Genomic DNA, 112,737 nt, shown 5'->3' on the forward strand with positions numbered 1-112,737 from the left:
TCGTCCATGCCGGGCGGGTGGCGGTTGAACACTCCGGTCGCCAGCAGCACGCTGCGCGCGGTGAACGTGCCCTCGTCCGTGCCGACGGTGAAATGGTCGCCCGTTCTGGCGAGGTGTGCGATCCGCTTTTCCTCGTGCACCGCGCCGTATTTCTCTGCCTGCTCCAGCATGCGGCCCACGAGCTCCAACCCGGCGATGCCATCGGGATAGCCCGCATGGTTATGCGTACACGGGATCAGCGCCGCGCGGCTGGTGCCGCAATCGAACAGCCGGATGTCGAGGTGGTAGCGGGCAAGATAGATCGCGGCCGTCAGCCCCGCCGGCCCGCCGCCGATGATGATGCAATCGTCCATGCCCGCAACAATGCGCGGGATGGCATTGTGGTGCCCCTGCGCCTACAGATTACCCATGTCCGATCATGCCATCACAATCCTAGTTGCAGCTCTCTTCGTGTTTTCCGCTTTGGGATTCGGCTGGCTGGCCAATCGGTTCTCCCCAAATCGCTCCCCAGTCTGGCGAGCATGGAGTGCGTCGATCGCATTGGCGTTCATCTCTGGCAGTCCGGGGCTTCTGGGTGTGTTTTCGAGCGGAATCTCATTTGCTGTCTTCCCAGGCGTGGGATTTGTGTTCGCTTGGATGGGAGTTGTGGCCTTGGTCAGCTTCCCTTTCAGTTATGCCGTCACGCGACGAAAGACTGCGACTAAAAGCAATCGGTGTGCGCAGCCATGACCTTCGCCGCATCCGTCCTCGTGGTGTTTTGGATTTTGATCGGATATTTGAGCGTCCGAAATTGGGAAGTGAGCTGGTTTTGGAGGTTAGCTTCGACCCTCTATAGTGTTATTTTCGCACTGCTTATCATCTATATTCACGATATTAGGGGGCAAGCTGCCGTGCTTGAAGCGATATTTATATGCCTCTTTTTGAACTGTTTAATGCTCATGACTGGATACGCGATGAAAAGGGATGAGGAGCAGTATGATTAAGAGTGCCGTTCATACGGCTGGCGATACGGCCGAAGCTCGGCAGCGCTGTTCTGACCAGTCACGTCGCTAGAAGGCCGATAAAATGACCTTCGCCGCAACCGTCCTCACGCTCTATCCCGAGATGTTTCCCGGGCCGCTGCGGCTGTCGCTGGCCGGGCGGGCGCTGGAGGAGCAGCGCTGGTCGCTCGAGACCGTGCAGATCCGCGACTTTGCCACCGACAAACACCGCACGGTGGATGACACGCCGGCGGGCGGCGGTGCAGGCATGGTGCTGAAGGCGGACGTGCTGGGCGCGGCGGTGGACCATGCGCGGCGGATCAGCCCCGAGGCGCCGGTGCTCGCCATGACCCCGCGCGGCGAGCCGATCACCCAGGCGCGCATCCGCGAGCTGGTGGCGGGGCCGGGGGTCACGATCCTGTGCGGCCGGTTCGAAGGTTTCGACGAGCGGATTTTCGAAGGGCGGGACGTCGAGCAGGTCAGCCTTGGCGACATCGTGCTGTCGGGCGGGGAACCCGCCGCGCTGGCCATACTCGATGCTTGCATTCGGCTGCTTCCCGGCGTAATGGGCGCGGCTTCTAGCGGGACCGAGGAATCGTTCGAGGACGGTTTGCTCGAATACCCGCAATATACCCGACCTCAGGAATGGGAAGGGCGCACGATCCCTGAAGTGCTGCGATCGGGGGATCATGCGAAGGTTGCGGCATGGCGCAAGTCCATGGCCGAAGCCGATACACGGTCACGCAGGCCGGACCTTTGGGAGCGTTACAGTGACGCTCGGGACCGACCTGCCTCTGGCGCGCAGGAAAAAGACTGAAGGACTTTCAGGCCATGAACCTGATCCAGGAACTCGAAGCCGAAGCGATCAAGAACCTCGGCAAGGACATTCCCGAATTTCGCGCGGGCGATACCGTGCGCGTCGGCGTGCGCGTCAAGGAAGGCGAGCGCGAGCGTATCCAGAATTTCGAAGGCGTCTGCATCGCGCGCAGCAACCGCGCGATGGGATCGAACTTCACCGTCCGCAAGATGAGCTTCGGCGAAGGCGTGGAGCGCGTGTTCCCGCTGTATTCGCCCAACGTGGACAGCATCACCGTGGTCCGCCGCGGTGTCGTGCGCCGCGCGAAGCTTTACTACCTGCGCGGCCGCACCGGCAAGAGCGCGCGTATCGCGGAACGCCGCGTCAACGCGCCCAAGGCGTAAGGTCAAACCCGCCGACGAGATTGAGGGCGTCCCGTGCGGGGCGCCCTTTTTCTTTGTCTGTCGTGACTAGGTAGACCTACGCACTGACAGCGAAAGCGCGATTGCAGAAAATGCCTCCATTGCGGTCGATCCCAGACCCGAAGAGAGGATGCGATATGCGAAAACTGATTTCGATGGCGGTGATTGGAGGGCTTCTTGCTTCTTCCCCCGTTGCCTTGGCCAACACCAAGAACGACAAGAACCAGTCCAACGAGCGTTTCTTCAAGTGTCACGTGCTGGAGGATACCCTCTGGCGCGCGATCCTTACCGGCAAGTGGCCCTTCCACTGCGATTGAGGCCATCGGCAACATACCGTTTGAAAAAGGGGCGCTCCGGTCTACACCGGGGCGCCTTTTTTCATGTTGGAAGAGAATGATCCCCCATGCGCACCATGCTCGCCGCAATCCTCCTCGCCACCACCGCCGCAACGCCGGCCTTCGCGCAGGAGGGCGATGAGATGAGCGCACCCGCCGAGACCGGCGACCTCAGCATCGAACGCGTATTCGCGAGCCCCAGCCTGAACGGATCGAGCCCGCGCGGGGTGAAGCTGTCGCCCGACGGGCGCTACCTCACCGTGCTGCGCAACCGCGACGACGACCTGCAGCGCTACGACCTGTGGGGCTACGACCGCGAGACCGGCGAATGGTCGATGCTGGTGGACAGCGAAAAGGTCGGTTCGGGCCGCGAATTGTCCGAGGCGGAAAAGATGCAGCGCGAGCGCATGCGCGTGGGCGGGCTGAAAGGCATCATCACCTATCAGTGGACCGATGCGGGCGATGCGGTCCTCGTGCCGCTGGACGGCGACCTCTACCTCGCCGGCCTGGACGGCAGCGTGACGCGCCTCACCGATACCGAAGCGAGCGAGCTCAACCCCAAGCTGTCGGACAAGGGCACCTACGTCTCGTTCGTGCGCGGCCGGCAGCTCTATGTCGGCGAAGTGGGCGAGGAGCCGCAGCCCGTAACCCCGCTGGAGGAGGAGACCGTAACCTGGGGCGAGGCAGAATTCGTCGCGCAGGAGGAAATGGGGCGGCTTACCGGCTATTGGTGGAGCCCGGACGAGCGGCGGATCGCCGTTCAGCGGACCGATGAAAGCCCCGTCGGCATCGTCACGCGTGCGGCGATCGGCGCGACGGGCACGAAGGTTTTCGAGCAGCGCTATCCCGTGGCGGGCAGCGACAACGCCATCGTGGAACTCTACGTGCAGGACCCGGACGGCGGCGACCGGGTGAAAGTGGACCTCGGCGAGGAAACCGACATCTACCTCGCCCGCGTGGACTGGGCGCCCGACGGCAGCCGTTTGTACGTGCAGCGCCAGAACCGCGAGCAGACCGTGCTCGACATGCTGAGCGTGGACCCGGCGACCGGTGCCTCCAGCATCCTGTTTACGGAAAAGGCAGCGGAAGGGCACTGGACCAACCTCACCTACGACTACAAATTCCTGAAGGACGGTTCGCTCATCTGGTGGAGCGAGCGCGACGGTTTCGGCCACCTCTACCGGTTCGACGATGGCAACTGGACCCAGCTGACCGATGGCGACTGGGTCGTCACGGGGCTGGTCGGCGTGGACCAGGATGCGGGCCGCGTGGTATTCACCGGCAAGAAGGACGGCGTGCTGGAAACGCACATCTACGCCTTCGACCTTGCCGATCCGGCGAACGTCGCGCGGCTGAGCGAGCCCGGCTACACCTACGGCGCCGGCATGGACCCCAGCGGCAAAACGCTGCTGATCAGCCGCTCCTCCCCCGCGCAGCCAGGCCAGACCTATCTCGCCGATGCCAACGGCAACCGCCTGCAATGGATCAACGAGAATGCGCTGGACGCGGACCATCCCTACGCGCCCTATCTCGCCAGCCACCGCATGCCGACCTTCGGCACGATCAAGGCCGATGACGGCACCGACCTGTACTGGCGGATGATCGCGCCGGAGATGGAGGCGGGCAAGCGCTATCCCGTCTTCTTCAGCCACTATGGCGGCCCCGGCCCGCAAGTGGTGGACAACGGCTGGGGCGGCGCGCTGGAACAGGCGATCGTCGACAAGGGCTACATCTATTTCGAGCTCGACAACCGCGGCAGCGCCAATCGCGGCGTCGATTTCGAAAAGCAGATCTACCGCGCGATGGCGGGCGTCGAGGTGGACGACCAGCGCGCCGGCGCCGAGTATCTAAAATCGCTCGATTTCGTCGATCTGGACAAGATCGCGATCTACGGCTGGTCCTATGGTGGCTACATGACGCTGGCCCAGCTGGAAGAGGACCCGGGCCTTTACGCTGCCGGCATCTCCGGCGCGCCGGTGACCAAGTGGGAGCTGTACGATACCCACTACACCGAACGGTTCATGGGCACGCCGCAGGCCGATGCTGAGGCTTACGAACGCTCCGCCGTGATCGCCGAATCCGTCAATATCACCGACCCGCTGCTGCTGATCCACGGTATGGCGGACGATAACGTTGTGTTTGAAAATTCGAGCGAGCTGATCGCCACCATGCAGGAAGGGCGCGTGCCGTTCGAGATGATGCTCTACCCCGGATACACGCACCGCGTCGGGGGCGAGAACATCAGCCCGCACATGTGGAACACGATCTTCGCCTTCCTCGAACGCCACGGCGCGACCCCGCCTGAATAAGCCGGTCTAGGTCGCGCCCAAGACGAACTACGCTTGCGGCGCGGCGGCAATGGCCTATCTGCGCAGCGAGATCTGATTGGAGCGAAACATGGGTTACAAGGTGGCAATCGTCGGCGCGACGGGCAACGTCGGGCGCGAGATGATGCAGGTGCTGGCGGAACGCGAGTTTCCCTGCGACGAGATTGCCGCGGTCGCATCATCCCGCAGCCAGGGCACCGAGGTAGAGTTCGGCGACACCGGCCGGATGCTGAAATGCAAGAATATCGAGCATTTCGATTTTACCGGATGGGACATCGCCCTGTTTGCCGCAGGCAGCGGGCCGACGAAGGAATACGCGCCCAAGGCCGCTGCCGCGGGCTGCGTCGTGATCGACAATTCCTCGCTGTACCGGATGGACCCGGACGTCCCGCTGATCGTGCCGGAAGTGAATCCGGAGGCGATCGACGGCTACAAGAAGAAGAATATCATCGCCAACCCCAACTGTTCGACCGCGCAGCTGGTCGTGGCGCTGAAGCCGCTGCACGATGCCGCCACGATCAAGCGGGTGGTAGTCTCCACCTACCAGTCCGTCTCCGGCGCGGGAAAAGCCGGGATGGACGAGCTGTTCGAACAGAGCCGCGCGATCTTCGTCGGCGATCCGGTAGAACCGCGGACTTTCACAAAGCAGATCGCCTTCAACGTGATCCCGCATATCGACGTGTTCATGGACGATGGTTCCACCAAGGAAGAGTGGAAAATGGTGGTCGAGACCAAGAAGATCCTCGACCCCAAAATCAAGCTGAACGCCACCTGCGTGCGCGTGCCCGTGTTCGTCGGCCATTCCGAAGCCGTGAACATCGAGTTCGAGAACGAGATCAGCGCCAAGCAAGCGCAGGACATCCTGCGCGAGTCGCCGGGAATCATGCTGGTCGATAAGCGCGAGGACGAAGGCTACGTCACCCCGGTCGAAAGCGCGGGCGACGGCGCGACCTACATCAGCCGCGTGCGCGAGGACCCGACGGTCGACAACGGCATCACCCTGTGGTGCGTCAGCGACAACCTGCGCAAGGGGGCCGCGCTCAACGCCGTCCAGATCGCCGAATTGCTCGGCCGCACTCACCTGAAGAAGGGCTGAGGAAACCCGGCATCGCGCCGGGCGTATGATCGGTGTAAGCCAAGCGCAGCCGCCTGGCCTTTCGGGAGTTCGACCATGAAGATGCGCTTTTTCGTTACCTGCCTTCCGCTCGCCCTGCTCGCCGCGTGCGGGGGCGGTGAAAGCGATACGCCCGATGCGGGCGCCTCGGCAGAAGCTACCGCGACCCCGACGGGTGCGACCGCGAGCGGCGATCCGGTCGAATTGCGCGGCGACGGCATCGCCGTCGGCAGCAATGCCTTCCTGTTCAACGCCGGCCGTGCCGAAGTGGAAACCGCTGCGGCCGCAGCCTTCGGGGAAGACGGCATGAAGGGCGAGAACGAGGAATGCGGCGCCGGCCCGGTCGAGATGGTCCAGTACGCCAACGGCCTGACGCTTAACTTCCAGGACGGCAAGTTCGTCGGCTGGCTCGCCCGCCCGGGTAGCGAGGATGCGCCGGGCAGCGTAGCAACCGCCGGCGGAGTCTCACCCGGCGATCCGGCTGCCGAAGCCGAAGCCATGCCCGGTTACGAGGCGATGGCCGACAGCACGCTCGACGGCGAATTCAGCACGTCGGACGGCATCGGCGGCTTCACCGACGAGACCAGCGGTGTGGTCGGGCTTTACGCGGGCACCAACTGCTTCTTCCGCTGATGGAGGGGCAGGCCATCGACCATTTCAGCGGCCATGGCGGCACACGGCTGGCGCTACACCGGATGGGCAAGGGCGCGCCGGTCGTCCTGCTGCACGGGCTGTTTTCGGATGCGAACACCAACTGGCTGAAGTTCGGCACCGCGCAGCGGATCGCCGAACGCGGCTACGAAGTCCTGATGCCGGACCTGCGCGCCCATGGGCAGAGCGAGGCGCCGCATGATCCGGCCGCCTATCCGGACGATGTGCTGGTCGCCGACCTTCGGTACCTGATCGACCATCTCGGGCTCGACGGCTTCGACCTCGGCGGCTTTTCGCTCGGCGCGCGAACGGTGGTGCGGGCGGTGGTGGAAGGGCTGCAACCCCGGCGCCTCGTGATCGCCGGGATGGGCCTGTCGGGCCTCAGCGGCTGGGACAATCGCGCCGCCTTCTTCATCGACGCAATCGACCGCTTCGACGAGATCCGGCACGGCGACCCGGCCTATTTCGCGCGCAGTTTCATGAAGACGCAAAAGGTGGACCGGGTGGCCAATCGGATGTTGTTGCAGACCATGCGCGATACCGATCCGGCCGAGCTCGCCAATGTCACCATGCCATGCGCCGTGGTGTGCGGCACGGAGGACCAGGACAACGGTTCCGCGCAGGAATTGGCCGATGCATTGCCGGATGCGGTCCATGTGGCGATCCCCGGAACCCACATGTCGAGCGTCGCGAAACCCGATTTCGGCCGGGCTATCGCCGATTGGCTGGGCGACGCCGATTGACGACGCGGAAGACCGCGCTGGCGTGGTGGATCGCAGGGCTGCTCGCTCTCGGCGTGGTCGCGCTGATGAACGGGCCGCTCGAAATCGAAAGCGTGAAGGGCGGAATGACCGCCCACCAGAAGGCCGGCAGCGCCAAGGCGGTCGAAGACATCCACAAACTCTGGATGAAGGCGGATCTTTACGAGTGGGCACAGGCGGCCATCGTCACCGACCTCGTCTTCATCGCCATCTGCAGCATCGGCACCTACCTGATGGGGCGGCAGCTCCGGGCCTCCGGCAGCGGCATTGTGCGCATGGCCGGCCGGTTCGCGCTGGCGACCGGGCTCGTGTTCATGCTCACTGATTATGCCGAGACGATCGCGCAGGCGATCCAGCTGTTCGAGCGCGAAGGGTCGGATCGGCTGGCCGCGATTGCGGCAACAGTCCGCCCGGTCAAGATGGCCGCCTGGATTGCTGCGTTCCTGGCGGTCCTGGCCGGCCTCGTCATGGAGCGCCGGGCGCGCCAGATCGCTTGATATAATCGCCGCGAAAGGCCAAACGGGCGGGCAATAAGCATACCCGACCGGAGAGAGTCTTTCCCATGAAACTGCATACCACCGTCGCGCTTGCCGCGCTTTCGCTTGGCCTTGGCGCCTGCTCCACCATGGTGCCCGAAGCGACCGCCCAGAGCGCGCCCCCCCCCGCCACCACGCCTGCTGCCGAGACGGCCTATCCGATGACGCCCGAAGGCGCGCGCCAGTGGGTCGCCATGGTCGAGGAAGACCTGTTCGACTATTCGGTGGAAGCGAGCCAGGTCTATTGGGTCAACGCCACCTACATCACCGAGGATACGGACGCGATGGCGGCCCGTGTCGGCGCCATCGGCACGGAAAAGTCAGTCGAATACGCGCTCGAGGCTGCGAAATACGCGACCGTTGCGGGGCTGGACGCGGAAACGGCGCGCAAGCTCGACATACTGCGCAACGGCATCGTCCTGCCGGCCCCGACCACCGAGGGCGCCGCGGTCGAACTCAACACCATCGCGACCAGCCTCAACAGCCAGTACGGCAAGGGCAAGGGCACGCTGAACGGCGCCGAAATCAACGGCTCGGACATCGAGGCGGAGATGGGCAACCTCGAACGCACGCCCGCCGAATACGCCGAGATGTGGGCCAGCTGGCATACCAATGTCGGCGGCCCGATGAAGGACGACTACACCCGCATGGTCGCCATCGCGAACCAGGGCGCGGAAGAGCTCGGCTTCTCCGATGTCGGGGCTATGTGGCGGTCGGGCTACGACATGCCGCCGGAGGAATTTTCCGCCGAGATGGAGCGGCTGTGGCAGGAAGTCCGCCCGCTATACATGGCGCTGCACACCTATGTGCGCGGCAAGCTGAATGCCGAATATGGCGACGCGATCCAGCCGGCGACCGGCCCGATCCGCGCCGACCTACTCGGCAACATGTGGGCGCAGAGCTGGAGCAATGTCTACCCGCTCGTCGCACCCGAAGGTGCCGGCGACATCGGCTACGACATCACCGACCTGATCGCCGCGAAGGGTTATGATGAAGTGGAGATGGTCCGCGTCGGCGAGCAGTTCTTCAGCTCGCTCGGTTTCGCGCCGCTCCCCGACACGTTCTACGAGCGCAGCCAGTTCGTGAAGCCGGAGGACCGCGAGGTCGTCTGCCACGCCAGCGCATGGGATATCGACAACAAGGACGATATCCGCATCAAGATGTGCATCAAGCGCAATTCGGAAGACTTCATCGTCATCCACCACGAGCTGGGCCACAACTATTACCAGCGCGCCTACAAGGACCAGGACTACCTGCACCTCAACGGCGCGAACGACGGTTTCCACGAAGCCATCGGCGACATGATCGCCCTGTCGATCACGCCCGAATACCTCGTCCAGATCGATATGCTCGATCCGGCCGACGTGCCCAGCGCTGACAAGGATGTCGGCCTGTTGCTGCGCCAGGCGATGGACAAGGTCGCATTCCTGCCGTTCGGCCTGCTGGTCGACAAATGGCGCTGGGGCGTGTTCGACGGCTCGATCACGCCGGACCAGTACAACACCGCCTGGCACGGGCTGAAGCGTGAATACCAGGGCGTGACCCCGCCGGTGGAGCGGCCGGTCGATGCCTTCGATGCGGGCGCGAAATACCACATTCCCGGCAACACGCCCTATGCGCGCTATTTCCTCGCCCACATCCTGCAGTTCCAGTTCTTCAAGGCAGCGTGCGAGCAGGCCGGCTGGGAAGGGCCGCTCCATCGCTGCAGCTTCTACGGCAACGAGGAAGTCGGCCGGAATCTCAACGCCATGCTCGAAATGGGCGCCAGTAAGCCGTGGCCCGATGCGCTGGAGGCCTTCACCGGCACGCGCGAGATGTCGGGCGAGGCGATGGTCGAATATTTCGCCCCGCTGATGGCGTGGCTGGAAGAGCAGAACGAGGGCGCCGAGCAGGGGTGGTAAAGTCGCCGAAGGCCATCGTCGGCTGGCGGGAACTGGTGGCGCTGCCCGAACTGGGCCTGCGCCACCTGCCCGCCAAGATCGACAGCGGTGCGCGCACCTCCTCGCTCCATGCCGAAGTGCTCGAACAATTCGAGCGTGACGGCGAGAAGTTCGTGCGCTTCGCGGTCGATTTCCCGCAGCAGAAGGTACGCCAGGTGTGCGAGGCGGTGCATGTCGACATCCGCGGCATCACCAGTTCCAATGGCGAGACACAGAAGCGCTTTGTCATCAAGACGCCGCTGACGATCGGTAGCGAGACCTACCGTGTGGAAATCAGCCTCGCCAACCGTGCCGACATGAAATTCCCGATGCTGGTCGGGCGGTCTTCGCTGCGCCGCCGCTTCCTCGTCGATTCGGGCCATTCGTGGCTCCAGACTCCGGGCAGGGAGCCCGTGAAAGGTCACAAACCATGAGTATCCGGCCATGAAAATCGCCATGCTGGCCCGCAACGCCAACCTCTATTCTCACAAGCGGCTGGTCGAGGCGGCCGAGGCGCGCGGGCACACGCTCGACATCCTCAATACCACGCGCTGCACCGTGAACATCGCCAGCCACCGTCCGACGCTGAGCTACAACGGCGAGACGGTGAAGGGGTACGAGGCGGTGATCCCGCGCATCGGCGCGTCGATCACCAATTATGGCCTCGCCATCCTGCGCCAGTTCGAAATGGGCGGCGTGTGGCCGCTCAACGAAAGTGTCGCCATCGGGCGAAGCCGCGACAAGCTGCGCTCCATGCAGATCCTCGCCAAGTACGGGCTCGGCCTGCCGCTGACGGCCTATGCCAATGATCCCAAGCAGGCGGAGGAGATCATCAAGGCGGTCAACGGGCCGCCGGTGGTGATCAAGCTGCTCGAAGGCACACAGGGAATCGGCGTGGTCCTTGCCGAAACCATGAGCAGCGCGAAGTCCGTGATCGAAGCCTTCCGCGGCGCCAACGTGAACATCTTGGTGCAGGAATTCATCAAGGAAGCCGGCGGCACGGACATCCGGGCACTGGTGGTCGGCGGCAAGGTCGTTGCCGCGATGAAGCGCACCGGTGCGGCGGACGACTTCCGCAGCAATCTCCACCGCGGCGGCAGCGCGCAGCTGATCAAGATCACGCCGGAAGAACGCTCCACCGCCGTACGCGCGGCCAAGCACATGGGTTTGAACGTTTGCGGCGTCGACATGCTGCGATCGAACCACGGCCCGGTGATCATGGAAGTGAACAGCTCGCCCGGCCTCGAGGGGATCGAGAAAGCGACCGGCAAGGACGTGGCCGGCATGATCATCGACTATATCGAAAAGAGCGCGAAGACCGGCAAGACGAAGACGAAAGGGAAGGGGTAACGGCCATTGCGGCAAGGCCCCGACAAGGAAGGCAGCGTCAAGAGAAGCGTCTGGGACGATCGCCCCAGCTGTCTGGGGTGTCTCGGCGTAATCCTGCTCCTGCCGATCATGTTGTTGGGCTACTGGACGATTTCCGAACGCAACTTGGCGAGGGAACGCATCCCCGAAAACGTCGTGGTCGAGCGGCAATTGTACAATGTCACAAGAAGTTTCGGTATGGGTCTTCCTGGCGACGCGGAAACAGGTCAAGTCCTCTTCGAGCTGGAAGCGGCCAATTCGGAGCGTCTGCAGGAGTTGCTGGAGAAAGCAGCAACGCCTGACGCGATCGGTGAGATTATCGGAAACAGCCGTCGTTTCCAGTACAGGGGCTGGCAACGGACACCTTTCGATGCGGAGCTGGCGGGCGCTCCTTGGAGCACGAGGCAAACGATTGGGCAGTCCGTGAGCCTTGCGCGCTTGCTGGCGCGCGAAGAACCTGAAGGAACCTACAGCATCGAAATCGACGAAGGCGTGAAGCGTCGTATCGATGACATCGCAGGCTCTCCAGGCGCAATATACGCGACAGGCCGTGGGAGCACCATTATCGTTATAGCGCCGCGTGAGCGACTTCTGATCTTTGGCTTCGCCGGTTAGCTGCCAGCTCAGCACCGCCACCACCGCACCAATCTGATCAGTTGTTTCGAATCGAAGAATTCTTAGCTTGGTTCGGGTGAAAAGTCCGTTGTCCGAATTTTACAATAGAGTATTCTCACTGTAATTTCATGATCTTATCGGTGGCGCTCCTCAATTGAACCTCGCCGATTTTTGAACTATTCTGCGGTCCGCAGATACATCTGCATATTCTCTCGTTCGGGGTCGCGGGAGTTACTCTCGTGCTCGTTAATTCCAAGCGTATCCTCGTTCCTCTCCTGCTGGCCTTTTTCCTCGGTCTCTCGGCGTGTGGCGGGGGGGGCGGCGGCTCGTCGGGAGGCAGCGGCGGATCCGGCGGGAATGGAGGTGGCGGGGGGGCGACCGACAACGTCGTGATCGAATTCGCCAATGCCGGCGGCGCCTTTTACGTGGATGATGGCTCCGTGCGTCTGCGGATCGGCGGCGCAACGAGGGCCGGAACGGCGGTCACCGCGCAGTCCTTGCGCCTCGTATCCGATATCGACGGGGCGATAGCCGCCACGCTTGCCTTGAACAGCGATGTCGACATCTCCCTGTCCAGCGGCACGCACCAGCTCACGCTTTCAGGCGAATTCGCCGGAGGCACCACCGGGTCCACCGCCATCGAGGTCATCGTCCTGCCGCGGCGTCCCGAGATACCGGCTGGCATGAAGCAGGCTGCGGGAAGCCGCGTCAAAGTACCGGTGGTCCTTGTGACCTACCTTCCGACCAAGGACGGCACAACTCTAGACACCGACATCGCCAGCTACACCGTTCGTCCGTGGGGCGGAAACGTGTTGTCCAATGTCTACGCGTGGATCGAAACCCTGTTCGTCCGCAAGACGTTCATGCTGACGGAGATGTCTCGTTTCCGCGGGTACAAAAACAGTGCCGACCCGTATCTCGGTTACGAAGTGGTCGATCACATCGTCATCTACGGAGCGTTTCCGACCATTCCATACCCCCCCGATACGTCACGCCGGATATTCGATTACGCGGGCGTGATGGACCAGATCGGTGGCAAGACGCTGGTCGAGGACGAGGGGGTCAAGGAAATCTGGCTTTCGACCTACTATGCCGGTGACGACGTGATCCTGTGGGAATCCAACATGGCCAGCCTCGCGACCGGCGACATCTCCAACAGCGATCGCCGAAACACCGATCTACCAGTCTATGAAAAAACCTACGTGGTGTATGGCATGAATTATCATCGCACACAGGCAGAGGCGGTGCACAATCATGGGCACCAGATTGAGGCGATGCTCGATTACCTCGACCTGCGCGATAACGGCCAGCGCGACATTTTCTGGCATTCCTATGTCGGCGCTCCGAATTTCCCGTCATCGGTAACGCTCGACCAGACCGCCTGCGGCTGGACCCACACCCCGCCCTATACAAACGACAATTACGGATACCTCAGTGCGGGCGAGACACAGTCCAGCTGCGAAGACTGGCGGCCCGACGGTTCCGGGGCTCGGAAGGCAATCAGCGGCGCATATATTCAGGCGCTCGGCTATGCGTGGCCGTCGGGTACGCCTCCGCAACACCGGGAGTCGAATTTCTATATCTGGTGGGGCCAGAACATGCCGGGGCTCAACAATTCCATTCCGTACAATGGCACAACCATGGCTAATTGGTGGCAGCTGATGAACAACTGGGACGAGAGCGTGGCCAGCGGCACCCGCCTCTACCGGTAAACCTGCCCGTTACTCCTCGCGCCGGACCATCGCCAGCACGATAGTGCCGACGTCCTGACGGCCCTGCCGCGTTTCCACCGGCACCACCGTGTCGCTGGTCCACAGCAGCGTGCCCGCGCGTGAGCGGATTTCCGCGCGGACGGCGAGGCTCGCCCTGGCGGTCAATGCGCTGTCGGGCAGGTAGAGCGTGAAGGCAAACGGCACGTTCTCGCCTGTCAGGTCATAGCGTTTCTCGTCGATCACCTTCGCCGGCGCATCGGCCCGCGCGGTGTCGAGCAGGCGCACCGTCGCAGTGCTGCCGGGCAGCAGGCTGATGCGCTGGTAATAGGTGATCTGGCCGGTCACCGGAGAGGTCTTCGCCGCTACGTCGTAACCGGGCGGCGGGCCAGGATTGGGCACGATGGCGCAGGCTCCAAGCGAGTGGGCGAGGGCGACGGCGAGGGCGGCGAGGAGGTTCGAAGTCTTCATCCCTAACGCCATAAAGCAGCTTACCTGAACGGCGGCTCGTTGAAGGCGCGGAGCTTGCGGCTGTGCAGGCTTTCGCTGTCTCGCTTCAGCAGTTCGCAGGTGCGGATGCCGATCTGCAAGTGGGCGCCGATCGCTTCCTCGTAGAACTCGTTCGCCTGTCCTGGCAGCTTGATCTCGCCGTGGAGCGGCTTGTCCGACACACACAGCAGCGTGCCGTAGGGAACGCGGAAGCGATAGCCCTGTGCGGCGATGGTCGCGCTTTCCATGTCGATCCCGACCGCGCGGCTCTGCGACAAGCGAAGCGCGCTATCGGAGTAGCGCAGTTCCCAGTTGCGATCGTCGGTGGTGACGACGGTGCCGGTGCGCAGCCGTTCCTTCAGGTCCGCGCCGGTGCGGCCCGAAATGTCGCCCGATGCCTCGGCCAGCGCCTGCTGGACCTCGGCAATCGCCGGGATCGGGATTTCCGGCGGCAGGACGCCGTCGAGCACGTGGTCGTCGCGCAAATAGGCGTGGGCCAGCACGTAGTCGCCGATCTTCTGCGTCGGGCGCAGGCCGCCGCAGTGGCCGATCATCAGCCAAGCTTCCGGGCGGAGCACGGCGAGATGGTCGCAGATCGTCTTGGCGTTGGAAGGGCCGACGCCGATGTTGACTAGCGTAATCCCGGCGCGGTTCGGGGCCATTAGGTGATAGGCCGGCATCTGGTGGCGGCGCCACGCCGTGTCGGACAGCGAATCGCGTTCGTGCCCGTCGCCCTGTTCGAGGTACATCCCGCCCGCGCCGGATAGGGCGGTGAAATCCCCCTTGCCCAGCTGCGCACCAGCCCAGTCGACGAATTCGTCGACATAGCGGTGGTAGTTGGTGAACAGGATGAAGCGCTGGAAATGCTCCGGCGCGGTGCCGGTGTAATGGGCGAGGCGGGCGAGGCTGAAGTCGGTGCGCAGCCCGTCGAACAGCGACAGCGGGATGGACCGGTCTGGATCGTCGAGCACGATGCCGTCGGCCAGTTCGTCGCCGATTTCGGCCAAATCGGTCGCTGGGAACATCTCGGCCAGCTCGGTCGGGCGGATGCCCTTCATCCGCGCCCCGGCATCGCCATCGAGCACGTAGGGGAATGGGATTTCCTGCCGGCTGCGCACCACTTCGCAGCGCACGTCGTAGCGTTCGCCGATGATCTTCAGCTGGCTGGTGAGATAGTCCGCGAACAGGCGCGGCTTGGTGATGGTGGTGGCATAGGTGCCGGGCATGTTGAGCCGCCCGAAACTGCGCGATCGTGCCTCGCCGCGCTTGGTGCCGGAATAATGCAGCCGCAGTTCGGGATAGGCATAGCTGCCGTCGGTGCGCCTGGTGGGGGAGGGCACGGTGCCCTTTTCCGCATAGGCCATGATATCGTGGCGCAGGCGTTCGACCGCCTCGTCATAAAGGCGGACCAGGTCTTCGATAATGTTCTTGGGGTCGTCCATCGCGGGCGGATAGCGCGTTCGGCTGACGGTGCAAAGCAAAACCCCCGCCGGTGAGGGCGGGGGTCTCGTTTGCCGCAAGGGCGTAAGGCGAAGCCTCAGGCGTTGTCGGCGTTGTCCGGGTCGGTCGCCTCGATCTTGGCTTCCGTCACGGTCATGTCGTCCGGGGTGCTGACGCCGTCTTCGAGCATGTCGGACGGGATTTCGCCCGGCTCCAGCGTCGGATCGATGGCGTTGGCCTGGGCCATTTCCTCGATCTCGGCCTGCTCTTCTTCGAAAGCCTGGGCAAGGATGTCGACGCCCTGGCTCTGCAGTTCGGCCTCGTCGTCGCTGCGGGCGACGTTGGCCTTGATGGTGACGCTGACTTCCGGGTGGAGGTCGATGCGCACGTCGTGCATGCCGATGGTCTTGATGGGGTTGCCCATAATGACCTGCTTCTTGTCGATGTCGTGGCCCTTGTCGGCCAGGCCTGCCACGATGTCGCGGACGTTGACCGAACCGTAAAGCTGGCCGGAGTTCGACGAGGCGCGGATCAGGACGATTTCTTCGCCATCGACCTTTTCACCGGCCTTTTCGGCCTCGGTGCGGCGTTCGGCGTTTTCCTTTTCCAGACGCTCGCGGTTGGCCTCGAAGACCTTCCGGTTGGCATCGTTGGCGCGCAGTGCCTTCTTGTTCGGAAGCAGGAAGTTGCGCGCGTAGCCGTCTTTCACGGTGACGACGTCACCGATCGTGCCGAGCTTCTCGATGCGCTGCAGGAGGATGATTTCCATGACTTTTCCCCCTTACTTCACGATGTAGGGAAGCAGGCCGATGTGGCGGGCACGCTTGATAGCCTGGCCCAGCTCACGCTGCTTCTTTGCCGAAACGGCGGTGATGCGCGACGGAACGATCTTGCCACGTTCGGACATGAAGCCCTGCAGCAGTCGTACGTCCTTGTAGTCGATCTTCGGCGCGTTCTTGCCCGAGAAAGGGCAGGACTTGCGGCGGCGGAAAAACGGGCGGGCCATCAGTTACGCTCCTCGCGGTCGCGGCGCTTCTTGCTGTCGCGTTCGTTCTTGCGCATCATCACGCTCGGGCCTTCTTCCGGCTCGTCGACGCGGATGGTCATGTAGCGGATGATGTCTTCGTTGAGACGATTCTGGCGTTCCAGTTCCTCGACCACGCCGGTCGGACCGTCGATGTTCAGCAGCACGAAGTGCGCCTTGCGGTTGCGGTCGATCTTGTAGGCCAGGCTCTTGAGACCCCAGGTCTCGGTCTTTGTGACCTTGCCGTCGAGCTTCTCGACGGTTTCGGTCGCGCTCGCGGCCAGGGTATCCACCTGAGACTGGCTCAGGTCCTGGCGTGCGAGAAACACGTGCTCGTAATACGGCACAGCGCGTTCCTTTCACTTCTAATGCCGATCGCTGGCTGATCCGCGGGATTGCGGGGCCCCTCCGGCTTTCTTGGCTTTCCGCGCCTTCCGGCGGGAAGCGGCGCACATAGCGGTTGCGGCGGAAAAGGCAAGCGGGGAAAGTCGCAGGCGCGCCCCCTTGCAACGATCCCGCGTCCCGCGCATTGGGGCCGCACAGCATAAGGGGATAAGCATATGCCGGGTGGCCTGGTCGCACTTCTGGACGACGTCGCAGTCATCGCGAAAGCAACGGCTGCATCGGTAGACGACATCACTGTCGCCGCCAGCCGCGCGGGCGCGAAGACCGCCGGCGTGGTGATCGACGATGCCGCCGTGACGCCCAGCTACGTCACCGGACTTTCCCCGGCGCGCGAACTGCCGATCATCTGGAACATCACGAAGGGCAGCTTCAAGAACAAGCTGCTGATCCTGCTGCCCGGCGCCATCCTGCTGAGCGAATTCCTCCCCCAGGCGATCATCTTCTTCCTGATGATGGGCGGGCTCTATCTTTCCTACGAAGGCGCGGAAAAGGTGCTGGAGAAGCTGGGCGGGGAAAAGCACGGTAAGACGCTGGAGGATCCGATCAGGGATCCGGCGGAGTTCGAAAAGCAGCGCGTCGCCGGCGCAATCCGGACCGACCTGATCCTGTCTGCCGAAATCATGGCTATCGTACTGAGCGAACTCGACCTCGATATATGGTGGCAAAGGGGGCTGGCGCTGGCGCTGGTCGCCATCGTGGTGACAATCGTCGTTTACGGGACCGTAGCCATCATCGTGAAGCTGGACGATATCGGCCTTCACCTCGCAGAAAAGCGGTCGCAGTTCGCGCAGCGTTTCGGGCGCGGACTGGTGGCCTTCGTGCCGAAGCTGCTGATTGCGCTCAGCTTCATCGGGACCATCGCGATGCTGTGGGTCGGCGGGGGCATCCTGGTCCACGGCACGCACGAGCTTGGCCTGCACGGCCTCTACGACGCCGCGCACGGCCTGGAATATGCGGTGAAGTCGACTACCGGCGCATTGGGCGGGGTGCTGGGCTGGGCGACCTATGCCGCCGCGTCTGCGCTCGTAGCGCTGGTCGTCGGCGCGGTGATCGTGTTCGTGCTGCACAAGGTCTTCAAGATGGGCCACGGCCCGGGCGAGGCCGAGGCGCACTAGGCACGGATCAGGCGGGGCCGACGAAGACCCAGACGAGGATCGCGATCAGGCCGACCAGCCCGGCGGCGCGCAGCTTGCGACCCGGCGCCGCGATGGTCAGGAGGCCGAGCGCGAAATAGGCCAAATTTGTCCACCACGACACCGCGTCGACCGTATGGCCGAGCAAGGCGCGCGCGGTGATGAGGACTACGTTGCAGGCAAGCACGAGGCCTATCACCAGGCGGAAGTGATGGTCGAAATGCCCATCGAGACCGGTGTGGTGCGCGTCTTCCTTTTCGGGAAAGACATGTGCAGCGGCGACATAATACATCGCCGACACCAGCAGCCCGAAGCCCAGCGCGTGCCAGATCTGGTCGACCAGTTCGCGCATGGTCCACGCGATGCCCCAGAATGTCGTTACGTCGAGCAGCACGTAAATGGCCAGCAGCGGGGTCAGGTATCCGGGCGGCACCGTGCGGCGGCGCTTGATTGCAAGCGAGATACCGGACACCACCTCGACCAGCGACAGGCCGAGAACCAGCCCGAAAAGGCTGAACGCCATTTCGAATTCCGACATCGCCGATAACCCCGCCAAGATGGCGACCCGGCGATCATCCTAACGGAGTTTCGCCGCCGCGTCAGCCGGGCGCTTTGGTCATCGTGCCGTTGGCAAGGTCGGGATTGTATTGCAGCTCCTGGTAATACCAGTTCGCTTCCCTGATCTGCTCGCGCGTCAGGCGCAGCGCTTCTCCGGCGGTCTCGATCTCGACAATCTCGCCGTCGCTGGTCTTCGGCTTGGCCCAGATGCCATCCTCCCCGCGGGTCGCGGTTGCCATGGAGATGGCGGTCCGCATCATCGGGTCGTCGGGCGATACGGACAGCTCGGTGTCGGAAAACGTGGGTGCTTCCCGCTCGGCGCTGCACGCGGCAAGGGCCGCTGCGGCAAACGTCACGAGGGCAAGGCGGGCGTATTCCATGGTTTCGGGACCTAATCCCGAAAGCTTGGCAATCGCTTAAGCCAGGCGCGCCAGCAGCTCTGCGGCGAAGGTGCTCAGCGTGTCGTCGCGCGCGCCCATCACGACCACGCGGTCGCCTGCGTGCGCCTCGCTGGCGATGAAATCCGCCACCTCCTCTCGCGCGGGGATGTGTTTGGCGTGTCCGCCTGCCTGTTCGATCAGGTTCACGATCCGCTCGCTGCCTTCCCTGCGGTCCACGGTGCCGCCGAAATAGACCGGGTCGCATAGGATCGCGATGTCCTCCGGCTCCAGTTCGCGGGCGAATGTTTCGGCGAGTTCGTGGCCCATCTGGCGCAAGGGGCCGTAGCCATGCGGCTGGAAAAACGCGATGACGCGGCCCTCGCTCGCTTTCAGCGTGCGCAGCGTGGCGGCGCATTTTTCGGGGTTGTGGCCGAAATCGTCGATCACGGTGATTCCGGAAGGCGACGTGCCGACAACGTCGAAGCGCCGGGCAAGGCCCTGGAACTCCGCCAGCGCGGCGACCGCATCGGCCACCGGGACACCGGCGGCATTGGCCGCGGCAATCGCGGCCAGCGCGTTCGAAAGATTGTGCCGCCCGGGCATGGCGAGGCGCAGCGCGTGCTCGCTGCCGTCGCGGCGGTCGACCACCGTGGCGCCCTGCGCTGTCGCCTCCATCGAATGGCTGCCTTCCGCGATGCCGAGTGCCGCACAGCTGTTGTCCAGCCCGAAGGTGAGCGGCGCATTGGCTTGCGCCACGAGGCGAAAGGCCTCTTCATCGTCGGCATTCACCACCCCCCGCGGAGCCTTGGCGAGAAAATCGCCGAACAGCTCGCGCAATTCTTCCATGCTTTTGTGGTCGAGGCTGACGTTCAGCAGTACGGCGACGTCGGGCCGGTAGAGGGCGATGGACCCGTCGCTTTCGTCCACTTCGCTGACATAGGCATCGCCGCTGCCGACCACGGCGCTGGCGAAGGGGCGGTCGACGCTGCGGAAGTTCTTCATCACCGCGCCGTTCATGATCGTCGGCTCGCGCCCGGCGTGGTACATGATCCAGCCGAGCATTCCCGTCACGGTAGACTTGCCGCTTGTGCCCGCGATCCCGATGCCCGTGCCCGCGTCATTGAACAGCGCCGCGTTCAGCTGCGCGCGGGTCATGCGCGGACAGCCGAGCTCCTTGGCGCGGACGACTTCGGGCACGGTGTCCTCCACCGCCGCGCTTGCCACCAGCACTTGCTCCTCGCTCGTCACGCCGCTGCCGTCCTGCGGCAACAGCGCGAAGCCCTGCGCTTCCAGCGCGGCGAATTTCTCGGGCGTGCGGCCTTGGTCGAAGCCGCGGTCGCTGCCAGCCACTTCCGCGCCGCGACCCTTCAGAATCTGCGCCAGCGGGAGCATCCCCGATCCGCCGATGCCGCAGAAGAAGAAGGGGCGTTTCAACAGGTGGGAAGGCGTATCGGTCATGGCGCGGTCGCTATGCGGTTGTCGGCTGCACTGCAAGCGGTCTAGACCACGCGCCATGACCCGCATCGCCATCTGCGCGCCCGCCACGCCGATCACCCGCGACCATGCCGCCGCGCTGGAGCGGCTGGTGGCCGAGGAATATCCCGGCCACTCGGTCCGATTCCACGAGCAGTGCTTCCTCGAGCACGGCCATTTCGCCGGCACCGACCTGCAGCGGCTGGAAGGCTTGCTAGACTGCGCCAACGATCCCGCCATCGACGCCGTGTGGTTCGCGAAAGGGGGTTACGGCTCCAACCGCATCGCGCAGAACGCCGTCGCGATGATGGACGAAAGCGCGCGGGCCAAGACCTTCGTCGGCTTTTCCGATATGGGATACCTGCTTGCAGGGCTATACCGCGCGGGCATCGGCCAACCGGTTCACGGATCGATGCCGGTCAGCGTCACCAGCACGCGCGGCATCGACGCGGTGCGCCGGGTGCTCGACTGGTTCGGCGGAGACCCTGCGGGGCTCGAACCCTCGCTCGACGGCAAGACCCCGGCGGCCGCCTTCAACCTCATCACCCTCGCCATGCTCACCGGCACGCCGATGATGCCGGATCTGGACGATCACGTGCTGATGGTGGAGGAGGTGAGCGAGCATCTCTACTCGATCGATCGTCTGTTCTTCAATCTGTCGAACACCCTGCCGCGCCTTGCTGGCCTGCGGCTCGGCAGCGTCACCGCGGTGCCGGAAAACGACCGCTATTTCGGGCAGGAGCCGGAAGAGATCGCCGAATTCTGGTGCAAGCGCGCGGGCATTCCCTACCTCGGCCGGGCGGAGATCGGGCACACCGCCGCCAACAGGATCGTGCCCTTCGGCCTTGCCAGCCCCGCCGCCGCTTCCTAGGCGCGCGGCACCAGATCAGGAGAGACCATGAGAGCGTTCCTATTCCCGGGGCAGGGCAGCCAGAAAGTCGGCATGGGCCGCGAACTTGCCGAGGCCAGTGCGACCGCGCGCGAGGTGTTCGGTGAAGTGGACGAGGCGCTGAGCGAGAATCTCGCCCGCCTGATGTTCGAAGGCCCGGAAGACGAACTGACGCTGACCGCCAATGCGCAGCCCGCCATCATGGCCCACTCGCTGGCCGTGGTCCGCGTGCTGGAGAAGGACTTCGGCGTGAAGCTGGCCGACAAGGGCAATTGCGTCGCGGGCCATTCGCTGGGCGAATACAGCGCGATCTGCGCCACCGGCGGCTTCACGCTGGAAGAGGCGGCGAAGCTGCTGCGCCTGCGCGGCACGGCGATGCAGGATGCGGTGCCGGTGGGCGAGGGTGCGATGTGTGCGTTGCTCGGCGCCGATCTCGACAAGGCGGAGGCTCTGGCGAAGGCCGCTGCCGAAGGCCAGGTCTGCGAAGTCGCCAACGACAACGATCCCGGCCAGGTCGTGCTGTCCGGCCATGCGAGCGCCATCGACCGTGCCATCGCCCTGACGAAGGACCACGGTATCAAGCGCGGCATCAAGCTGCCGGTCAGCGCGCCGTTCCATTCCAGCCTGATGCAGCCCGCCGCAGACGCAATGGCCGGCGCGCTGGAGCGCACCCCGCCGCGCGCGCTCAGCCTGCCGCTTTATGCGAATGTCACGGCCAGCATCGAAAGCGACCCGCCGCGGATCCGCCACCTGCTGGTGGAACAGGTCACCGGCCGCGTGCGCTGGCGCGAAAGCGTGCTCGCGATGCACGATGCGGGCGTCGGCGATTTCGTAGAGCTCGGGGGCAAGGTGCTCGGCCCGATGGTCGGCCGTACGGCCGGCGAGGCGAAAACCACCAGCGTGGTGACGATGGACGACATCGAGGCTCTGGCGAAGGAGATCGGATGATGTTTTCACTCGAAGGAATGACCGCACTCGTGACCGGGGCCAGCGGCGGGATCGGTTCGGCCATCGCGAAGTCGCTGGCGCAGCAGGGCGCGCGGCTGGCGCTGTCCGGCTCCAACGGCCAGAAGCTGCGGGTCTTCCGCGAACAGCTGATGGAAGAGGTCGGCGGCGACCATGTCGAGATCACCTGCGACCTCTCGAGCCCCGAGAGTGTCGAGGAGCTGGTGCCCGCCACCATCGACACGCTCGGCAAGATCGACATCCTGGTGAACAACGCCGGCATCACGCGCGACAATCTCGCCATGCGGATGAAGGACGAGGAATGGGACCAGGTGATGCAGGTCAACCTCGAGGCTGCCTTCCGCCTGATGCGCGCCGCTGCGCGCCCGATGATGAAGGCGAAATTCGGCCGAATGATCTCGATCACCAGCGTGGTCGGTTCCACCGGCAATCCCGGCCAGATGAATTACGCCGCGGCCAAGGCCGGAATTGTCGGCATGTCGAAGAGCCTTGGGCAGGAGCTTGCCAGCCGCGGCATCACCGTCAACTGCGTCGCCCCCGGTTTCATCCGCACCGCGATGACCGACGTGCTGCCCGATGCCCAGAAGGACGCGCTTAACGCGAAGATCCCGATGGGCCGGATGGGTGAGGGCGAGGATATCGGCGCTGCCGTGGCCTATCTCGCCAGCCGCGAGGCCGGCTACATGACGGGCCAGACACTGCACGTGAACGGCGGCATGGCGATGCTGGGGTAGGATAGCGGGGCCCGAGGGGCAAAAGAGGGCACACGGAATCGCGGCCTATCCCCGTCTTTTCCCCAGCATAAGGGCCGCTGGGCCTGCGCCGCCTTGCCGCAGGGGCGCTTCGCGCTAAGGATATTGCCGATATTTCCGGCGCTCACGGGCGATTCCGGCCATCGGTCGGCAAATCGGCGCAAGGGGCGCGCAACAGGGAACGAGTAAGGACCGATGAAGGCCACAATCGAACGCGCCACGCTGCTTCGCTGTCTCTCCCACGTGCAATCGGTGGTGGAGCGGCGCAACACCATCCCGATCCTGTCGAACGTGCTGATCGAAGCGGCCCAAGGCGGCGCGCTGAAAGTCATGGCGACCGACCTCGATTTGCAGGTGATCGAAAGCCTGCAGGCGGTCTCGGTCGAGGATGCGGGTGCGATCACCGTACCCGCCCACCTCCTGTTCGACATCGCCCGAAAACTGCCGGAAGGCAGCCAGGTCAGCCTGGAAACGGCGGAAAACCGCATGGCGATCAAGGCAGGGCGCAGCCGCTTCAGCCTGCCGACCCTGCCGCGCGACGATTTCCCGGTGATCGTGGAAGGCGACCTGCCGACCAGTTTCAGCCTGCCCGCAGCGCAGCTGGCCGAAATCATCGACCGCACGCGTTTTGCGATCTCCACCGAAGAGACGCGCTATTATCTCAACGGCATCTTTTTCCATGTGACGGACGACGACAAGCCGGTGCTGAAGGCGGCGGCGACCGACGGCCACCGTCTTGCCCGCTTCACCCTGCCGCGCCCTGACGGCGCGGAAGGCATGCCCGACGTGATCGTGCCGCGCAAAGCCGTGGCCGAACTGCGCAAACTGCTCGAAGAAGCGCTCGACGGGGATGTGAAGATCGACCTCTCCGCCAGCAAGGTGCGCTTCACCCTGGGCGCGGCCAAGAGCGAGTCCGGCGGCGGCGTGGTGCTGACCAGCAAGCTGATCGACGGGACCTTCCCCGATTACAGCCGCGTGATCCCGACCGGCAACGACAAGCTGCTGAAGGTCGATCCCAAGTCGCTGTTCGCCGGCGTCGACCGCGTGGCGACCATCGCCACGGAGAAGACCCGCGCGGTGAAGATGGGCCTGGAAGGCGACAAGGTCGTGCTGTCGGTCACCAGCCCCGACAACGGCACCGCGACCGAAGAAGTCAGCGCCGACTACGGCTCTGACGGGTTCGAGATCGGCTTCAATGCGACCTATCTCAAGGATATCCTCAGCCAGATCGACAGCGACACGGTGGAAATGCACCTGGCCGATCCCAGCGCGCCGACGCTGATCCGCAAGGACGACAAGAGCCCGGCGCTCTACGTGCTGATGCCGATGCGCGTTTAGGGCGCGCCCGAGGGCGGCTGGCATTCCTGCGGGCCCCGCGCTAGGTCTCTCCGGACCTTACAGGAGAGACCGATGAGCAAGGCCGTCCACGTATCGCGCAAAGATATTTCTTCGGCCGAGGTCGTAGGGATCGAGGACCTGCCGCTGCCCGATGGCGCGGTGCGGCTGGAAGTCGAAAGCTTCTCCGTTACCGCCAATAACATCACCTACGCCGTAGCGGGCGAGATGATGGGGTACTGGAATTTCTTCCCCGCCGCCGAGGGCAAGGGCGTGGTGCCGATGTGGGGCCATGCGAAAGTCATCGAAAGCAACCATCCGGACATCGCGGAGGGGGAGAGAGTCTATGGCTATCTTCCGATGGCCGAACAGCTTGTCGTGATGCCGGGCAAGGTGACGCCTAGCGGGTTCGTCGACACGATCGCCCACCGCCAGTCGATGGCGGCGATCTACAACCAGTATTCGCGCCTTGCCGCCGACCCCGAACACGATCCGGCGCGCGAGAACGAGCGGATGATCTTCGGGCCGCTGTTCAAGACCGGCTACCTGATCGAAACGATGTTCCGCGGCGACGACTGGTTCGGGGCGGAGGCGATGGTGCTGACCAGTGCTTCGTCCAAGACCGCGATGGCGCTGGCGAGCGTGGCCAAGGAGAAATCGCCGCAGGTGAAGCGCGTCGGACTGACGTCTGCCGGCAATGTCGATTTCGTGCGGGCAAGCGGGCTTTACGACGAGGTCATTGCTTACGATGCCGTGGGCGATCTGGCGCAGGTGCCGAGTGTCTCGGTCGATTTCGCAGGCAATTCCAGGCTTCTGCGGGCCATTCATGAGACTCTGGGCGAGCACCTGAAGTACAGTTGCCTGGTCGGTGCAACCCACGTCGGGGAGCGTAGCGGCGAGGCGAAGGACATGCCGGGGCCGGACCCGATCCTGTTCTTCGCACCGACTTATGCCGTGGCCGCAATCAAGGCGATGGGCGCAGAGGCTTTTGGGCAGGATATCGCCGCCAGCTGGCGCACCTTCCTGGGCGCGGTGGCGGACACGGTCGCATTCGAGACGCGCAGCGGGATCGAGGCTGCGCGCGATACCTATGCCGCGATGGTCGGAGGCGACATCGACCCCGCGAAGGGGGTCGTCGTAAAACCCTGAGGCAGAGCGGTCAGGCCGCCTTCGCCGTGTCCGTTTCCGTCGGCGAGAGGAAGCCGCGGATTTCGGCGATGCTCTCGTCCGCATGGGTCAGCAGGAACAGGTGTCCGCCGCCTTCGACCACTTTCAGCGTGGCGTTGGGGATCATCGCCTTCAGGATCTTGCCGTTGACGAGCGGGACGATCTGGTCGTCCGAACCCATCATGATCAGCGTTTCCTTGGCCATGAAGGGCAGGGCCGGCAGGCTGGTCCACCCCAGCATCGCGATCAGCTGGTAGAGATAGCCGCGCGGGCTGGGCGGCTTCAGCCGGCCGATGTGCTTCTTCTTGTCTTCCGGATTTTCGATTTGCCCGCCGTAGAGCGTGGCGAAATGTTCGTTCATGAACTTCGCGTCGGTATAGCGGCGCGGATCGGCCATCTTGGTGAAGGCCGCCGGGTTGCCCGGCACCATCGCCATGCCCGGCGTGGTGGCGATCAGCACCAGCTTGCGCGTGCGCAGCGGGTGCTGGAGCGCGAAGTGCTGCGCCATCGCGCCGCCCCAGCTGATCCCCATGACGTCGACCGTCTCCAGCCCGAAGCGGTCGAGCAATTGCGCGGCGATCCAGCTCATCACGAAGGGGTTGTAGGGCACCACCGGATCGGGGCTCTCGCCCGTGCCCGGCATGTCGAACATGATGAAGCCGCGGTCGGTCATCTGCTCGGCCAGGGGGGACACCGCCTCGATATTCGCGCCGATGCCGTTGAAGAACAGGATGGGCGGGAAACCGGAAGGCTCGTCAAGCCGCCAGCGGGCGACGCGCAAGGTGCGCCCGCCAACGGTTTCCATGCTCATTTCGCAAGTCAGGTCGGTGCCTGACGCCTTATTCGTTCGGGCCAAGGGGCGCCTTTCGATAGCAATCTGTTACTGACATCAGTGTCAGCGTTCCTCGACGACGTAAAGCCCCGGGGCCGCTTCCATCGGGGGATGGTTTGCGCTGCCGACCTGCTTGGGCGCAGGAACCTTGTCGCCTGAGCGCGCCTGGACCCACTCCATCCAGAACGGCCACCAGCTGCCGGCCACTTCTTCGGTGCCTTTCAGCCATTCCTCGGCAGTAGCGGGCAGTTTGCCCTTCTTTTTCTGGACGAAATACTTTGCCTTCGGATTGCCCGGAGGGTTCAGGATCGCCTGCATGTGGCCCGACTGGCTGAGCACGTAAGTCACGTCTTTCGAGCCGAATAGCTGCGTGGAGCGGTAGGTCGCCCGCCACGGGGTGATGTGGTCGGTCACGCCGCCCAGGATGAAGAGGTCGCTGGTGACTTTCGACAGGTCGATCTTGTGGTCGACCATCTCTACCTCGCCCTTCTTCGTGAAGGCGAGCGTTTCGAAGATCGTCAGGAAATCGCCCATCAGGCTGGCGGACAGGTTGGTCGCATCGGCATTCCAGAACAGCACGTCGAAGGCGGGCGGATCGTCGCCCAGCAGGTAATTGTTGATGACGTAATTCCAGATGAGGTCGTTCGGGCGCAGCCATGCGAAGCCGCGCGCCAGGTCGTCGCCCTTGATCACCCCGGCCTTGTTGGCGCGGCGGCGGGCGAGGGCGAGGCCGTTCTCGCTGATCAGCGAGCCTGCCTCGATATCGTTCTGCTTGGGGTGCAGCACGCACACCATCAGCGTAAGGCTGCCGAGCAGGTCGTCCTTGTCGGCGGTCATCTTGCTCGCCAGCATGGCCGCGGTCTGCCCGCCCGAACAGCCGGCCGAGACATTGACCTTGTCGCTTTCGGTAATCTCGGCGACGGTTTCCATGGCGAGGCGGCAGGACGTGACATAATCCGCCATGTCCCAGCTGCCCTGTTCCTTCGACGGGTTGCGCCAGGAAATCACGAAGGTCTGGATGCCGTTGTCGACCTGGTACTTGACGACCGACTTATCGGGCGACAGGTCGTTGATGTACATCTTGTTGATCTGCGGCGGGATGGTCAGCTGCGGGACCGCGTGGACCTCGTCGGTGGTGGGCGCGTACTGCACCAACTCCATCATCTCGGTCCGCAGCACGACGTTGCCCTTGGACGTGGCGATGTTCTCACCCAGCTTGAACGGGCGCTTGTCGACCTGGCTGACCATGCCCTTGTTCTGGGTGAGGTCGGTATAGGCGTTCTTCAGCCCCTTGATGATCGACATGCCGCCGGAATCGATCAGGCGCTTCTGCGCCGTGGGATTGCCGATCAGGGTGTTGGTGGGCGCGATGGAATCGATGATGATGGTGGAGATGAACCTGGCCCGGTCGCGCTCCAGCTCGTCGAGCTCCAGCTCCTCCAGCCACTCGCTCATGCCCTTCTGCACGGCGAGGTAATATTGCGCGCCGGCCCGCATGAACGGGTTGTACTGCCATGCCGGGTCCTTGAAGCGCTTGTCGCGCGGGTCGGGCTCCAGCTCCGACTTGCCCGTCATGATCTTCATCATTTCGCTGCCCATTGCGGTGGAATGGCGCATCAGGCGGGCAGGGTCGGAAGCGGTCTCTCGAAGCAGCACGGCAACGGCACCGAATATGTCTTCCCGCGTCAACCCGATCAGCGGGCCGAGGGCGGTGGTGGATTGTGCTGCTTCGTTTTCGAGCTCGCTCATGTAGGATCCTCTCTCTTGTCGTTCTTGGCTGCCGGTCTTTCGTTACGAACCCCTGGCAGCGATCATCTGTTCGATGGCGATAAATTTCTCCCTCGGAGAACCTTCGCGGGCGGCGCTGTGTTCCGCCTCCTCGATTTTCTTCCAGTCCTGGAATGTCACGATGTCCAGCCCGCGGTCGGCGGCCAGCTCGTCGAATCCCTCGCGCCCGCGTTTACCCTGCCGGCCCAGCTTGCCGCTTTCCATGTCGGCAGCGATCAGCTCGACAAGGCCGAAGCCGTCCGGGCGGTTGGTGCCGATGGTTCCGGTCGGCCCGCGCCGCGCCCAGCCCACGCAATAGAGCCCGTCCAGGATGCGGCCTTCGTCGTTGGCGAAACGGCCCATCCTCTCATCGAAGGGCACGCCTTCGATCGGCGCGGTGCGATAGCCGATGCAGGTGACGACGAGGCTTGCCGGGATACGATAGGTTTCGCCGCTGCCTTGCGCGCGGCCCTTGACCACCTCGGTCCGCTCGACCTCGACCGCCTCTACCCGCCCGTTGCCCACCAGCGCCACAGGGCTGGCGAAGAAATCGAATTCGATGGCGATGCGTTTTTCGCCGTGGATCGCGTGGGGGATCGCCGCAAAGCTGCGCAGGTGGGCGACCGACTTGCGCAGCCCCGGTTCTAGTATGGCATCTTCCGCCTCGTCCGGCAGGTCGGAGGTTTCGACCTGCGGGCTGGCCTGTTCCAGCTCCATCAGCTCGCCCAGCTCCTTCGGCGTCATGGATATCTGGTGCGGCCCGCGGCGGCCAAGGATTACGATCCGCTCGATGGGCGATGCGGTCAGCGCGTCGAGTGCATGGTTGACGATGTCGCTGCCGGCGAATTCGTCGCGCGTCTTCGACAGGATACGCGCCACATCCAGCGCCACATTGCCCATGCCGATGACCACGGCGGTACGTCCGGAAAGGTCTGGCGCAAGGTCGGCGAATTGCGGATGGCCGTTGTACCAGCCGACGAATTCGGCCGAACCATAGACATTGCCGAGGTCGTTGCCAGGGACTGCAAGTTCCCGGTCCCGCGGTGCGCCGGTCGCCAGCACGCTCGCGTCATAGAACTGCTGCAATTCGGCAATCGTCACATCCTCGCCGATGGCGACATTGCCGACGAAGCGGACATTGTCGGTCAGCGCGGTCTTCTCGTAGCGGCGGGAAACGCCCTTGATGGACTGGTGGTCGGGCGCGACGCCGAAGCGGATCAGGCCGTAAGGCACGGGCAGGCGGTCGAAAATGTCGATCCTGACATCGTCGCCCCACAGCTTCTGTGCGGCCTCCGCCGTATAATAACCTGCCGGGCCGGAACCGATGATCGCGATGTGCCGCATGCCCGTCTCCCCAAGGGCTGAGTGCCTTTGGATCCACCGTGCCCGCGCGTATCGGCAAATTCAAGCGTCGGTGCGGCAGTGGTGACTTTGCCTGGCTCGGCAGGCACGGCGAACGGACATCGTGAAGGCACCGTTTACGCTTTTTCAAAGCCATTCTGGCACCGCGTGCCTGATGAGTGGGGCAATGCCACAAAAAAGCACGTCGCAGCCTGCGGCCGAGCCGGCAACGCCGGATCGCGGCGACGCGCGCCGTGGCGGTGTCCATCGCCTGCAGATGCCCGAAGCGAAGCCGGCGACGCAGGAGGCGAAGCCGGCGCAGCCGAATCGGCGTGCGGGGGGGCGCGTGGTCCTGCCACAGCGTTCGCGCGTCCTCGTCGGCTCTTGGAAATGGATGACGCCGACGCTGGTCGCCGCATCGGTGCTGGCGGCGGCAACGTCGCTGTCCGTCCCGCCGCTGCTTGCTATCCCGCTGCTGCTGGCGGCGATCGGCCTGCCTTACCTGACGCCGCGCCTCGACCCGCCTGTCATCAAAGGCACTGCAACGCTGCAACGCCAGGTCGTGATGATCGGCGGACTCGTGGTCGCACCGATGATCGCCTTTTCGGCGGCGATCCTGCTTTGGCTTTCGCAAGGCGGGCTTGCATGGACGTCGGGCCTCAGCGCGCTTGTCGGCGCCAGCACGGTGGGATCGGCGTTCCTCTATCGCAGGCTCAATGCGATGTTCTCAGCCCAGATCGGAGTATGGGCGATGCCGGCGCTGTTCTATGGCGGCCTGATCGGGCTGGGCGGCATGTTCGTGCTGTGCATGACCGCGTTCGTCATCATCCGCCGCGAAAGCGAGCTCCAGTCGCAGCTCGACAAGAAGCTCCAGCGCGAGGAACGTGATCGCAAGCGCGCCGAACACATCCTGCGGGATTACGAGGAAACGGGGCAGGGCTGGTTCTGGGAAACCGACCGGCGCGGCCAGCTGACCTATGTGTCCCGCCCCGTCGCAGAGGCGCTCGGCTATACCCAGGAAACGATGGTCGGCCGCCCGCTCAACGACCTGTTCGATCTCGCCGACCGGGACGACGAAAGCGAGCGCACGCTCACCTTCCACATTTCCGCCCGCTCGCCGTTCAGCGAATTGGCGGTCCGCTCCGCCATTCGCGACGAGGAACGCTGGTGGTCGGTCACCGGGCGTCCGCTGTACGATACGTTCGACAATTTCGTGGGCTTCCGCGGCGCCGGCACCGACCTCACCGAAAAGCGCCGCAGCCAGGAGAAGGCGACCCGCCTCGCGCGCTACGACAGTCTAACGGGGCTCGCGAACCGTTTCCTGATGTCGCAGACGCTGGAGAAGATCCTTGGCGCGCCGCAGGAACTCAACCGCACCTGCGCGGTCTTCCTGCTCGACCTCGACCGGTTCAAGCAGGTCAACGATACCCTCGGCCACCCGGTCGGCGACGAATTGCTCAAGCAGGTGTCGGAGCGGCTCGAAGGCGTGGTCGGGGAGCACGGACAGGTCGGGCGTCTCGGCGGCGACGAGTTCCAGGTCATTCTGCCGGGGACGCACAAGCGCGAAGGGCTGGGCGAGCTTGCCCACCGGATCATCACTTCGCTTTCCCAGCCATACGGGATCGAGGATCACCGCGTGGTCATCGGGGCGTCGGTCGGCGTCGCGATCGCACCCGACGATGGCGTGACGAGCGAGGCGATCATCCGCAACGCCGACCTTGCGCTCTACGCTGCGAAGGACGGCGGGCGCGGACGCTTCCATTTCTACGCCAACGATCTCCATTCCGAGGCCGAGGCGCGGCGCGAACTGGAACAGGACCTGCGTGATGCGGTGACCCAAGGCCAGCTCGAATTGTTCTACCAGCCGGTCGTGTCCGCTGCCGACGAGGAAATCGTCGGTTTCGAGGCGCTGCTGCGCTGGAACCACCATGTCAAAGGATGGATGCAACCGCAGAAATTCGTCGAGATCGCGGAGGATTGCGGCCTGATCGAGCAGATCGGCGAATGGGCGCTGCGCACCGCATGCCACGAATTGTCGACCTGGCCGGAGAACGTGCGCTGCGCCGTTAACGTCTCGCCGCTACAGTTCGCCAACCCCAATTTCCCCACCGTGGTTACCAACGCCGTGGCGCAGGCTGGCATCGATCCGTCGCGACTGGAGCTGGAAATTACCGAAAGCGTCTTCCTCACCGACGATTCCAATACCGACCAGATGTTCGCCGCCCTGAAGCGGGTCGGCGTCCGGTTGGCACTCGACGATTTCGGGACGGGTTATTCCTCGCTCGGCTATCTGAAGAAGGCGCCGTTCGACAAGATCAAGATCGACCAGAGCTTCGTGCGCGGCGCAACTGAGCCCGGCAGCCGCAACGGGGCGATCATCACCTCGATCACCAGCCTGGCTCAGGCGCTGGACATGGATACGACGGCCGAGGGCGTGGAAACGCTCGACGAACTCGATCTCATCCGCATGCTCGGCTGCAGTCACATCCAGGGCTATATCTACGACAAGCCGCTTTCGCGCGACGTGGTGATGAAGCGGCTGCAGGCTGGCCTGAAGGCCACCGCGAGCGGTCCGCGTTCGGCCCGTGCCGCCCGCCAGAAGATGTTGCGCAAGGTGGAACTTACCCACGGGGCGACCAAGTATCGCGGCACGATCCGCAACATCTCCGTGACCGGTGCGATGATCGAGGGACTGTGGAACGTACCCGACAACACGGTCTTTGACCTCCAGATTTCCGAAACCGTCTCGCTCAAGGTGACCAGCCGCTGGTGCCACGAAGGGCGAATGGGCGTGCAATTCGACCGACCGCTGGAACGCGATTTCAACGGCAACATCAAGGTTATCTCCGATGCCGCGCCGGCCGCGCGCAAATCCTTGCTCAGGGATGCGGGCTGATGGGGTCGTTAGTAAAAAAGAAACCACGACTGGTTACCCACGGGTTGCCATTTGTTGAAGCGAACGAGGACTGAAGCCGTGGCGATGGGCGGACTGCTTAAGGGATTGCGGGGGGGCAGCGATGCCGCCCGCGGTTCTGTGCGTTCAAGCGTCGCGTTCGACAGCGCGTCGCGCGCAGAGCTGCTGGAGTTCGTCGAAAACACGCAGAGCATCTGGGTCTGGCAGACCGACCCTCAGGGCAATTTCACCTATGTCAGCGAAGCTTTCGACAAGCTTGTCTGCCCCGAGGGCCGCTCGCTGATCGGCAGCCATGCGGTCGAGCTGTTTGAAAGCGAAGAGGACGAGGCGGCCATGCCCGGTCGCAGCCTGCGCCTCATCATGTCCACCCACAAGCCAATCCGCGACCGCATCCTGAAGATCGGCGAGGATGCCGATGCGACCTGGTGGTGCGTCGCCGGAAAGCCGATCTTCGATGGCGAGACCTTTCTCGGCTACCGCGGATACGGGTCGAACAAGACCGAAGAGCAGCGCAAGGCGGCCGAAGAAAACCAGCTCGCCAGTTTCGACAGCCTTACCGGCCTGGCCAACCGCGCCCGGATGGAGCAGCGCATCGATACGATGCTGGCGACTTTCGTCGCCGCAAAGCGCTCCTGCGCGCTGATGATGATCGACTTGGATCGGTTCAAGCAGGTCAACGACACGCTGGGCCACGCTGCCGGCGACGAGCTGCTGAAGCAGGTCGCAGAGCGGCTGAAGCGCGTGGTTGACGAGAATGCAGAGATCGGGCGCCTCGGCGGCGACGAATTCCAGATCCTGATCCCCGACATGGACGACCGCGGCCGGCTCGGCGAAATCGGGCAGAAGATCATCTCGATCCTGTCGCAGCCCTTTGTCCTCGACGGGGCACGTACCAGCATCGGCGGTTCGGTCGGTATCGCGATTGCGCCCTATGACGGGATCGAGCGCGACGCGCTGGTCCACAGCGCCGACCTTGCGCTCTATGCCGCAAAGCATGGCGGGCGCGGGCTGTACCGGTTCTACTCCGCCGACCTCAAGAACAGCGAGCGCGACCGCAAAGGCATCGAAGCCGATCTGGAACTCGCCCTGCAACGCGGCGAATTCGATCTCAATTACCAGCCCATCGCCTCCACCGCGAACAACAAGATCGTGGGACTTGAGGCACTGCTGCGCTGGTACAGCCCCGAACGCGGGTCCGTGATGCCGGAGCTGTTCATCCCGATCGCGGAAGACAGCAACCTCATCATCGGCATCGGCGAGTGGGTCTTGCACGAAGCCTGCCGCGAGGCAGCGACCTGGCCCGAGAGCGTGCGCCTGACGGTCAATGTTTCCTCGGTCCAGCTGCTCAATGAAGGCTTCCCGACCGTAGTCACCAACGCGCTCGCCAGTTCGGGACTGGAACCGAACCGTCTTGAGCTCGAACTCAACGAGAACGTGTTTCTTCGCGATACGCAGCTGATCGACGAAGCGGTCGCGAAGCTGCGCGGTATCGGCGTGCGTCTCGCGCTCGACGATTTCGGTGCGGGCATGTCCTCGCTCGGCTATCTCAAGGGCACGCATTTCGACACGCTGAAGATCGACCCGGAATTCCTGCGCGACGCCTGCGCGCCCGCCAACCGCAACGGCGACCTGATCCGCGCCATCGTGGCACTCGCAGGCGCGCTCGGCATGGACAGCGTGGCCGAAGGTGTCGAGGCGAAGGACGAACTCGCACTGGTGCGCGAATGCGGGGTCACCCACATCCAGGGCTTCATTTACGCCCCGCCGATGGACCGTGAGGAATTGCACGAAAAGGTGATGAACGAGGCTTGGGCTATCGAGCCCAACGGCCCCGAACGCCAGCGCGCGGAGCGCCGCCGCGTGTTCCGCCGCTGCAACGTAATTCACGAGGACCATTTCTACGAAGTCATGATGCGCGACTTGTCGCGCACCGGCGCCCTCATCGAAGGCCTGGCCGACGTGCCGGTTGGCGAACGCTTCGTGCTCGACTTCGGCGAAGGCCAGCTGGCTGTCGCCACCGTGATCCATTCTCGCGGCGACAAGCAGGGGCTGGAATTCGAAATTCCGCTCGTGCCCGACGGGGCAGGGGGCCTGTGCACCCGCCACCGGGTGTCGCCCTATGCGCTCGCGGCTGCCGGCATGCCGCTGCAGATGCTGCCCCCGGGCAATTACCCGCTGGTCGGCGGAGAATACGGCGCCAAGCCCAAGTCGATGCCCAAGTTTGCCCAGCTTTCCATCGCTGCCAAGATGGCAGACGGCGGGGAAGGCTGAGCCCCGATGGCGGCGTCCGGATTCTTTTCCAAACGGGGCGCGCGGCCGGCCGAAAACGAGCGGTCGAGCCTGCTCGATGAGCTTGAATCACTCGGGCTCGGCTGTTTCTGGGCAAGCGATGCGGACGGCACGCTCACCTATGTCTCTCCCGCCGCGGTTGCAAACCACGGGATCGAAGCAAGCGAACTGGTCGGCAAGCCGCTGTCGCAGGTGTTTGCGGACGAGCCCCACGTCGCGTCCGAACCGGGGGCGCGGCCGCTCACCTTCGTGCTCGGCTCGCATACCGCAATTCGGGACCTCACGGTACGTCTGAAACCCGCACCAAGTGAGACTTGGTGGAGCATCTCCGCCCAGCCGCAAATCGACCGCAAGGGTGCGTTCGCCGGCTACCGCGGAACCGCGCGCGACGTGACAGCAATCCGCCACAGCTCCGCCGATCGCGACCACATGGCGCGCTACGACGCGCTCACCGGCCTGTCTAACCGCGCGCGCATGGCGCAGCGCCTGCAGGCCACGATTACCGCGGTAAAAGCCGCAAAGCGCAGCTGCGCCTTGATGTTGCTGGACCTCGACCGCTTCAAGCAGGTGAACGATACGCTCGGTCATCCATACGGCGACAAGCTGCTCAAGCAGGTTGCGCAGCGGTTGCAGAAGATCGTCGGCGACAAGGGAGAGATCGGGCGGATCGGGGGCGACGAGTTCCAGATAATCCTGCCCGACATGGACGATCGCGGGGAATTGGGCGCGCTGGCGAGCCGCCTTATCCAGATGGTTTCCCAACCCTATTCGATCGAAGGCAGCCGCGCGATCATCGGCACTTCGGTCGGCATCGCCATCGCGCCTTATGACGGTGTGGAAGCGGAAGAGCTCGTCGGCGGGGCAGATCTGGCCCTCTATGCCGCCAAGGGCAACGGGCGCGGCCAGTATCGCTTCTATTCGCAGGAACTCCGCGAAGAAGCCCGCTGGCGCCGCGAGATCGAGGAAGACCTGCGCGACGCGGTCTCGAAGCAGCAGCTGCGCATGGCCTACCAGCCGCTGGTCCGCAGCAGCGATTACCACGTGGCCGGCTTCGAGGCGCTTATGCGCTGGGATCATCCCGTGCGTGGAGAGGTCGGCCCGGGAACGTTCATCCCGGTGGCCGAGGAAACCGGGCTGATCCTCGAAATCGGGGCCTTTGCCCTACGCGAGGCTTGCCGCCAGGCCGCCGAGTGGCCGGGCGATCTCAAGCTGGCAATCAATGTCTCCGTCCCGCAATTCGTAAACGCGGAATTCGTCGAGCAGGTTGCGCAGGCCTTGTCCGACAGCGGCCTGCCCGCCGAGCGGCTGGAAATCGAGATCACCGAGAGCGTTTTCTTGGGTGACCATGAGACGGTGATCGACCGCATCGGTGCACTTACCAGGATGGGGGTGCGCCTGGCGCTGGACGATTTCGGCACCGGCTATTCCAGCTTCGGCTACCTGCGCACGGCACCTTTTAACAAGATCAAGATCGACCAGAGCTTCGTGCGCGGCGCGACCGAAAACGACAACAACAACGCGGCAATCGTCTCGGCTATCGTTAGTCTCGCCGATGCGCTGAAAATGGAAACCGTTGCTGAGGGCGTGGAAACGCTCGACGAACTGGAACTCGTCGTCGCGCAGGGAGCAACCTTGCTGCAAGGCTACATCTTCGCTCGGCCTGAAGCGCACGAAGCAATCATGGAGCGGCTTGATCACGGCGAGCTGACTTACGAGCCTGTCGGCCCGGCGAAGTACCGCGCTGATCGCCAGAGCATGTTCCGTCGCGTCGGGATCATACACGGCGACCATCTCTACGGCGCGATGCTGCGCAACCTGTCGAAATCCGGCGCCCGAGTGGAGGGGATTGCCGGCACGCGGGAAGGCATGCAGATCGTCCTCGACCTCGGCGAAGGGCAGCTTGCGGTCGGAACCGTCCGCCGTGCGGGGGAGACCGAATTCGGCATGGAGTTCGAAACCGCCCTCGTCAGCGACGGGGCGGACGGCCTTTGCACCCGGCACCGTATCTCGCCCTATGCGCTCGCCAACGCGGGCATGCCGCTGACCGCGCTTCCGCAGGGCGTCTATCCACTCAATCCCGCCGCCGGGTCCGGCGGGCCGACCGGGCCGCGCGAGTTGATGGAAGTGGTCGCCCGCCAGCGCGGCGCCGCCTGACCACCGCACTTACACAATGTGCTGACAGCCCGCCTGCCGCCCGCTAAGGGCGGGGGATACGCGCCATCGCGCGCGCCCTCTTCCTATCCCGGCAGGCCATGACCGACCTTTCCAAAGTCCGCAATTTTTCGATTATCGCCCACATCGACCACGGCAAGTCCACTTTGGCGGACCGTCTGATCCAGGCATGCGGCGGCCTGACCGACCGCGAGATGTCCGAGCAAGTGCTCGACAACATGGATATCGAGAAGGAGCGCGGCATCACCATCAAGGCGCAGACGGTGCGCCTCCACTACACGGCCAAGGACGGCGAGACCTACGAGCTCAACCTCATGGACACGCCGGGCCACGTCGACTTCGCCTACGAGGTCTCTCGCAGCTTGGCCGCCTGCGAAGGCGCGCTGCTGGTGGTCGACGCCGCGCAAGGGGTGGAAGCGCAGACCCTCGCCAACGTCTACCAGTCGATCGAGCACGACCACGAGATCGTTCCGGTCATCAACAAGATCGACCTGCCCGCTGCCGAGCCCGAACAGGTCCGCGCGGAGATCGAGGAGGTTATCGGACTCGACGCCAGCGAAGCGGTTCTCACCAGCGCCAAGTCCGGCATCGGCATCGAGGAAACGCTGGAAGCCATCGTTGCCCGAATCCCTGCGCCGACCGGTGACCGCGACGGCCCGCTGAAGGCCAGCCTGGTCGACAGCTGGTACGATCCCTACCTCGGCGTGGTCATTCTCGTGCGCGTGATCGACGGGGTGCTGAAGAAGGGCCTCAACGTCCGCTTCATGCAGGGGGGCACGCAGCACCTCGTCGACCGGGTCGGCTGCTTCACGCCCAAGCGCACCGACTTGCCGGAGATCGCGGCGGGCGAGATCGGCTTCATCACCGCGCAGATCAAGGAAGTGGAGCAGGCCCGCGTCGGTGACACCATCACCACGGTGAAGGGCGGGGCGGACGAGGCCCTGCCCGGCTACAAGGAAGTTCAACCGGTGGTGTTCTGCGGCCTATTCCCGGTCGACGCCGCCGATTTCGAGAAGCTGCGCGAAAGCATCGGCAAGCTGCGCCTCAACGATGCCAGCTTCAGCTTCGAGATGGAATCGAGCGCGGCGCTGGGCTTCGGCTTTCGCTGCGGGTTCCTCGGCCTGTTGCACCTGGAGATCATCCAGGAACGCCTCAGCCGCGAATACGACCTCGACCTCATCACCACCGCGCCGTCCGTCGTCTACCGCATCAAGCTCGGCAAGACGAAGAACGAGGACGCGAAGACGATCGAGCTGCACAACCCGGCCGATTACCCCGACGTCAACCGCATCGAATGGATCGAGGAGCCGTGGATCAAGGCCACGATCTATACGCCGGACGAGTATCTCGGCCCGATCCTGAAGCTGTGCCAGGACCGGCGCGGCATCCAGACGAACCTGACCTATGTCGGCGGGCGCGCGCAGGTGACTTACGAGCTGCCGCTGAACGAGGTGGTGTTCGACTTCTACGACCGCCTGAAATCGATCAGCCGGGGCTATGCCAGCTTCGATTACGAACAGATCGGCCTGCGCGAAGGCGACCTTGTGAAGATGAACATCCTGGTCAACAATGAGCCGGTGGACGCCCTGTCACTGATCGTCCACCGCAATGTGGCCGAAGAGCGCGGGCGCGGCATGTGCGAGCGGCTTAAGGACTTGATTCCGCGGCATCTTTTCAAGATCCCCATCCAGGCCGCGATCGGCGGCAAGATCATCGCCCGCGAGACCATCGCCGCGCTCCGCAAGGACGTTACGGCCAAATGCTACGGCGGCGACATCAGCCGCAAGAAGAAGCTGCTGGAAAAGCAGAAGAAGGGCAAGGCGCGAATGCGGGAGTATGGCAATGTGAGCATCCCGCAGGAGGCGTTTATCGCTGCCTTGCGGATGGGCGAGGAATAGTAAGCTTCGCCCAAATCGTCTTTGCACCACTCAGTATAGTCACTGCTTCTCAGTTTTCCGGGAAATTAGCCAGCCCCCATGCATTGCAAGGGGTCCTAAGCGAGTTCTTATGGGCGCAGCTTCTCTGGTTGCCCCACTCGCTTCAGATTAAGGGTCCCGATGTCTTCCAAGCTTTCACAAAGCGCGTTGCGGCTGTTGAGGCCGGTAACCGCATTCACGACACTTGCAATCGCACCGGGATCGGCGCTGGCCCAGAATGGCGGCTGGACGGTGGATCCCTATCTGCGCTTGGGAGCGCAGGTCACGGTCGCCGAAAACGCCGTTCGCGACGATGAGGAAGGGCTCGACAGCGATGGGATATCGCTGAATGTCGAGCCCGGCATCACCGCGGAGAATGGAGACTTGAGCGTCACGGTCCGCAATCGCGCCCGCCGGATCGAGTATTTCGACGATCAGCGCGAAGACCTGTGGCGAAACTTGCTCGGCGGAGAAGCGACCTACCAGACCGACGAAAATGGCGCTGTTTCTGCGTTTGTCGATTATGGTTGGAACCTTACGACCGCCGAATTCCCGCGCGCCGACCAACTGGAAATCGGTGGGCAAGTAGAACGGCGCTTCGGCGACGAGCACCGGCTGCGGGGCGGAGCCAGCTGGCGTGAAAGGGATTACGATGATCTTGCCCGTTCGAGCGGGTCAGGTCCGCGCCTCGATGGCCAATACAGGTATCGCCTAGGCGCAAACCACTACCTGTATCTGGATGGACGCTACGAGAGCATCGGGTCCGATCTCGAAAGGCGGGATATGGAGCGGTTTATCGTCTCGACAAGCTATCAGCGTCCGCTGGCGCGCGATCTACGCATCCGGCCCCAACTGTCCTATCGTGATCTGAGATTTCCGGGCCGCGTCGAGGCGGATGGCCAGCCTCGCCGCGACACCATCCTTATCCCCGAGCTCAGCTTCATCTACAGCCCAGGGGACTGGTTCTTTGTGTCCGAGTTCCGCTACAACATCCGCAATTCCAACGATCAGGAACGACAGGACGACGGATATCGAATTGCGCTGAGCGTATCCCGTGCCTTCTAGGATTGAGGAAACCCGCACGGTGACGCGGCGCCGCCTGCCTTACATCGCGGCGCTTGTCCTCATTTTCGTATTCTTCCTGATGACGTATTTTGTCATCGAGGCGGGCGAAGACAATTGGCTGACCCGTTCGTTGCGCGCAGCTTTCGGGGATCCACGTGCCGCATGGAATTTCGATCCGTTCTATCTGCTGATGGCGCTGCCCTTGGGCGCTTTCATCGTGGTTTTCTTCCGCATGATACTGGGACTCCAGACGTTTGGGCTCTTTACTCCCATGCTGCTGGCTCTTTCCTACCTCCAGACAGGTCCCATCCTTGGCCCGGTCATTTCCACCGGCGCTATTTTGATCGGCATGATGATTGCGCCGACCTTGAGAAAGCTGGATGTCTCGCGCGTCTCCTTCCTAGGCGTATTGATCGCTTTGGTGGTCACGGTGCTTGGCAGTCTTTCACTGCTGCTCGATGCCACCGTCCTGGTGACAGCGTTTCCTGTCGTCGTTACCGCGCTGGTGGTTGAGCGCTGGTGGGTCACCTGGGAAGCCGAAGGGCTTCGTCCCGCCTTAAAGACGACTTACGCCACGCTTGCGGTCGCGGTCCTGATTGCATGGATCATTTCGACGGATTTCCTTTTCCAGATCGTCGGCGGCGCGCCCATCGCAATCCCGGCTCTTTCAGGGGCGGGGATGCTCTTGCTCGGCCGGTACAAGGGCCTTCGCCTGTCCGAGTTTCTGCGGTTCAGCCCTGTCCTTGAACGAGGACGGGGCAGTGAGTGACACATTCGGCGGCGTTCTCGGTCTTAATCGTCGCAACTGGCTGATTGCCCGGTACAATCCGCGTTTCGCCATCCATTCGGTCAATGACAAATTCCGCACCAAGGAGCGCTTGGCAGAACACGGCGTGCCGGTCCCGCAAACGCTGGCGCTTCTGGAAAATCGAGAACAATTGACGGAAATCGATCTCGACCGATTGCCTGAAGCGTGGGCAATGAAACCTAATCATGGACGCCGCGGTGAAGGCATATTGCTGATCAGCGGCCGCGATGAATCAGGCTGGAAGACGGTCAGCGGGATGGACCTGAGCCGCGAAAGAATAATCGCCCACGCATCGCATATTCTTGACGGAGAGCATTCCCTTGACGGTGCCCATTCGGATTCCGCGATTGTCGAACCGCTTATCCGTACCCATCCGGTGCTGGCTCGCATCGTCCCTTACGGGCTGCCCGATGTGCGCATCATCTGTTATGGACCCGTGCCTCTGATGGCCATGGTCAGATTGCCGACCAACGCGTCCGGCGGGAAAGCAAATTTGCATCAGGGCGCGATTGGAGCCGCCGTGAATTTCAAGAGCGGCAAGATATTTCGGGCGGTACTCCACGGAGAATCGATAGCGCGTCATCCCGACACCGGCATCGAGTTGGTCGGACAGGAATTGCCCTTGTGGGACGAGATCGTCGATGCTGCGTCCCGCTGCGCGAGCGCTCTTAAGCTGGGTTACGTCGGCGTCGACGCAGTGCTCGATGAAGAACAGGGGGTGATGGTGCTCGAATGCAATGCGCATCCAGGCATCGAAATCCAGAATATCAACGCCCGTGGATTATGGCCGCGCGTCAAGGCGGCCCAGCGATACCTCGACGAATTCGGGGAAGCCCCGAAACGGTATCGGTTCAAGGTCCGGAAAAACCTGCGAACCCGTCTGCACAATCGTTTCGAATGACGACTGAGCCTTCGGGTAGATCCTCGCTAATTTTGTCTCTTGAGCGCTGACCCGACCGGTGGCCTAGCCCAAAGGTTCGCCGTCGTCCCCGTCCGCATCCGCGCCGCGCCCGCTTCGCAGCGCCTTTCGGGCCAGTTCCACTTCCACCACCTCTTCGTCTACCGCCCAGTCGGGCAGGGCAGCGTCGCCCGTCGCGCCGGGGTCTGCGGCGAGGAGGGTATGGTATTGGCGCAAGGCCGCGCGGGTTTCGGGGGCGAGGGCGATCCACTGTGCGCGGCGGTTCGCTTCGCGGCGGCGCTGCACTGTGTCCAGTCGCGCGTTGAGCCGGGCAAGGACCTCGGCGCGGGCGGGCTGCGCGGCCGCCTGTTCCGCCTCCCACTCCGCGCGCCATTCGGCCTTCAGGTGCTGGCGCGCGGCAGGGCCGAGCGTGCCGGAATGGCCGGCTCCCTTGCCGTACTTCTCCGGCATGCGCTGGGCGAGGACGAACATCAGCAACCGGTCGTTGAAGACGCGGCGCGTGCCCACGATCTCGCCGCGGTGGTAGACCGGCACCTCCACCCCGTTGATCGCGCGGTCCATCAGCGTGTCCTCCACCCGCCGCACGCCTAGGTCCAGCGCGGCCTCCCACGCGCGGGCGAAGCTGGCGCCTTCGGGATGGGCGCGCAGCTTGTAGATATGGTGCTCGCCCGCGCCCATGCGGCGGCAGGCGTCGCGCACGGTGCCGGTTTCGGCGAGGAGGGCGATGAATTCGCGCTGCCGCTCTGCGCTCCAGCCGCCGCGGCGCATGCGCTTGCGCGGGACCGGGTCGAACTCGGGCAGGGTGTTATCAGGGAGGGCGGGGCGGTTGTCTGGCGTGCTCATCCGCCAGCCTGAAGCAGATTTCGCGCGAGTAGGAAAATGGCGCGTGCTGCGGTAGGGTGGCGGCCGAAAGGGGGCTTTCATGGATATGCAGGCGTTGGCGCGGGCAGAGGGCTCGCTCGGCATCGCGCTTTCGGGCGGCGGGGCGAAGGGGGCGTTCCAGGTCGGCGCGATCCACGAGCTGGTGACGGTGCGCGGGGTGGACTTCGGCATCATCGGCGGAACGTCGACCGGCGCGCTGCAATCGATCGGGCTGGCGCAGGATATGGTGCCCGAATTGCTCGACACATGGCTGTCGCTGAAGAGCGAGAAGGACGTCTATCGCAAGCGATTGTTCGGCTTGGCGGGCGCGATCTTCGGCGCGAATGCGATGCACAATACGAAGCCGCTGCGCGGGCTGATCGAAGGCTTCGTGGACGAGGCGAAGGTGCGCGAGGTGGGCAAGGTGCTGCGCCTGGGCGTCGTCAACCTGCAGCAGGGCACGTTCGTGGGGGTTGACGAGACGTCGCGGAACCTGGCCGACTGGATCTATGCCAGCTGCGCCATGCCGGTCTATTTCGATCCCTTGCAGACGCGCACCGGGGCCGGCGGGTCGCTGGAGCAGTGGGTCGACGGGGGCGTGCGCGACGTGACGCCGTTGGGCGCGGTGCTGGAGGCGAAGCCCCGCGCGGTGCTGGCGGTGCGCGCCTCGCCGACGGTGAAGAAGCCGAAGCTGGAGGAATTCTCCGACCTGTTCGAGGTGGCGAAGCGCTGCGTGGCGATCCAGACGGCGGAGACCGAAGCCAACGATACGGAGCGGGCGCGCTGGGTGAACGACCTGCTCGCTGCGCGCAAGGAACAGCTGGAGGTGCTGCGGGCAGAGGGGCTGGACGAGGCGCAGATTCGGCGCATATGCGCCCCGTTGGAGGCGGAGCTGGGCGGCTATGTCCAGGCGCCGGTGGTCGTGATCGAGCCGGAGGAGGAGGTGTCCGACACGCTGCAGTTCGACCCGGTGGTGATCCGCCGCGCCATCGACCTTGGCCGGCGGGCGGTGGACGAGCGGTGGGACGAGCTCGAGCGCCTGTTCGCGTGAGGGATGGCGCAGTTTTTTGCACGAATGCGGGAACCCCTGCGCAAGCGCCTGCATTGATTTTGCGACGGACCGGGCCCCTCTGGCGTGCCATCCCCCGGATGCACGTGATGTCGGACGTTATCGGAAATGCCGATGCGTGCGGGCGGGCTGATCTCCCTCCCCCCCCTGACCTGCCGCCGCATCGGCTTTCCGATTTTCTGAAAGAACCGGAGGAGCCTGCGCATGTCGCCTTGCAAAACTGAAACACAAATAAACCCGGAGGCCCCGACATGATCGGCCGCTTCGCCCCCGCCATGCGCGACTTCCTGAAGCAGGAAAGCGCGGGCGGCATCATCCTGATCTTCGCCGCCATCGCCGCGATGGTGGTCGCCAACAGTCCGCTGCTGGGCAGCTACAAGTCTATGCTCGATACCCCGGTGATCGCCGGGATCGGCAGCGTCGTGATCGACAAGCCGCTGCTGCTGTGGATCAACGACGGGCTGATGGCGGTGTTCTTTTTCCTTGTCGGGCTGGAGGTGAAGCGCGAGATCATCGATGGCCAGCTGTCCAGCTGGAACAGGGCATCCTTGCCGCTTGTCGCCGCGATCGGTGGGATGGCGATCCCGGCACTGATCTTCGTCGCCGTGAACCAGGGCTCGCCCGAGAATATCTCCGGCTGGGCCATTCCCGCCGCGACCGACATCGCGTTTGCGCTCGGCGTCCTTTCGCTGCTGGGGCCGCGCGTGCCGGTGGCGCTCAAGGCGCTGCTGCTCGCCATCGCGGTGATCGACGATATCGGCGCGATCACCGTCATCGCCCTGTTCTACACCAGCGAGATCGACCCCGCGATGCTGGGCGGCGCGGCCGCCGTATTTGCCGCGATGCTGGTCGTCGGGCGGATGAAAGTGTCGACCAGCATCCCCTACGTGCTGCTGTTCATCGTGCTGTGGGTCTTCGTGCTGAAGTCGGGCGTCCACGCCACGCTGGCCGGCGTCGCCGCCGCGTTCACCGTGCCGATGCAGGCACGAGACGGGACGCGGCTGCTCGAACGGATGGAGCACGGGCTGCACCCGTGGTCCGCCTTCCTGATCATCCCGGTCTTCGGTTTCGCCAATGCGGGCGTGTCGCTTGCGGGCGTATCGCCGTCCGCATTGCTCGACCCGCTGCCGCTCGGCATTGCGCTGGGCCTGCTTGTGGGCAAGCAGCTGGGCATCTTCGGCTTCGCCTTCGCCGCGGTGAAATTGAAACTCGCCAGCTTGCCGGCCGACGTGACCTGGAAGCAGGTGCACGCGATGTCGCTGCTCGCGGCGATCGGCTTCACCATGAGCCTGTTCATCGGCAACCTGGCGTTCGACGACCTGGCCCGCATCGACGCGGTGAAGATCGGCGTGCTGACCGGCTCACTGGTCGCCGCGCTGGCAGGATACGCCCTGCTGCGTGCCACGACGACAAAGCCGGATCCCAAAGAATTCCCGAACCCGGAGGGGGATGTTTCCAACTGACACCTGAAAGGAGAGACCGAAATGCGTAAGTTAGTATTGGCCACAATGGCTGCCCTTGTTGCCACGCCGGCGCTGGCCGACCACCATATGGATGGCAAGGATTGGACATTCGGCGATGGCGTTACGGATGAGCGTTGGTCGCTCATAAGTTCCGATTATGCCCTGTGCGATGCCGGCCTGAATCAGTCGCCCATCGACTTGGGTTCGTCCAACGCCCGCGGCGACGTAGAGTTGGAAACCATGTTCGGCGAAGCTGCTGGTACGATGGCTCTGGGGCAAGAAAAAGTGCAGGTCGACTTTGCGGCCGGGCAGGGCTTTGGAATGAATTCCGGCGGCACGATGTTCAACCTGCTTCAGGTGCATTTTCATACGCCGAGCGAACATGCCATCGACGGCATGCGCTACCCGCTGGTTGCCCATTTCGTTCACGCGACGGACGACGGCAAGCTGGGCGTGCTGGGTGTGATGTACACCGAAGGGGATGAGAACGAAGGTCTCGCCTCGATCCTTGAGGCCCACGCTGGGGGTAGCGGTACGGCCGTAACCGTAGACATCGACGACATGCTGCCGGCTGACATCGACGTATATCGCTATATGGGCTCGCTTACCACGCCTCCCTGCAGCGAAGGGGTGAATTGGCATGTCGCCGACACGTCGGTCGAAGCGAGCGCTGCACAGATCGCAGCCCTGCGCAGCGGCCTCGGCGGCGACACGGCGCGCTCGCTCCAGCCGCAGGGCAGCCGCTTAGTGGTCGCTCCGGCAGACTGATCCCCGGGACACAAGAAAGCCCGCCCGGTCCATCGCGGACCGGGCGGGCTTTATCGTGCCTGTGGCTAGCGCTTACGGCCGCGTCTGGCCGGTGCCGTGGACGAGGTACTTGAAGCTCGTCAGCTGCTCCAGCCCGACTGGGCCGCGGGCGTGCATCTTGCCGGTGGCGATGCCGATTTCCGCGCCCATGCCGAATTCCCCGCCGTCGGAGAACTGGGTGGAGGCGTTGTGCATCACCACGGCGCTGTCGATCGCCGTCATGAAGCTGTCGGCGGCGGCCTGGTCTTCGGTCAGGATCGCGTCGGTGTGGTGGCTGGAGTGGTCTTCCACCCAGGCGATGGCTTCATCGAGGCCGTCCACGATCTTCACGCTGGCGATGGGGTCGAGATATTCGGTGTTCCAGTCCTCTTCGCTCGCCGGCTTCAGCCGGTCGTCGATCGCGACGGCATCGGCATCGCCGCGCAATTCGCAATCGCCGCCCATGACGTCCGCGATTTTCGGGATGACCTTATCCGCAATCGCACGGTCGACGACGATGCTCTCGGTCGCGCCGCAAATGCCGGTCCGGCGCAGCTTGGCGTTGCGGATCACGTCCACCGCCTTGTCGATATCGGCCGCTTCGTGGACATAGGAATGGCAGTTGCCGTCGAGGTGCAGCAGGGTCGGCACGCTGGCCTGATCGCGGACCAGTTCCACCAGGCCGCGCCCGCCGCGCGGGATGACCAGGTCGACGAACTCGTCGGCCTTCAGCAAGGCAGCGACTGCGGCGCGGTCGGCGGTCTGCACGGTCTGCACCGCATCGGCGGGAAGCCCTGCGCTACGCAAGCCTTCCTGCATCGCTTCCACGATGACGCGGGTCGAATTGCGGCTTTCGCTGCCGCCGCGCAGGATGATCGCGTTGCCGGACTTGAGGCACAGCGCGCTGGCATCGGCGCCCACGTTCGGGCGGCTTTCGTAAATCATGCCGATCACGCCGATCGGCACGGCAACGCGTTCGATCTTCAGCCCGTTGGGGCGGTCGAACGTGGCGAGCCGGCGGCCGACGGGGTCGGGCAGGTCGGCGATTTCCTCCAGCGCCCTGGCCATCGCTTCGATCCGGTCTTCGGTCAGGCGAAGCCGGTCGATGAAGCTTTCCGGCTTCTTGCCCTCGACGCTCTTCACGTCATCGGCATTGGCGGCGAGCAGGGCAGGGGTCGCGTCGCGCAGCGCCGTGGCCGCGCCGGTCAGCGCCTTGTTCTTCGCTTCCGTGCTGGCGGTGATGAGCTGGCGCGCTGCCTCGCGGGCGCGGCTGCCAAGCTCGTGGATATGGATCTGGGGGTCGAGTGTCTGGTCGTTCATGTCGTCCTCTTTTATCTTTGTCGTTCTACGGGTGCGGGCGGCGCGGGGTTCCGCAAAAAGGCCGGTTTCCCGCGCGCTCAGCGCAATTCGACCGCGCGTTCATACGCAGCCTCGAGTGTGTCGCGAAGGCGGCGGGACAGGCCCTCGTCGCCATTGAGCGCTTCCAGCCCGGCCGCGGTCGTGCCGCCCTTGCTGGTCACCGAATTGCGCAAATCTTCCAGCGGCTGGTCCGGTTGCTGCATCGCCATGGCGGTGGTCCCGGCCATCGTGCCGAGCACCATGTCGCGCGCCTCGCTTTCGGAAAAGCCCACGCCCACTGCGGCCTCGACATAGGCGCGGGCGATTTCGAAGACATAGCCGGGGCCGGAGCCGGCGACAGCGGTTACGCGGTCGAGCTTGTCTTCGCTATCCACGGGCACGCAGGTGCCGGTGCGGTCCATCATGGCCTGCGCGTGGGCGGCCTGCCGCGCGGTGACGGCATCGGCGGCATAGAGCCCGCTGACGCCCTGGCCTACTGCGGCAGGCAGGTTGGGCATGACACGGATCACGGGCGCGCCGTCCATCAGGCCGGACAGGCGCGCGGCGGAGGTTCCGGCGGCCATCGAGAGGACATAGCCCCCTTCGGCGAGATGCGGGCGGTAGTCCGGGAGGATATCGCCGATCATCTGCGGCTTGATAGCCACGATGACGGCATCGAAAGTTTCATCGCCGAGCGCGTCGCGGTCGCCCAGAAGGCGAACGTCTTCGGGCGCTTCCTGCAGGCCGGGATCGACGATTGTGAACTGTTCGTCGCCCTTCTTCCAATAGGTAAGCAAGGCGCCGCCCATTTTTCCGCAGCCGATCATTAGAACTTTCGAATTGGTAATATTACGCTCCCCAATATTTGTAATCATGGTTGAAAGTTAGAATAAAACCGTGCGGTACGGGTCGCGGACCGACCGCCGACCTGCCGATTGATCCGGTGCGCATAGGAATTTTCTACGCATGGTCTGTTGTGCAGTGCACAATTCCTATCTATATGGTCGCATATAAAATTTCAACCCGCTGAAAGATTGAGGTTGTCCAGATTTCCATTGTGACCCAACACCAGAACACCGCATCCACCGCTCAAAACAACGCCAAACCCCAAACCGTCGTCGTCAAGATCGGCTCCGCGCTGCTCGCGAACCAGGATTTGCTGACGCCGCGCTTCGGGTTCCTCCAGCGCCTGCTAGAGGATGTCCACCGCCTGCGCACGCAGGGCAAGCGCGTGATCCTGACCTCCTCGGGCAGCGTCGCGCTCGGCCTGCGCATGGTCGGTGAAACGCCCGAAACCGCCGGGGTTTCCGACAAGCAGGCGGCCGCCGCTTGCGGGATGCCGCTGCTGCTCAACGCCTACAAGCAGGTGGCGCACGAATACGGGGTGGAAATCGCACAGGTCCTGCTGACGCTCGGCGATTTCGAGAACCATCGCCGGTTCCTCAACACCCGCAACACGGTCAATCGCCTGCTGGAAGCCGGCATCGTGCCGATCGTGAACGAGAACGACACGATCACGACGGAACAGATTCGCGTGGGCGACAACGACCGGCTGAGCGCCAAGGTCGCGCAGATGGTCGGCGCGAAGGACCTCATCATCCTGACCGGGGTCGACGGGCTGTTCGACCGCAATCCGGACGATCCCGATGCGGTCTTCATCCCGGAAGTCAGCGACGTGTCGCAGTACATGGCGGCCACGCAGGGCAAGAGCACGCTGGGCACCGGCGGCATGGAAACCAAGCTGCTGGCCGCGAACATGGCGCAGGAAGCCGGCTGCATGACCTGGATCGCGCAGGGCGAGGCGGACCGGCCGCTCTCCACCGTGCTCGCTGGCGAAAGGCGCGCGACGAAGGTCCTGCCGCATCCCAACCCGGTTTCCGGCTGGGACGGCTGGATCGCCAACCGCCTGCAGATGGCCGGCAGCGTGGTGGTTTCGAAAGAGGTCGCCGACCAGCTCGGCCCCGACGACCGCCCGATCCGCCGCGCCGACCTGATCAGCGTGGACGGCGATTTCACCCGCGGCGACGTGCTCCACGTCTACGATACCGACGGGGTGGAGCGGGCACGGGGCCTGAGCGACTTCACCAGCGAGGAACTGCGCGTCCTGACGCACAATCCGGATGTCGCGGCGCCGCAGCTGCTCGGCTACAACACCAAGGGAGAGATCATCCGCGGCAACAACCTGGTGCCGCTGGATGATCGCCACCTGCTGTGGGACGCGCCCGAAGCGGTGGAGGAACAGCGCGGCTAGGTCGCGCGCGCCGTCTCGCGATCAGACCGAACCCATCCCGGTCGACGCCTTCGTCATCGTGGTGTTGAGCGAGCTGCCGACCGAATTGAGTGCCGCCACCATGGCGATGGCGAGCAGGGCCACGATAAGCCCGTATTCGATGGCGGTCGCACCGCTTTCGTCTCGCATGATGTGCGTGATCGTTTGCATGGTTGCAGCCTTCCGGCAAATTCGTGGCGGCCCCGGTGCAGGGCGCCTTCAGTCGATGCTCCCTCTGCGGGCATAAGGGTTTCCACGGAGTTGGGGGGCGTGGTTGAGAAGCGCGGTTTACGCCGGGTCAACCATGTTCCGCGGCGGGTTTGCGGGCCATGCCACACGGCGGTGGAACGCGGGCACAACTTCACTTGGCGTTCAGGGGGCGGCTGGCTATACGGCGCGGCTATGAGTTCACGCTTCACCGCCCGTTCGCTCGCGCTGGCCGCGCTGGTCCCCGCCACCCTGCTGACCGGCGCCTGCGCCACTGGCGGCGGCGCGTCGGACACCGCCTTCGTCGCGCGCGACGTGGAATCGCTCTACCGCGCCGCCAAGGACCGGCTCGACCGTGGCCAGTACGAAGTGGCCGCGCAGCTGTTCGACGAGGTGGAGCGCCAGCATCCCTATTCGCCCTGGGCCCGCCGCGCCCAGCTGATGAGCGCCTTCAGCTATTACGCCGACCAGGATTACGACAAGGCCGTGCAGGCCGCGCAGCGCTTCCTGACGATCCACCCGGGCAACAAGGACGCGCCTTACGCCTATTACCTGATCGGCATGAGCTATTACGAGCAGATCAGCGATGTCGACCGCGACCAGTCGGTCACGCTGCAGGCGCTCAATTCCCTGCGCGAAGTCAGCCGCCGTTTCCCGAACACGGAGTACGCCGCCGACGCGCAGCTGAAGATCGACCTCGTCAACGATCACCTCGCCGGCAAGGAAATGGAGATCGGCCGCTTCTACCAGGACAGCGGCAAGTGGGTCGCCGCCAACATCCGCTTCCAGCGAGTGGTGGAACAGTACCAGACCACCAGCCACGCGCCCGAAGCGCTCTATCGCCTGGTCGAGACCAGCCTGGCGCTCGCGATTCCCGAACAGGCGCGCAATTATGCCGCCGTGCTCGGCGCGAACTATCCGGGCAGCGAATGGTACGAAAAGGCCTACGAACTGATCGGCGACAAGGCCCCGGGCCAGCTCGCCACCCGCTGACGCGCATTATCCGGGAACATCGCGGCAACATGCGCGTGACACGCGGCGGCGAATCCGGCTAGGCCCGCAGGCGATGCTGACCACGCTCGCCATCCGCAACATCGTGCTGATCGACGCGCTCGAGCTGGAGTTCGCGCGCGGTCTCGGAGTGCTCACGGGGGAGACGGGCGCGGGCAAGTCGATCCTGCTCGATGCGCTCGGCCTCGTCCTCGGCAACCGCGCGGAAACCGCGCTGGTCCGCGCGGGCGAAGAGCAGGCGAGCGTCACCGCGACTTTCGAATTCGCCGAACTGCCCGCCGCGATCCGCGAAGCCCTGTCCGATGCGGAGGTCGAGCTCGAACCGGGTGAACCGCTGATCGTGCGCCGCCGGGTCAAGGCAGACGGCGGTTCCAAGGCCTGGGTGAATGATCAGCCCGTCGGCGTTGCGCTGCTGCGCGAATTGTCGGGCGCGCTGGTCGAACTCCACGGCCAGCACGACGACCGCGGCCTGGTGAACCCGCGCGGCCACCGCGCCCTGCTCGACCGGTTCGCCGGGGCCGACGTGACGAAAGTGGCCAAGGCGTGGGACGGCTGGCAGGCAGCCCGTTCGAAACTTGTCGCCGCCCGCGCGGAGATCGAGCAGGCCAAGGCCGACGAAGATCTGCTGATCGCGCACCTGGCGGAACTGACCGCGCTCGAACCGCAGCTTGGCGAGGAAGACGAGCTCGCCGGCACGCGCAGCGACATGCAGAAGGGCGAGAAACTGTCGGGCGATCTCGAGGAACTGCGGCACGTGTTCCAGGGCTCGGACAGCGCGCTCCCCGCCCTGCGAAGCGCGGCGCGGCGGCTCGACCGGATCGCGCCAGAACACCCGCTGCTGGCCGAGGCGCTGGCGGCGCTCGACCGCGCGGTGATCGAGGCAGGGGAGGCGGAAGAAGCGCTGGAGCGCGCGGCCGAGGCGCTGACCCATGACCCCGCCGAACTCGACCGGATCGAAACGCGCCTGTTCGAACTGCGCGCGCTCGCCCGCAAGCATTCCTGCCAGGTGGACGACCTGCCCGCGAAGATGGTCGCCATGCGCGCCGCGCTCGATGCGATCGAGGGCGGCGAGGCGGGCGTGGCGGAACTGGAAGCGGCGGAACGCAGCGCGCACGAAACCTATCGCGGCGCGGCACAGGCGCTGCACGATGCGCGGGTGAGGGCGGCCAAGACGCTCGACAAGGCCGTGGCAGGCGAGCTCGTGCCGCTGAAGCTGGATGCCGCGCGCTTCCGCACCGCCGTGGCGATGCTGCCCGAAGAGCGCTGGGGCCCGGGCGGCATGGACGGCGTCGAGTTCCTGATCGCGACCAATCCCGGCGCGGATTTCGCCCCGCTCGGCAAGATCGCCAGCGGCGGCGAACTGTCGCGCTTTATCCTCGCGCTGAAGGTCGCGCTGGCGGAGAAGGGCGGGGCGGCGACGGTGATCTTCGACGAGATCGACCGCGGCGTCGGCGGCGCGGTGGCGAGCGCCATCGGCGAGCGGCTGGCTCGCCTCGCTGCGGATGGGCAGCTGCTGGCGGTAACCCATTCACCGCAAGTCGCCGCGCGCGGGGGCACCCACTACCTCATCGCGAAATCCTCGCAGGGCACTGTCACCAAGACCAGTGTGGTCCGCCTCGACGAAGCCGGCCGCCAGGAGGAAATCGCCCGCATGCTGAGCGGCGCGGAAGTGACGCCCGAAGCGCGGGCACAAGCGGACAGGTTGCTGGAGGGCGTGTGATCTCGGCTCGTGATATGGTCGTGGAGCTACGCGAAGTCGATGCACGTTTCGAAAGGGCATTCGTAACTTTCGTCACCGAGTGGGACGACGATCCCGACACGGCACGGGAGGGCCTCCCGTACTATCTGTACTACGCAGAGATCGCCCGCATTATTGCGAATGACATTCGCACGGGAAACCGGGTGCGGTTGGCACCGATTATGGATCTAGTCGAAAAGCTGCACATAGAGGGCGACGAAGCGGCTCGGGAAGGGGCGACGATTGGGCTCCTTGAGGGAATTCAGGCAAGTATGCTGCAAAGCAATACCGGTCTTCACATCGCTAATATGTATCTCGGGCGGGAATCTGCTCGAGAATGGAAGAAATTGATCCATTTCTGGGATCACAAGCAGTCGGATGCACCTCGTGAAGGCTGACCTCACCGAAGCCGAGGCCATTCGCGCGGGCTATCGACGGGCGAAGAACTGACGCCGCTTTGCGCGCCCGCCACGCTGGGGCATAGGACGACCGAGTGGATTCGCCGGCGATGCCTTCGGGGCGCCCGTGCGTATCGGCGGGAGGGGGAGGTTTGATGCGCGTTTTGCGGTTGCCTGTCGAAGCGGAGGGGCAGGACGAAATCGCCCTCATGCTGAGCGGCGCGGGAGTGACGCCCGAGGCGCGGCCACAAGCGGACCGGTTGCTGGAGGGGGTGTGAAGCCGGGCGGCAAGCCACTCGTTGCCGCCGGCAGGATAACCAGCGGAGCCCTCGGATGCATCGCTTGTATCGCTTTCATCCCGCTCGGCCTGTTGTGGCTCACGGTGTTTTCGCTGGCGATGGCAAGAGATGCAGGATCACCCCTGACTGAGTGGATCATTTTTGCGTGGACCTCGTTTGCACTCGCGTTGGCGCCGATAAATGCCGTCGCGGGATTTGAAGCATGTGCGCGCCCCAGCAAGAAATTGCTTGTGTGGCTCTTTTCTTCTTCTGCGGTTATTGCGATCACCAGTCCGATTTGGTGGAGTGACTGGTTCTAGGTTTACGATCAGAACCTGTGATAAGTAGGTCGGGCAGAACGATCTGTTAAACACGCCGGGCCTAACCGAACCTATGCGCAAACTGTTGTTTTTGGCCCTTTCGATAACTTCGCTCGGCATTGCGACTGCACCCGCATCCGCGCAGCAGATCGTCGGCATGCCGACTGTCATCGACGGGGATTCGCTCGAATTTGCGGGCACAGGCGTGCGCCTGCTCGGCATCGATGCGCCGGAGGCCAAGCAGAGCTGCATGCGGGACGGCGAGGTCTGGGCTTGCGGACTGGAAGCTGCCGCCTTCCTCGGCGAGTTCGTCAAGGGCCGCATGGTGAATTGCGAAACGCTTGATGTGGACCAGCATGGACGGTTCCTGTCGCAATGCCGCCTTGGCGATCTCGACCTGGCGCTCGTCATGGTGGAGCAGGGCCTTGCGGTTGCGGCGGACAACGCGCCCGCGGAATATCTCGCCGCGCAGGCTTTGCGGCAGGAACACCGCATCGGTATCTGGGGCTCCGACTTCGAAATGCCGAAGGCCTGGCGCGAAGCCAATCCGGACCTCGTTCCCGTGCCGGCCCCGGCACCCGTCGCCGATGTGCCGCAACCTCGTGCCGGGGGAACCCCTGTCGCCCGCGACCTGACCCGCCGGTACACGAACCGCTTCGGCTGTGCGATCAAGGGCAACCGCAGCCGCCGCGGCGAGTGGATCTATCACCTGCCGGGACAGGAATATTACGACGTCACGCGCCCCGAAGAGTTGTTCTGCACCGAAGCCGAGGCCATTCGCGCGGGCTATCGACGGGCCAAGAACTGACGCCGCTTTGCGCGCCCGCCACGCTGGGGCATAGGACGACCGAGAGGATTCGCCGCCGATGCCAGACAACCATGCCCCGACGACGAATGAAGCCGACGCCGCCAACGAGTTGATGCGCCTCGCAAAGCAGATTGCGCGGCATGATCGGCTGTATCATGCCGAGGACGCGCCGGAAATTACCGACCAGGAATACGATGCGCTGGTGCGGCGCAATGCGGAGCTGGAGGCGGCCTATCCGCATCTGATCCGCGCGGATTCGCCGAGCCGCAAGGTTGGGCACGCCGTCGCCGCCTCGCCACTGGGCAAGGTGACGCACGAGGTTCGCATGATGAGCCTCGACAATGCCTTTGCCGACGAAGAGGTCGCGGAGTTCGTTGCGCGGGTGCGGCGGTTCCTCTCGCTGGCCGGGGATGCCCCGCTCGCCTTCACGGCGGAAGACAAGATCGACGGCCTGTCCTGCTCGCTGCGTTACGAAGAGGGGCGGCTGGTGCGCGCCGCCACGCGCGGCGACGGGCAGGTGGGCGAGGACGTGACGCCCAATGTCGCGCATATCGCCGATATCCCGCAGGAACTCGCCGGCTCGGTCCCGGCCGTGTTCGAAATCCGCGGGGAGGTCTACATGGCCAAGGCCGATTTCCTCGCGCTCAACGCGGCGCAGGCGGAGGCGGGGGAGAAGCTGTTCGCCAATCCCCGCAACGCCGCCGCAGGATCGCTGCGGCAGAAGGATGCGGGCGTCACGGCGAAGCGGCCCTTGCGGTTCTGGGCGCATGGCTGGGGCGCGGTCGAGGGCGAATTGCCGGGCGATACGCAGTCCGCCGTGGTGGAGGCGATTGCGGCGATGGGCGTGCCGGTCTCGCCCCTGTTCACCACCTGCGAGACGCTGGAGCAGATGCTCGCCCATTACGAGAAGATCGGCGCGCAACGCACTGACTTGCCATATGAAATCGACGGCGTCGTCTACAAGGTGGACCGGCTGGATTACCAGCAGCGGCTTGGTTTCGTCGCCAAGGCCCCGCGCTGGGCGATTGCGCGCAAGTTCCCGGCGGAGCAGGCGGAAACGACGCTGGAAAGCATCGACATCCAGGTCGGCCGCACGGGCAAGCTGACGCCCGTCGGCAGGCTCGCCCCGGTGCTGGTGGGCGGTGTGACGGTGACCAATGTCACGCTCCACAATCGCGATGAAATTCAGCGGCTTGGCGTTCGCCCCGGAGACCGCGTGGTAATCCAGCGCGCGGGCGACGTAATCCCGCAGGTCGTGCGGAACCTGACGCCGGACGCGAAGCGCGAGCCCTTCGCGTTCCCCGACCATTGCCCCGAATGCGGCAGCGAGGCGGTGAGCGAGGAAGGCGAGGTCGACGTGCGTTGCACAGGCGGTCTCATCTGTCCGGCGCAACGCACGGAAAGGCTGAAACATTTCGTCAGCCGCGGCGCGCTCGATATCGACGGGCTGGGCGAGAAGACCATCGACCAGTTCTTCGCGCTAGGCTGGCTGGAAAGCCCCGCGGACATCTTCCGCCTGAAGGACCGGCGGGAGGAAATCCTCGCGCTCGAAGGATGGCAGGACAAGTCTGTGGACAAGCTGTTGGCCAGTATCGAGGCGCGGCGCGAGCCCGAAGCGGCGCGGCTGCTCTTCGGCCTCGGCATCCGCCATGTCGGCGCGGTGACGGCGCGCGACCTGATGAAGCATTTTCACGCGCTTCCGGCCTTGCGCGACGCAGCGCAGCAAGCCCGCGCAGGCGACGAGGAAGCCGCTGCCTCGCTCACCGCCATCGACGGGATCGGGTCGGCGGTCGTGGAAGCGATCGGCGATTTCTTCCACGAGGATCACAATGTCGCCGTGTGGGAAGACCTGCTGTCCGAAGTCAGTCCGCCGCGCTACGAGGTCGAGACGCGCGACAGCCCGGTCGCGGGCAAGACCGTGGTCTTCACCGGCAAGCTTGAGACGATGAGCCGCGACGAGGCGAAGGCGCAGGCGGAGCGGCTGGGCGCCAAGGCCAGCGGATCGGTCAGCGCGAAGACCGACCTGCTCGTCGCCGGGCCGGGCGCGGGGAGCAAGCTCAAGAAGGCCGCGGAGCTCGGCATCGAGACCATCGACGAGGCCGGCTGGGCCGCCATCGTCGCGGCTGCGGGCTAGGCAATTGCCTGAAAAGATTTCGGAAACCCGCCTTCGCCCGCGCGTTCGCCTAGTGTGACAATTCCCGCCCGTTTCATCGTCCTGCTGTTCGCCGTGCTGGCTATTGCGGTCATCGTGGTGTCGCTTCCCGACCGCTCCGGCTTTCCGGTGACGGAGAAGCGCGAAAGGCGGGAGGAGCCGGCGCCGCCTGCCGAGCCCACGCCCGCCGAGCTTGCCCTGCAGGCGGAAGTCATCCGGCTTGGCAGCGAGTTTCCCGGCGAAACGGGGCTTGCGGTGCAGGAGGTCGCGACCGGCAAGACCTTCGCGCACGACGGGAAGGGCATCTATCCGCAGCAGAGCGTGAGCAAGCTGTGGGTCGCGATCGCCGCGCTGCACGAGGTCGACGAGGGGCGGCTGGAGCTTGCCGAAATGGTCACCCTGCGCCGCGACGACCTCACCGTCTTCCACCAGCCGATCCGCAATATCGTAAACGCCCGCGGTGCCTTTGCGACCGACTATGCCGACCTAATCGAACGGGCGCTGACGCAGAGCGACAACACGGCAAACGACCGCATCCTGCGCCGCGTCGGCGGGCCGGAGGCGGTGCAGGCCTTTATCGACAAGGCGGAGCTGGCAGGCATCCGCTTCGGCACCGACGAGCGCACAAAGCAGAGCGCCATTGCGGGGCTGAAGTGGCGACAATCCTATTCGTACCGCGACTGGTTCTTCAAGGCGCGCGATGCCTTGCCGGACGACCTGCGGCGGCAGGCCTTCGAGGCCTACCTGGCCGAGCCGATCGACGGCGCGACCCCGCTCGGCCTTGCCGATGCGCTCGCCCGGCTTGCCCGCGGCGACTTGCTGTCCGAACCGTCGACCCGCCTGCTGCTGGCCACGCTGGAGCGCACCAAGAGCGGCCCCAACCGGCTGAAGGCCGGCGCGCCCGCCGGGTGGAGCGTCGCCCACAAGACCGGCACGGGGCAGGTCTTCGACGGCGAGCACACCGGCTATAACGACGTCGCCATCCTCACCGCGCCGGACGGGCGGCAGTATGCCGTGGTGGCGATGATCCGACGGACCCGATCGTCCTATGCCGTGCGGATGGAGATGATGCAGGCCTTGAGCCGCGCCGTGGGCCAGTACCACGACGCGGCCTATGGGGCCGCCGCCGAACCCTAGTCGTTCGGCATGAGGTGGATTTCGCGCACGCAGCTGGTGTCCGGCTGCTGGAGTGCGAAAACCACGGCGTCGGCGACATCTTCCGGCTGCAGCTTTTCGGGCTTTGCCTCGTCGAAGAATTCGGTGTTGACCATGCCCGGTGAAATGACCGTGCAGCGCCCCTGCCATTCGCGCATTTCCTCCGCCAGGTTGCCGGCGAAACCGTGGATGAACCACTTGGTTGCGCCGTAGATAGAGCCCTTCATGTGGTCGCGCCCGGCTTTCGATCCGGTGACGATGAAGTGCCCCTTCGTCTTGCGCAGTTCGGGCAGCGCGGCGTGCGCGGTGTAGAGGACGGCAAGGATGTTGAGGTGGATCATGTCATGCCATTCCTCCGGCACGCCCTTTTCCACCCCGGGATGTTCGACCCCGCTGCCGGCATTGGCGAACACGCCGTCCAGCCCGCCGAATTTCGCCACCGTGTCCGCGACCGCGCTGCGGACCTGGTCGCGGTCCGTCACGTCGCATTCGATGGCCAGCGCGCCTTCGCCTATCTCGCCGGCCAGCGCGTCGAGCTTGTCCTTGGAACGGGCGAGGAGGGCGACGTTCCACCCGGCCTTGGCGGCGGCTTTGGCCGTGGCGGCGCCGATGCCGGACGAGGCGCCGGTGATAAGCAATGTCTTGGTCATGGTGGTTCTCCGATAAGGTGGATGCACGCAGGCAATGGGCGGAGACAGCGTTGCGTTCCGGAGAAAGCGCGATGGTTAATTCTGCGCTGTTTCCAACGTAATTTTTCCCGGAAATGTCGGAATTTTCCAATCGACCCCGGCGGCAGCTGCGTATTTCCGGTGATGGGCGCAAAGGGTTGGGGGAAGACATGGCACTGGGCGCTATCCGTGAGGCGATAAGGCGGCGCAAGGACGCGAAGAAGCGCGGCATCCCCGGGCCGCGGGAGCTGTGGACACACATGCGGGTGTTCCGCTGCGAGGTGGATGCCTGTCTCGCCGCCGACGAGGCGGAGCTTGCGCAACTGGTCCGCAGCGGGAAATTCGCCTGCGTCGGCAAGTCGCACTCCTACAACGCGGTCCAGCTTTGCCCCGGAAATTCTGCGGTGATGATGGAGGAAAGCGGTCTCGACACGTTGAAGTGGCGGGGGAGCTTCGACGGCGGCGGCATCGCAACCGTCGGTGCATCTGTCACGATCCTGGAACTGAAGCAGTTCCTGCTCACCGAAAAGCAGCGCCTGATGAACAGCGGCAACTACATGGGGCAGACCGTCATCGGCGCGCTGGTGACCGGCACGCATGGCTATGGCGAAACACCGGTGATGGCCGATGCCCTGCAATCGCTGACCTTCCTCAATGACGAGGGCGAGCGCGTGACACTGGTAAGGGGAAGCCGAGATTTCAATCTGGCCGCGGTGTCGTTCGGGACGATTGCACCCATCGTCGAAGTCGAGATCCGTACCGTGCCGCTGCGCAGCTATCTTTCCACCGCCCACATCACCCGCATGTCGGAAAAAGAGGGGCTGAAGTCCGGCAGCGTCGCGGCCAGCTGGGCGGCCATGCCTTACAGCGATCCCGAAGACCCGGTAATCATGCTGCACACGCTCCACGAACTGGGCGCAAAATCGCAGGGAAGCGACCACAAACCGAGCTGGTTTTCCCTGGCCGGTTTCGTGAACTGGGCGCTCAACCATTACTGGGCGATCGACCGGCTCTATCCGGTCTGCAGGCGCTGGCTGCACAAGTTTGCCGATAATCTGGACCTGCGGAAAAAGCAGACCGTGACGACGCGGCTCGATGACCTGGACTATCTTTACGATCCCCAGCCCGGCGCGATGAGCGAGCGGGGGCCAGAATTCCTGCGGGGAATGTTCTCCACCACCAACACGGCCCACAACCTCGCCTTCTTCGTGCCGCTCGAACGCGCGGAAGCCGTGGTGAAATTCATCATGCTGGAAGCGGGGAAGTACAGCGATCTCGGCTTCTATCTCAAAAGCCTGATCGGCGTGCGCGAACTGCGCGGACGGTCTGACCTGGTCTTCGCCGCCACGCACCACGGCCCCGTCGCGGCGATCGACCTGTTCAGCGATCCGCGCGACTATGCCTGGCTGGAGCGGATCCAGCGCGAGGTCATGGCCTACGAACCCGCCGCCCGGCCGCATTTCGGCAAGAGCGCGCTGGGCGAACATTTCCGCCCCGTTCTGGGCGAGGCGAACCTGGACGACCTGTTCCAGCTCCACCGCAAGCATTTCCCCAGCCGCCGCCTGAAGTTCAGCGAACCGGTCCGCCGCCTGCTGCAGGTCGGCCGGCCCACCGCCGGCAACAGCGCGGCGGATGCCATGCTGGCGCTGTTCGGGGGCAAGGCGGACCAGAAGCGCGCCGCCTGAAATTTTCTCGCGCTGCGTGTCGAATAGGCCGCCCGGTGCGTGTCTTCCCGCTGCAACCCTGCCATGGTGGCGGGGCGATAGCGGGAGATACCCCATGCAATACATGATGCTGATCGTGGAAGACGAAAGCGCCTTTGCCGGTGAAGACGGTGCCGCGCTGATGGAGCGGACGCTCGCCGGCCACATGGCGCTGATGGAAGAGCTGGAAGCCAAGGGCGTCGAATGGTCCGGCAACCGCCTGCAAGGCGCGGATACGGCGACCACGCTCAAGTACGACGGCGGCGGGGAGCCGGTGCTGCATGACGGGCCTTTCGCGGAAATGCGCGAGGAGCTGGGCGGCTATTACATCGTCGAGGCAGCGAACCTTGACGAAGCGGTCGATTGGGCGCGCAAGATCCCCATCCTCGGCAACGGGTCGGTCGAAGTCCGCCCGGTATGGCAGGACTGAGCGAGACGCGCGGCCCGGCCATCGCGGCGGCGCGTCCGCGCGTCGTCGCGGCGCTGGCGGCACAGTTCCGCGATCTCGACCTTGCCGAAGAAGCCTTTTCCGCAGCGTGCGAGAAGGCACTGGCTCACGATGGCGAGATCGCGGACCTTGCCGGCTGGCTTTACGTGACCGGGAAGCGTGTCGCGCTCAACCGGATGCGCAGCCGCGCTGCGGAAGCGCGCGCGATTGCCGGCAAGGCCACGCTGGAACCGATGGCGGACATCCTCCACCTCCCCGACCCGATTCCGGACGAGCGGCTGCGCCTGCTGTTCGTGTGCTGCCATCCCGCGCTGGCGCTGGAGGCACGCGTCGGGCTGGCGCTGAAAGTCGTGTGCGGGGTCGAGGTCGCCGCCATCGCGAGCGGCTTCCTCGTGGCCGAGCCGGCCATGTACCAGCGCATCACGCGGGCGAAGGCCAAGATCCGGCAGGCGAACATCCCGTTCGAATCACCGCCGCGGCGGCTGTGGCCGGAGCGTGTGCAGGCCATCCTCGCCACGCTGGAGCTGGCCTTTACGCTGGCTTACGGCGACGCGGCAGGTGCGGGGCCGCACGCAGGATTCGGCGAGGAAGTGGAGCGGCTGGCGGACATGCTGGCCGAATTGCTGCCGGACGATCCCGAAGTCCCGGGTTTCGCCGCGCTGGTGAAGTTGGCGCGATCGCGGGAGGCGGCGCGGATCGACGCGGGCGGTGCGATGGTGCCGCTGTCGATGCAGGACCCCGCATCGTGGGATGCGGGCCGCATCGACGCTGCCCGCATTCTGCTCGACCGTGCGGCATCGGCGCGGCGACCGGGACCACACCAGGTCCTGGCGCTCGTCCATTTCACCCACGCCAAGCGCATTTTCGGCGGGGAAGTCGATTGGACCACTATCGCGCGGCTATACGAAACGCTCGCCACCATGCGCGGCGGCGCGCCGGTGGCTGTAGCCTCTGCGGTCGCGCGGAGTCTTGCCGGGACTCCCGGAGCGGGGCTGGACGCGCTGGACGGGATCGACCCGGGCACTGCGGCGACATACCTGCCATACCATGCGGCGAGGGCCGACATGCTGCGCCGCGCTGGCAGGGTGGAAGAGGCTGCGGTCTCCTATCGGGCAGCGCTTGCGCTCCAGCCTTCGCCGGCCGAGCGCAAGTTCCTTGAGGAACGCCTCGCCAGCCTCTGCTAGTCGGCCGTCGGTACCCACTTCATCACGCCGCCCGCAAGCGGCGTCCAGCGGCCCATCCGCACGCCCGCATGGGCCAGCGTGTCGCCGACCCACTGGTTGCAGGTGTTGGCGAGCGTGTAGCGACCGAGCGCGTCGTAATTCGCCGCGCCTTCCTCGAAGCTGCGATGGCTCACCCGCGCCTCGCTCGCGCCCAGCGGGGGCAGGGTCGCTTCGATCCGGGCAACCAGCCGCCGGTACTCCGCCGGGCGCAGGCGCAGGGTCCGGTGGCTGTTCGACGGTGCGGGGCGGATGTAGTGGCCCACGCGCATCAGCCCTTCGCCGCCGCCGAAGACGATGCGCAGCGCGGTCTTCGCCTTCATGTCGCCCCACGTCGGCGTGTTGAGGAACACCTCTTTCTCCCCCCAGCCGATTGCGACGTGGGTCGGCATGCGGCCATCGGGGCGGGGACGGGCGGCGCTCGGGAACGTGGTGCGCCAGTCCTTGTGCGCGGTGACGATGGGCATGACGATCCCGGTGTGGATGCCGTTTGTCTCGACCATGATGTCGACGCCCGGCTCGCTTGCCGCCGCTTCTGTCCACCCCGAATTGCGCGGAATGCTGCTGCCGATCCACGCGGCGAGGAGATAGAGCGCAAGAGCCGCGAAGGGCGCGAGGAGGAGCGCGGCGAGCGCCTTGCCCCGGCGCCCCAACGGCTTCACCGACGCGTGCCCTTGCGCAGCCACAGGATCGACCAGTCGCCGTTCACCAGCCGCTTCACGAGGTGGAAGCCTGCCAGCCGATAGGCTTCGCGCACCCGCGGTTCCTGTTCGCCCAGCAGGCCCGCCAGCAGCAGGCGCCCGCGCGGGCTGACGTGGTCGGCGAAATCGGCCGACAGCTCGACCAGCGGCCCGGCGAGGATGTTGGCGATAAGGAGGTCGTAGGGACCGCGCGCCGCCAGCACTGGCCCTTCCATCCCCGCCGCCGTCGTCATGGTCAGCTGGCCGCGCCGCGTGCCCGCTGCAACGCCGTTCGCGGCCATGTTGTCCGCCACCACGGCTTCGCACACCGGGTCGATATCGGAGGCGGTGGCGGTCGCCGCGGGCCACAGGCGCATGGCGGCAAAGGCGAGCAGGCCGGTGCCAGTGCCGATGTCCGCGTGGTTGCGCACCACCACGCCGGTGCGGCGCATCTCGGCCAGCATGGACAGGCAGCCCGCGGTCGTTTCGTGCTGGCCGGTGCCGAAGGCCTGGCTGGCCGGGATGACGAATTCGATCGTGCCGTCCTCGCCCAGCGGTTCGTGCTCCGGCGTGCGGACGCGGAATGGCCCGGCGCGGATCGGATCGACTCCCTGCTGGCTCAGCGTCACCCAGTCCTCGTCCGGCAATTTCTCGCTATCGAAAGCGGGCGCATCGCCGTCGAACAGGTCCGCGAGCATGGCGACATCGCCCTTGCGCGGCCTGTGCGGCAACCAGGCTTCGATCACCCAGTCGTCGGGCCGGTCGGGCGCGATTTCGCGGCCCGCGATGACGAAGTCCGCCGGCCAGTCCTCGATCTCGTCATGCGCCAGCAGCGCCGCCTGCACGACCGGCTTGTCCGCCTGCCCGAAGATGCGCCAGCTGGTCATTGCGCGGCCTCCTCGGCAAGCCTCGCGTCGAGGCGCTTCCCGATTCCATCGGCATAGCGCGAACACGCAGGTCGATCTTCCACCAGCCCGCCGCTTGCGATGCGCTTGTGCATGTCGCTGGCCGAGGGGTGGGGGGTGACGAGGATGCCGCACCCCACGGCTTTCATCCGCGCAAGGCCGCGGCGGAATTCCGCGACATATTCCGGGTGGGCGGAGAAGCGGTAATCGTCGGCGGAAATGGGCGAGAGGCTGTCGATGTAATTGATCGTCATCGCCGCCTTGCCGGCCAGGCTGGGGGCTTGCCATTGCCAGCTCATCGCGCCCGGCGTGTGGCCCGGCGTCTCCCAGCCTATGATCTTGAGCTCGCCGACCTGCACCGCCATGTTGTCCTCGGCAATCCCGGCGACGCGAACGGGCGCGAAGCGGTTGGCGATGCTGCGTTGCGGATCGTCGGCAGAGGCCGCGCCGGTTTCCATCGTAGCGCGCGCGCGTGCGGAGGACAGGACCACCGCCCCGCTCAATTCCTGCAAGCGTGCAAGGCCGCCGACGTGGTCGTCATGCTCGTGGCTGAACAGCAGCACTTTCACATCGCGAATGTCGAACCCGGCGGCGGCGACGTTGGCGGCGATCAGGTCCGCGCCTTTTGCCGTGCCGCCGTCGATCAGCACATGTCCGTCGGCGCCGGTAATCAGGATCGCGCTGATGCCGCAGGTGCCGACGTACCAGGTGTTGCCATAGATGCGGAACAGCGGGCCGGGCTTGTCCCACTCGTCCCATTCCTCGCATTGCGCGGCCCATCTGGCCTGCGCCGGATCGGGCGCATCGAAGCCGGGGAAACCTTGTGCGCCCAGCAGGGCCATGGACAGGGCGGCAAGGGCAAACCTAGCGGACATAGCTGGCTCCGTTGGCGTCGATCGTTGCGCCGGTCATGCTGGGCGGGGCGTCGAGCGCGCAGAAGGTCGCGATCCGGGCGATCTCCTCCGGCTCCGCCACCCGGCCGAGCGGGATGTCGGAAAGCAGGCCTGCGCCGCCGCGGCTGTCGAGGTAATCGCCCGCCATCGCCGTGTCGGTGAAGCCCGGCGTGATCGCGAAGCTGAGGATGTTTTCGGCGGCATAAGCCCGCGCGATCGTCTTGTGCATCGCCAGCATCCCGCCCTTGGCCGCGGCATAGTGCCAGTGGGCCGGGCTGTCCCCGCGATGGCCGGCGCGGCTGGCGATGTGGACCAGCCGGCCGCCGGTCCCCCGGTCCTGCCAGTGCAACACGGCGAGGCGGCTGAGCTGCGCGGCGGCGGTCAGGTTGATCTCGAGCGTCCGGTTCCAGCCGGCAAGCCAGTTCGGCCCGCCCAGATCCTCCGCATCGAACAGGCCGGCGTTGTTGAGCAAGATGTCGATGCCGCCGCCGGCTCGCTCCAGCGCCTCGGCCCACAGGGCGGCGGGCGCAGCAGGGTCGGCGAAGTCGGCAGCGATTGTGTGATCATCCACCGCGCCGGTCGCGTGACCGATCACGCGCGCGCCGCGGCTGCGCAGCTCGCTGGCAATGGCGGCTCCGATGCCGCGGCTCGATCCGGTGAGGAGGATGGTGGGCGTGTCCATGATCCGAAGCGATAGGCGAGCCGTGGATTGCCGCCAAGCACTTGCGTCCATCGCTTGCACAACCCAGTATCTTCGCTAGAGCAGCGCCGAAACACGCGCGCAGGTGGCCGCCCGCGCGGCAATTCAAGTACCGGAGCATCCATGGCGAACCGTCCGCTTTCACCGCACTTGCAGATCTGGAAATGGGGGCCGCACATGGCCGTCTCCATCCTCCACCGCATCACCGGCGACGGGATGGCCTTCGTCGGGCTCGGCGTGATGCTGTGGTGGCTCGGTTCGCTGGCCGGCGGGCAGGCGTCCTATGAAAGCTTCGTCACGCTGATGACCTCGCCCATTGGTTATATCGTGATGGTCGGCCTGAGCTGGGCGTTCTTCACCCACATGATGAGCGGCCTGCGCCACTTCGTGCTGGATATCGGCGCGGGGTACGAGCTTACCACGAACCGCTTCTGGTCGATCGCCTCGCCGGTCATCGGCATCATCCTCACCGCCGCCTTCTGGGCGCTGGTCCTGCTGAAGTAAGGGAGACCGCAGCATGGCAAACGGCACCCCCATCGGCCGCGTCCGCGGCCTCGGCCCGGCCCACGAAGGCCCGCACCACTGGCTCGTCCAGCGCTTTACCGCGATCGGCAACCTGTTCCTGATGCTGTGGTTCGGCGTCAGCCTGGCGCTGATGCCGTCCTACGACTACGCCTCGATCACGGACTGGCTGTCGGGCCCGCTCAACAGCACGCTGATGGCGCTGCTGGTCATCAGCATCTTCTGGCACGCGCGCCTTGGCCTGCAGGTGCTGGTGGAGGATTACGTCCACGACGCCGGCACCAAGTTCGGCGTGATCGCCGCGCTCAACCTCGCGACCTTCGCTTCGGTCGCCTTCGCCCTCATCTGTATCGCACGCATCGCTTTCGGAGCCGCCTGACATGGCCGACACTTCCGCCTACAAGATCATCGACCATACGTATGACGTGGTGGTCGTCGGCGCCGGGGGCAGCGGCCTGCGCGCCACCATGGGCAGCGCCGAAGCGGGCCTGCGCACGGCCAATATCTCCAAGGTCTTCCCGACCCGCAGCCATACCGTGGCAGCGCAGGGCGGCATCGCCGCATCGCTGGGCAACAACACGCCCGACCACTGGCAGTGGCACATGTACGACACCGTGAAGGGGTCGGACTGGTTGGGCGACCAGGACGCGATCGAATACCTCGCGCGGGAAGCGCCCGCCGCCGTGTACGAGCTGGAACATGCCGGCGTGCCCTTCAGCCGGAACGAGGACGGCACGATCTACCAGCGCCCCTTCGGCGGCCACATGCAGAACATGGGCGAAGGCCCGCCGGTGCAGCGCACCTGCGCCGCCGCCGACCGCACCGGCCACGCCATGCTCCACGCGCTCTACCAGCAGAGCCTGAAGTACGACGCGGACTTCTTCATCGAATATTTCGCGCTCGACCTGATCATGGAAGACGGGGCGGACGGCGTGCCCGTGTGCCGCGGCGTGATCGCCATGTGCCTCGACGATGGCACCATCCACCGCTTCCGCAGCCAGGCCGTGGTCCTGGCGACGGGCGGCTATGGCCGCTGCTATTACACCGCGACCAGCGCGCACACCTGCACCGGCGACGGTGGCGGCATGGTGCTGCGCGCCGGCCTGCCGCTGCAGGACATGGAGTTCGTGCAGTTCCACCCGACCGGCATCTACGGCGCGGGCGTGCTCATTACCGAAGGCGCACGCGGCGAGGGCGGCTATCTCACCAACTCCGAAGGCGAGCGGTTCATGGAACGCTACGCCCCTTCGGCCAAGGACCTCGCATCGCGCGACGTCGTGTCGCGTTCGATGGCGCTGGAAATGCGCGAAGGGCGCGGCGTGGGGCCGGATGGCGACCACATTTACCTGCACCTCGACCACATCGATCCCAAGGTGCTGGGCGAGCGCCTGCCGGGCATCACCGAAAGCGGCAAGATCTTCGCCGGCGTCGACCTGACGCGCCAGCCGCTGCCGGTCACGCCGACGGTTCACTACAACATGGGCGGCATCCCGACCAACTTCCACGGCGAGGTCGTGACCATCGACAAGTCCGGCAATCCGGACGCCGTGGTCCCGGGCCTGTTCGCCGCGGGCGAGGCGGGCTGCGTGTCGGTGCACGGGGCGAACCGCCTCGGCTCCAACTCGCTGATCGACCTGGTGGTGTTCGGCCGGGCCATCGGCCACCGCCTGCGGGACACGATCAAGCCCGGCGCGAAGCAGGACGAGTTGCCGCAGGCCGGCACCGACTTCGCGCTGGAGCGGCTCGACCATTTCCGCAACGCCGATGGCGGCACGCCGACTGCGGAGCTGCGCAGCGACATGCAGAAGACGATGCAGCGCCATGCCGCCGTGTTCCGCGACAGCAAGCTGATGTCCGAAGGCGTGGAGCAGCTGGCCGAAATCAACAAGCGGATGGCCGACATCAAGGTGTTCGACCGCTCGCTGATCTGGAACAGCGACCTCATCGAAACGCTCGAGCTCGACAACCTGATGGCACAGGCCGTGGTCACCATGGCGAGCGCGGAAAACCGCAAGGAAAGCCGCGGCGCCCACGCGCACGAAGACTTCCCCGAGCGTGACGATGCCAACTGGATGAAGCACACCGCAGCCTGGTTCGAAGGCTGGGGTGGCAGCGGCGGCAAGGTGAAAATCGACTACCGCCCGGTCCACGAGTACACGCTGACCGACGACATCGACTACATCGAACCGAAGAAGCGGGTGTACTAGATTTGGGAACTCTGACGATCGCCCGCCAGAAGAAGGGGTGGCGCGATCTTTTGAGGGCCTATTGTGTCGAGGTAAACGGCGAGGATGTCGGCAAGACCAGGCGCGGGGAGACCTTCCGTGTCAATTTACCTGCCGGCTCGCATTCCGTTTGCCTGAAGATCGATTGGTGTTCTTCCCAGACCATCGAAGTGGACGGTGACGCGGACACGCTGCTGCATTGCGCTCCGGGTGGTACGGCGCTGACGGCCCTTCCGGATATCATGGTCTTTACCGATCATTACATCACGCTGGTCCGTGACTGAGCGGCCCGGTGATGCATTGCAGAGGTACTAGATAACCCCTGCGATGATCCCGCGTTCGGCGGCGTCCTCGCAAGCGATGTACCAGTTGTCGGGCGCTTTCTTGCGCACTTCCTCGAAGTCCACTTCGCTGCCCTCGACGATGTCGCGGAAGCCCATTTCCTCGATGTCGATGGAATGCTCGATTTCGTTGAGCGCGGCTTTCAGCTGGTCGATGCAGCTCTTCAGCGGCCCGTTCAGCTGGATCGTCTTGGCGATCTGCCGTTCGTGCAACAGGATGCTCGATCCCCTGGTGAAATAGCGGTTTTCCACCGGGAAGCCGGCCATGAAGGTCGCTCCGGCGGAATAGACCGCAGCCTTGCCCAGGAAGTAGATGTCGCGCCCTGCCTCGCGCAGCAGGCGCACGTCGTCGGCCATGGCGCGGGCCACTTCGGGATTGCCGCCCAGCGTGGTGATCGCGATCACCAGCGGGCCGTCCGTCGGCGCGGCTGAAAGCTGGTTGCGGAATTCGGCGTACATTGCCTCGTCCACGCTGCCGATCAGGCGCAGTTGCGGCGCGGCGAGAAGGTCGTTCTTGTCTTGCTGGTCCATGACGCCAGAGCGAATGGCGCGCGCGCATGTTCCTGCGCTTTCGCCGCCGCGCCGCTTTCGCTAGGGCGGCAGGTATGGACAGGACGGGGCAGGAACTGGCGCTGGCGGTGGTGGTGCCCGTCCTCAACGAAGCGGCAAACGTCGCGCCCTTGCGCACGCGGCTGGCGGCGGCGCTGGCGGATATCCCGCACGAGGTCATTTTCGTCGACGATGGATCGGCCGACGGGACGCAGGGCGCGGTCGAGGCGCTGGCGCTGGGCGATCCGGCCACGCGGCTGATCCGGCGGCACGGGCGGCGCGGGCTGTCGTCCGCGGTGGTGGAGGGGATGTGCGCCACGGTCGCGCCTGTGGTCGCGGTGATTGACGGCGACTTGCAGCACGACGAGACGATCCTGCCCGCGCTCTACCGCGCGATTGCCATGGATGGCGCGGAACTGGCAGTCGGCACGCGCTACGCCGCGGGCGGGTCGACCGGCGCATGGGACCCGCGCCGCGCGGCAATAAGCCGCTATGCCACGAGGCTGGCCGCGCCGGTGATGAAGACTCGGCTGTCCGACCCGCTGAGCGGCTTTTTCGCCATCCGCCGCGACGTGCTGCTCGGACTGGTGCCGCGCCTGTCACTCGTCGGCTACAAGCTGCTGCTCGATATCGTCGCCAGCGCCGGGCGGCCGCTGGACCTCGCCGAAGTGCCGTACACATTTGCCGAGCGCAGCGCGGGCGAGAGCAAGCTCGATAGCGCGGTGGCGATGGATTATGTCGAGCTGCTGGTGGAAAAGACCGTCGGCCGCTGGATCCCGGCAAAGCTGGTGCTGTTCAGCGCGGTCGGATCGACCGGGGTGATCGTCCACATGGCGGTGCTCGCGCTGCTTGGCATGCTGGGCGCGGATTTCACCGCGGCGCAGGCGGGCGCGGTGGGCGCGGCGATGGTCTACAACTTCACGCTCAACAACCGGCTGACCTACCGCGACCGCCGCCTGACCGGCGCGGCATGGTGGACGGGCCTGGCAAGCTTCATCGTGCTGTGCAGCATCGGCGCCTTTGCCAATGTCGGGGTCGGCAGCTTCATTTATGACCTCAGCGGCGGGGGCTGGGTGCTGGGCGGCCTCGCCGGGATCGCGGTGGGCACGGTCTGGAACTTCGTCGCCACCAGCTGGCTGACCTGGCGGCGGCGGTAGCACCTGCGCAATTGACGCCGGTCGAATAGTTTCGGCGCTTCGTCCCTGGGCCACCGAGGGGAGGGGCGGGCGTTCATCCACGCGCAATGTTTACAGGCGTAGTCGTATTGACTACAGACGTAAACGTGTACTGGGGAGTGAGCGTGCCGAAGTCTGAATCCGATCAGCCCGAACGCATCAGCGAGGCGGAACATGCGGTGATGGAAGCGCTGTGGAGCGCCGACGCTCCGCTCACCGCCACCGAAGTATGCGAGAGAGTGTGCGCCACCCGCGACTGGAGCCTCGCCACGGTCAAGACGCTGCTTTCGCGCCTCGTTGCGAAGCGCGCCGCCGCCACGCGGCCCGACGGGCGACGCTTCCTCTACAGTCCGGCAATCGCCCGTGCGGCCTATGTCGGGGGAGAATCGAAACGGCTGGTCGATCGCCTGTTCGGAGGCCGCGCTGCGCCGCTGTTCGCCCAGCTGGCAGAGCAGGAGGCGCTGACCGACGACGACCTCGCCGAAATCGAGCGCCTGCTGAAGGAGCTGAAGTCGTGAGCTGGGCGGTCGATACGCTCGCCTGGACGGGCGTGCTTATCGCCCTCGTCCTCGTGCTGCGCCGCCCGGTCTGCCGCTGGTTCGGCCCGCGCATCGCCTATGCCCTGTGGATCCTGCCCTTCGCGCGGTTGTTCCTGCCGCCGGTCGAATTGCCGTCAAGCTGGGCGCCGCAGGAGGCCGCGGCAGAGATCGCCTATTACACCGTGACCTCCACCGCCGTGCCGGCGACCGAACCCGGCGTCGCCGCCCCCGGCCTTCCGTGGCTGGAGCTTCTGCTGGCCTTGTGGTTGGCCGGGGCGCTGGCCTTCATCGCGCTGCGCATCCGGTCCTACCGCCAGATGCGTGCGCTGGTGCTGGACGACGCGCTACCCGTGGGCGAGGTGGGCGACATCCGCCTCGTCGAAACAGGCGCGATCGGATCGCCGCTCGCCTTCGGCCTTTTCGACAAGGTCATCGCGCTGCCGACCGGTTTCCTGCTGATGGAGGACCGCGCCGCACGCGACCTCGCCATAGCGCACGAGCTGGCGCACCACCGCGCGCACGACATCCTCGCCAATTTCGCCGCGCAGCCCCTGTTCGCGCTGCACTGGTTCAATCCGCTGGCGTGGCTCGGCTGGCGGGCGCTGCGGCGCGACCAGGAGGCGGCCTGCGATGCGCGCGTGGCCGATGCCTGCGACCGCGATGCCCGCGCCAAGTACGCCGCCACCATCGCCGGCTTCGCGGCCGCGCCCGAAGCCGCTCTCGCAGCCGGGCAGCCGGCGGCGATGATGTGTCCGATCCTGGGAGAAAAATCGATAATCCACCGATTGAGGAGCCTGTCCATGCACGAAACAACCACCAGGCGCAGCCGCGCCGGCAAGTACCTGCTCGCCGGGGCCGCGCTCGCGCTGCCGCTGACCGCCAGCATTTCCTATGCCGCCGAGGAGATCGCCGCCGAACCGCATTTGTCGTCAGCCACGGCCCGCGCCGCGCCGGCCCAGGCGCAGGACGCTGACGGGCAGGAGCGCAGGGTCCGCGTTTTCGTCACCGCCGATGCCGATGCCGATGCCGATTCCGATGAGAGCGACGATGGCGAAGCTGGCGAGGGGGAGACGAAGCGCGAAGTCCGCGTCATCCGCCTGTCCGATGGTGAAGACATCCGGTTCGATTTCGATGCCGGTGTTTCGAACGAGGAAATCCGCGCTCGGATCGAAACCGCGCTGGGCGAAAGCGACGTCGAGCTGAAGCGCTGGACCGGCGGCCTTGAAGGCGCGCGGATCGTGGTCCGCGAGTTCGGCGGCGATGCGGAGGAACTGCGCGCTCTGATCCGCACCGAGGAAGGCTGCGATGCGGCTGCCGAGGAAATCGTCACCGAGCGGCAGGACGGCGAGACCACCGTGCTGCGCATCTGCAAGATCGCCGCGCTGAAAATCGCCGAAGAGGCCGCCTTCGAAGGCATGAAGGCCGCGCGCGAGGGCCTGCGCGAGGCGCTGGTCGAAATCCGCGCGCAAGAAGACCTGACCGCCGAACAGCGCGAGAGGGCGGAGCGGGAAATCCGCCGCACGCTCGAACGGCTGGAGCGCGCCCAGAGCTGACGGACTACCGGACCCCGGGCGGCTCCGTGTCCCGGCCGCCCGAAAAGAGGCGGCGGCGAAATCATATCGCCGCCGCCTTTTCCTTTGCCGGATGAATTAACGGATGTTGGTGATCTCGTCGCAGGCGCGGTCGTCGCCCTGCAAGCCCAGGCGCAGCGCCTCGCTGCGCTGGCGGCTGGTGCCGTGGGTGAAATTCTCGCTGCTGACGCGCCCGCCGGTCAGGCGATCGTCGCCGATGGCCGCGGCTGCGCGCAGGCCTTCTTCGAGGTCGCCCGGTTCGATCAGGTTGCGGTTCTTGGCCGCCCAGACACCGGCATAGCAATCCGCCTGCAATTCCATCCGCACTTGCAGCTGGTTGGCCGCGCGCGGGTTCTGGCCCTGTGCGCTGCGGATCGCATTGGCGATGCCGGTGATGTTCTGGATATGGTGCCCGTATTCGTGCGCCATGACGTAATAGCGCGCGAAATCGCCCGGCGCGCCCAGCTGGCGGTCGAGCACGTCGTAAAAGCCGGTGTCGATATAGATGCCGCCGTCGGCCGGGCAGTAGAAGGGACCGGCGGCAGACGATGCCGCGCCGCAGCCCGAGCGGACCTGACCCGAATAGAAATTCAGGAAGGGCTGCTGGAATTCATATCCCTGTTCCGCGAAAACGCGCGACCAAGTCTCGTTCAGGCTGCCGAGCGCAGCGCAGCTTTCGCGCGCGTACTGGTTGGCGCTGCACAGCTCTTCCTCGGTGGCGCTGGTGCTGGTTTCCGGGGCGCTGGATGTCCCGCCCACCGTGGACAGGGTCGTCATCGGGTCGATGCCGAACACGACCGCGCCGACCAGCGCGATCACGATCGCCCCGCAGCCCAGCTTGCCGCCGCCGCCCAGTCCGCCGCCGCCACCGCCGCCGCGGACATCGATATTGCCGGTGTTGAACGGATTGAGCCGCATGGTATTCCCCCTGGAAGCGGCGTGCGCCGAAATTGCGCCCGCGCATTGTGTTTCAGTCCCAACCACCCGGAGGCCGGTTTGTTTCTAAAAGGAAAGCGCGCATTGGTGACGGGGTCAACCTCCGGCATCGGCCTCGCGGTGGCGCGGGCGCTCCACGCCGAGGGGGCCGAGATCGTGCTCAACGGCTTCGGCGATGCGGAGGAGGTCGCCGCGCTGCAAGCCAAGCTCGGCGATGCGACATGGTCCGATGCCGACCTGACCGACGTATCCGCGATCGAGGCGATGATGGCGAAGGCCGGCGGGATCGACATCCTCGTCAACAATGCCGGGATGCAGCACGTATCGCCCGTGGCCGATTTCCCGCCGGCGAAGTGGGATGCGATTATCGCGCTCAACCTGTCGGCCGCCTTCCACACCGCGCGCCTCGCCATCCCGCACATGAAAGCGGCCGGGTGGGGCCGGATCATCAACACGGCGAGCGCCCATTCGCTCGTCGCCTCGCCATTCAAGAGCGCCTATGTCGCGGCAAAGCACGGGATCGCGGGCCTGACCAAGACGCTAGCGCTGGAGCTGGCGCAGGACGGGATTACCGTGAACGCGATATCGCCGGGCTATGTGTGGACGCCGTTGGTCGAAAACCAGATTCCCGATACGATGGCCGCGCGTAACCTGTCGCGCGACGAGGTTATCAACGATGTGCTGCTGGCAAAGCAGCCGACCAAGTCGTTCGTCCAGCCGGAAGACATCGGCGAACTCGCCGTCTTCCTGTGCCGCGATGCCGCGCGCAACGTGAACGGGGCGAACTGGAGCATCGATGGCGGCTGGACCGCCGAATGAACGGGACACGAAGGGGCCTTGAACACATGATTACGAAGACTTTCCGCCGCGCGCTAACGGGCGCGCTTTCGCTTTCCGTGCTGCTGGGCACCACCGCGCTTTCGGCGCAGGACTATACCATCGCGCCCGACCGCGCGGCGACGGAGACCATCCTGCTCGACCATATCAAGGTCCTGGCAAGCGACGAATACGGCGGCCGCCTGCCGGGCACCGAAGGCGGTCAGAAAACGCAGGCCTACATGATCGAGAAGCTGGAAAGCTATGGCTACCAGCCGGGCTACAAGGGCGAATGGCGCCAGAAGGTCATGCTGGAAGGGCAGGTGCCTGGCGCGCTGGTCCTGACGATCGGCGATACCGAGATTGCGGGCGACGATGCCTTTGCCCTCTCGCTGTCCGACAGCCCGCTGATGGCTTCGGGCGCAGAGCTCGTCGCGCTCGGCAGTCCGGAAGACATTGCGGCGACGCAGGGCAAGGTCGCCGTCATTACCAACCCGATGGCGGCGCAGTCCCTGCTCGGCCCGGCGATGGAAGGCGGCGCGCTGGGCGCGCTCGTTCTCGTCGAGCAGGAGCCGATCTGGAACCAGTTCCGTGCCTTCGCCTCGCGTCCGCAGTGGAACCTCGCCGGCGACGACATGGAAGAGGAAGACGAGCAGCCGCTGGTCGCCCTCGTCGGGCCGACCACCAGCGCCGCCATCCTCGCCGCTCTCGGCACCGACAGCGCCGCTCTCGGCGAACGGTCGGGTGAAGTCATCGGCACCTCCACCTTTGCCAGCGATGCGGAGAGCCTGACCGCCGAGAGCGCCAACGTGGTCGGCATGCTGCCCGGCACGAAGCCCGGCAGCGGCGCGATCATCATGATGGGCCACTGGGACCACCTGGGTTCGGACTGCGCGCCGGAAACCGAGGAAGATCGCATCTGCAACGGCGCGGCAGACAACGCCAGCGGCATCGCGGCCATCCTGGAAACCTCGCGCCGCCTTGCCACGGGCCCGCGGCTCGAACGCGACATCTACATCATGGGCACCACGGCAGAGGAAATGGGCCTGCTCGGTGCGCGCTATTTCGCCGACAACCCGCCGATCCCGCTGGAAGACTTCCAGGCCGCGCTCAACATCGACATGATCTCGATCGCGCCCGCCGGTACGCCGCTGACCGTCATCGGCTGGGGCGACACGCCGATGGACGCGCCGATCAAGCTGGCCGCAGCCGCGCTCAACCGCACGATCGACGTGGGCGAGGAATCGGCCAAGTACGTTCGCCGGCAGGACGGCTGGGCGCTGATGAACAAGGGCGTGCCCGCCGTGCTCGTCTCCGGCGCCTTTGCCGATGACGACATACTCAACGAATTCATGGGTACGCGCTATCACAAGCCGAGCGACCAGGTGCACGACGAGCTGGTCCTTAGCGGGATGGCGGAAGACGTGCCGCTGTACGTCGTGCTGATGGCGATGCTCGCCAACCCGGACCGCTACGAGAAGCCGCAAGGCTGGGAATTCGACCGCGGCGAATAAGCGCGCGCGCGATTGACCAAGCGAAGGGCCGGGACATCCAGCGCGGGTGTCCCGGCCCTTTCCTATTGCGGGGCACAGGCGGCCGGCGGCCCCTAGCTAAACTGCGGACACGCGGTTACATGGGCCGCCACATTCCCCCCGGCAGGCGATTCTCCACGTGGCAAATCTCGACATCTCCCTCGGTCTCACTTTCGACGACGTGTTGCTCGTGCCGGCGGAAAGCGACATCCTGCCCTCGATGGCCAACACAGCCACGCAGCTGACGCGCGACATAGCGCTCAACATCCCGGTCGTCTCCAGCGCGATGGACACGGTGACGGAAGCCGACATGGCGATCGCTATGGCGCAGCTGGGCGGCATCGGCGTGCTTCACCGCAATTTCGAAGTGGAGGATCAGGCCGCGGCGGTGACCGCCGTGAAGCGCTTCGAAAGCGGCATGGTGGTGAACCCGATCACGATCCACCCAGACGCGACGCTGGGCGAGGCGCAGGCGATCATGCAGAAGAACCGCATCAGCGGCATTCCCGTGACCGATCGCAGCGGCAAGCTGGCGGGCATCCTGACCAACCGCGACGTGCGCTTTGCGGAAAATCCCATGCAGCCGGTCAAGGAACTGATGACGACCGACAACCTCGCCACCGTGCCGCTCGGCACCGGGCAGGAAGAGGCGCGCCGGCTGCTCCACCAGCGCCGGATCGAGAAGCTGCTGGTGGTCGACGACAACGGCCGCTGCGTCGGCCTGATCACGGTCAAGGATATCGAAAAGGCGGTCGCCTATCCCGAAGCGACGAAGGACGACCAGGGCCGGTTGCGAGTGGCCGCGGCGACCACCGTCGGCGACAAGGGGTTCGAACGGACCGAGGCGCTGATCGATGCGGGCGTGGACGTGGTGGTGATCGACACCGCCCACGGCCACAACAAGGACGTCGCCCGCTCGGTCGAACGGGTAAAGAAGCTGTCGAACAACGTGCAGGTCATCGCCGGCAACGTCGCCACGGCGGAAGCGACGCGCGCGCTGGTGGGCGCGGGCGCGGATGCGGTGAAGGTCGGCATCGGGCCGGGCTCCATCTGTACCACCCGCGTGGTCGCCGGCGTCGGCGTGCCGCAGCTGACCGCGATCATGGACTGCGCGGAAGCCGCCGCGAAGGACGGCGTGCCGGTGATCGGCGACGGTGGCCTTCGAACCAGCGGCGATGCGGCCAAGGCGCTGGCCGCCGGGGCTTCCACCATCATGATCGGATCGATGCTGGCAGGTACCGAGGAAGCGCCGGGCGAAACCTTCATCTACCAGGGACGCAGCTACAAGGCCTATCGCGGCATGGGCAGCGTGGGCGCGATGGCGCGCGGCAGCGCCGACCGCTATTTCCAGGCCGACGTCAGCCAGCAGAAGCTCGTGCCGGAAGGGATCGAGGGACAGGTGCCGTTCAAGGGCCCGGCGGCCGCGGTGGTCCACCAGCTCGTGGGCGGGATCAAGGCGGCCATGGGCTATACCGGCAGCAGCACCATCGAAGCGCTGAAGAACGCGAAGTTCGTGCGCATCACCAACGCCGGCCTGACCGAAAGCCACGTCCACGATGTGAGCATCACCCGCGAAGCCCCGAACTACCCGACGCGATGACCCCGTCGGCCCGCGTCCAGGCGGCGATCGAGATTGTCGATGAAGTGATCGCCGCGGCGAAGGCCGGCGGCGCGCCCGCCGACCGTTTGATCGCCAATTACTTCAAGGCGCGGCGTTATGCCGGGTCGAAGGACCGGCGCGCGGTGCGCGAACTGGTCTATGGGGCCATCCGCGCGTGCGGGCCGGTGCCGGGCAGCGGGCGCGCGGCGATGCTGCGGCTGGCAGAGATCGATCCCGCAATCGCACCCCTGTTCGACGGCGAGGGCCACGGGCCGGCGCAGGTCAGGGAGGGCGAGCCGGTGGCGGATGGCGGCATCGCCCCCGACTGGCTCGTCGCGCGCCTGCTGGCATCGGACATAGATCACACGGAAGCCGCAGCGCTGCTGGACCGCGCGCCGCTCGATCTGCGCGTCAACACGCTGAAGGCAGAACGCGCGGGCCTCGACCTGCCGGAGCCGGGCGAGCCGCTCGCCGCGCCGCACGGGCTGCGCTTCGACGCGGGGACGCAGGTCGAACAATGGCCGGCTTATCGCGACGGGGCGATCGAGGTGCAGGACGGGGGCAGCCAGATCGTGTGCCTCGCTTCCGGCGCAGAGCCGGGGGAGACGGTGATCGACCTGTGCGCGGGCGCGGGCGGCAAGACGCTGGCGCTCGCCGCGCAGATGGAAAACCGCGGCGTGCTCGTCGCGAGCGACACGGACCGCACGCGGCTTTCCCGCCTCGGCCCCCGTGCCGCGCGGGCAGGCGTGACCATCGCCAGCACCGTCCTGCTCGATCCGGGCAAGGAACTTGCCGCGCTGGCCGAATACGCCGGCAAGGCGGACCGCGTGCTGATCGACGCGCCGTGTTCGGGCACCGGAACGTGGCGGCGCAATCCCGAAGCGCGCTGGCGCCTCACGGAAAAGCGCCTCGACCAGCTTGTGCAGGTCCAGTCGCAACTGATGGAAATCGCCAAGGAACTCGTCGCCCCGAACGGCACGATCACCTTCGTCACCTGCTCGCTGCTGGACGAGGAAGGGGCGGGGCAGGTCGAGCGTTTCCTCAGCGCCGATCCCGGCTGGCGGGCGGAGCCGCTGGCGCTACCCGCAGGGCGCGAGCGCGGGGAGGGCACGCGCCTGACCCCGCACCATGACGGGACGGACGGATTTTTCGTCGCGCGGCTGGCGCAAACCCGTTAAGCTCGCCCTCATGGCAGACGCGCTACCAGCCGACCCGATGGCCGAAGACAGTCCTGCCACAGGTTCGCTCAAGGAGTTTGTAATGCGCTACACCCCCGCCGCCCTCGCACTTGCCGCTCTCGTGGCGATCCAGTCGAGCGTGGGGATGGCGGCGCAGGAACCTGCCGATCCGCGCGCGGCCGCGCTCGTGACGCAAGGGGAAGCATCGCTGGCAGCCGGCGAAACGCAGAGCGCGATCGATGCGTTCGAAGCGGCGCTGGTGATCGATCCCGCCTACAGCGACGCTTACGTGCACCTGGCCGACGTGGCCCGGGCCGAAGGGCTGCAGGGCAAGGCGATCCATTATTACCGCATGGTGCTCGAACGCGAGCCGCGCAATTTCGCCGCCATGGCGGGCGAGGGCGCGGCGCTGGCGGAAAAGGGCGCGACCGAACGTGCGCGCCGGACGCTCGCCCAGCTGGAATCGCTCTGCGGTGCGGATTGCGCGGAAACGCGCGAGCTCGCCGCCCTGATCGAGGCCGCCCCTGCCGAACCGGTGCTGGCAGCCGAGGACGTGATGCCGGACATGACCGTCCAGCAGAATTGAGGCCTGTAGAAATTAGGTCGGCAGAACTGACCGGCGCTCAAATACGGTCGCGGAATTCCGCCACGACTGCGCGATAGATCTCTTCCTTGAACGGCACGATAAGCTTCGGCAGGTCGTCGGGATCGACCCATTTCCACTCGCAAAATTCGGGGTGCTCGTGCGCTTCGAGGTCGATGTCCGCGTCCTCGCCGGTGAAGCGGGCGAGGTACCAGACCTGCCGCTGGCCGATGAACTGGCCTTTCCAGAGCTTGCCTTTGAGCTCGTCCGGCAGGTCGTAGAACAATTCCCCCGGCAGGCGGCCGACGATCTCGACCTTGTCGGCGGTCAGGCCTGTTTCCTCGCCCAGTTCGCGCAGCATCGCCGCTTCCAGGTCCTCGCCATCGTCGACACCGCCCTGCGGCATTTGCCAGCGGTCGCCTTCGCGGTTGTCGATGCGCTGGCCGACGAAGGCCTTGCCGTGCGCGTTGACCAGCATCACGCCGACGCAGGGGCGGTAAAGCGCCCGGTCGCGGCCGAGATCGGCGTCGCTCATGCGGCGCGTCCCAGCATCAGCTTGACCGCGGCGAGGAAGGCATCGACATCCGCCTGCCCGCTCGGCAGCGCTTTTCGGAGCGTGGTGAAGCCGTGGATGATCCCGGGAAATTCGAGATAGGCGACTTCCGTCCCCTGCTGGATCAGGTGCGCGGCATAGTTGCGCCCGGAATCGCGCAAGGGGTCGAGCCCCGCCGTGCAGACCACGGTCGGCGGCGTGTCGGTGCAGGTGCCCAGCATCGGCGTAACGCGCGGGTCCGCCCCGTCGCCTGCGTACTGCTCCGTAAACCAGGCCATCGCGGCCTTTGTCAGCAGGAAGCCCTCGCCGAACAGCGATGTGCTTTCATGCTGGGAGACATCGTCCGCCACCGGATAGATGGGGGCCTGCACGATCACGGGCACGGCCGCCGGATCGGCGCACAGCTGGTTGGTGGTGACGATGGTGAGGTTGCCGCCCGCACTGTCACCCGTCAGGACAAGGCCCGTGACCTCGCGGCTCAGCGCTTCGGGCGATGTCGCCACCCAGCGTGCCGCGGCCTCGCAATCGTCCGGTGCGGCGGGGAAGGGGTGCTCTGGCGCCAGGCGATAATCGACCGAGACCAGCGGCAGATCCAGCGCCGCCGCGATATGCGCGCACAGCGAATCGTAGACGTCGAGGTCGCCGATCACGAACCCGCCGCCGTGGAAGAAGACCACCGCCGGGCCTGCCTCGCGCGTATCCTTCGCATCGTAGAACCGCAGCGGGATGTCGCCCGCGGGGCCGGGGCAGGTGAGGTCCTTCTTCACCGCAAGGTCCGGCGCGGGCGCCTCCGCCATCTGCGCCATCACGCGCATCTGCTGGCGCCCCTCTACCGCGCCGACTTCCTCCACGCCCTTGCCGCCCATGGCTTCCAGCATGGCAAGGAAAGCGCGCACGTCTTCGCGCACGGGATGTTCGGTATCGGCCAAGGTCTCTCTCCACTGCAAGTGTCGCCCGGCGTCTTAGGCCGCGCGCTGCGAAGCCGCAATTCCCGCGCAAACGGAAAAACTTGATTGCCGCGGCCCGCGGGCGCACCTAGGTCGCGAGCCAACGACAAGCCGACAAGCAAACGCAGGACGAATTATGGCTAGCCAGGTGGCGGATGCTCCCGCCGAGAACACTTCCCCCGAAGCGGTCGTGGTCCGTTTCGCCGGGGACAGCGGCGACGGGATGCAGCTGACGGGCGGGCAGTTCACGCTCTCCACCGCGCTGGCGGGCAACGACCTTGCCACTTTCCCCGATTTCCCTGCCGAAATCCGCGCGCCGCAGGGCACGTTGTTCGGCGTGTCGGCATTCCAGATCAACTTCGGAAGTCGCGAGATCAACACCGCGGGCGATGCGCCGGACGTGTTGGTGGCGATGAACCCGGCGGCGCTGAAAGTGAACATCGCGGCGCTGAAGCCCGGCGGCCTGATTATCGCCGATACGGGCGCCTTCACGAAGCGCAACCTCGACAAGGCGAAATACGACACCAACCCGCTGGAAGACGGCAGCCTGGCGAAATACGACGTGTTGGCCTTCGACATCAGCGAGAAGACGATCGAGGCGGTGAAGCCGTTCAGCCTCGGCAACAAGGATGCGCTGCGGTCCAAGAACATGTGGACGCTGGGGCTGGCGCTATGGATGTTCGACCGTCCGCGCGATCCGATCCATGACTGGCTGAAGGCCAAGTTCAAGTCCAAGCCCGATATTGCGGACGCGAATATCGCGGCGCTGGATGCGGGCCATGCCTATGGCGAAACGGCCGAGCTGGCGGGGCCTCTGGCGCAGGTGCATCTGGACCCGGTACCGAGCGAAGCGGGCCTGTACCGCACGATTACCGGGGCGGAGAGCGTCAGCCTCGGCCTCGTCGCGGGTGCGCAGCTGGCGGAATTGCCGATGTTCTTCGGCGGCTATCCGATCACGCCCGCAAGCGCGATCCTGCACCACCTTGCGCGGCTGAAGGAATACGGCGTCACGACCTTCCAGGCGGAAGACGAGATCGCCGCGATCTGCGCGGCCATCGGCGCGAGCTATGCCGGCCAGCTGGGCGTCACCAGCTCTTCCGGCCCGGGCATCGCGCTGAAGACGGAGGCGATGGGCCTTGCCATCATGACCGAGCTGCCGCTGGTCATCGTCAACAGCCAGCGCGGCGGCCCTTCCACCGGCCTGCCGACCAAGACCGAGCAGAGCGATCTCTACCAGGCCGTCTATGGCCGCAACGGCGATGCGCCGATGCCGGTGATCGCCGCGCGCAGCCCCGGCGATGCGTTCGAATGCGCCATCGAGGCGTGCCGCATCGCGGTGGAATACATGACCCCGGTGATGCTGCTGACCGACGGCTATATCGCCAATGCGGCGGAGCCGTGGAAAGTGCCGGACCCGGCCAGCTACACGCCGTTCCCGGCGAAGTTCCTCGAAGAAAAGAACGCCGAGGAATTGCTGCCATACAAGCGCGATGCGAAGGGCGCGCGGCCGTGGATCAAGCCCGGCACGCCCGGCCTGATGCACCGCATCGGCGGGATCGAGAAGGCGGTCGACACCGGCCATATCGACTATGCGCCCGACAACCACCAGGCAATGACCGACGCGCGCCGCGACAAGGTGCTGGGCGTTGCCGTGCCGGACCAGGAGGTCGATCTGGGTGAAGCGGGCAGCAAGCTGGCGGTGGTCGGCTGGGGCAGCACTTACGGCCCGATCCACCAGGCGGTGGTGCGCTCGCGCCGCAAGGGCCTCGACGTCAGCCAGATCCACGTCCGCCACATCTGGCCGCTGCCTGCCAACCTCGGCGAGCTCTTGCACGGGTTTGACCACGTTCTGGTGCCGGAAATGAACACCGGCCAGTTCAAGACCGTGCTGCGCGACCAGTTCCTGGTCGACGCGCAGCCGCTCACCAAGACCAGCGGCCAGCCGTTCCAGATCGCCGAACTGGAAGAAGCGATAGCGAAGTATTTCGACGGCGTGGACGGCAACGGGGGTGGGCAGGTCCCGGCCAACGACCAGCAGCTTCCGAGCACGGAGGCCGATTGATGGGTGTCGAGAGCCTCGATGGTATGTCATCGGAGCAGTTGATGCTGCGCGATCTTTTGTACGAAATTCCTGAGCTATTGAGCGAGGCGGATCGGAACGAAAATGAATATCGACGTGGGGTCAACGAAGCTTTGCGCCTACTGGAAAGAAAGCTCAAAGCGTTTGGAATCGACCAAACGAGATTTGCGCGCCCGATGCCCGACATCGAGCGCTGGTACTTCAGGGGTCTAAAATGAACGCACCCGCTAAGATCGAAACCACCCTCAAGGACTGGGAAACCGACCAGGAGGTGCGCTGGTGCCCCGGGTGCGGTGACTATGCCATCCTGAAGGCGGTGCAGCGCACGCTGCCGCAGCTGGGCGCGGATCCGGCGAACACCTGCTTCATAAGCGGCATCGGCTGTTCCAGCCGCTTTCCATATTACATGGAATCCTACGGCTTCCACACGATCCACGGCCGCGCGCCGGCGGTGGCGACGGGGGTGAAGCTCGCCAATCCGGACCTCGACATCTGGCTGGTGACGGGCGACGGCGACGGGCTGTCCATCGGCGGCAACCACCTGATGCACGTGCTGCGGCGCAACGTGAACATGCAGATCATGCTGTTCAACAACGAGATTTACGGCCTCACCAAGGGCCAGGCATCGCCCACCAGCCGGGAAGGGACCAAGTCGCCTTCCACCCCCATCGGCAGCTACGACCATCCCGCACGCCCCGCCGCTTTCGCGCTGGGTGCGGGTGCGCGCTTCGTCGGGCGCGGCTTCGACGTGTCGAAGAACCTGCCCGACGTGCTGAAGGCAGCCCACGCTCACCAGGGTGCGGCGTTCATCGAGATTTTCCAGAACTGCATCGTCTACAACAAGGACGTGTTCGACGATTTCGCCGCCCCCAAGGGCGCGGAAGATCGCCAGCTGTGGCTGGAAAACGGCGAGCCGATGCTGTTTGCGAAAGGCACCAAGGGACTGACGCTGGACCGCGATGCGCTGCAGCTGAAAGTCGTCGACGTGACCGATGGCGACTGGGAAGCCGCCGCCGTGATCCGCCATGATGTTACCAATCGCAGTGTGGCGCATATGCTGGTGGAAATGCCCTTCGGCCCGTTCCCGATGGCGCTGGGCGTGCTGTACGACGATCCGCGCCCGACGTTCGAGGCGGCGGTGATCGAGGAGCGCAAGAAGGCGAGCGAGGGCAAGACCGCGAACCTCGCGAAGCTGCTCGCCAGCGGGCAGACCTGGACGGTGGACGGGACCGCGCAGGACCCCGTCTGAGCGTATTCGCCGTCAGCGCTTGAGCGGCGCGCCCTGTTCGCGGATGAAGTTCTCGCCCTCGGGCTGCTCTATCTTGTCATCGCGTTGCAGCGCGCTGGCGATCAGGCCCATCAGCAGCGCCCATGCCGCGCCCACGCTCCATCCCGCCAGCACGTCGCTGGGGAAATGGACGCCGAGGTAGACGCGGCTGAAGCCGATCGTCAGCACCAGCAGCCCCGCGATGCCGATCACGAAGGCGCGTAGCCGGCTCTCCGCCAGGCCTCGCGCCAGCAGCACCGCGATGGTGAGATAGACGATGGCGCTGTTCATCGAATGGCCGCTGGGGAAGCTGAGCGAGGTCACGTCGACCAGGTGCGGCACGATCTCCGGACGCTCCCGCGCGAACAGGCTTTTCAGCAGCTTGCCGACGATCGACCCGCCGCCGGTCGCCACGGCGGTCAGGAGCGCCTGCCGGTAACGGCCGAGCAGCAGTAGGAACGCCACCGCCAGCACCGACACCAGCGTGAGCACGGTCACGCCGCCCAGCGCGGTGATATCGACCATCGCGGTGTGCAGCCATTCCGGCCCGATGGGCGTGGCCAGGTCGCCCGGCACGCGCAGCCCGGTCAGGATCGCGCGGTCGAACGCCTCCGTATCGCCTTCCGCCATCTCGCTCGCCAGCTTCCAGAAGGCGAAGCCGAGCGCCGCTCCGCCGAGAAACAGGGCGAGCAGTCGCTGCTCGCGGCGCAGGAACGTGAGGATGCGGGGAAGGTGCATGATGCCGCAATGCACGATGGCGGGCGAAGTTTCGCGCTTTGCCGAATGGCGCGCGCTGGCTAGGCTGACCGCATGGACAATCTCACCCATTCGCTGGTCGGCGCATTGCTGGGACAGGCGGGGCTGAAGCGCAAGACCGGCCTAGCGATGCCCGCGCTAATCATCGGCGCGAACCTGCCCGATGTGGACGCGGCGTGTTTCTTCTGGCTGGACGGGGTCGAGCACCTGGGCTTCCGGCGCGGCATCACCCACGGCCCGCCCGCGCTGGTGCTGCTGCCGCTGGTGCTGGCAGGATTGCTCTATGGCTACGACCGATGGCAGGCGGGCAGGGGCAAAAGGCCGGAGGGGCGATTGCCCGTGCGCTTCGGCTGGCTTTACGCTCTCGCCTTCCTCGGCTGCCTGACCCACCCGGCGCTCGACTGGCTCAACGTCTACGGCATCCGTCTGCTGGAGCCGTTCTCCAGCCAGTGGTTCTACGGCGACACGCTGTTCATCATCGACGTGTGGCTGTGGGCGCTGATGGGTTTTGCCACGTGGTTCTCGCTGCGGCGGGAGAAGCGGGGCGATGAGTGGAAGCGGCCCGCGCGCGTGGCGATTGCGGTGGCGCTGGCTTATGTTGGGATTCAAGGATTTATCACGCAGATGTCGAAAATGGTTGCGTGGGATGGACCTGGCAGGACGATGATTTCGAATCCGGTTCCTCTGTATTCGTGGCAAAGACAGATTGTCACGACTGGGCAAAATTGGCCAGAGGACTGGGATGAATGGAAGAATGTTCCGTTCCTTGTAGAAGAAGATCGCCCGTTAATAGATCCATCGAAGCGCTGCATCTGGCGAGATTTCAGTGATCTGAGAAAGCAAAACAGCCAACTCGATGCATATCTTTTCTGGTCGCGGGCACCTTTCCTAGAACGCGCACCCGACGGCTCCGTCCTCCTGCGCGATGCGCGCTTCTACGATCCGCGCGCGCGGGATCGCTTCACGGTCGCCTTGCCGGATGTGAAGTGTGAGCCGATCCCTCCGGAACCGCGCCAGCCTTAGATCGCTTCCCTCTCAACCCGCTCGTCCTGAGCCTGTCGAAGGACTGCCCTGCTTCCGGCGCGGCGCGGGAAGTGAAGAGTGGCCCTTCAACAGGCTCAGGGCGAACGGGGGAGGGATTTATCTCGCAAGTCCAAATCGTCTGGCTGCGGCGCGACTTGCGCCTGATGGACCAGCCTGCGTTGCATGCCGCGGCAGGGGCCGGGCCGGTCATCCCCGTCTACATCCTCGACGACGAGCGTGCCGGGGATCGAGCCCTGGGCGGGGCGCATCGCTGGTGGCTGCACCAGTCGCTGGAGGACCTCGCGAAAACCTATGGCCGCCGCAATGCGAAGATCGTGCTGCGCCGGGGCGACAGCGTCTCCGTGCTTCAAGGCATCGCGCAGGAAACGGGCGCCGCGGCGATCCACGCCACCCGCCATTACGAGCCGTGGCACCGCGAAGCCGAGGAAGACCTGCACGACGCGCTGAAAGACAGCGAGTGCGAGCTGGTCCTGCACGACGGGAATTACCTGCTGCCGCCCGGCACCGCGACCACCGGCAGCGGCGACCCCTACAAGATCTACACCCCCTTCATGAAGGCGGTGAAGGACCTGCTGCCGCCGCGCGACGAATTGCCCGCGCCGGAAACGATCTCGCAGCCATCGAGCCTGCCCGAAAGCGACGACCTTGCCGATTGGGACCTGCTCCCGACGAAGCCGGACTGGGCCGGGGGCCTGCGCGATTTCTGGACGGTGGGCGAGGATGCCGCGCACGAGCGGCTCGACTGGTGGGCGGACGAGGTCGGCAAGTACGACGATGGCCGCAATCTGCCGTCGAAGGACGAGACATCGAAGATGTCGCCGCACCTGCATTGGGGCGAAATCTCTCCCGTGACCATCTGGCACCGTCTGAAGGACAAGCGCTCCGACGGGTGGCAGACTTACGAAAAGGAGCTGATCTGGCGCGATTATGCGCAGAATGTGATCTACCAGTTCCCGAAATATCCCGAGGAAAGTTATCGCGATTACGACGAGCAGGTGCTGTGGCGGAATCCCAATCGCGGGCACCTGATCGAAGAGGACCTGGAAGCGTGGCAGCGGGGGCAAACCGGCTATCCCATCGTCGATGCGGGCATGCGGCAGCTGTGGCAGACCGGCTGGATGCACAACCGCGTCCGCATGATCGCGGCCAGTTTCCTTATCAAGCACCTGCTGATCGACTGGCGCCATGGCGAACGCTGGTTCTGGGACACGCTGGTCGATGGAGACTATGCAAGCAACGGCACCAACTGGCAGTGGGTCAGCGGCACCGGCGTGGACAGCAACATGTTCCCGCGCATCATGGCACCGCTGAGCCAGAGCGAGAAGTTCGATGCGGCGGGCTATATTCGCGAATATGTGCCCGAACTCGCCGAGCTGGACGAAGCGCAGATCCACGATCCCGACGATGAGCACCGGCCGGAGGATTATCCCGCCAAGCTGATCGGCCACAAGGAAGCGCGCGAGCGGGCCCTGCAGGCCTATCGCGACAGCAAGGGCTGACGCGGCGGGAAGCCGAAACGAAAAGGGCGGCCCGCGAGGACCGCCCTTTCATGTATCTGCCGCCGGCTCAGTTGCCGAAGGTGCGCTGCCACCAGCCGCCGCGCCGGGGCGCGTCGTCATTGTCCGGCTTGGCATCGTCTGACTTGGCTTCGCCGGACTTGGCTTCGTCGGCCTTGTTGGACGCATCGCCCGAAGGAACCGTGTCCTCGCCCGAGAGGACTTTGGCGAGGGCGGGCTTGTCGTCCGCCTCCGCATCGGCCTTCTTCGCACGCGAGCGCTTGGGCTTGGCATCCGCTTCCGGCGCGTCGTCGGTGATGGCGGCTTTCTTCGCCCGCGGCTTGCGCTTCGGCTTCTCGGCCTCGCCTTCCGGAGCGTCGGCATCTTCGGCTTTCTTCGCACGCGAGGCGCGCCTGGGCTTCGGAGCCGCTTCGGCAGCCTCGGCAGCGTCGTCCGTATCGGCCTTCTTGGCCCGCGACTTGCGCTTGGGCTTCGGCGCGTCCTCCGCGCTTTCGTCCGTTGCGGGGGCATCGCCGTCCGTGCCGGCCTTCTTCGCGCGGCTGCGGCGCTTCTTCGGCTTCTCGTCCTTGTCGGCAGCTTCTTCCGGATCGACCGGCGTGTCGTTCGGGCCGGAAGCGACCGGGATGTCCGCGACCATCTGTTCCGACACGGCATCGAGATTGGCAGCGTCCTGTGCCGTCACCTCGGTGTCGTCGCCGCGGTTCTCGCCCGCGCCGCGACCACCGCGACCGCGCCGGCCACGGCCGCCACGGCGACGCCGCTTCTTGGGCTTGCCTTCGCCGTTGTCGTCGTCGCTGTCGCCTTCGTCGGAACGGGCGCCATCGCTGTCTTCGTCGGCATCGTTGCGATCGCTGCGATCGTCGCCATCGGAGCCGCGCTTCTTGTTGCGGCCGCGACCGCCGCGGCGGCGGCGCTTGCGGTTGCCCTGGCGCTCGTCGCTGTCGTCCTCGTCCTCGTCGTCGTAGCTGTCCTCGGCGACTTCGTCCTCGTCGTCGTCATCGTCGATGATGGCTTCGAACTTGGGGCGATTGGCGGGCTTGGGACCGTGGCTGGAGACGCTCATCTTCGCGCCTTCGTCCTCGCCTTCCGGGACGACTTCAACGCTGACGCCGTAGCGCTGTTCGATCTCGACCAGGTCGGCGCGCTTTTCGTTGAGCAGGTAGACCGCCGCTTCGGTGCTGGCGGCCAGCTTGATCGTGGTGCCCTTGCCCTTGGCCGCTTCGTCCTCGATCAGGCGCAGGGCGGAAAGGCCGGCGCTGGATGCGGTGCGGACAAGGCCGGTGCCGTCGCAATGCGGACATTCGCGGGTCGTCGCCTCCAGAACGCCGGTCCGCAGGCGCTGGCGGCTCATTTCCATCAGGCCGAAACTGGAGATGCGGCCCACCTGGATGCGGGCGCGGTCGTTCTTCAGTGCGTCCTTCATGCAGCGTTCGACCTTACGGACGTTGGAGTTGTACTCCATGTCGATGAAGTCGATCACGACCAGCCCGGCCATGTCGCGCAGGCGCAGCTGGCGGGCGATTTCCTTGGCCGCTTCGAGGTTGGTCGCCGTCGCGGTCGCCTCGATCCCGTGTTCCTTGGTAGACCGGCCGGAGTTGATGTCGATCGACACCAGCGCCTCGGTCGGGTTGATGACGAGATAGCCGCCCGACTTCAGCTGCACTACGGGATCGTACATGGCCTTCAGCTGGTCTTCCGCGCCATAGCGCTGGAACAGCGGCACGGGGTCCGCATACTGCTTCACGCGCCGGGCATGGCTCGGCATCAGCAGCTTCATGAAGGCCTTGGCGGACTTGTAGCCCTCGTCGCCTTCGACCAGCACTTCCTCGATCTCGCGATTGTAGATATCGCGGATCGCGCGCTTGATGAGGTCGCTGTCCGAATGGATCTGCGCCGGCGCGCTGGATGCCATGGTGCGTTCGCGGATCTCGTCCCACAGGCGGGCGAGATAGTCGAAGTCGCGCTTGATCTCGGTCTTGGTGCGGCTGAGGCCGGCGGTGCGCACGATCAGGCCCATCGACTTCGGCAGGCTGAGATCGCCGACGATCTGCTTCAACCGCTTACGGTCGCTGGCGGAGCTGATCTTGCGGCTGATGCCGCCGCCGTGGCTGCTGTTCGGCATCAGCACGGTGTAGCGCCCGGCGAGGCTGAGATAGGTGGTGAGCGCCGCGCCCTTGTTGCCGCGCTCTTCCTTCACGACCTGGACCAGCAACACCTGGCGACGCTGGATGACGTCCTGGATCTTGTAGCGGCGGCGCAGGTTCAGGCGCTTGGCGCGAACTTCGTCCGCCTTCTTGGCCTTGCCGCCCTGCTTGCCGGATCCCTTGCCCTGGCGGCGCCCGCGACCGCGGCGGCCGCGACTGCGCGACTTGTCGTCGCTGTCGTCGCCGTCTTCGCTGTCGTCCTCATCGTCGCCATCGTCGTCGTCGGAAGCGCCATCGACATGGCCTTCCTCGATCGTGGCGACGTCGTCCTTTTCCGACGTGTCGATTTCTTCGAGCTCTTCCCCGGCAAGATCGTCGGCGAGGGCTTCGCTGCTCTCGTCGTCTTCCGGCTCGTCGACGATGTCGTCGTCGCTATCGCGCAGAGCTGCTTCCTCGGCCGCGGCCTCGGCCTCTTCGGCCAGCAGGCGATCGCGATCGTCCTTGGGGATCTGGTAGTAATCGGGGTGGATTTCGCTGAAGGCGAGGAATCCGTGCCGGTTGCCGCCGAAATCGACGAATGCCGCCTGCAGGCTGGGTTCGACCCTCGTTACCTTGGCAAGATAGATGTTGCCCTTGATCTGCTTGTGTTCGGCAGATTCGAAATCGAATTCCTCAATCCGGTTGCCTTGCTGAACCGCCACCCGGGTTTCTTCCGGGTGGCGCGCATCGATTAGCATGCGCGTTGCCATTGTATATTCTCCGTGCGCGCAGGCGCGGTGCGACCCAGGCCGCCCGTTCGCGCATTATCTGGTGGGTAGGTGTCCGCCGGTGGCGAAGCGCCGCCGGCTGGAATTGCGTTGTCATGAAAAACGTGTCTGCACCCGCGCCAAGCGGCCCGCCATGGGCATGCTCCGCCGCGCCAGCCCATGCCGCGGCCCGCGAGCGGGGCACCTGCATGGAAAGCGGAAGCGGAATTGGCATCGAGGCATCAACCTGTGTCTGCCGGGATAATGCGGGCGAATGCCGCACGTCCGGTCGGTCCCCGGATCGGGGCCCCGGAAACCGGTTGCTTTGGCAGCCGCGCCAGCCCGGTGGGCGGCGCTCGGCGCGAAGGACAACGGATGTCTCGGGGCGGAACGCCCGGGTTGCCGCAGCGCTAGCACCGCGCCGGATTCCAAGCAACCATATTGCGCGGAATGGCAGTTTTCCCACACACTTGCCGTCCTTTTCGCTTGTCGGCGCGGCACGCGGGCGAATAGGCATGCGCCCATGTCCGACCGGCTCCAGATCGGCCTCTTGTTCCTTGCCCCGGTGGCCCTGCTGGCGGGGCTGTACGCATTGGGCCTGTCGATCCCCGTCCCCTCGCTGGGACGCGGCTACGTCGTGAAACTGCAGCTGCCGGGTGCGGGTGAGTTGCGCGACCTGCCCGAAATCCTCGGCCCGGAAGACAATTCGCGCCCGCTGGTGGTGATCGATGCGGGACACGGTGGCCCTGACGGCGGTGCCAGCGCGTCGGGTTATGTCGAAAAGGACATCGTCCTCGGCCTCGCGCTCGCCCTGCGCGACCGCTTGCTGGAGGATGGCGGCGTACGCGTGGCGCTGACCCGGACGGACGACAGCTTCGTTGTCCTGCAGGAACGCGTGGCGGTGGCGCAGAAGCTGGGCGCCGACGTGTTCGTGTCTATCCACGCGGATTCCGCCGCCAACGTCGATGCCACCGGGGCGACCATCTATACGCTGGACGACGAGGCGAGCGATGCCGTCGCCGCGCGCTTCGCCGAGCGCGAGAACGCGGCCGACACCCTCAACGGCGTGCAGCTGGGCACCCGCGGCGAAGCGGTCGATTCCATCCTCGTCGACTTGTCGCAGCGGAGAGTGAAGGGCGACAGCCTGCGCCTTGCCCGCCTTGTCCTGCGCGAAGGGGAGGGGCGCATCCGCTTCCATTCCGCGCCGCTTCGCGCGGCGGACCTCGCGGTCCTCAAGTCGCTCGAAATGCCGTCCATCCTGTTCGAAAGCGGGTACATAACCAATGCCGCCGATGCCGAGCGCCTGGCGAGCGCGGCCAACCGCCGCGCCACCAGCGATGCCATCGCCCGGGCGCTGCGCATCTACCTCGCCACAGAGCAGGTGGAAGGCAGCTGAACCGGAGGGGGCAAGCGATTTCGCTGTGGCGCGGTTCATAAACCGCGTGCTAAGGCCCCGCGCACGATGGCCGATACGCAGACGACCGAGAGTTTCACCTATCGCATTCGCCGTGACGCGGGCTCCCTGTGGGCCCGCATGCGTGAGCTTTGGCGCGGCAACAAGTGGGTCCGCAGGCTCGGCATCCTCGTGGGGGCGGGTTTGCTGCTGCTCGGTGCGTTCTGGATCTGGCTCGCGCACGACCTGCCGGATGCGGAAAGCCTTGCCGAATACGAAACGTCGCTGCCCACCATGGTGCGCGGCGTCGATGGCGAAATCGTCGGCACCTATGCCCGCGAACGGCGCGTGCAGCTGGAATTTGTCGATTTCCCGCGCCCGCTGATCAACAGCTTCCTAGCCGTCGAGGATGAGACCTTCTGGACCCACGGCGGCGTCGACCTGACCGGTACGATCAACGCCGCGCTCGATTATGCGACGAAAATGGGCAGCGGCACGCGCGCGGTGGGCGGATCGACCATCACCCAGCAGGTCGCGAAGAACATCCTGCTGGGTGACGAATATTCGATTACCCGCAAGCTGAAGGAAATGATCCTCGCCCGTCGGATCGAAAGCGTCCTGACGAAGCCGGAAATCCTCACGCTGTATCTCAACGAAATACCGCTTGGCCGCCGCAGCTTCGGCGTACAGGCCGCCGCGCGTGCCTATTTCGACAAGGACGTGGCGGAGCTCGACCTCCATGAAATGGCGTTCCTCGCGATCCTGCCCAAGGCCCCCGAACGCTATGGCCGCGCGGCGAACGAGCAGCAGGCGATCGCCCGGCGCAATTTCGTGCTCGATGCGATGGTCGACAACGAATACGCCACGCCGGAAGCCGCAGCAGTGGCCAAGCGCAAGCCGCTCGGCCTGGTGCGCAGCGCGAAATCGCAATACGCCACGGCGGACGCGGGCTATTTCATGGAAGAAGTGCGCCGCCAGCTGATCGAGCAATTCGGCGAAACCAGCGAGGCCGGCCCGAACAGCGTTTATGGCGGCGGGCTGTGGGTGCGCACCTCGCTCGACACCGAATTGCAGACGGCGGCGCGGGATTCCCTGCGCGCGGGCATGATGCGCTATCACAGCGGCAAGGGCTGGCGCGGTCCCATCGCGACGGTCGATGTCGCCGCGGGCAATTTGACTGGGCAACTGGCGAGCTCCAACCTCGGCATCAATTACAAGGACTGGCGCGTCGGCGTGGTGACCGAGCGTAACGGCAGCAACGCCACGGTCGGTTTCTCCAATGGCGACACCGCGCCGCTGTCCAACCTGCCCAATGCGCTGAAGGCCGGCGATGTCATCGCCGGCTCGCCCAGCGGCAACGGCTGGCGGACCGAGACGATACCGGAAGTGTCGGGCGGCTTTGCAGCGATCCAGCCATCGACGGGCCGCGTCCTTGCCATGCAGGGCGGCTTCGACAGCCGGCTGGGCAGCTTCAACCGCGCCACGCAGGCGCAGCGCCAGCCGGGCTCCACCATCAAGCCGTTCGTTTACGCAACCGGCCTCGACCAGGGCATGACGCCGGCCAGCGAGGTGATGGACGGCACTTTCTGCGTCTACCAGGGCGCGGACCTCGGTCAGAAATGCTTCCGCAACTTCGGCAATGCGAGCGGCGCGGGCGAAAAGCCGATGCGCTGGGGGCTGGAACAGTCGCGCAACCTGATGACCATCCACATCGCCAACGATGCAGGGATGGAGAACGTCAACAAGACCTTCGAACGTGTCGGCATCGGCAGTTACGAGCCCTATCTCTCCTTCGCACTCGGCGCAGGGGACACGACCGTTGTGAAGATGGTCAATGCCTATGCCGCGCTCGCCAACCACGGGCGACAGTTCGCGCCGACCACGATCGACTACGTGCAGGACCGGTCCGGCAAGGTCATCTGGCGCGCGGACAAGCGCCGCTGCGACAGCTGCAACATGGCGCAATGGGATGGCAAGCCGATGCCGCGACTGGAAACGGGCGGCCGCCAGGTGATGGACGCGCGCACCGCCTTCCAGACGCAGCACATGCTGACCGGCGTGGTCCAGCGCGGCACCGCCACGACCCTGCGCGATCTCGACATCCCGCTGTTCGGCAAGACGGGCACGACCACCGGGCCCACCAACGTGTGGTTCGTGGGCGGCTCGCCCGATGTGGTCGCGGGCGTCTATCTCGGCTTCGACCAGCCGCGCAACATGGGCGGCTATGCCCAGGGCGGCAGCCTGGCCGCGCCGATCTTCAAGCAGTTCGTGCAGGAAAGCCGCGACCGCTGGAGCGGGCGACCCTTCGTGGCGCCCAAGGGCATCCGCATGGTCAAGATCGACCGCCGCACCGGCCGCCGCGTGTTCGAAGGCACGCCGAGCGACGATGCGCAGGCAGCGGTCATTTGGGAAGCGTTCAAGCCCGACACCGAACCGCGCCGACAGGCCCGCTCGGACGAGCTCGACGCGCTGCGCCAGACGCTGATTGCCGAATTGCGGTCCGCCAACACCACGCCGCGCCAGCGCATCCGGCAGGAACGCAGGCAGGAAGAGGAGCTGATGGACTTCGTCGAATCGCAGGGCGGCATCTACTAGCCACCGCTCACGACGTCGGCATCTCGCGCTGCACCCTTTGACGCTGCCGCCGCTATCGCCTAGCGCGCAGCCTTTCTTGATCGGAGACATCCCATGCGTGCCGAAGGGCAGGCCCATATCGACCGGATCGAAGCCGCGCTGGCGCTGGTACGCCAGTCGCTGGACTGGGAGCGTGCTCTGCGCCGCCTCGACGAGCTCTACGCACGCGTGCAGGACCCGACGCTGTGGGACGATCCCAAGCAGGCGCAGGCGATCACGCAGGAACAGAAGCGCCTCGAAAGCGCGGTCAAGACCGTGCGCGAGATCGAAAGCGAGATGTCCGACGCCATCGAATTCGTCGAGATGGGCGAGGAAGAGGGCGATGACGAGGTGATCGCCGACGGACTGGCGAGCCTTGCCGCGCTCGCGACCCGCGCCGATGCGGACAAGGTGCAAGCCCTCCTGTCGGGCGAAGCCGACGCCAACGACACCTATATCGAAATTCACGCCGGGGCCGGCGGCACCGAAAGCCAGGACTGGGCGGAAATGCTGCTGCGCATGTACGCCCGCTGGGCCGAACGGCGCGGGTTCAAGGTCGAGACGGTGGAATACCAGGCCGGCGAAACGGCAGGCATCAAGTCCGCTACCCTGCTGGTGAAGGGCGAGAACGCCTATGGCTACGGCAAGACCGAAAGCGGCGTCCACCGGCTTGTGCGGATCAGCCCCTATGACAGCTCCGCCCGGCGTCACACCAGCTTTTCCAGCGTCTGGGTCTATCCCGTAATCGACGACGATTTCGAGATCGAGATCAATGAAAGCGACCTCAAGGTCGACACCTATCGCGCATCGGGCGCGGGCGGGCAGCACGTCAACACGACAGATTCCGCGGTCCGCATCACCCACCAGCCGACCGGCATCGTCGTCGCCAGCCAGAACGACCGCAGCCAGCACAAGAACCGCGCCACCGCGATGAACATGCTGAAGGCGCGCCTGTTCGAGCGCGAGATGGCCGAACGCGAGGCCGCGGCGGGGAGCGAATACGAAGCGAAGACGGAGATCGGGTGGGGCCACCAGATCCGCTCCTACGTCCTCCAGCCGTATCAGATGGTGAAGGACCTGCGCACCGGCACCACCAGCACCAATCCCGATGCCGTGCTCGACGGCGCGATCGACGAATTCATTTCCGCCGCACTCGCCCAGCGGGTGACGGGCGAGACCGTCGATATCGAGGATGTGGACTAGCGGCAGGGGCAGCCGGCGGGCGCTTTGCCTGACCGGCGAAACCGTCTAACGAACCAGGCGATGGGCATTTCTTCACGCGTTTGCGCCGTTACGGCATGCTGCGCCGCGCTGGCGCTGCTGGCCGCCTGCAAGCCTGCGGGCGAGGGCGAGCGGCCGGAAAGCGCGCTCGAATTCCCGCTGCCGATCCGCCCCGTGTCCGATCTCGGCGCCAACCAGTTCTCGACGGAGGTCGATCGCGACAACCGGCGCGAGGCGCAGATCGTGATGGACCTGGCCCGGATCGAACCCGGAATGACCGTGGCCGATATCGGTGCGGGCGAAGGCTATTACACCGTGCGTCTCGCCGAACGGGTCGGGGAGAACGGCCGCGTCCTGGCGCAGGATATCGATGCCGGTGCGCTCGGCCGGCTGGCCCAGCGGGTGGAGCGCGAGCGGCTGGACAATGTCTCGATCAAGCCGGGCGCCGCGGACGATCCGCGCCTGCCGGCGGATAGTTTCGACCGCGTATTCCTCGTCCACGTCTACCACGAGGTTTCGGAGCCTTACGCGCTTTTGTGGCGGCTCTATCCCGCCGTGCGCGAAGGCGGACAAGTGATCGTGGTGGAAACCGACCGGCCGAGCGACCAGCACGGCATTTATCCGAAACAGCTATTCTGCGAATTCGATGCGGTGGGGTTCCGTCTCGTCGAATTCGTCCGCAAGCCGGAACTGGCCGGCTACTACGCGCAATTCGAGAAAACGGGGAACAGGCCGGAGCCCGGGGCCATTGAGCCTTGCGAAGTACCGGTGAGGGACACGGGCGAGCAGGCGCAATAGGCGCTGCATCCCGCACGAGAGGAAATACAATGAGTTTCAAGGGTCTGCAGCCGATTTCTTACGGGGGACGCGAAGTCTGGCCGCTGATCGAGGGTGGCAAGGGCGTGTCCGCCACGAACCACATGTCGAGCGGCGCCTGGGCGGCGGCGGGCGGCATCGGGACGGTCAGCGCCGTCAATGCCGACAGCTATGACGAGGACGGCAATCCGATCCCGCAGGTCTACCCGCAAGCGACCCGCAAGGAACGGTTCGAACAGCTGGTCCGCTATGCCATCGACGGGGCGACCGAGCAGGTGAACCGCGCTTACGAGATCGCGGACGGCAAGGGCGCGATCAACATCAACGTGTTGTGGGAACAGGGCGGCGCGCAGCAGGTCCTCGAAGGCGTGCTGGGCAATTGCGCCGACAAGATCACCGGCGTCACCTGCGGTGCCGGCATGCCCTACAAGCTGGCCGAGATCGCTCAGCGCTTCGACGTCCATTACCTGCCCATCGTGTCCTCCGCCCGCGCTTTCCGCGCGCTGTGGAAGCGCAGCTATTCCAAGGTGCCGGACCTGCTGGCGGCGGTGGTGTACGAGGATCCGTGGCTCGCGGGCGGGCATAACGGCCTGTCGAACGCGGAAGACCCGACCAAGCCAGAAGACCCCTATCCCCGCGTGAAAGCCCTACGCGAAACCATGCGCGCCGAAGGCGTGAGCGAGGACACCGCCATCGTCATGGCCGGCGGCGTGTGGTTCCTGCGCGAATGGGAGGAGTGGATTGACAATCCGGAGCTGGGCAAGATCGCCTTCCAGTTCGGCACGCGCCCGCTGCTGACAGAAGAAAGTCCGATCCCGCAGGTGTGGAAGGACATGCTGCGCACGGTAGAACCGGGCGACGTGCTGCTGCACAAGTTCAGCCCCACCGGCTTCTATTCCAGCGCGGTGAAGACGCCTTTCCTCTACGACCTCATGCATCGCAGCGAGCGGCAGATACCGATCTTCAAGCGCGACGAGGAAGACGGCACCATCCCGCTGATGGACCACGGCAAGGCGAAGTATTTCTTCGTCCACCCCGGCGACCAGCGCAAGGCGCAGAGCTGGATGGCCGAAGGCTTCACCGAAGCAATGAAAACGCCCGACGATACGGTCGTCTTCGTGACGCCGGAAAGCGCCGAGCGTATCCGCACCGACCAGCAGGAATGCATGGGCTGCCTGTCGCACTGCCAGTTTTCGAGCTGGAAGGACCACGACAACCACACCACCGGCCGCCTGGCCGATCCGCGCAGTTTCTGCATCCAGAAGACGTTGCAGGACATCGCGCATGGTGGCGACCCGGACGACAACCTGGCGTTCGCCGGCCACGCGGCCTACCGCTTCAAGCAGGACCCGTTCTATTCGAACAACTTCACCCCCACGGTGAAGCAGCTTGTCGACCGTATCCTGACGGGGGACTAAGCCCTTCCGTCAGTTCTGGTGCGCGGCGTCGAGCCCGTCCGCTTCGTCGCTCTCGCTCACCCGCATCGGGATGAAGAGCGATACGGCGGTGGCGAGGATGCCGGTTGCAAAGACGCTCCACACGGTCACCGCGGCGATGCCGATGGCCTGTGCGGCCAGTTGCCCCGCGACGCTCTGCCCGGGCGGCAGGCCGGTTCCGCCCCATTCCGCGGCCATGAACAATCCGGCAAGCAGGGTGCCGGTGATGCCGCCGACGCCGTTGATCGCAAACACGCTCAGCGTGTCGTCGATGCGCAGCGAATTGCGGATGAAGTGCGCGGCATAGCGGCAGGTAAGCGCGGCAACCGCGCCGATCACGATGGCCGCGCCGGTCGAGACGAAGCCCGCGGCAGGCGCGATGGCGACGAGGCCGACGAGCGCGCCGCTGGCAAAGCCGTTGGCGCTGACATGGCCGGCACGCAGCCGGTCGACAGCATGCCACACGAGGACGGCGGTGGCGGCAGAGGCCTGCAGGTTGATCAGCGCGGCAGCGGTCTCGTCCGAGGCGCCGAGCAGTAAACCGCCGCCCGTCACACCGAACAGGCCGAGCCAGAGCAGCGGGATGCCGAGCAGGCGCAGGTAATCGGATTGCGGCTCGTCCGCCGTGTCGGGAAAGCCCTTGCGGCGGCCCATCAGCAGTGCGGCGACCAGCGCCGAAACCCCGGCGGTGGTGTGGATCACCAGGCCGCCGGCGAAATCGACCGTGCCGATCCGCAGGGCCAGCCAGCCGCCGCCCCATAGCCAGTGGGCGACCGGGGCATAGACGATGAGGCTCCAAAGCCCGGCAAAGATGACAACCCAGCCGAACCGCCCGCGCTCCGCCCATGCGCCCACCATCAGCGCGGCAGCGAGGACGGCGAGCATCGTCTGGAACAGGGCGAAGGCGCTTTCGGGCACGGTGGTGCCGAACCGCACGGCCTCGATCTGCAGCAGCATCCAGCGCGACCCGCCACCGATCCAGCCGCCCGTCGTCTCCGCAAAGGCGAGCGTATAGCCGACCATGATCCACAGCAGCGAAACCACCGCAGCGATCACACCGACTTGCAGCGGGACGGAGATCGAGTGCTTGTAGCGCACCGCGCCGCCGTAATAGAACGCGAGGCCGGGCAGGGCGAGGAAGACCAGCGCCGTCGCGGTCAGCAGCCACGCAGTGTCGCCCGGCAGCGCCTGTTCCACGACGACCGCCGCCGCGTGCGCAGGCGATGCCATGGCAGCCATCAATGCAGCCGCAACGGCGGCGAGAATCACGGCAGGACGCATCGAAACCCCTCGAACAATCAGGCGGTCGCTATCGCACGAACCGATTGCGAAAGGGTGAAAGTGCCGTTCACCCTGCTTCAGTACCTTCAGACGAGGCCGGTGAGCACCTGGTCGGGCGGGCGGTGGCCGTCGGCCCAGAAGCGGATGTTGGCAATGACCTTTTCGCCCGCAGCGACGCGGCCTTCCCACGTGGCGCTGCCAAGGTGGGGCAGGGGCGTGACGTTGGGCAGCGCGACCAGCGCCGGATCGACGTCGGGCTCTCCGCGATAGACATCGAGCCCCGCCCCGCCGAGCTTGCCTGATTGTAGGGCCGCCAGCAACGCGGCCTCGTCGATCAGCTCGCCGCGCGCGGTGTTCACCAAATAGGCGCCATCCTTCATGCCCGCGATGGCATCGGCGTCGATCAATCCCCGGGTCTGCGGCGTGGCGGGGCAGTGGAGCGTGACGATGTCGCTTTGCGCCAGCAGCTCCGACACGTCGCCAGCGTAACGCACGCCCAGCATGTTCTCGACCGCTTCGGGCAGGCGGTGGCGATTGTGGTAGAAAATATCGAGGCCGAAGGCGCGGGCGCGGTGGGCAACCGCCTGGCCGATGCGGCCCATGCCGACGATGCCCAGCGTCTTGCCGCGCAGGCTGCGGCCGAGCAGCGCTGACGGCGTCCACCCGTTCCACTCGCCTGCGCGCATCATCGTCGCCCCTTCCGACAGGCGGCGCGGCGCGGCGAGGATCAGGGCGAGCGTGATGTCGGCTGTATCCTCGGTGAAGACGCCGGGCGTGTTGGTCACGATGATCTTGCGCCCTCGCGCCGCATCGAGGTCGATGTGGTCGGTGCCCGCACCGAAATTCGCGATCAGTCCCAGCCGGTCGCCGGCCTGCTCGATCAGTTCGGCGTCGATGCGGTCGGTGACCGTGGGGACGAGCACGTCGCAGCTGCGCATCGCCTCGGCCAGTTCGTCGCGGGTGAGGGCGCGGTCCTCGTCGTTGAACCTGGCGTCGTAGAGTTCGGCCATGCGCGGCTGGACGCCGGGCAGGGCGCGGGTGACGTGGACGCGGGGCTTGCCCTCGACGCGGCGGGTGGGCGGTGCGGGATCGGAATGCGGCATGGCTTCCGATTGGCGGGGCGCTCGGTCCGGGTCAAGGGGAGGGGGCAGCGGATAGAGCGACGACGTGCCTGTGCAGCCGATGCCGCTGCCCCTTGAAGTCGCTGAAGGGAAAGCGATAATGCACCGCCATGCGCACCGCTTTTGCCTGTTTCCTCGCCGCTTTCGCCCTTGCCGTCCCTGCCGCCGCGCAGGATGACGAGGTGCCCTATTGGGCCGCCATCAACGTGGACGAGATCAACATGCGCAAGGGGCCGAGCACGACCTATCCGATCGACTGGGTCTACACGCGCAAGGGCCTGCCGGTTAAGGTGCTGCGCAAGCGGGAAGGCTGGCGCTATGTCGAGGACATGGACGGCACGCGCGGCTGGTTTGTGGGCCGGATGCTGACGCGAACGCGAACCGCCATCGTCACCGGCGAAGGCGTGGCGCCGATGCGTGCGGAGCCCAATGCCGGCGCCTCGCTCAGCTGGAATGCGGAGCCGGGCGTGGTCGGCAGGCTGGGCGAGTGCGAGGCGGGCTGGTGCGAATTCGACGTCGAAGGACGCGCCGCGTGGATCGAAGCCGACCGCATCTGGGGCGACGGCGAACCCTGAGACCCGCCGTCAACCGGATCGCTTAAAGCATTTCCACCGCAACGGCCGTGGCCTCGCCGCCGCCGATGCACAGCGTGGCGATACCCTTGCTCTTGCCCTGTTCCTTCAATGCATTGAGCAGCGTCACGATAATCCGCGTGCCGCTCGCACCGATCGGGTGACCGAGCGCGGTCCCGCCGCCGTTGACGTTGATCCTGTCGTGCGGGATGCCGATGTCGCGCATGGCGAACATGGCGACGCAGGCGAATGCCTCGTTCACTTCCCACAGATCGACCTCGTCCTTGGACCAGCCGGCTTTTTCGAGCACCTTCTCGATCGCACCGATGGGCGCGGTGGTGAACTTGGCCGGCTCGTGCGCATGGGCGGCGGTCGCCACGATCTTCGCCACCGGGTTGCGATCGCCGGCCTTGCTCTGCCGGGTCAGCACGATGGCGGCCGCGCCGTCGGAAATGGAGCTGGAGGTGGCGGCGGTGATCGTGCCGTCCTTGGCGAATGCGGGGCGCAGCGTCGGGATCTTGTCCGGGCGACCCTTGCCGGGCTGCTCGTCATGTTCGACCGTCACTTCGCCCTGCCGCGTCTTGACCGTCACCGGCACCACTTCGCCCGCAAACGCGCCGCTTTCGATGGCGGCATTGGCGCGGCGCAGGCTCTCGATGGAATATTCGTCCATGTCCTCGCGCGTCATCTGGTACTCGTTGGCGGTTTCCTGCGCGAAAGTGCCCATGGCGCGGCCTTCCTCGTAGGCATCTTCCAGCCCGTCCAGGAACATGTGGTCGTAGGCCGTGTCATGCCCGATCCGCGCGCCGCTGCGGTGCTTCTTGAGGAGGTAGGGCGCATTGGTCATGCTCTCCATCCCGCCCGCGATCACCGTGTCGACCGTGCCCGCGGCCAGCGCCTCGCTGCCCATGATCACGGTCTGCATGCCGCTGCCGCAGACCTTGTTGACGGTCGTCGCCTCGACCGACTTCGGGAGGCCGGCCTTCAGCGCCGCCTGGCGTGCCGGGGCCTGGCCGAGGCCGGCGGGCAGCACGCAGCCCATGTAGATCCGGTCGATATCCTCGCCGCTCACGCCGGCGCGCTCCACCGCGGCCTTCACTGCAGTCGCGCCCAGTTCGGTCGCGCTCACGTCAGCCAGCGCGCCCTGCATCCCGCCCATGGGGGTGCGGGCATAGCTCAGGATAACAATCGGGTCTTGTTCGTTGAACTGGGGCATGGCGTCTGATTGCCTTTCGTCTGGGAAGGTGAGAAGTTGCCCCCGACCTAATGCTGCGGCGCGGCGATATCAAACCGCAAACCCAAGAAAACGAATTTCCAGGAGAGACCGTAATGGCACACCCCGACCGCGACGAACTGATGACGATGCTGGACCGCCAGCGGAACGACTTCATGGCGAAACGGCCGGAGTCGCTGAATGTCCGGCGCGACCGGATCAAGCGCGTCATCGGCCTGATGAAGGATCACGGCGACGCGTTTTCCAAGGCGATGAGCGCGGATTTCGGTAACCGCAGCTGGGAGCAGTCGATGCTGACCGACATCGCCCCGACGATCAGCCTGGCGAAATATTGCCTCAAGAATCTCGACAGCTGGGCGAAGCCCGACAAGCGCAAGGTGCAGCTCCCGCTGAACCTGCTGGGCGCCAAGGCGGAGGTCCGGTACGAGCCGCTGGGCGTCATCGGGATCATCGCGCCGTGGAACTTCCCCGTCGGCTTGGCCTTCAGCCCGCTGCTGCAGGCCTTCGCCGCCGGCAACCGCGCGATGATCAAGCCGAGCGAGTTCACCGAGAAGACCAGCCAGCTGATGAAGGAGCTGGTGGAAGAAGCCTTCACGCCGGAGGAATGCGTCGTCGTGACCGGCCCGCCGGAAGTGGCGCAGGCGTTCAGCAGCCTGCCGTTCGACCACCTCCTGTTCACCGGCTCCACCGCGACCGGCCGCAAGGTCATGCAGGCAGCGGCGGAAAACCTCGTTCCCGTGACGCTGGAACTGGGCGGCAAGAGCCCGGTGGTGCTGGGCCGCGATGCGGACTTCAAGCGCGCGGGCGAACGGATCGCGATGGGCAAGATGATGAACGCGGGGCAGATCTGCCTCGCGCCCGATTACATGTATGTGCCGGAAGACAAGGAAGTCGAAGCAGTCGGCGCGGTCAGCGACGGGGTGCACGCGATGTATCCCAAGCTCTTGGAAAACGACGATTACACCAGCGTTGTCACCGACAAGCATTTCGACCGGCTGCAGACGCTGGTGAAGGATGCCCGCAACAAGGGCGCCGACGTGATCGAGATCAATCCGGGCGACGAGGATTTCTCAAACACCAACGCCCGCAAGATGCCGCTCACCATCATCCGCAACCCGACCGACGACATGGAGGTGATGCAGGACGAGATTTTCGGCCCCGTCCTGCCGGTGAAGACCTACAAGGCGGTGGACGAGGCGATCGACTACATCAACGATCACGACCGCCCGCTCGGCCTCTATTATTTCGGCGATAACGGAGAGGAGCAGGAGCAGGTCCTCGGCCGCACGATTTCAGGCGGGGTGACGGTCAACGATGTCATCTTCCATGTCTCTGCAGACGACCTGCCGTTCGGCGGGGTCGGCCCGTCCGGCATCGGGTCCTATCACGGGCCGGAAGGCTTTAAGACTTTCAGCCACGCCCGCGCGGTCTACACCCAGCCGAAGATCGATATTGCCGGCATGGCCGGGCTTAAGCCGCCCTATGGCGACAAGGCGGCCAAGACGATCAAGTCGATGCTGAAATAGGAGCAGGGCGGGCTTCGCGCGAAATGCACCGAAAAAGGCCCCGCGCGGCCCTTGCGAATGGCTGCCCACGGGACTAGTGCGCCGGGGTAATCCGTGTGCGGGCGTTTTGCCCGCCGCAAGGCCGTGGCGGGCAACCGCCGCTTCAACGAGAGAGCGCCGTGATCGACCTGCTCGAATACCTGCCCATCCTGATCTTCCTCGGCATCGCCGTGGTGCTGTCGTCGCTGTTCGTGTTCCTGCCGATGGGCGTCTCGCGCCTGACGGGCACGCACCAGCCGACAGCCGAGAAAGTTAGCGAGTACGAATGCGGCTTCCCGGCGTTCGAGGACTCGCGCAGCCGCTTCGACGTGAAATTCTATCTCGTGGCAATTTCCTTCCTGCTTTTCGACCTGGAGGCCTCATTCCTTTTTCCGTGGGCGGTGAGCCTGGATTCGATCGGCTGGACGGGTTGGGCAGGAATGATGATCTTCCTCGGCATTCTGGCCATCGGCCTGGCGTATGAATGGAAGATGGGCGCACTGGATTGGGACTGACATGAGTACGACCGCCAACGATCCCGCCTTCATCGGCGAAACCTCCCTGAATCCGGCGCTTGACGGACAGCGTATGCGCGACGCGGCTGTGCCCGCCGCAAAGCCCGGCGACGTCCGCCAGCCCGACGCGGACTATTTCAACGCCCTGCAGACAGAAGTGAACGACAAGGGTTTCCTCGTCACCAGCACCGAGGAACTGTTCCAGTGGGCGCGCACCGGCAGCCTGTGGTGGATGACCTTCGGTCTCGCCTGTTGCGCGGTGGAGATGATCCACGTCAACATGCCGCGTTACGACATGGAACGCTTCGGCGTCGCCCCGCGCGCGTCCCCACGCCAAAGCGACGTGATGATCGTGGCCGGCACGCTGTGCAACAAGATGGCCCCGGCGCTGCGCAAGGTCTACGACCAGATGTCGGAGCCGAAATACGTGATCAGCATGGGTAGCTGCGCTAACGGCGGCGGCTATTACCACTACAGCTATTCCGTGGTGCGCGGCTGCGACCGCATCGTGCCGGTCGACATCTACGTCCCCGGATGCCCGCCGACTGCCGAAGCGCTACTGTACGGCGTGATGCAGCTACAGCGTAAGATCCGCCGCATCGGGACGGTCGAGCGATGAGCGCGCGCTTTCTTTTTCCCGCTCTCGCTCTGGCAGCACTGCCGTTGGGCGTGGCCAGTGCGGAAGTTCCGGCCGGGCCGGCCCATGTTTCGCCCGACGGATCGGTAACCGTGCAGATGCCCTGCGCAAACCCTCGCTCGATGGAACCGGAAGGGTTCCCATCCGAAGTGCTGGTCTGTTGGGAGAGCGAAGCGCTCTATCTTTACACCTTCCGGGTGGACCCAGACGGGGCCGGCGCGTTTGAACGGGTCCTGAGCGAAATGGCGGACAATGCGTTTACGCAGGTCGAGGAAGGCACGCTCGGCGGCAAACGCGTAGCGGTCGCCACTCAGGCGTCCGTTGACGGCGGCGGGATGGTCAGGGTGATCGAAATTGCGCCCGACACTGTGGCGTTTGCCGCGGTCGGCCGCCCGCAGCTTACATGGGCCTCCAATGATGACGCCCGTAAGGCATCTGCGTTTGTCAATTCATTGAAGGTTGTGGACTGATGACCGTTCTTCATTCCGCACCCCGTCTCACCCGGATCGACGGGCTTGCCGGCACGCTGGGCGAGGCGCTGGGCGATCACCTGCTCGATACGCTGGAGGCTCACGGAGAGCTGGTGCTGACCGTCAGGCGCGAGAGCATCGCCGCCGCGCTGGAGATGCTGCGCGATCACCACGGCTACCAGCAGATGATGGAAATCGCCGGGGCCGACTATCCCGACCGCGACGAGCGGTTCGAGGTCGTCTACATGCTCCTCAGCCTCACGAAGAACAGTCGGATCATGGTCAAGGTCTCCACCGACGAGGCGAGCACCGTGCCCACGGTCACGCACCTGTGGCCCAACGCCGGCTGGCTGGAGCGTGAGGTGTTCGACCTTTACGGCGTGATCTTCGAAGGCAACCAGGACCTGCGCCGCATCCTCACGGACTATGGCTTCGAAGGCCATCCGTTCCGCAAGGACTTCCCGATGACCGGCTATACCGAGCTGCGCTATTCGGAAGAGGAAAAGCGGGTTGTCTACCAGCCGGTTGAGCTAGCGCAGGAAATGCGCACCTTCGACTTCCTCAGCCCGTGGGAAGGCGCCGATTACGTGCTGCCGGGCGATGAAAAGGCGATGCCGGCAGACGGCGGCGCGCCGGGCGAACCGCCGGTCAGCGAATCGAAGACCACCGAGAGCCCCAAGCAGACGGGTGCCGGCGCGAAAACGGACGCAAAGGCCGCCGAACGCGTCAGCGCCGCTGCCCCGGCGGAAGAGGACAGCAGCGTAGAAACCGACGCGCCGAAGCCGACCGAGGACGAGCCGGGCCGGGCGGAGCGCGAAGGCAAGACGGCAGACACCAAGGCGGCGACCGAGCCGAAGGACGAGGACTGATGGCCGCAAGGCATTTCCTTTTTCCGGCACTCGCGTTGCTCGCTCTTGCGGCGTGCGACGAAACGTCGCGGACCGATGCGGCAAGCTCGACCGAAGAATTCGCCAGCCGCGTCGGCGGCCCTGCGGCGGGGCCGGGCAAGCGCTTTACCGGCGGCGAGGCGTGGCTTCCCCGCGCGGCGGCTGCCGGCGCCCGCGCCGCGCCCGTGGGCCGCGCGGAGAATGATGCCGCGCCGAAGCTGCAGGTGATCGATTACGCCGCCCAGCCGGTCGATATCGGCCCGACACAGGGCGGCTGCGCGTTCTCGATCGAGGACCAGGTCATGCTGATCGCGGGCGCGCCCGATACGATGGACAGCGCCGGCCGCGGCGTCCTGCAACTGGGCGGCCAGCGTCGCTCCGTCGTGGGCGCGATGGCGGGCGGCCCGTCCTACATCGAAAGCGGCCCGACCATGGGCGACGGCACCTATATCGCGGAAGTCGTCCGCGAAGCCGGCGACCCGGTAGAAGGCGATGACGGTACTTTCCAGTGGAGCGCCACGATGACGGTGCGCGAGGGGACGGACGGTCCGCTGCGCACCTATGGCCCCGGCAAATGGACATGCGGAACATGAGTAGCGCAATTCAACTCGACCACTCGCCGACGACCGAAGGCGAGGAGATCACGAACTACACGATCAACTTCGGCCCGCAGCATCCCGCTGCGCACGGCGTGCTGCGCATGGTGATGGAGCTGGACGGCGAAGTGATCGAGCGGGTCGATCCCCACGTCGGCCTGCTCCACCGTGGGACCGAGAAGCTGATCGAGCAGAAGACCTACCTGCAGGCGCTGCCCTATTTCGACCGGCTCGATTATTGCAGTCCGCTGGCGCAGGAATACAGCTACGTCCTCGCCATCGAAAAGCTGCTTAACGTCGAGGTGCCGGAGCGCGGGCAGTACCTGCGCGTGCTGTTCGCCGAACTGACCCGCATCTGCAACCACATGCTCAACATCGGCGCGCACGTGATGGACGTGGGCGCGATGACGCCCAACCTGTGGGTTTTCGAGCTGCGCGAAGACTGCATGAACTTCTTCGAGCGGGCGAGCGGCGCGCGCATGCACAGCGCCTATTTCCGCCCCGGCGGCGTCCACCAGGATGTGCCGCTCAAGCTGCTGACCGACATCGGCGACTGGCTCGACAACCGCCTGCCGGAACTGTTCGGCGACGCGATGAGCTTGGTGCTCGACAACCGAATCTTCAAGCAGCGCAACGTCGATATCGCCGTGGTAAGCAAGGATGACGCGATCGCCTGGGGCTTCTCCGGCCCGATGATCCGCGCCGCCGGCGTGCCATGGGACCTGCGCAAGTCGCAGCCTTACGACGTCTATGACCGCATGGAATTCGACATTCCGGTGGGCACGAATTCCGATTGCTACGACCGCTTCGTGGTCCGCGTGAAGGAAGTTTACGAAAGCGCGAAGATCATCAAGCAGTGCATCGCGCAGATGCCGGATGGCCCCGTCGCCAGCGCCGACCGCAAGGTCGTGCCGCCCAAGCGCGCGGAGATGAAGCAGTCGATGGAAGCGCTGATCCACCACTTCAAGCTGTATACGGAAGGCTTCCACGTGCCCGCGGGCGAAGTCTACGTGGCGACCGAAAGCCCCAAGGGCGAATTCGGCGTCTATCTCGTCAGCGACGGGACTAACAAACCCTATCGCTGCAAGATCCGTCCCACCGCCTTCAGCCACCTCCAGGCTATGGATTTCATGTGCAAGGGCCACATGCTGCCCGACGCCACCGCCATCCTCGGCGCAATCGACGTGGTGTTCGGGGAGTGCGACCGGTGAGACTGCTCACCCTGCCTGCCATGCTTGCGCTGGCCCTCGGCTCCGCGGCGTCGGCGCGGGAGGAAGCGCAACCGCTGGCTTCTGTCGATGCGAGTCTATCCGCGCAACAGCCGGACGACGAGCTCGCGAGGGCGCAGATCATCGCCGAGAGTTTCGTATTCAACCTTGCTCAAAATTGGCAAGTGTCAAAGTCATATCTCGCGCCCGACGCAATGATGTGTTTTTTCGATAATTGCATGAGCAATCAAACTTTCAGGGTCGACTTGGAAAACTGGTCCATAAGAAAATGCCAGTTAGACAGAATAGCTCCCGCACGTCGCGTTAGTTATAGTGATAGTGTTATTCTGGTGCGTGCTAGGTGGTATTGCGGTGTCAGAGCTGAGACCGATGTCGCCCATATCTATTTCGAAGAGGATCAAGTAGTATCCATCTATACCTTCAACCCCTCAGTGAAACTTATCAAAAATGATAAATTGAATACAGAAGCAGGTGCGAACTGATGGCTGACCGTACCCCGCATCCCGATACGCCGGAACTGCGCGCGCAGTATGCCGACTGGGCTTTCGACGAGGAGCACAAGGCGAAGGCGGATCGCGCCATCGCGCGCTATCCCGAAGGGCGCCAGAAATCGGCCGTGATGCCGCTGCTCGACCTTGCCCAGCGGCAGGTCGGCAAGGAAACCGATACGCAGGGCTGGCTGCCGCTGCCGGTGATCGAATATGTCGCGGGCTACCTCGACATGCCGGTCATCCGCGTGCTGGAAGTCGCCACCTTCTATTTCATGTATAACCTCAAGCCGGTCGGCAAATTCCATGTCCAGGTGTGCGGCACCACGCCGTGCATGCTGCGCGGGAGCGACGCGATCATGGCGGCGTGCAAGGCGCGCGGCATGAAGAAGGGCGAGGTTTCGGAAGACGGTCTGTGGACGCTCACCGAGGTCGAATGCATGGGCAATTGCGCAACCGCGCCGATGGTCCAGATCAACGACGGCAACTACGAGGACCTGACGCCGGAGCGGCTCGACGCCGTGCTCGACGCGTTGGCCGCGGGCAAGCAGCCGAAGGAAGGCACGCAGGAGCCCGGTCGCCACACCAGCGAACCGAGCGGCGGCCCGACCACGCTCAAGGAAATGGTGGACGCCAATCACGATTACCGGGGCGAGTGGTGAAGCCTGTCGCCACCTGGCTGATTTCCGCGCTCGGCTTCGGAGGGCTGGCGGTGGCGATGTTTGCCACCGGCAACACGCTGCTGGGCGCCGCCTTCTCGTTCCTCGCCGTGTCGATGCTGGCCGGTGCGGTCGGCAAGAACGCGCAAAAGGGCAAGGAGCCGCTGGGCTGATGACCATCACCACCATCATCGTCGCACTCGTGCTCGTCTTCATCGCCTGGAAGGTGCTGATGGGCCTCGTCAAATTCGGCGTGATCGCCCTGATCGTGATCGCCGCAATCTATTTTCTCTCGCAGGGTGGCCTTTGATGATGTCGAAGGACGTCCTCAATTTCCTACCACTGGCCGGAATTTTCATCGGACTGGCAATTGCCTTCGCATTCGATCCAACGACGGAAAGGGTCGCTTGGTGGATTATCCCCGCCGGACTGCTCGGCGGGTATGCAATGAAGTTCGGGCTCAAGAGGTACTACGATGCTCGCTGATAAGGACCGCATTTTCACCAATCTCTACGGCTTCCAGGACTGGGGGCTGAAGGCGGCGCAGGCGCGCGGGGACTGGGACGATACCAAGGCGCTGATCGCGCGCGGGCAGGATTCGATCATCGACGAGATGAAGGCATCGGGCCTGCGCGGCCGGGGCGGGGCGGGCTTCCCCACCGGCATGAAATGGTCCTTCATGCCCAAGGAATCGAAGGACGGCCGGCCGAGCTTCCTGGTCATCAACGCCGATGAATCCGAACCCGGTTCGTGCAAGGACCGCGAGATCATCCGCCACGATCCGCACAAGCTGATCGAAGGCGCGCTGGTTGCGGGCTTCGCAATGCGCGCGCGCGCGGCCTACATCTACATCCGCGGCGAGTATATCCGCGAGGCGGAGGTGCTGCAGGCCGCGATCGACGAGGCGTATGACGCCGGGCTGATCGGCAAGAACGCCGCCAAGTCCGGCTACGATTTCGATGTGTTCCTCCACCGCGGTGCCGGCGCCTATATCTGCGGCGAAGAGACTGCGATGATCGAGAGCTTGGAAGGCAAGAAGGGCCAGCCGCGCCTGAAGCCACCGTTCCCGGCCGGAGCGGGCCTCTATGGCTGCCCGACGACGGTCAACAACGTGGAGTCGATCGCGGTCGTCCCCACGATCCTGCGCCGCGGCGCCGCGTGGTTCAGCAGTTTCGGGCGCGAGAACAACAAGGGCACCAAGCTGTTCCAGATCAGCGGGCACGTGGAAAAGCCCTGCGTGGTCGAGGAAGCCATGAGCATTCCCTTCCGCGAGCTGATCGAAGCGCACTGCGGCGGCATCACCGGCGGGTGGGACAACCTCCTCGCCGTGATCCCGGGCGGTTCTTCCGTCCCGCTCGTGCCGGCAGAGCAGATCATGGACTGCCCGATGGATTTCGACGGGCTGAAGGAAGTCGGCAGCGGGCTCGGCACCGCGGCGGTGATCGTGATGGACAAGTCGACCGACATCGTCCGCGCGATTTCGCGCATCAGCTATTTCTACAAGCACGAAAGCTGCGGCCAGTGCACCCCGTGCCGCGAAGGCACCGGGTGGATGTGGCGCGTGATGGAACGCCTGCGCACAGGCGATGCGGCAATCGAGGAAATCGACATGCTGCACGAAGTGACCAAGCAGGTCGAAGGCCACACGATTTGCGCGCTGGGCGATGCGGCGGCATGGCCGATCCAGGGCTTGATCCGTCACTTCCGTCCGGAACTGGAGCGACGCATCGCGGAAGCAGGCAACTATGCCGAGGCTGCGGAATAAAGCTTGCGTTCAGGCGGACTTGTAAACATCCTGCGGTCACGATTTTCCAGGGGACCGTTCTGATGACCAAATTCTTCCTTTCCGCCGCAGCCGTCGCTGCCGTTGCCATGCCGTCGATGGCGGCAGCCCAGCAGGCGCAGCCCAGCGCCGCCGACTTGCGACCGAACTCCGATTTCAAGCAGCAGTTCGAGGAGCGTCAGCTGTTTGCGCAGCCGGAGAAAGCAAGTACGGCCTATCTGGAATCGCAAAAGATCGCCCGCTGCCTGAATGGGCGCGGCGTGTCCGACGACATCATCGGCGGGGCACTTTCCGACGACGCGGACTATACGGCGCTCACGACTTCGCTGAAGGGTGACAGCCGCGCATGCCTGCGCGACACCATGGGCGGGCTGCCGATGATGGTGTCGTCTTCGCTCGCCGAAGAACGCCTCAAGGACATGACCTTTGAAGATCGCGCGATAGAGATGGATATGTCCGTTGCGGAGCCGTTCTACACCCCGGCTGATGGCGTCGCGACCATCGATCACATCGGTCGCTGCATGGCTGTCTATTCGCCTGGCCTCACGAATAAGGTCTTCGCCACCCGTCCGGGCAGCGATGCGGAGATGGACGCCTTGGCTTTGCTCTATCGCGTGACTTGGGAATGCGGTGTTTCGGAAGTGCCGGAAGGCGTGCCCACCGCGTTCCAGCGGGTGGCCTTGGCCCACGCGCTTTACGATTGGTCGCAGCTGTAAATTCACACTTGGTTCATCGGTCGGCTCCCACGTTTTCGCTTTGAAAACAGGGAGACGACTCATGATCAAGGCACTTTCCGGCGCACTCGCTACGGCAGCACTGCTCGCGGCAATTCCGGCCGCGGCGCAGGAATCGCAGAACAATTCGTCGGACAATCGCCAGCGCGATCCGAATCCCCAGTTCCAAGCCGACCGATCCGGGCTCGAGACCGGCGTTTTTCCGCGCAATGGATTGTACGAAGTCAGCATGGGTGAAGTCCTCGCCCGTGAGCCGCGCGAATTCGATCTCGCCTATGCCGGCGCGCATCGCATCGGCTCGTGCCTCGTCCAAGCGGAAGGCTATCGTCAATTTGAAGACATTTTTGCCGACACGCGCGGTCAGCGACGCCTGGTGCAGATCGCCCAAGGCAATGATCTGTGCTTCAGTCGCGGTGCTCGCTACTCGCTCGGACTGATCGGTCCCGTGATGGCAGAGAAGCTTGCAATCGCAAGGTCGGAGCCTCTGCCGCTGGAAAGCCTGGCTGTCACGTCCGAATACGCGGCATCCTTCATCGGGGCCGACGAGCTGCAGACAACGCCGCTCGACACCTATTCGCGCTGTCTTGTCGCCACCGCACCGATGCAAGCATTCGCGGTGTTCTATACCGAGGTCGGGAGCCGGTATGAACGTGCGGCCCTGTCGGCTCTGGAAACCGCGACCGACCAGTGCGCGTCGCTCGAGCCGGAAGAGGACATGCGACCGAGCCTGCAACGCGCCACGCTAGCCTTTGCCGCATTCGATTGGGCAAAGCGTCTCGGTACTGACCCCGCAGGGTCCTGACCGCTTACGAAAAGGCGGGATTTTAAGGGCAAAACGCCTTGCCTTCGCGCGCTCGGTGGACCATTGGGGCACCGAGTCCAGCGCGGCCCGTCTCGCGCCGATGCATGACCCGCTGGCAGGCCTGAAAGCCTGCATCCAAGGCGGAGCGATTGCCCGGCACCGAAACGGATAGCGCGCCCGGCCCGGCACCCGCCCGGCCTGGCGCGCTTTCCCGCATCACGGACCGCCGAATTCACCCAAGGTCCGCAGCGCGGGCCGCGACGCGGATGCAGCGATGCCCAAGGTCACAGTAGACGGACAGGAAACGGAAGTTCCGGACGGCGCGACCGTCCTCCAGGCGTGCGAGATCGCCGGCAAGGAAATTCCGCGCTTCTGCTACCACGAAAGGCTCAGCATCGCCGGCAACTGCCGCATGTGCCTTGTCGAGGTGAAGCCCGGGCCGCCCAAGCCGCAGGCCAGCTGCGCGCTCCCGGCCACCGAAGGCCAGGAAATCCGCACCGACAGCGAGATGGTCAAGAAGGCGCGCGAAGGGGTGATGGAGTTCCTCCTCATCAACCACCCGCTCGATTGCCCGATCTGCGACCAGGGCGGCGAATGCGACCTGCAGGACCAGGCCATGACCTATGGCCGCGGCGCCTCGCGCTATGACGAGAACAAGCGCGCCGTCACGTCCAAGAACATGGGTCCGCTGATCAAGACGATCATGACCCGCTGCATCCATTGCACCCGCTGCGTGCGCTTCTCCGAAGAGATCGCCGGGGTCGATGAAATCGGAGCGCTGTATCGCGGCGAGGACATGCAGATCACCACCTACCTCGAACAGGCCGCGCGGCACGAACTCTCCGCCAACGTGATCGACCTGTGCCCGGTCGGCGCGCTGACGAGCCGGCCCTATGCCTACGAAGCGCGTCCGTGGGAGCTGAAGAAGACGCTCAGCATCGATGTGTCGGACGCGGTGGGGGCGAACATCCGCCTCGACAGCCGGGGGAGCGAGATCCTGCGCGCCCTGCCACGCGTCAACGACGACGTGAACGAGGAGTGGTTGTCCGACAAGGGGCGCTACATGGTTGACGGGCTGGCCCGTCGCCGCCTCGACAAGGTGTGGATCCGCAAGAAGGGCAAGCTGGCCGAGGCGAGCTGGGACGATGCATTCAAGGCCATTGCCAAGCCTCTGAAACAAAATGATAAGTCCAGCATCGCCGCCATCGCCGGCGACCTCGTCGATTGCGAGACGATGTTCGCCGCCAAGGCGCTGCTGGGCGCGCTCGGCAGCGACATGCTCGAAGGCCGACAGACCGGCATGGACTACGACGTGTCCAGCCTCTCCGCCGTCGCTTTCAATACCACCTTTGCGGAGATCGAGAACGCCGATGCGATCCTGATTGTCGGCAGCCAGGTCCGCGACGAGGCCCCGTTGGCCAACGTGCGCCTGCGCAAGGCGGCGAAGC

At 65.2% G+C, this 112,737-nt stretch carries 109 protein-coding genes (2 of these 109 cut by a window edge); 79 read left to right on the top strand and 30 right to left on the bottom strand.

What is annotated here, in order from left to right; translation table 11 throughout:
* Window positions 1-353, bottom strand: the 5' end (the start) of a protein-coding gene (locus tag VCJ71_RS01405; protein WP_324638540.1) for an NAD(P)/FAD-dependent oxidoreductase. 556 nt of this gene lie to the left of the window's left edge; the window shows 353 of its 909 coding nt (coding positions 1-353); it begins with the start codon at window positions 351-353; the stop codon falls past the left edge of the window.
* Window positions 354-1,065: 712 nt separating this feature from the next.
* On the opposite strand from VCJ71_RS01405, the gene trmD reads away from it, so the two are divergent.
* The 12 genes from trmD (at window position 1,066) to VCJ71_RS01465 (ending at window position 13,536) form a co-directional block, all read left to right on the top strand.
* Entirely contained in the window at window positions 1,066-1,797 is a 732-nt protein-coding gene (trmD, locus tag VCJ71_RS01410) for a tRNA (guanosine(37)-N1)-methyltransferase TrmD (protein ID WP_324638541.1), read from the top strand.
* Window positions 1,798-1,811: 14 nt separating this feature from the next.
* Entirely contained in the window at window positions 1,812-2,180 is a 369-nt protein-coding gene (gene rplS, locus VCJ71_RS01415) for a 50S ribosomal protein L19 (RefSeq protein ID WP_290134896.1), read from the top strand.
* A gap of 421 nt (window positions 2,181-2,601) precedes the next feature.
* A complete protein-coding gene (locus tag VCJ71_RS01420) occupies window positions 2,602-4,842 on the top strand; it encodes a S9 family peptidase (RefSeq protein ID WP_324638542.1) in 2,241 nt (746 codons plus the stop codon).
* An 88-nt stretch (window positions 4,843-4,930) separates the two neighbouring features.
* On the top strand, window positions 4,931-5,956 hold the full coding sequence (locus VCJ71_RS01425; RefSeq protein WP_324638543.1) for an aspartate-semialdehyde dehydrogenase: 1,026 nt from the start codon (window positions 4,931-4,933) through the stop codon (window positions 5,954-5,956).
* A 75-nt stretch (window positions 5,957-6,031) separates the two neighbouring features.
* Window positions 6,032-6,607, top strand: a complete 576-nt coding sequence (locus VCJ71_RS01430) for an aspartate-semialdehyde dehydrogenase (RefSeq protein ID WP_324638544.1) — start codon at window positions 6,032-6,034, stop codon at window positions 6,605-6,607.
* Complete coding sequence (locus VCJ71_RS01435; RefSeq protein WP_324638545.1) at window positions 6,607-7,368, top strand: alpha/beta fold hydrolase; 762 nt, start codon at window positions 6,607-6,609, stop codon at window positions 7,366-7,368. The genes VCJ71_RS01430 and VCJ71_RS01435 overlap by 1 nt, the downstream gene beginning before the upstream one ends.
* Window positions 7,365-7,883 (top strand): hypothetical protein, encoded by a 519-nt coding sequence (locus VCJ71_RS01440; RefSeq protein ID WP_324638546.1) that lies wholly within the window; start codon window positions 7,365-7,367, stop codon window positions 7,881-7,883. The genes VCJ71_RS01435 and VCJ71_RS01440 overlap by 4 nt, the downstream gene beginning before the upstream one ends.
* Before the next feature lie 65 nt (window positions 7,884-7,948).
* The gene (locus VCJ71_RS01445; RefSeq protein ID WP_324638547.1) at window positions 7,949-9,823 is read left to right on the top strand and encodes a M2 family metallopeptidase; all 1,875 of its coding nucleotides are present in this window, start codon (window positions 7,949-7,951) and stop codon (window positions 9,821-9,823) included.
* Complete coding sequence (locus VCJ71_RS01450; protein ID WP_324638548.1) at window positions 9,817-10,275, top strand: ATP-dependent zinc protease family protein; 459 nt, start codon at window positions 9,817-9,819, stop codon at window positions 10,273-10,275. Before VCJ71_RS01445 ends, VCJ71_RS01450 begins: the two co-directional genes overlap by 7 nt.
* 10 nt (window positions 10,276-10,285) lie before the next feature.
* A complete protein-coding gene (rimK, locus tag VCJ71_RS01455) occupies window positions 10,286-11,191 on the top strand; it encodes a 30S ribosomal protein S6--L-glutamate ligase (RefSeq protein WP_324638549.1) in 906 nt (301 codons plus the stop codon).
* 108 nt (window positions 11,192-11,299) lie between these two features.
* Window positions 11,300-11,824, top strand: coding sequence for a hypothetical protein (locus VCJ71_RS01460; RefSeq protein WP_324638550.1), 525 nt, complete (start codon window positions 11,300-11,302; stop codon window positions 11,822-11,824).
* 389 nt (window positions 11,825-12,213) lie between these two features.
* Window positions 12,214-13,536: a hypothetical protein gene (locus tag VCJ71_RS01465; protein ID WP_324638551.1), complete on the top strand. Its 1,323-nt coding sequence runs from the start codon at window positions 12,214-12,216 to the stop codon at window positions 13,534-13,536.
* Between the two features lie 9 nt (window positions 13,537-13,545).
* Here VCJ71_RS01465 and VCJ71_RS01470 read toward each other — a convergent pair whose 3' ends face one another.
* The 5 genes from VCJ71_RS01470 to rpsF form a co-directional block, all read right to left on the bottom strand.
* Entirely contained in the window at window positions 13,546-14,004 is a 459-nt protein-coding gene (locus VCJ71_RS01470) for a YbaY family lipoprotein (RefSeq protein ID WP_324638552.1), read from the bottom strand.
* A gap of 20 nt (window positions 14,005-14,024) precedes the next feature.
* Window positions 14,025-15,464, bottom strand: a complete 1,440-nt coding sequence (locus VCJ71_RS01475) for an AMP nucleosidase (RefSeq protein WP_324638553.1) — start codon at window positions 15,462-15,464, stop codon at window positions 14,025-14,027.
* 95 nt (window positions 15,465-15,559) lie between these two features.
* The gene (rplI, locus tag VCJ71_RS01480; protein WP_324638554.1) at window positions 15,560-16,231 is read right to left on the bottom strand and encodes a 50S ribosomal protein L9; all 672 of its coding nucleotides are present in this window, start codon (window positions 16,229-16,231) and stop codon (window positions 15,560-15,562) included.
* A 12-nt stretch (window positions 16,232-16,243) separates the two neighbouring features.
* A complete protein-coding gene (gene rpsR / locus VCJ71_RS01485; protein ID WP_169492015.1) occupies window positions 16,244-16,468 on the bottom strand; it encodes a 30S ribosomal protein S18 in 225 nt (74 codons plus the stop codon).
* Window positions 16,468-16,833 carry a 30S ribosomal protein S6 gene (gene rpsF, locus VCJ71_RS01490; RefSeq protein ID WP_290134910.1) on the bottom strand — a complete coding sequence of 122 codons (366 nt, stop codon included), beginning with the start codon at window positions 16,831-16,833 and terminating at the stop codon, window positions 16,468-16,470. Before rpsF ends, rpsR begins: the two co-directional genes overlap by 1 nt.
* 213 nt (window positions 16,834-17,046) lie before the next feature.
* Between rpsF and VCJ71_RS01495 the strand changes: the two genes are divergently transcribed.
* The gene (locus VCJ71_RS01495; RefSeq protein WP_324638555.1) at window positions 17,047-18,006 is read left to right on the top strand and encodes a DUF808 domain-containing protein; all 960 of its coding nucleotides are present in this window, start codon (window positions 17,047-17,049) and stop codon (window positions 18,004-18,006) included.
* A 7-nt stretch (window positions 18,007-18,013) separates the two neighbouring features.
* Here the strand turns inward: VCJ71_RS01495 and VCJ71_RS01500 are convergent, their stop codons facing one another.
* The 3 genes from VCJ71_RS01500 to VCJ71_RS01510 form a co-directional block, all read right to left on the bottom strand.
* Entirely contained in the window at window positions 18,014-18,547 is a 534-nt protein-coding gene (locus VCJ71_RS01500; protein WP_324638556.1) for a hypothetical protein, read from the bottom strand.
* A 76-nt stretch (window positions 18,548-18,623) separates the two neighbouring features.
* Window positions 18,624-18,962, bottom strand: coding sequence for a hypothetical protein (locus VCJ71_RS01505; protein WP_324638557.1), 339 nt, complete (start codon window positions 18,960-18,962; stop codon window positions 18,624-18,626).
* A 36-nt stretch (window positions 18,963-18,998) separates the two neighbouring features.
* Window positions 18,999-20,420, bottom strand: coding sequence for a glutamate ligase domain-containing protein (locus VCJ71_RS01510; protein WP_324638558.1), 1,422 nt, complete (start codon window positions 20,418-20,420; stop codon window positions 18,999-19,001).
* Window positions 20,421-20,475: 55 nt separating this feature from the next.
* Here VCJ71_RS01510 and VCJ71_RS01515 point away from each other — a divergent pair, with 55 nt between their 5' ends.
* The 5 genes from VCJ71_RS01515 to VCJ71_RS01535 all read left to right on the top strand — a co-directional run bounded on the left by VCJ71_RS01515 (window position 20,476) and on the right by VCJ71_RS01535 (window position 25,526).
* Complete coding sequence (locus VCJ71_RS01515) at window positions 20,476-21,306, top strand: LD-carboxypeptidase (RefSeq protein ID WP_324638559.1); 831 nt, start codon at window positions 20,476-20,478, stop codon at window positions 21,304-21,306.
* 27 nt (window positions 21,307-21,333) lie between these two features.
* Entirely contained in the window at window positions 21,334-22,272 is a 939-nt protein-coding gene (gene fabD / locus VCJ71_RS01520) for an ACP S-malonyltransferase (protein WP_324638560.1), read from the top strand.
* Entirely contained in the window at window positions 22,272-23,024 is a 753-nt protein-coding gene (gene fabG, locus VCJ71_RS01525; RefSeq protein WP_324640850.1) for a 3-oxoacyl-[acyl-carrier-protein] reductase, read from the top strand. Before fabD ends, fabG begins: the two co-directional genes overlap by 1 nt.
* A 213-nt stretch (window positions 23,025-23,237) precedes the next feature.
* Window positions 23,238-24,380 (top strand): DNA polymerase III subunit beta, encoded by a 1,143-nt coding sequence (dnaN, locus tag VCJ71_RS01530; protein ID WP_324638561.1) that lies wholly within the window; start codon window positions 23,238-23,240, stop codon window positions 24,378-24,380.
* A 72-nt stretch (window positions 24,381-24,452) separates the two neighbouring features.
* Window positions 24,453-25,526 carry a DUF2855 family protein gene (locus tag VCJ71_RS01535; RefSeq protein ID WP_324638563.1) on the top strand — a complete coding sequence of 358 codons (1,074 nt, stop codon included), beginning with the start codon at window positions 24,453-24,455 and terminating at the stop codon, window positions 25,524-25,526.
* Between the two features lie 10 nt (window positions 25,527-25,536).
* On the opposite strand, the gene VCJ71_RS01540 is transcribed toward VCJ71_RS01535, so the two are convergent.
* The 3 genes from VCJ71_RS01540 to VCJ71_RS01550 all read right to left on the bottom strand — a co-directional run bounded on the left by VCJ71_RS01540 (window position 25,537) and on the right by VCJ71_RS01550 (window position 29,487).
* The gene (locus VCJ71_RS01540; RefSeq protein WP_324638564.1) at window positions 25,537-26,349 is read right to left on the bottom strand and encodes an alpha/beta fold hydrolase; all 813 of its coding nucleotides are present in this window, start codon (window positions 26,347-26,349) and stop codon (window positions 25,537-25,539) included.
* Between the two features lie 90 nt (window positions 26,350-26,439).
* Window positions 26,440-28,125 carry a PHA/PHB synthase family protein gene (locus VCJ71_RS01545; RefSeq protein ID WP_324638565.1) on the bottom strand — a complete coding sequence of 562 codons (1,686 nt, stop codon included), beginning with the start codon at window positions 28,123-28,125 and terminating at the stop codon, window positions 26,440-26,442.
* Between the two features lie 42 nt (window positions 28,126-28,167).
* Window positions 28,168-29,487, bottom strand: coding sequence for an FAD-dependent oxidoreductase (locus VCJ71_RS01550; protein ID WP_324638566.1), 1,320 nt, complete (start codon window positions 29,485-29,487; stop codon window positions 28,168-28,170).
* Window positions 29,488-29,671: 184 nt separating this feature from the next.
* Here VCJ71_RS01550 and VCJ71_RS01555 point away from each other — a divergent pair, with 184 nt between their 5' ends.
* From VCJ71_RS01555 to VCJ71_RS01585, 7 genes are all read left to right on the top strand, one after another.
* Entirely contained in the window at window positions 29,672-32,380 is a 2,709-nt protein-coding gene (locus tag VCJ71_RS01555) for an EAL domain-containing protein (protein ID WP_324638567.1), read from the top strand.
* Between the two features lie 138 nt (window positions 32,381-32,518).
* Entirely contained in the window at window positions 32,519-34,669 is a 2,151-nt protein-coding gene (locus tag VCJ71_RS01560) for a putative bifunctional diguanylate cyclase/phosphodiesterase (protein ID WP_324638568.1), read from the top strand.
* A gap of 6 nt (window positions 34,670-34,675) precedes the next feature.
* A complete protein-coding gene (locus tag VCJ71_RS01565; RefSeq protein WP_324638569.1) occupies window positions 34,676-36,841 on the top strand; it encodes a putative bifunctional diguanylate cyclase/phosphodiesterase in 2,166 nt (721 codons plus the stop codon).
* Window positions 36,842-36,939: 98 nt separating this feature from the next.
* Window positions 36,940-38,757: a translation elongation factor 4 gene (gene lepA, locus VCJ71_RS01570; protein ID WP_324638570.1), complete on the top strand. Its 1,818-nt coding sequence runs from the start codon at window positions 36,940-36,942 to the stop codon at window positions 38,755-38,757.
* A 159-nt stretch (window positions 38,758-38,916) separates the two neighbouring features.
* Window positions 38,917-39,840, top strand: coding sequence for a hypothetical protein (locus VCJ71_RS01575; RefSeq protein WP_324638571.1), 924 nt, complete (start codon window positions 38,917-38,919; stop codon window positions 39,838-39,840).
* A 19-nt stretch (window positions 39,841-39,859) separates the two neighbouring features.
* The gene (locus VCJ71_RS01580) at window positions 39,860-40,609 is read left to right on the top strand and encodes a 7TM domain-containing protein (RefSeq protein WP_324638572.1); all 750 of its coding nucleotides are present in this window, start codon (window positions 39,860-39,862) and stop codon (window positions 40,607-40,609) included.
* Window positions 40,602-41,549, top strand: coding sequence for a sugar-transfer associated ATP-grasp domain-containing protein (locus VCJ71_RS01585; protein ID WP_324638573.1), 948 nt, complete (start codon window positions 40,602-40,604; stop codon window positions 41,547-41,549). The genes VCJ71_RS01580 and VCJ71_RS01585 overlap by 8 nt, the downstream gene beginning before the upstream one ends.
* A gap of 63 nt (window positions 41,550-41,612) precedes the next feature.
* Here VCJ71_RS01585 and VCJ71_RS01590 read toward each other — a convergent pair whose 3' ends face one another.
* Entirely contained in the window at window positions 41,613-42,410 is a 798-nt protein-coding gene (locus VCJ71_RS01590; RefSeq protein ID WP_324638574.1) for a hypothetical protein, read from the bottom strand.
* Window positions 42,411-42,489: 79 nt separating this feature from the next.
* Between VCJ71_RS01590 and VCJ71_RS01595 the strand changes: the two genes are divergently transcribed.
* The 3 genes from VCJ71_RS01595 (at window position 42,490) to VCJ71_RS01605 (ending at window position 45,728) form a co-directional block, all read left to right on the top strand.
* Window positions 42,490-43,479: a patatin-like phospholipase family protein gene (locus VCJ71_RS01595; RefSeq protein ID WP_324638575.1), complete on the top strand. Its 990-nt coding sequence runs from the start codon at window positions 42,490-42,492 to the stop codon at window positions 43,477-43,479.
* Between the two features lie 269 nt (window positions 43,480-43,748).
* Entirely contained in the window at window positions 43,749-44,960 is a 1,212-nt protein-coding gene (gene nhaA, locus VCJ71_RS01600) for a Na+/H+ antiporter NhaA (RefSeq protein WP_324638576.1), read from the top strand.
* 21 nt (window positions 44,961-44,981) lie between these two features.
* Entirely contained in the window at window positions 44,982-45,728 is a 747-nt protein-coding gene (locus VCJ71_RS01605) for a carbonic anhydrase (RefSeq protein ID WP_324638577.1), read from the top strand.
* Window positions 45,729-45,800: 72 nt separating this feature from the next.
* On the opposite strand, the gene VCJ71_RS01610 is transcribed toward VCJ71_RS01605, so the two are convergent.
* Both VCJ71_RS01610 and VCJ71_RS01615 read right to left on the bottom strand, forming a co-directional pair.
* Entirely contained in the window at window positions 45,801-47,066 is a 1,266-nt protein-coding gene (locus VCJ71_RS01610; protein ID WP_324638578.1) for a glutamate-5-semialdehyde dehydrogenase, read from the bottom strand.
* 77 nt (window positions 47,067-47,143) lie between these two features.
* The gene (locus VCJ71_RS01615; protein ID WP_324638579.1) at window positions 47,144-47,911 is read right to left on the bottom strand and encodes a pyrroline-5-carboxylate reductase family protein; all 768 of its coding nucleotides are present in this window, start codon (window positions 47,909-47,911) and stop codon (window positions 47,144-47,146) included.
* Window positions 47,912-48,141: 230 nt separating this feature from the next.
* Between VCJ71_RS01615 and proB the strand changes: the two genes are divergently transcribed.
* On the top strand, window positions 48,142-49,335 hold the full coding sequence (gene proB / locus VCJ71_RS01620) for a glutamate 5-kinase (protein WP_324638580.1): 1,194 nt from the start codon (window positions 48,142-48,144) through the stop codon (window positions 49,333-49,335).
* Between the two features lie 21 nt (window positions 49,336-49,356).
* On the opposite strand, the gene VCJ71_RS01625 is transcribed toward proB, so the two are convergent.
* Window positions 49,357-49,524 (bottom strand): Flp family type IVb pilin, encoded by a 168-nt coding sequence (locus VCJ71_RS01625; protein ID WP_324638581.1) that lies wholly within the window; start codon window positions 49,522-49,524, stop codon window positions 49,357-49,359.
* A gap of 231 nt (window positions 49,525-49,755) precedes the next feature.
* Here VCJ71_RS01625 and VCJ71_RS01630 point away from each other — a divergent pair, with 231 nt between their 5' ends.
* From VCJ71_RS01630 to VCJ71_RS01665, 8 genes are all read left to right on the top strand, one after another.
* On the top strand, window positions 49,756-50,553 hold the full coding sequence (locus tag VCJ71_RS01630) for an outer membrane protein assembly factor BamD (protein WP_324638582.1): 798 nt from the start codon (window positions 49,756-49,758) through the stop codon (window positions 50,551-50,553).
* A gap of 73 nt (window positions 50,554-50,626) precedes the next feature.
* Window positions 50,627-52,291: a DNA repair protein RecN gene (gene recN, locus VCJ71_RS01635; RefSeq protein ID WP_324638583.1), complete on the top strand. Its 1,665-nt coding sequence runs from the start codon at window positions 50,627-50,629 to the stop codon at window positions 52,289-52,291.
* Between the two features lie 20 nt (window positions 52,292-52,311).
* The gene (locus VCJ71_RS01640) at window positions 52,312-52,707 is read left to right on the top strand and encodes a DUF7674 family protein (RefSeq protein WP_324638584.1); all 396 of its coding nucleotides are present in this window, start codon (window positions 52,312-52,314) and stop codon (window positions 52,705-52,707) included.
* A 155-nt stretch (window positions 52,708-52,862) separates the two neighbouring features.
* Window positions 52,863-52,985 carry a hypothetical protein gene (locus VCJ71_RS01645; RefSeq protein WP_324638585.1) on the top strand — a complete coding sequence of 41 codons (123 nt, stop codon included), beginning with the start codon at window positions 52,863-52,865 and terminating at the stop codon, window positions 52,983-52,985.
* Window positions 52,982-53,305: a hypothetical protein gene (locus VCJ71_RS01650; RefSeq protein WP_324638586.1), complete on the top strand. Its 324-nt coding sequence runs from the start codon at window positions 52,982-52,984 to the stop codon at window positions 53,303-53,305. The genes VCJ71_RS01645 and VCJ71_RS01650 overlap by 4 nt, the downstream gene beginning before the upstream one ends.
* 157 nt (window positions 53,306-53,462) lie before the next feature.
* Window positions 53,463-54,113 carry a thermonuclease family protein gene (locus VCJ71_RS01655; protein WP_324638587.1) on the top strand — a complete coding sequence of 217 codons (651 nt, stop codon included), beginning with the start codon at window positions 53,463-53,465 and terminating at the stop codon, window positions 54,111-54,113.
* 58 nt (window positions 54,114-54,171) lie between these two features.
* On the top strand, window positions 54,172-56,247 hold the full coding sequence (gene ligA / locus VCJ71_RS01660) for an NAD-dependent DNA ligase LigA (protein WP_324638588.1): 2,076 nt from the start codon (window positions 54,172-54,174) through the stop codon (window positions 56,245-56,247).
* Window positions 56,248-56,301: 54 nt separating this feature from the next.
* Window positions 56,302-57,402 carry a serine hydrolase gene (locus tag VCJ71_RS01665; RefSeq protein ID WP_324638589.1) on the top strand — a complete coding sequence of 367 codons (1,101 nt, stop codon included), beginning with the start codon at window positions 56,302-56,304 and terminating at the stop codon, window positions 57,400-57,402.
* Here the strand turns inward: VCJ71_RS01665 and VCJ71_RS01670 are convergent.
* Window positions 57,399-58,070 (bottom strand): SDR family oxidoreductase, encoded by a 672-nt coding sequence (locus VCJ71_RS01670; protein ID WP_324638590.1) that lies wholly within the window; start codon window positions 58,068-58,070, stop codon window positions 57,399-57,401. The genes VCJ71_RS01665 and VCJ71_RS01670 overlap by 4 nt on opposite strands.
* 188 nt (window positions 58,071-58,258) lie before the next feature.
* On the opposite strand from VCJ71_RS01670, the gene VCJ71_RS01675 reads away from it, so the two are divergent.
* The 3 genes from VCJ71_RS01675 to VCJ71_RS01685 all read left to right on the top strand — a co-directional run bounded on the left by VCJ71_RS01675 (window position 58,259) and on the right by VCJ71_RS01685 (window position 61,423).
* Window positions 58,259-59,773 carry an FAD-binding protein gene (locus tag VCJ71_RS01675; protein ID WP_324638591.1) on the top strand — a complete coding sequence of 505 codons (1,515 nt, stop codon included), beginning with the start codon at window positions 58,259-58,261 and terminating at the stop codon, window positions 59,771-59,773.
* Between the two features lie 94 nt (window positions 59,774-59,867).
* Window positions 59,868-60,221, top strand: coding sequence for a YciI family protein (locus VCJ71_RS01680; protein ID WP_324638592.1), 354 nt, complete (start codon window positions 59,868-59,870; stop codon window positions 60,219-60,221).
* A complete protein-coding gene (locus VCJ71_RS01685) occupies window positions 60,209-61,423 on the top strand; it encodes an RNA polymerase sigma factor (RefSeq protein ID WP_324638593.1) in 1,215 nt (404 codons plus the stop codon). The genes VCJ71_RS01680 and VCJ71_RS01685 overlap by 13 nt, the downstream gene beginning before the upstream one ends.
* Here the strand turns inward: VCJ71_RS01685 and VCJ71_RS01690 are convergent.
* The 4 genes from VCJ71_RS01690 to VCJ71_RS01705 are packed head-to-tail and all read right to left on the bottom strand — an operon-like array spanning window position 61,420 to window position 64,619.
* On the bottom strand, window positions 61,420-62,121 hold the full coding sequence (locus VCJ71_RS01690) for a DUF2459 domain-containing protein (protein WP_324638594.1): 702 nt from the start codon (window positions 62,119-62,121) through the stop codon (window positions 61,420-61,422). The two genes, VCJ71_RS01685 and VCJ71_RS01690, sit on opposite strands and share 4 nt — an antisense overlap.
* A complete protein-coding gene (locus VCJ71_RS01695) occupies window positions 62,118-63,026 on the bottom strand; it encodes a 50S ribosomal protein L11 methyltransferase (RefSeq protein WP_324638595.1) in 909 nt (302 codons plus the stop codon). The genes VCJ71_RS01690 and VCJ71_RS01695 overlap by 4 nt, the downstream gene beginning before the upstream one ends.
* Window positions 63,023-63,919: a subclass B3 metallo-beta-lactamase gene (gene bla / locus VCJ71_RS01700; RefSeq protein ID WP_324638596.1), complete on the bottom strand. Its 897-nt coding sequence runs from the start codon at window positions 63,917-63,919 to the stop codon at window positions 63,023-63,025. Before bla ends, VCJ71_RS01695 begins: the two co-directional genes overlap by 4 nt.
* Window positions 63,909-64,619, bottom strand: coding sequence for an SDR family NAD(P)-dependent oxidoreductase (locus tag VCJ71_RS01705; RefSeq protein ID WP_324638597.1), 711 nt, complete (start codon window positions 64,617-64,619; stop codon window positions 63,909-63,911). Before VCJ71_RS01705 ends, bla begins: the two co-directional genes overlap by 11 nt.
* A 141-nt stretch (window positions 64,620-64,760) precedes the next feature.
* Between VCJ71_RS01705 and sdhC the strand changes: the two genes are divergently transcribed.
* Genes sdhC through VCJ71_RS01725 form a run of 4 tightly spaced genes read left to right on the top strand, consistent with a single transcriptional unit; the run spans window position 64,761 to window position 67,668 of the window.
* Complete coding sequence (sdhC, locus tag VCJ71_RS01710; protein ID WP_290134942.1) at window positions 64,761-65,141, top strand: succinate dehydrogenase, cytochrome b556 subunit; 381 nt, start codon at window positions 64,761-64,763, stop codon at window positions 65,139-65,141.
* Window positions 65,142-65,154: 13 nt separating this feature from the next.
* Window positions 65,155-65,538: a succinate dehydrogenase, hydrophobic membrane anchor protein gene (gene sdhD / locus VCJ71_RS01715; protein WP_324638598.1), complete on the top strand. Its 384-nt coding sequence runs from the start codon at window positions 65,155-65,157 to the stop codon at window positions 65,536-65,538.
* 1 nt (window position 65,539) lies between these two features.
* Window positions 65,540-67,366, top strand: a complete 1,827-nt coding sequence (gene sdhA / locus VCJ71_RS01720; protein ID WP_324638599.1) for a succinate dehydrogenase flavoprotein subunit — start codon at window positions 65,540-65,542, stop codon at window positions 67,364-67,366.
* Window positions 67,367-67,368: 2 nt separating this feature from the next.
* Window positions 67,369-67,668, top strand: coding sequence for a hypothetical protein (locus tag VCJ71_RS01725; protein WP_324638600.1), 300 nt, complete (start codon window positions 67,369-67,371; stop codon window positions 67,666-67,668).
* Window positions 67,669-67,695: 27 nt separating this feature from the next.
* On the opposite strand, the gene VCJ71_RS01730 is transcribed toward VCJ71_RS01725, so the two are convergent.
* Window positions 67,696-68,256 (bottom strand): ATP-dependent Clp protease proteolytic subunit, encoded by a 561-nt coding sequence (locus VCJ71_RS01730; protein WP_324638601.1) that lies wholly within the window; start codon window positions 68,254-68,256, stop codon window positions 67,696-67,698.
* Between the two features lie 74 nt (window positions 68,257-68,330).
* Between VCJ71_RS01730 and VCJ71_RS01735 the strand changes: the two genes are divergently transcribed.
* From VCJ71_RS01735 to VCJ71_RS01745, 3 genes are all read left to right on the top strand, one after another.
* Window positions 68,331-69,431 carry a glycosyltransferase family 2 protein gene (locus tag VCJ71_RS01735; protein ID WP_324638602.1) on the top strand — a complete coding sequence of 367 codons (1,101 nt, stop codon included), beginning with the start codon at window positions 68,331-68,333 and terminating at the stop codon, window positions 69,429-69,431.
* A gap of 143 nt (window positions 69,432-69,574) precedes the next feature.
* Window positions 69,575-69,967 carry a BlaI/MecI/CopY family transcriptional regulator gene (locus VCJ71_RS01740; RefSeq protein WP_324638604.1) on the top strand — a complete coding sequence of 131 codons (393 nt, stop codon included), beginning with the start codon at window positions 69,575-69,577 and terminating at the stop codon, window positions 69,965-69,967.
* Complete coding sequence (locus tag VCJ71_RS01745; protein ID WP_324638605.1) at window positions 69,964-71,541, top strand: M56 family metallopeptidase; 1,578 nt, start codon at window positions 69,964-69,966, stop codon at window positions 71,539-71,541. Before VCJ71_RS01740 ends, VCJ71_RS01745 begins: the two co-directional genes overlap by 4 nt.
* Window positions 71,542-71,637: 96 nt before the next feature.
* Here the strand turns inward: VCJ71_RS01745 and ypfJ are convergent, their stop codons facing one another.
* The gene (gene ypfJ / locus VCJ71_RS01750) at window positions 71,638-72,477 is read right to left on the bottom strand and encodes a KPN_02809 family neutral zinc metallopeptidase (protein WP_324638606.1); all 840 of its coding nucleotides are present in this window, start codon (window positions 72,475-72,477) and stop codon (window positions 71,638-71,640) included.
* Window positions 72,478-72,555: 78 nt separating this feature from the next.
* Here ypfJ and VCJ71_RS01755 point away from each other — a divergent pair, with 78 nt between their 5' ends.
* From VCJ71_RS01755 to VCJ71_RS01775, 5 genes are all read left to right on the top strand, one after another.
* Complete coding sequence (locus tag VCJ71_RS01755; RefSeq protein ID WP_324638607.1) at window positions 72,556-73,314, top strand: 3-hydroxybutyrate dehydrogenase; 759 nt, start codon at window positions 72,556-72,558, stop codon at window positions 73,312-73,314.
* 26 nt (window positions 73,315-73,340) lie between these two features.
* Window positions 73,341-74,825: a M28 family peptidase gene (locus tag VCJ71_RS01760; RefSeq protein WP_324638608.1), complete on the top strand. Its 1,485-nt coding sequence runs from the start codon at window positions 73,341-73,343 to the stop codon at window positions 74,823-74,825.
* A 157-nt stretch (window positions 74,826-74,982) separates the two neighbouring features.
* Window positions 74,983-76,443 (top strand): IMP dehydrogenase, encoded by a 1,461-nt coding sequence (gene guaB, locus VCJ71_RS01765; protein ID WP_324638610.1) that lies wholly within the window; start codon window positions 74,983-74,985, stop codon window positions 76,441-76,443.
* Window positions 76,440-77,621, top strand: a complete 1,182-nt coding sequence (locus tag VCJ71_RS01770) for an RsmB/NOP family class I SAM-dependent RNA methyltransferase (RefSeq protein ID WP_324638612.1) — start codon at window positions 76,440-76,442, stop codon at window positions 77,619-77,621. The genes guaB and VCJ71_RS01770 overlap by 4 nt, the downstream gene beginning before the upstream one ends.
* 82 nt (window positions 77,622-77,703) lie before the next feature.
* Window positions 77,704-78,207, top strand: coding sequence for a hypothetical protein (locus tag VCJ71_RS01775; RefSeq protein ID WP_324638613.1), 504 nt, complete (start codon window positions 77,704-77,706; stop codon window positions 78,205-78,207).
* 37 nt (window positions 78,208-78,244) lie between these two features.
* Here the strand turns inward: VCJ71_RS01775 and VCJ71_RS01780 are convergent, their stop codons facing one another.
* The gene (locus tag VCJ71_RS01780; protein ID WP_324638615.1) at window positions 78,245-78,739 is read right to left on the bottom strand and encodes an RNA pyrophosphohydrolase; all 495 of its coding nucleotides are present in this window, start codon (window positions 78,737-78,739) and stop codon (window positions 78,245-78,247) included.
* Complete coding sequence (locus VCJ71_RS01785; protein WP_324638616.1) at window positions 78,736-79,686, bottom strand: alpha/beta hydrolase; 951 nt, start codon at window positions 79,684-79,686, stop codon at window positions 78,736-78,738. Before VCJ71_RS01785 ends, VCJ71_RS01780 begins: the two co-directional genes overlap by 4 nt.
* Before the next feature lie 154 nt (window positions 79,687-79,840).
* Between VCJ71_RS01785 and VCJ71_RS01790 the strand changes: the two genes are divergently transcribed.
* The 3 genes from VCJ71_RS01790 to VCJ71_RS01800 are packed head-to-tail and all read left to right on the top strand — an operon-like array spanning window position 79,841 to window position 83,033.
* On the top strand, window positions 79,841-81,766 hold the full coding sequence (locus VCJ71_RS01790; RefSeq protein ID WP_324638617.1) for a 2-oxoacid:acceptor oxidoreductase subunit alpha: 1,926 nt from the start codon (window positions 79,841-79,843) through the stop codon (window positions 81,764-81,766).
* Complete coding sequence (locus VCJ71_RS01795; protein ID WP_324638618.1) at window positions 81,766-82,002, top strand: hypothetical protein; 237 nt, start codon at window positions 81,766-81,768, stop codon at window positions 82,000-82,002. The genes VCJ71_RS01790 and VCJ71_RS01795 overlap by 1 nt, the downstream gene beginning before the upstream one ends.
* Window positions 81,999-83,033, top strand: a complete 1,035-nt coding sequence (locus VCJ71_RS01800) for a 2-oxoacid:ferredoxin oxidoreductase subunit beta (protein WP_324638620.1) — start codon at window positions 81,999-82,001, stop codon at window positions 83,031-83,033. Before VCJ71_RS01795 ends, VCJ71_RS01800 begins: the two co-directional genes overlap by 4 nt.
* A gap of 12 nt (window positions 83,034-83,045) precedes the next feature.
* Here VCJ71_RS01800 and VCJ71_RS01805 read toward each other — a convergent pair whose 3' ends face one another.
* The gene (locus VCJ71_RS01805; protein WP_324638621.1) at window positions 83,046-83,879 is read right to left on the bottom strand and encodes a phosphatase PAP2 family protein; all 834 of its coding nucleotides are present in this window, start codon (window positions 83,877-83,879) and stop codon (window positions 83,046-83,048) included.
* On the opposite strand from VCJ71_RS01805, the gene VCJ71_RS01810 reads away from it, so the two are divergent.
* Entirely contained in the window at window positions 83,862-84,830 is a 969-nt protein-coding gene (locus VCJ71_RS01810; protein WP_324638623.1) for a metal-dependent hydrolase, read from the top strand. The two genes, VCJ71_RS01805 and VCJ71_RS01810, sit on opposite strands and share 18 nt — an antisense overlap.
* A gap of 119 nt (window positions 84,831-84,949) precedes the next feature.
* The gene (locus VCJ71_RS01815) at window positions 84,950-86,350 is read left to right on the top strand and encodes a cryptochrome/photolyase family protein (RefSeq protein ID WP_324640851.1); all 1,401 of its coding nucleotides are present in this window, start codon (window positions 84,950-84,952) and stop codon (window positions 86,348-86,350) included.
* A gap of 67 nt (window positions 86,351-86,417) precedes the next feature.
* Here VCJ71_RS01815 and VCJ71_RS01820 read toward each other — a convergent pair whose 3' ends face one another.
* On the bottom strand, window positions 86,418-89,261 hold the full coding sequence (locus VCJ71_RS01820; RefSeq protein ID WP_324638625.1) for an Rne/Rng family ribonuclease: 2,844 nt from the start codon (window positions 89,259-89,261) through the stop codon (window positions 86,418-86,420).
* A gap of 520 nt (window positions 89,262-89,781) precedes the next feature.
* Here VCJ71_RS01820 and VCJ71_RS01825 point away from each other — a divergent pair.
* The 5 genes from VCJ71_RS01825 (at window position 89,782) to VCJ71_RS01845 (ending at window position 96,719) form a co-directional block, all read left to right on the top strand.
* Window positions 89,782-90,654, top strand: coding sequence for an N-acetylmuramoyl-L-alanine amidase family protein (locus VCJ71_RS01825; RefSeq protein ID WP_324638626.1), 873 nt, complete (start codon window positions 89,782-89,784; stop codon window positions 90,652-90,654).
* A gap of 66 nt (window positions 90,655-90,720) precedes the next feature.
* Window positions 90,721-93,246 (top strand): penicillin-binding protein 1A, encoded by a 2,526-nt coding sequence (locus tag VCJ71_RS01830; RefSeq protein WP_324638628.1) that lies wholly within the window; start codon window positions 90,721-90,723, stop codon window positions 93,244-93,246.
* 93 nt (window positions 93,247-93,339) lie between these two features.
* Window positions 93,340-94,467: a peptide chain release factor 2 gene (gene prfB, locus VCJ71_RS01835; protein WP_324638631.1), complete on the top strand. Its 1,128-nt coding sequence runs from the start codon at window positions 93,340-93,342 to the stop codon at window positions 94,465-94,467.
* Window positions 94,468-94,527: 60 nt separating this feature from the next.
* A complete protein-coding gene (locus tag VCJ71_RS01840) occupies window positions 94,528-95,283 on the top strand; it encodes a class I SAM-dependent methyltransferase (protein ID WP_324638633.1) in 756 nt (251 codons plus the stop codon).
* A 29-nt stretch (window positions 95,284-95,312) separates the two neighbouring features.
* A complete protein-coding gene (locus VCJ71_RS01845; RefSeq protein WP_324638634.1) occupies window positions 95,313-96,719 on the top strand; it encodes an NAD(P)H-dependent flavin oxidoreductase in 1,407 nt (468 codons plus the stop codon).
* A 9-nt stretch (window positions 96,720-96,728) separates the two neighbouring features.
* Here the strand turns inward: VCJ71_RS01845 and VCJ71_RS01850 are convergent, their stop codons facing one another.
* Together VCJ71_RS01850 and VCJ71_RS01855 are read right to left on the bottom strand one after the other, a co-directional pair.
* Entirely contained in the window at window positions 96,729-98,018 is a 1,290-nt protein-coding gene (locus tag VCJ71_RS01850) for an ammonium transporter (protein ID WP_324638637.1), read from the bottom strand.
* A gap of 86 nt (window positions 98,019-98,104) precedes the next feature.
* On the bottom strand, window positions 98,105-99,121 hold the full coding sequence (locus VCJ71_RS01855; RefSeq protein WP_324638638.1) for a 2-hydroxyacid dehydrogenase: 1,017 nt from the start codon (window positions 99,119-99,121) through the stop codon (window positions 98,105-98,107).
* A 128-nt stretch (window positions 99,122-99,249) separates the two neighbouring features.
* Between VCJ71_RS01855 and VCJ71_RS01860 the strand changes: the two genes are divergently transcribed.
* A complete protein-coding gene (locus tag VCJ71_RS01860; protein WP_324638639.1) occupies window positions 99,250-99,714 on the top strand; it encodes an SH3 domain-containing protein in 465 nt (154 codons plus the stop codon).
* Window positions 99,715-99,736: 22 nt separating this feature from the next.
* On the opposite strand, the gene VCJ71_RS01865 is transcribed toward VCJ71_RS01860, so the two are convergent.
* The gene (locus VCJ71_RS01865) at window positions 99,737-100,927 is read right to left on the bottom strand and encodes a thiolase family protein (protein ID WP_324638640.1); all 1,191 of its coding nucleotides are present in this window, start codon (window positions 100,925-100,927) and stop codon (window positions 99,737-99,739) included.
* A 113-nt stretch (window positions 100,928-101,040) separates the two neighbouring features.
* Between VCJ71_RS01865 and VCJ71_RS01870 the strand changes: the two genes are divergently transcribed.
* The 16 genes from VCJ71_RS01870 to nuoG all read left to right on the top strand — a co-directional run.
* Window positions 101,041-102,471, top strand: a complete 1,431-nt coding sequence (locus tag VCJ71_RS01870) for a coniferyl aldehyde dehydrogenase (RefSeq protein ID WP_324638641.1) — start codon at window positions 101,041-101,043, stop codon at window positions 102,469-102,471.
* Window positions 102,472-102,629: 158 nt separating this feature from the next.
* Window positions 102,630-103,004 carry an NADH-quinone oxidoreductase subunit A gene (gene ndhC, locus VCJ71_RS01875; RefSeq protein WP_324638642.1) on the top strand — a complete coding sequence of 125 codons (375 nt, stop codon included), beginning with the start codon at window positions 102,630-102,632 and terminating at the stop codon, window positions 103,002-103,004.
* Window positions 103,005-103,077: 73 nt separating this feature from the next.
* Window positions 103,078-103,623 carry a NuoB/complex I 20 kDa subunit family protein gene (locus VCJ71_RS01880; RefSeq protein WP_324640852.1) on the top strand — a complete coding sequence of 182 codons (546 nt, stop codon included), beginning with the start codon at window positions 103,078-103,080 and terminating at the stop codon, window positions 103,621-103,623.
* Window positions 103,620-104,111, top strand: coding sequence for a hypothetical protein (locus VCJ71_RS01885; RefSeq protein WP_324638644.1), 492 nt, complete (start codon window positions 103,620-103,622; stop codon window positions 104,109-104,111). Before VCJ71_RS01880 ends, VCJ71_RS01885 begins: the two co-directional genes overlap by 4 nt.
* Complete coding sequence (locus VCJ71_RS01890) at window positions 104,111-104,980, top strand: NADH-quinone oxidoreductase subunit C (protein WP_324638646.1); 870 nt, start codon at window positions 104,111-104,113, stop codon at window positions 104,978-104,980. The genes VCJ71_RS01885 and VCJ71_RS01890 overlap by 1 nt, the downstream gene beginning before the upstream one ends.
* Window positions 104,980-105,591 (top strand): hypothetical protein, encoded by a 612-nt coding sequence (locus VCJ71_RS01895; RefSeq protein WP_324638647.1) that lies wholly within the window; start codon window positions 104,980-104,982, stop codon window positions 105,589-105,591. Before VCJ71_RS01890 ends, VCJ71_RS01895 begins: the two co-directional genes overlap by 1 nt.
* Window positions 105,588-106,805 carry an NADH-quinone oxidoreductase subunit D gene (locus VCJ71_RS01900; protein ID WP_324638648.1) on the top strand — a complete coding sequence of 406 codons (1,218 nt, stop codon included), beginning with the start codon at window positions 105,588-105,590 and terminating at the stop codon, window positions 106,803-106,805. The genes VCJ71_RS01895 and VCJ71_RS01900 overlap by 4 nt, the downstream gene beginning before the upstream one ends.
* Window positions 106,802-107,305: a hypothetical protein gene (locus tag VCJ71_RS01905; RefSeq protein ID WP_324638649.1), complete on the top strand. Its 504-nt coding sequence runs from the start codon at window positions 106,802-106,804 to the stop codon at window positions 107,303-107,305. Before VCJ71_RS01900 ends, VCJ71_RS01905 begins: the two co-directional genes overlap by 4 nt.
* The gene (nuoE, locus tag VCJ71_RS01910) at window positions 107,305-107,973 is read left to right on the top strand and encodes an NADH-quinone oxidoreductase subunit NuoE (protein WP_324638651.1); all 669 of its coding nucleotides are present in this window, start codon (window positions 107,305-107,307) and stop codon (window positions 107,971-107,973) included. Before VCJ71_RS01905 ends, nuoE begins: the two co-directional genes overlap by 1 nt.
* The gene (locus VCJ71_RS01915) at window positions 107,970-108,143 is read left to right on the top strand and encodes a hypothetical protein (protein WP_324638652.1); all 174 of its coding nucleotides are present in this window, start codon (window positions 107,970-107,972) and stop codon (window positions 108,141-108,143) included. Before nuoE ends, VCJ71_RS01915 begins: the two co-directional genes overlap by 4 nt.
* Window positions 108,143-108,280: a hypothetical protein gene (locus tag VCJ71_RS01920; RefSeq protein WP_324638653.1), complete on the top strand. Its 138-nt coding sequence runs from the start codon at window positions 108,143-108,145 to the stop codon at window positions 108,278-108,280. The genes VCJ71_RS01915 and VCJ71_RS01920 overlap by 1 nt, the downstream gene beginning before the upstream one ends.
* Window positions 108,280-108,456 carry a hypothetical protein gene (locus VCJ71_RS01925; protein ID WP_324638654.1) on the top strand — a complete coding sequence of 59 codons (177 nt, stop codon included), beginning with the start codon at window positions 108,280-108,282 and terminating at the stop codon, window positions 108,454-108,456. The genes VCJ71_RS01920 and VCJ71_RS01925 overlap by 1 nt, the downstream gene beginning before the upstream one ends.
* Window positions 108,446-109,735, top strand: coding sequence for an NADH-quinone oxidoreductase subunit NuoF (gene nuoF, locus VCJ71_RS01930; RefSeq protein ID WP_324638656.1), 1,290 nt, complete (start codon window positions 108,446-108,448; stop codon window positions 109,733-109,735). Before VCJ71_RS01925 ends, nuoF begins: the two co-directional genes overlap by 11 nt.
* A gap of 116 nt (window positions 109,736-109,851) precedes the next feature.
* Window positions 109,852-110,469: a hypothetical protein gene (locus VCJ71_RS01935; RefSeq protein WP_324638657.1), complete on the top strand. Its 618-nt coding sequence runs from the start codon at window positions 109,852-109,854 to the stop codon at window positions 110,467-110,469.
* A 61-nt stretch (window positions 110,470-110,530) separates the two neighbouring features.
* Window positions 110,531-111,289: a hypothetical protein gene (locus VCJ71_RS01940; RefSeq protein ID WP_324638659.1), complete on the top strand. Its 759-nt coding sequence runs from the start codon at window positions 110,531-110,533 to the stop codon at window positions 111,287-111,289.
* 274 nt (window positions 111,290-111,563) lie between these two features.
* Window positions 111,564-112,737, top strand: the 5' portion of a protein-coding gene (gene nuoG / locus VCJ71_RS01945; protein ID WP_324638660.1) for an NADH-quinone oxidoreductase subunit NuoG. Its footprint extends 839 nt past the window's final position; only the first 1,174 of its 2,013 coding nucleotides appear in the window; the start codon lies at window positions 111,564-111,566; the stop codon falls past the right edge of the window.

The sequence above is a fragment of the Pseudoblastomonas aquimaris genome, assembly GCF_035481675.1.
Classification (GTDB): Bacteria; Pseudomonadota; Alphaproteobacteria; order Sphingomonadales; family Sphingomonadaceae; genus Alteriqipengyuania_B.

Coding starts and splice junctions, on each gene's coding strand:
- trmD (WP_324638541.1), top strand. CDS start 1,066: ATGACCTTCGCCGCAACCGTCCTCACGCTCTATCCCGAGATGTTTCCC.
- rplS (WP_290134896.1), top strand. CDS start 1,812: ATGAACCTGATCCAGGAACTCGAAGCCGAAGCGATCAAGAACCTCGGC.
- VCJ71_RS01420 (WP_324638542.1), top strand. CDS start 2,602: ATGCGCACCATGCTCGCCGCAATCCTCCTCGCCACCACCGCCGCAACG.
- VCJ71_RS01425 (WP_324638543.1), top strand. CDS start 4,931: ATGGGTTACAAGGTGGCAATCGTCGGCGCGACGGGCAACGTCGGGCGC.
- VCJ71_RS01430 (WP_324638544.1), top strand. CDS start 6,032: ATGAAGATGCGCTTTTTCGTTACCTGCCTTCCGCTCGCCCTGCTCGCC.
- VCJ71_RS01435 (WP_324638545.1), top strand. CDS start 6,607: ATGGAGGGGCAGGCCATCGACCATTTCAGCGGCCATGGCGGCACACGG.
- VCJ71_RS01445 (WP_324638547.1), top strand. CDS start 7,949: ATGAAACTGCATACCACCGTCGCGCTTGCCGCGCTTTCGCTTGGCCTT.
- rimK (WP_324638549.1), top strand. CDS start 10,286: ATGAAAATCGCCATGCTGGCCCGCAACGCCAACCTCTATTCTCACAAG.
- VCJ71_RS01460 (WP_324638550.1), top strand. CDS start 11,300: ATGTTGTTGGGCTACTGGACGATTTCCGAACGCAACTTGGCGAGGGAA.
- VCJ71_RS01470 (WP_324638552.1), bottom strand. CDS start 14,004: ATGAAGACTTCGAACCTCCTCGCCGCCCTCGCCGTCGCCCTCGCCCAC.
- VCJ71_RS01475 (WP_324638553.1), bottom strand. CDS start 15,464: ATGGACGACCCCAAGAACATTATCGAAGACCTGGTCCGCCTTTATGAC.
- rplI (WP_324638554.1), bottom strand. CDS start 16,231: ATGGAAATCATCCTCCTGCAGCGCATCGAGAAGCTCGGCACGATCGGT.
- rpsR (WP_169492015.1), bottom strand. CDS start 16,468: ATGGCCCGCCCGTTTTTCCGCCGCCGCAAGTCCTGCCCTTTCTCGGGC.
- VCJ71_RS01495 (WP_324638555.1), top strand. CDS start 17,047: ATGCCGGGTGGCCTGGTCGCACTTCTGGACGACGTCGCAGTCATCGCG.
- VCJ71_RS01500 (WP_324638556.1), bottom strand. CDS start 18,547: ATGGCGTTCAGCCTTTTCGGGCTGGTTCTCGGCCTGTCGCTGGTCGAG.
- VCJ71_RS01505 (WP_324638557.1), bottom strand. CDS start 18,962: ATGGAATACGCCCGCCTTGCCCTCGTGACGTTTGCCGCAGCGGCCCTT.
- VCJ71_RS01510 (WP_324638558.1), bottom strand. CDS start 20,420: ATGACCGATACGCCTTCCCACCTGTTGAAACGCCCCTTCTTCTTCTGC.
- VCJ71_RS01515 (WP_324638559.1), top strand. CDS start 20,476: ATGACCCGCATCGCCATCTGCGCGCCCGCCACGCCGATCACCCGCGAC.
- fabD (WP_324638560.1), top strand. CDS start 21,334: ATGAGAGCGTTCCTATTCCCGGGGCAGGGCAGCCAGAAAGTCGGCATG.
- fabG (WP_324640850.1), top strand. CDS start 22,272: ATGTTTTCACTCGAAGGAATGACCGCACTCGTGACCGGGGCCAGCGGC.
- dnaN (WP_324638561.1), top strand. CDS start 23,238: ATGAAGGCCACAATCGAACGCGCCACGCTGCTTCGCTGTCTCTCCCAC.
- VCJ71_RS01535 (WP_324638563.1), top strand. CDS start 24,453: ATGAGCAAGGCCGTCCACGTATCGCGCAAAGATATTTCTTCGGCCGAG.
- VCJ71_RS01540 (WP_324638564.1), bottom strand. CDS start 26,349: ATGGAAACCGTTGGCGGGCGCACCTTGCGCGTCGCCCGCTGGCGGCTT.
- VCJ71_RS01545 (WP_324638565.1), bottom strand. CDS start 28,125: ATGAGCGAGCTCGAAAACGAAGCAGCACAATCCACCACCGCCCTCGGC.
- VCJ71_RS01550 (WP_324638566.1), bottom strand. CDS start 29,487: ATGCGGCACATCGCGATCATCGGTTCCGGCCCGGCAGGTTATTATACG.
- VCJ71_RS01555 (WP_324638567.1), top strand. CDS start 29,672: ATGCCACAAAAAAGCACGTCGCAGCCTGCGGCCGAGCCGGCAACGCCG.
- VCJ71_RS01565 (WP_324638569.1), top strand. CDS start 34,676: ATGGCGGCGTCCGGATTCTTTTCCAAACGGGGCGCGCGGCCGGCCGAA.
- lepA (WP_324638570.1), top strand. CDS start 36,940: ATGACCGACCTTTCCAAAGTCCGCAATTTTTCGATTATCGCCCACATC.
- VCJ71_RS01575 (WP_324638571.1), top strand. CDS start 38,917: ATGTCTTCCAAGCTTTCACAAAGCGCGTTGCGGCTGTTGAGGCCGGTA.
- VCJ71_RS01590 (WP_324638574.1), bottom strand. CDS start 42,410: ATGAGCACGCCAGACAACCGCCCCGCCCTCCCTGATAACACCCTGCCC.
- VCJ71_RS01595 (WP_324638575.1), top strand. CDS start 42,490: ATGGATATGCAGGCGTTGGCGCGGGCAGAGGGCTCGCTCGGCATCGCG.
- nhaA (WP_324638576.1), top strand. CDS start 43,749: ATGATCGGCCGCTTCGCCCCCGCCATGCGCGACTTCCTGAAGCAGGAA.
- VCJ71_RS01605 (WP_324638577.1), top strand. CDS start 44,982: ATGCGTAAGTTAGTATTGGCCACAATGGCTGCCCTTGTTGCCACGCCG.
- VCJ71_RS01610 (WP_324638578.1), bottom strand. CDS start 47,066: ATGAACGACCAGACACTCGACCCCCAGATCCATATCCACGAGCTTGGC.
- VCJ71_RS01615 (WP_324638579.1), bottom strand. CDS start 47,911: ATGATCGGCTGCGGAAAAATGGGCGGCGCCTTGCTTACCTATTGGAAG.
- VCJ71_RS01625 (WP_324638581.1), bottom strand. CDS start 49,524: ATGCAAACGATCACGCACATCATGCGAGACGAAAGCGGTGCGACCGCC.
- VCJ71_RS01630 (WP_324638582.1), top strand. CDS start 49,756: ATGAGTTCACGCTTCACCGCCCGTTCGCTCGCGCTGGCCGCGCTGGTC.
- recN (WP_324638583.1), top strand. CDS start 50,627: ATGCTGACCACGCTCGCCATCCGCAACATCGTGCTGATCGACGCGCTC.
- VCJ71_RS01645 (WP_324638585.1), top strand. CDS start 52,863: ATGCGCGTTTTGCGGTTGCCTGTCGAAGCGGAGGGGCAGGACGAAATC.
- VCJ71_RS01655 (WP_324638587.1), top strand. CDS start 53,463: ATGCCGACTGTCATCGACGGGGATTCGCTCGAATTTGCGGGCACAGGC.
- ligA (WP_324638588.1), top strand. CDS start 54,172: ATGCCAGACAACCATGCCCCGACGACGAATGAAGCCGACGCCGCCAAC.
- VCJ71_RS01670 (WP_324638590.1), bottom strand. CDS start 58,070: ATGACCAAGACATTGCTTATCACCGGCGCCTCGTCCGGCATCGGCGCC.
- VCJ71_RS01675 (WP_324638591.1), top strand. CDS start 58,259: ATGGCACTGGGCGCTATCCGTGAGGCGATAAGGCGGCGCAAGGACGCG.
- VCJ71_RS01680 (WP_324638592.1), top strand. CDS start 59,868: ATGCAATACATGATGCTGATCGTGGAAGACGAAAGCGCCTTTGCCGGT.
- VCJ71_RS01685 (WP_324638593.1), top strand. CDS start 60,209: ATGGCAGGACTGAGCGAGACGCGCGGCCCGGCCATCGCGGCGGCGCGT.
- VCJ71_RS01695 (WP_324638595.1), bottom strand. CDS start 63,026: ATGACCAGCTGGCGCATCTTCGGGCAGGCGGACAAGCCGGTCGTGCAG.
- bla (WP_324638596.1), bottom strand. CDS start 63,919: ATGTCCGCTAGGTTTGCCCTTGCCGCCCTGTCCATGGCCCTGCTGGGC.
- VCJ71_RS01705 (WP_324638597.1), bottom strand. CDS start 64,619: ATGGACACGCCCACCATCCTCCTCACCGGATCGAGCCGCGGCATCGGA.
- sdhC (WP_290134942.1), top strand. CDS start 64,761: ATGGCGAACCGTCCGCTTTCACCGCACTTGCAGATCTGGAAATGGGGG.
- sdhD (WP_324638598.1), top strand. CDS start 65,155: ATGGCAAACGGCACCCCCATCGGCCGCGTCCGCGGCCTCGGCCCGGCC.
- sdhA (WP_324638599.1), top strand. CDS start 65,540: ATGGCCGACACTTCCGCCTACAAGATCATCGACCATACGTATGACGTG.
- VCJ71_RS01730 (WP_324638601.1), bottom strand. CDS start 68,256: ATGGACCAGCAAGACAAGAACGACCTTCTCGCCGCGCCGCAACTGCGC.
- VCJ71_RS01735 (WP_324638602.1), top strand. CDS start 68,331: ATGGACAGGACGGGGCAGGAACTGGCGCTGGCGGTGGTGGTGCCCGTC.
- ypfJ (WP_324638606.1), bottom strand. CDS start 72,477: ATGCGGCTCAATCCGTTCAACACCGGCAATATCGATGTCCGCGGCGGC.
- VCJ71_RS01760 (WP_324638608.1), top strand. CDS start 73,341: ATGATTACGAAGACTTTCCGCCGCGCGCTAACGGGCGCGCTTTCGCTT.
- VCJ71_RS01770 (WP_324638612.1), top strand. CDS start 76,440: ATGACCCCGTCGGCCCGCGTCCAGGCGGCGATCGAGATTGTCGATGAA.
- VCJ71_RS01775 (WP_324638613.1), top strand. CDS start 77,704: ATGCGCTACACCCCCGCCGCCCTCGCACTTGCCGCTCTCGTGGCGATC.
- VCJ71_RS01780 (WP_324638615.1), bottom strand. CDS start 78,739: ATGAGCGACGCCGATCTCGGCCGCGACCGGGCGCTTTACCGCCCCTGC.
- VCJ71_RS01790 (WP_324638617.1), top strand. CDS start 79,841: ATGGCTAGCCAGGTGGCGGATGCTCCCGCCGAGAACACTTCCCCCGAA.
- VCJ71_RS01795 (WP_324638618.1), top strand. CDS start 81,766: ATGGGTGTCGAGAGCCTCGATGGTATGTCATCGGAGCAGTTGATGCTG.
- VCJ71_RS01800 (WP_324638620.1), top strand. CDS start 81,999: ATGAACGCACCCGCTAAGATCGAAACCACCCTCAAGGACTGGGAAACC.
- VCJ71_RS01810 (WP_324638623.1), top strand. CDS start 83,862: ATGGACAATCTCACCCATTCGCTGGTCGGCGCATTGCTGGGACAGGCG.
- VCJ71_RS01805 (WP_324638621.1), bottom strand. CDS start 83,879: ATGGGTGAGATTGTCCATGCGGTCAGCCTAGCCAGCGCGCGCCATTCG.
- VCJ71_RS01820 (WP_324638625.1), bottom strand. CDS start 89,261: ATGGCAACGCGCATGCTAATCGATGCGCGCCACCCGGAAGAAACCCGG.
- VCJ71_RS01825 (WP_324638626.1), top strand. CDS start 89,782: ATGTCCGACCGGCTCCAGATCGGCCTCTTGTTCCTTGCCCCGGTGGCC.
- VCJ71_RS01830 (WP_324638628.1), top strand. CDS start 90,721: ATGGCCGATACGCAGACGACCGAGAGTTTCACCTATCGCATTCGCCGT.
- prfB (WP_324638631.1), top strand. CDS start 93,340: ATGCGTGCCGAAGGGCAGGCCCATATCGACCGGATCGAAGCCGCGCTG.
- VCJ71_RS01840 (WP_324638633.1), top strand. CDS start 94,528: ATGGGCATTTCTTCACGCGTTTGCGCCGTTACGGCATGCTGCGCCGCG.
- VCJ71_RS01845 (WP_324638634.1), top strand. CDS start 95,313: ATGAGTTTCAAGGGTCTGCAGCCGATTTCTTACGGGGGACGCGAAGTC.
- VCJ71_RS01850 (WP_324638637.1), bottom strand. CDS start 98,018: ATGCGTCCTGCCGTGATTCTCGCCGCCGTTGCGGCTGCATTGATGGCT.
- VCJ71_RS01855 (WP_324638638.1), bottom strand. CDS start 99,121: ATGCCGCATTCCGATCCCGCACCGCCCACCCGCCGCGTCGAGGGCAAG.
- VCJ71_RS01860 (WP_324638639.1), top strand. CDS start 99,250: ATGCGCACCGCTTTTGCCTGTTTCCTCGCCGCTTTCGCCCTTGCCGTC.
- VCJ71_RS01865 (WP_324638640.1), bottom strand. CDS start 100,927: ATGCCCCAGTTCAACGAACAAGACCCGATTGTTATCCTGAGCTATGCC.
- VCJ71_RS01870 (WP_324638641.1), top strand. CDS start 101,041: ATGGCACACCCCGACCGCGACGAACTGATGACGATGCTGGACCGCCAG.
- VCJ71_RS01880 (WP_324640852.1), top strand. CDS start 103,078: ATGCGCGACGCGGCTGTGCCCGCCGCAAAGCCCGGCGACGTCCGCCAG.
- VCJ71_RS01885 (WP_324638644.1), top strand. CDS start 103,620: ATGAGCGCGCGCTTTCTTTTTCCCGCTCTCGCTCTGGCAGCACTGCCG.
- VCJ71_RS01890 (WP_324638646.1), top strand. CDS start 104,111: ATGACCGTTCTTCATTCCGCACCCCGTCTCACCCGGATCGACGGGCTT.
- VCJ71_RS01895 (WP_324638647.1), top strand. CDS start 104,980: ATGGCCGCAAGGCATTTCCTTTTTCCGGCACTCGCGTTGCTCGCTCTT.
- VCJ71_RS01900 (WP_324638648.1), top strand. CDS start 105,588: ATGAGTAGCGCAATTCAACTCGACCACTCGCCGACGACCGAAGGCGAG.
- nuoE (WP_324638651.1), top strand. CDS start 107,305: ATGGCTGACCGTACCCCGCATCCCGATACGCCGGAACTGCGCGCGCAG.
- VCJ71_RS01920 (WP_324638653.1), top strand. CDS start 108,143: ATGACCATCACCACCATCATCGTCGCACTCGTGCTCGTCTTCATCGCC.
- VCJ71_RS01925 (WP_324638654.1), top strand. CDS start 108,280: ATGATGTCGAAGGACGTCCTCAATTTCCTACCACTGGCCGGAATTTTC.
- nuoF (WP_324638656.1), top strand. CDS start 108,446: ATGCTCGCTGATAAGGACCGCATTTTCACCAATCTCTACGGCTTCCAG.
- VCJ71_RS01935 (WP_324638657.1), top strand. CDS start 109,852: ATGGCGGCAGCCCAGCAGGCGCAGCCCAGCGCCGCCGACTTGCGACCG.
- VCJ71_RS01940 (WP_324638659.1), top strand. CDS start 110,531: ATGATCAAGGCACTTTCCGGCGCACTCGCTACGGCAGCACTGCTCGCG.